The 114,360-nt window shown below is 62.4% G+C and carries 105 protein-coding genes and 1 tRNA gene (2 of these 106 running past the window's edge); 53 read left to right on the top strand and 53 right to left on the bottom strand.

Annotated features, from left to right (window positions below):
- The 3 genes in view from L1K66_RS07780 to L1K66_RS07770 are tightly spaced (at most 51 nt apart) and all read left to right on the top strand, a layout consistent with a single transcriptional unit that may run on beyond the window.
- A protein-coding gene (locus L1K66_RS07780; RefSeq protein WP_252260381.1) for an NUDIX hydrolase crosses the window boundary here: on the top strand, positions 1–378 show its 3' portion. Its footprint begins 78 nt before the window's first position; the window shows 378 of its 456 coding nt (coding positions 79–456); its start codon lies beyond the left edge, outside the window; its stop codon occupies positions 376–378.
- Between the two features lie 51 nt (positions 379–429).
- Positions 430–1,242 (top strand): SDR family NAD(P)-dependent oxidoreductase, encoded by an 813-nt coding sequence (locus L1K66_RS07775; RefSeq protein WP_252260380.1) that lies wholly within the window; start codon positions 430–432, stop codon positions 1,240–1,242.
- 5 nt (positions 1,243–1,247) lie between these two features.
- A complete protein-coding gene (locus L1K66_RS07770; RefSeq protein WP_252260379.1) occupies positions 1,248–2,135 on the top strand; it encodes an alpha/beta fold hydrolase in 888 nt (295 codons plus the stop codon).
- A 15-nt stretch (positions 2,136–2,150) separates the two neighbouring features.
- Here the strand turns inward: L1K66_RS07770 and L1K66_RS07765 are convergent, their stop codons facing one another.
- Complete coding sequence (locus L1K66_RS07765) at positions 2,151–3,233, bottom strand: DUF2332 domain-containing protein (protein ID WP_252260378.1); 1,083 nt, start codon at positions 3,231–3,233, stop codon at positions 2,151–2,153.
- 75 nt (positions 3,234–3,308) lie between these two features.
- Here L1K66_RS07765 and hisG point away from each other — a divergent pair, with 75 nt between their 5' ends.
- The 11 genes from hisG (at position 3,309) to L1K66_RS07710 (ending at position 15,827) form a co-directional block, all read left to right on the top strand.
- A complete protein-coding gene (gene hisG / locus L1K66_RS07760; protein ID WP_252260377.1) occupies positions 3,309–4,016 on the top strand; it encodes an ATP phosphoribosyltransferase in 708 nt (235 codons plus the stop codon).
- Entirely contained in the window at positions 4,016–5,308 is a 1,293-nt protein-coding gene (gene hisD, locus L1K66_RS07755; protein WP_252260376.1) for a histidinol dehydrogenase, read from the top strand. Before hisG ends, hisD begins: the two co-directional genes overlap by 1 nt.
- Positions 5,309–5,310: 2 nt before the next feature.
- A complete protein-coding gene (gene nusB, locus L1K66_RS07750; protein WP_252260459.1) occupies positions 5,311–5,772 on the top strand; it encodes a transcription antitermination factor NusB in 462 nt (153 codons plus the stop codon).
- A gap of 37 nt (positions 5,773–5,809) precedes the next feature.
- Positions 5,810–6,667 carry a thiamine-phosphate kinase gene (gene thiL / locus L1K66_RS07745; RefSeq protein ID WP_034952750.1) on the top strand — a complete coding sequence of 286 codons (858 nt, stop codon included), beginning with the start codon at positions 5,810–5,812 and terminating at the stop codon, positions 6,665–6,667.
- A 156-nt stretch (positions 6,668–6,823) separates the two neighbouring features.
- The gene (locus L1K66_RS07740) at positions 6,824–8,953 is read left to right on the top strand and encodes a sodium-translocating pyrophosphatase (RefSeq protein ID WP_252260375.1); all 2,130 of its coding nucleotides are present in this window, start codon (positions 6,824–6,826) and stop codon (positions 8,951–8,953) included.
- A gap of 185 nt (positions 8,954–9,138) precedes the next feature.
- Positions 9,139–10,302, top strand: a complete 1,164-nt coding sequence (locus L1K66_RS07735; protein ID WP_252260374.1) for a GNAT family N-acetyltransferase — start codon at positions 9,139–9,141, stop codon at positions 10,300–10,302.
- On the top strand, positions 10,299–11,195 hold the full coding sequence (locus L1K66_RS07730) for a cupin-like domain-containing protein (RefSeq protein WP_252260373.1): 897 nt from the start codon (positions 10,299–10,301) through the stop codon (positions 11,193–11,195). The genes L1K66_RS07735 and L1K66_RS07730 overlap by 4 nt, the downstream gene beginning before the upstream one ends.
- Positions 11,196–11,235: 40 nt before the next feature.
- The gene (locus L1K66_RS07725) at positions 11,236–12,159 is read left to right on the top strand and encodes an acyl-CoA thioesterase (RefSeq protein WP_252260372.1); all 924 of its coding nucleotides are present in this window, start codon (positions 11,236–11,238) and stop codon (positions 12,157–12,159) included.
- Between the two features lie 610 nt (positions 12,160–12,769).
- Positions 12,770–14,293 carry a multicopper oxidase family protein gene (locus L1K66_RS07720; RefSeq protein WP_252260371.1) on the top strand — a complete coding sequence of 508 codons (1,524 nt, stop codon included), beginning with the start codon at positions 12,770–12,772 and terminating at the stop codon, positions 14,291–14,293.
- A 46-nt stretch (positions 14,294–14,339) separates the two neighbouring features.
- Positions 14,340–15,490 (top strand): IS3 family transposase gene (locus L1K66_RS07715; RefSeq protein ID WP_252258086.1). Its coding sequence is split into 2 segments (ribosomal slippage): positions 14,340–14,592 and positions 14,592–15,490, totalling 1,152 coding nucleotides; the frame shifts between segments, so codons are not numbered across the junction.
- Between the two features lie 25 nt (positions 15,491–15,515).
- A complete protein-coding gene (locus L1K66_RS07710; RefSeq protein WP_256471500.1) occupies positions 15,516–15,827 on the top strand; it encodes a multicopper oxidase domain-containing protein in 312 nt (103 codons plus the stop codon).
- Between the two features lie 55 nt (positions 15,828–15,882).
- Here the strand turns inward: L1K66_RS07710 and L1K66_RS07705 are convergent, their stop codons facing one another.
- From L1K66_RS07705 to L1K66_RS07675, 7 genes are all read right to left on the bottom strand, one after another.
- The gene (locus L1K66_RS07705; RefSeq protein ID WP_252260370.1) at positions 15,883–17,103 is read right to left on the bottom strand and encodes a cytochrome P450; all 1,221 of its coding nucleotides are present in this window, start codon (positions 17,101–17,103) and stop codon (positions 15,883–15,885) included.
- A 13-nt stretch (positions 17,104–17,116) separates the two neighbouring features.
- Positions 17,117–17,578 (bottom strand): MarR family winged helix-turn-helix transcriptional regulator, encoded by a 462-nt coding sequence (locus tag L1K66_RS07700; protein WP_252260369.1) that lies wholly within the window; start codon positions 17,576–17,578, stop codon positions 17,117–17,119.
- Between the two features lie 146 nt (positions 17,579–17,724).
- Complete coding sequence (locus L1K66_RS07695; RefSeq protein ID WP_252260368.1) at positions 17,725–18,180, bottom strand: TadE/TadG family type IV pilus assembly protein; 456 nt, start codon at positions 18,178–18,180, stop codon at positions 17,725–17,727.
- Positions 18,177–18,638, bottom strand: a complete 462-nt coding sequence (locus tag L1K66_RS07690) for a TadE/TadG family type IV pilus assembly protein (protein WP_252260367.1) — start codon at positions 18,636–18,638, stop codon at positions 18,177–18,179. Before L1K66_RS07690 ends, L1K66_RS07695 begins: the two co-directional genes overlap by 4 nt.
- On the bottom strand, positions 18,635–19,906 hold the full coding sequence (locus L1K66_RS07685; protein ID WP_252260366.1) for a TadE/TadG family type IV pilus assembly protein: 1,272 nt from the start codon (positions 19,904–19,906) through the stop codon (positions 18,635–18,637). The genes L1K66_RS07690 and L1K66_RS07685 overlap by 4 nt, the downstream gene beginning before the upstream one ends.
- Before the next feature lie 251 nt (positions 19,907–20,157).
- On the bottom strand, positions 20,158–20,850 hold the full coding sequence (locus L1K66_RS07680) for a hypothetical protein (RefSeq protein WP_252260365.1): 693 nt from the start codon (positions 20,848–20,850) through the stop codon (positions 20,158–20,160).
- Between the two features lie 74 nt (positions 20,851–20,924).
- The gene (locus tag L1K66_RS07675; protein WP_252260364.1) at positions 20,925–22,352 is read right to left on the bottom strand and encodes a PAN/Apple domain-containing protein; all 1,428 of its coding nucleotides are present in this window, start codon (positions 22,350–22,352) and stop codon (positions 20,925–20,927) included.
- Between the two features lie 122 nt (positions 22,353–22,474).
- Here L1K66_RS07675 and L1K66_RS07670 point away from each other — a divergent pair, with 122 nt between their 5' ends.
- Entirely contained in the window at positions 22,475–24,169 is a 1,695-nt protein-coding gene (locus tag L1K66_RS07670; RefSeq protein ID WP_252260363.1) for a DUF885 family protein, read from the top strand.
- Here the strand turns inward: L1K66_RS07670 and L1K66_RS07665 are convergent.
- A complete protein-coding gene (locus L1K66_RS07665) occupies positions 24,163–24,981 on the bottom strand; it encodes a universal stress protein (protein ID WP_252260362.1) in 819 nt (272 codons plus the stop codon). The genes L1K66_RS07670 and L1K66_RS07665 overlap by 7 nt on opposite strands.
- Before the next feature lie 147 nt (positions 24,982–25,128).
- Between L1K66_RS07665 and L1K66_RS07660 the strand changes: the two genes are divergently transcribed.
- Positions 25,129–26,640, top strand: a complete 1,512-nt coding sequence (locus L1K66_RS07660; protein ID WP_252260361.1) for a carotenoid oxygenase family protein — start codon at positions 25,129–25,131, stop codon at positions 26,638–26,640.
- Between the two features lie 18 nt (positions 26,641–26,658).
- Here L1K66_RS07660 and L1K66_RS07655 read toward each other — a convergent pair whose 3' ends face one another.
- On the bottom strand, positions 26,659–26,961 hold the full coding sequence (locus L1K66_RS07655; protein WP_252260360.1) for a S24/S26 family peptidase: 303 nt from the start codon (positions 26,959–26,961) through the stop codon (positions 26,659–26,661).
- Between the two features lie 237 nt (positions 26,962–27,198).
- On the opposite strand from L1K66_RS07655, the gene L1K66_RS07650 reads away from it, so the two are divergent.
- A complete protein-coding gene (locus tag L1K66_RS07650; protein ID WP_252260359.1) occupies positions 27,199–27,810 on the top strand; it encodes a superoxide dismutase in 612 nt (203 codons plus the stop codon).
- 29 nt (positions 27,811–27,839) lie between these two features.
- Here the strand turns inward: L1K66_RS07650 and L1K66_RS07645 are convergent, their stop codons facing one another.
- Together L1K66_RS07645 and L1K66_RS07640 are read right to left on the bottom strand one after the other, a co-directional pair.
- Complete coding sequence (locus L1K66_RS07645) at positions 27,840–29,144, bottom strand: HD-GYP domain-containing protein (RefSeq protein WP_252260358.1); 1,305 nt, start codon at positions 29,142–29,144, stop codon at positions 27,840–27,842.
- 142 nt (positions 29,145–29,286) lie between these two features.
- On the bottom strand, positions 29,287–29,970 hold the full coding sequence (locus L1K66_RS07640; protein WP_252260357.1) for a DUF6445 family protein: 684 nt from the start codon (positions 29,968–29,970) through the stop codon (positions 29,287–29,289).
- Positions 29,971–30,233: 263 nt separating this feature from the next.
- Here L1K66_RS07640 and L1K66_RS07635 point away from each other — a divergent pair, with 263 nt between their 5' ends.
- Positions 30,234–30,512, top strand: a complete 279-nt coding sequence (locus L1K66_RS07635) for a hypothetical protein (RefSeq protein WP_252260356.1) — start codon at positions 30,234–30,236, stop codon at positions 30,510–30,512.
- Positions 30,513–30,599: 87 nt separating this feature from the next.
- Here L1K66_RS07635 and L1K66_RS07630 read toward each other — a convergent pair whose 3' ends face one another.
- Both L1K66_RS07630 and uvrC read right to left on the bottom strand, forming a co-directional pair.
- Positions 30,600–31,424 carry a hypothetical protein gene (locus L1K66_RS07630; protein ID WP_252260355.1) on the bottom strand — a complete coding sequence of 275 codons (825 nt, stop codon included), beginning with the start codon at positions 31,422–31,424 and terminating at the stop codon, positions 30,600–30,602.
- A 9-nt stretch (positions 31,425–31,433) separates the two neighbouring features.
- On the bottom strand, positions 31,434–33,377 hold the full coding sequence (gene uvrC, locus L1K66_RS07625) for an excinuclease ABC subunit UvrC (RefSeq protein WP_252260354.1): 1,944 nt from the start codon (positions 33,375–33,377) through the stop codon (positions 31,434–31,436).
- 53 nt (positions 33,378–33,430) lie between these two features.
- On the opposite strand from uvrC, the gene L1K66_RS07620 reads away from it, so the two are divergent.
- From L1K66_RS07620 to L1K66_RS07610, 3 genes are all read left to right on the top strand, one after another.
- Positions 33,431–34,618, top strand: a complete 1,188-nt coding sequence (locus L1K66_RS07620; protein ID WP_407931984.1) for a BaiN/RdsA family NAD(P)/FAD-dependent oxidoreductase — start codon at positions 33,431–33,433, stop codon at positions 34,616–34,618.
- 133 nt (positions 34,619–34,751) lie between these two features.
- Positions 34,752–36,356 (top strand): WS/DGAT/MGAT family O-acyltransferase, encoded by a 1,605-nt coding sequence (locus tag L1K66_RS07615; protein WP_252260353.1) that lies wholly within the window; start codon positions 34,752–34,754, stop codon positions 36,354–36,356.
- Complete coding sequence (locus tag L1K66_RS07610) at positions 36,356–37,195, top strand: esterase/lipase family protein (protein ID WP_252260352.1); 840 nt, start codon at positions 36,356–36,358, stop codon at positions 37,193–37,195. Before L1K66_RS07615 ends, L1K66_RS07610 begins: the two co-directional genes overlap by 1 nt.
- A gap of 13 nt (positions 37,196–37,208) precedes the next feature.
- Here L1K66_RS07610 and L1K66_RS07605 read toward each other — a convergent pair whose 3' ends face one another.
- Positions 37,209–40,448: a TonB-dependent receptor gene (locus L1K66_RS07605; protein ID WP_252260351.1), complete on the bottom strand. Its 3,240-nt coding sequence runs from the start codon at positions 40,446–40,448 to the stop codon at positions 37,209–37,211.
- Positions 40,449–40,692: 244 nt separating this feature from the next.
- On the opposite strand from L1K66_RS07605, the gene infA reads away from it, so the two are divergent.
- The 8 genes from infA (at position 40,693) to L1K66_RS07565 (ending at position 48,877) form a co-directional block, all read left to right on the top strand.
- The gene (gene infA / locus L1K66_RS07600) at positions 40,693–40,938 is read left to right on the top strand and encodes a translation initiation factor IF-1 (RefSeq protein WP_007163491.1); all 246 of its coding nucleotides are present in this window, start codon (positions 40,693–40,695) and stop codon (positions 40,936–40,938) included.
- A 12-nt stretch (positions 40,939–40,950) separates the two neighbouring features.
- Positions 40,951–41,523, top strand: a complete 573-nt coding sequence (locus L1K66_RS07595) for a Maf family protein (RefSeq protein WP_252260350.1) — start codon at positions 40,951–40,953, stop codon at positions 41,521–41,523.
- Entirely contained in the window at positions 41,516–42,511 is a 996-nt protein-coding gene (locus L1K66_RS07590; protein ID WP_252260349.1) for an Rne/Rng family ribonuclease, read from the top strand. Before L1K66_RS07595 ends, L1K66_RS07590 begins: the two co-directional genes overlap by 8 nt.
- Positions 42,508–42,699, top strand: coding sequence for a DNA gyrase inhibitor YacG (locus L1K66_RS07585; protein WP_252260348.1), 192 nt, complete (start codon positions 42,508–42,510; stop codon positions 42,697–42,699). The genes L1K66_RS07590 and L1K66_RS07585 overlap by 4 nt, the downstream gene beginning before the upstream one ends.
- A gap of 116 nt (positions 42,700–42,815) precedes the next feature.
- Positions 42,816–42,890: transfer RNA gene (locus tag L1K66_RS07580), tRNA-Phe, on the top strand.
- A 25-nt stretch (positions 42,891–42,915) separates the two neighbouring features.
- On the top strand, positions 42,916–43,719 hold the full coding sequence (gene purC, locus L1K66_RS07575; protein ID WP_034952715.1) for a phosphoribosylaminoimidazolesuccinocarboxamide synthase: 804 nt from the start codon (positions 42,916–42,918) through the stop codon (positions 43,717–43,719).
- 123 nt (positions 43,720–43,842) lie between these two features.
- Positions 43,843–45,909, top strand: coding sequence for a DUF3857 domain-containing protein (locus L1K66_RS07570; protein WP_252260343.1), 2,067 nt, complete (start codon positions 43,843–43,845; stop codon positions 45,907–45,909).
- Positions 45,910–46,009: 100 nt separating this feature from the next.
- A complete protein-coding gene (locus L1K66_RS07565) occupies positions 46,010–48,877 on the top strand; it encodes a M16 family metallopeptidase (RefSeq protein ID WP_252260340.1) in 2,868 nt (955 codons plus the stop codon).
- Between the two features lie 94 nt (positions 48,878–48,971).
- Here L1K66_RS07565 and L1K66_RS07560 read toward each other — a convergent pair whose 3' ends face one another.
- Positions 48,972–51,182 carry a TonB-dependent receptor gene (locus L1K66_RS07560; RefSeq protein ID WP_252260337.1) on the bottom strand — a complete coding sequence of 737 codons (2,211 nt, stop codon included), beginning with the start codon at positions 51,180–51,182 and terminating at the stop codon, positions 48,972–48,974.
- A 268-nt stretch (positions 51,183–51,450) separates the two neighbouring features.
- Between L1K66_RS07560 and purS the strand changes: the two genes are divergently transcribed.
- Together purS and purQ are read left to right on the top strand one after the other, a co-directional pair.
- Positions 51,451–51,702, top strand: a complete 252-nt coding sequence (purS, locus tag L1K66_RS07555; protein WP_034952711.1) for a phosphoribosylformylglycinamidine synthase subunit PurS — start codon at positions 51,451–51,453, stop codon at positions 51,700–51,702.
- Complete coding sequence (purQ, locus tag L1K66_RS07550) at positions 51,702–52,391, top strand: phosphoribosylformylglycinamidine synthase subunit PurQ (RefSeq protein ID WP_252260335.1); 690 nt, start codon at positions 51,702–51,704, stop codon at positions 52,389–52,391. Before purS ends, purQ begins: the two co-directional genes overlap by 1 nt.
- Here the strand turns inward: purQ and L1K66_RS07545 are convergent, their stop codons facing one another.
- From L1K66_RS07545 to L1K66_RS07535, 3 genes are all read right to left on the bottom strand, one after another.
- A complete protein-coding gene (locus L1K66_RS07545) occupies positions 52,392–54,713 on the bottom strand; it encodes a putative bifunctional diguanylate cyclase/phosphodiesterase (RefSeq protein WP_252260332.1) in 2,322 nt (773 codons plus the stop codon). It abuts the gene before it with no gap.
- Positions 54,714–54,838: 125 nt separating this feature from the next.
- Complete coding sequence (gene glmS / locus L1K66_RS07540) at positions 54,839–56,662, bottom strand: glutamine--fructose-6-phosphate transaminase (isomerizing) (RefSeq protein ID WP_252260329.1); 1,824 nt, start codon at positions 56,660–56,662, stop codon at positions 54,839–54,841.
- A 105-nt stretch (positions 56,663–56,767) separates the two neighbouring features.
- Positions 56,768–57,682 (bottom strand): DMT family transporter, encoded by a 915-nt coding sequence (locus L1K66_RS07535; RefSeq protein ID WP_252260326.1) that lies wholly within the window; start codon positions 57,680–57,682, stop codon positions 56,768–56,770.
- Positions 57,683–57,850: 168 nt separating this feature from the next.
- Here L1K66_RS07535 and L1K66_RS07530 point away from each other — a divergent pair, with 168 nt between their 5' ends.
- From L1K66_RS07530 to L1K66_RS07520, 3 genes are read left to right on the top strand one after another with little or no spacing between them, the layout of a single operon-like run.
- Positions 57,851–58,864, top strand: a complete 1,014-nt coding sequence (locus L1K66_RS07530; protein WP_252260324.1) for a glycosyltransferase family 2 protein — start codon at positions 57,851–57,853, stop codon at positions 58,862–58,864.
- A 14-nt stretch (positions 58,865–58,878) separates the two neighbouring features.
- Entirely contained in the window at positions 58,879–60,552 is a 1,674-nt protein-coding gene (locus tag L1K66_RS07525) for an ArnT family glycosyltransferase (RefSeq protein ID WP_252260323.1), read from the top strand.
- A 17-nt stretch (positions 60,553–60,569) separates the two neighbouring features.
- Positions 60,570–61,673, top strand: a complete 1,104-nt coding sequence (locus L1K66_RS07520; protein ID WP_252260321.1) for a glycosyltransferase family 4 protein — start codon at positions 60,570–60,572, stop codon at positions 61,671–61,673.
- Positions 61,674–61,677: 4 nt separating this feature from the next.
- Here L1K66_RS07520 and L1K66_RS07515 read toward each other — a convergent pair whose 3' ends face one another.
- Positions 61,678–62,721: a glycosyltransferase family 2 protein gene (locus L1K66_RS07515; RefSeq protein ID WP_252260320.1), complete on the bottom strand. Its 1,044-nt coding sequence runs from the start codon at positions 62,719–62,721 to the stop codon at positions 61,678–61,680.
- On the bottom strand, positions 62,721–63,986 hold the full coding sequence (locus L1K66_RS07510) for a TolB-like translocation protein (protein WP_252260318.1): 1,266 nt from the start codon (positions 63,984–63,986) through the stop codon (positions 62,721–62,723). The genes L1K66_RS07515 and L1K66_RS07510 overlap by 1 nt, the downstream gene beginning before the upstream one ends.
- 92 nt (positions 63,987–64,078) lie before the next feature.
- Here L1K66_RS07510 and L1K66_RS07505 point away from each other — a divergent pair, with 92 nt between their 5' ends.
- On the top strand, positions 64,079–64,813 hold the full coding sequence (locus L1K66_RS07505; RefSeq protein ID WP_252260316.1) for a class I SAM-dependent methyltransferase: 735 nt from the start codon (positions 64,079–64,081) through the stop codon (positions 64,811–64,813).
- On the opposite strand, the gene L1K66_RS07500 is transcribed toward L1K66_RS07505, so the two are convergent.
- Positions 64,810–66,093, bottom strand: coding sequence for a lipopolysaccharide biosynthesis protein (locus L1K66_RS07500; protein WP_252260315.1), 1,284 nt, complete (start codon positions 66,091–66,093; stop codon positions 64,810–64,812). The two genes, L1K66_RS07505 and L1K66_RS07500, sit on opposite strands and share 4 nt — an antisense overlap.
- A 271-nt stretch (positions 66,094–66,364) precedes the next feature.
- Here L1K66_RS07500 and L1K66_RS07495 point away from each other — a divergent pair, with 271 nt between their 5' ends.
- On the top strand, positions 66,365–67,903 hold the full coding sequence (locus tag L1K66_RS07495) for a CpaF family protein (RefSeq protein WP_252260314.1): 1,539 nt from the start codon (positions 66,365–66,367) through the stop codon (positions 67,901–67,903).
- A 35-nt stretch (positions 67,904–67,938) separates the two neighbouring features.
- On the opposite strand, the gene L1K66_RS07490 is transcribed toward L1K66_RS07495, so the two are convergent.
- The 4 genes from L1K66_RS07490 to L1K66_RS07475 form a co-directional block, all read right to left on the bottom strand.
- On the bottom strand, positions 67,939–69,279 hold the full coding sequence (locus L1K66_RS07490) for a tetratricopeptide repeat protein (protein ID WP_252260312.1): 1,341 nt from the start codon (positions 69,277–69,279) through the stop codon (positions 67,939–67,941).
- A 6-nt stretch (positions 69,280–69,285) separates the two neighbouring features.
- Positions 69,286–69,963: a DUF4331 family protein gene (locus L1K66_RS07485; protein WP_252260310.1), complete on the bottom strand. Its 678-nt coding sequence runs from the start codon at positions 69,961–69,963 to the stop codon at positions 69,286–69,288.
- Positions 69,956–70,585, bottom strand: a complete 630-nt coding sequence (locus tag L1K66_RS07480) for a DUF4331 family protein (RefSeq protein WP_252260309.1) — start codon at positions 70,583–70,585, stop codon at positions 69,956–69,958. The genes L1K66_RS07485 and L1K66_RS07480 overlap by 8 nt, the downstream gene beginning before the upstream one ends.
- Before the next feature lie 175 nt (positions 70,586–70,760).
- A complete protein-coding gene (locus L1K66_RS07475; RefSeq protein WP_034953266.1) occupies positions 70,761–71,003 on the bottom strand; it encodes a hypothetical protein in 243 nt (80 codons plus the stop codon).
- Between the two features lie 64 nt (positions 71,004–71,067).
- On the opposite strand from L1K66_RS07475, the gene L1K66_RS07470 reads away from it, so the two are divergent.
- Positions 71,068–71,994: a DMT family transporter gene (locus L1K66_RS07470; RefSeq protein WP_252260308.1), complete on the top strand. Its 927-nt coding sequence runs from the start codon at positions 71,068–71,070 to the stop codon at positions 71,992–71,994.
- A gap of 36 nt (positions 71,995–72,030) precedes the next feature.
- Positions 72,031–72,204 (top strand): Entericidin EcnA/B family protein, encoded by a 174-nt coding sequence (locus tag L1K66_RS07465; protein WP_330221258.1) that lies wholly within the window; start codon positions 72,031–72,033, stop codon positions 72,202–72,204.
- Here the strand turns inward: L1K66_RS07465 and L1K66_RS07460 are convergent.
- The 16 genes from L1K66_RS07460 to L1K66_RS16440 all read right to left on the bottom strand — a co-directional run bounded on the left by L1K66_RS07460 (position 72,189) and on the right by L1K66_RS16440 (position 87,026).
- Positions 72,189–72,788 carry a DUF938 domain-containing protein gene (locus L1K66_RS07460; protein WP_252260305.1) on the bottom strand — a complete coding sequence of 200 codons (600 nt, stop codon included), beginning with the start codon at positions 72,786–72,788 and terminating at the stop codon, positions 72,189–72,191. The two genes, L1K66_RS07465 and L1K66_RS07460, sit on opposite strands and share 16 nt — an antisense overlap.
- A gap of 16 nt (positions 72,789–72,804) precedes the next feature.
- Positions 72,805–74,385, bottom strand: coding sequence for a fatty acid--CoA ligase (locus tag L1K66_RS07455; RefSeq protein WP_252260303.1), 1,581 nt, complete (start codon positions 74,383–74,385; stop codon positions 72,805–72,807).
- A gap of 80 nt (positions 74,386–74,465) precedes the next feature.
- Positions 74,466–74,951: an ABA4-like family protein gene (locus L1K66_RS07450; RefSeq protein ID WP_252260302.1), complete on the bottom strand. Its 486-nt coding sequence runs from the start codon at positions 74,949–74,951 to the stop codon at positions 74,466–74,468.
- Positions 74,918–75,643 (bottom strand): NAD(P)H-binding protein, encoded by a 726-nt coding sequence (locus L1K66_RS07445; RefSeq protein ID WP_252260301.1) that lies wholly within the window; start codon positions 75,641–75,643, stop codon positions 74,918–74,920. Before L1K66_RS07445 ends, L1K66_RS07450 begins: the two co-directional genes overlap by 34 nt.
- The gene (locus L1K66_RS07440; RefSeq protein WP_252260456.1) at positions 75,636–76,814 is read right to left on the bottom strand and encodes a deoxyguanosinetriphosphate triphosphohydrolase; all 1,179 of its coding nucleotides are present in this window, start codon (positions 76,812–76,814) and stop codon (positions 75,636–75,638) included. The genes L1K66_RS07445 and L1K66_RS07440 overlap by 8 nt, the downstream gene beginning before the upstream one ends.
- 330 nt (positions 76,815–77,144) lie before the next feature.
- The gene (locus tag L1K66_RS07435; RefSeq protein ID WP_256471496.1) at positions 77,145–77,849 is read right to left on the bottom strand and encodes an aspartate/glutamate racemase family protein; all 705 of its coding nucleotides are present in this window, start codon (positions 77,847–77,849) and stop codon (positions 77,145–77,147) included.
- Between the two features lie 121 nt (positions 77,850–77,970).
- Complete coding sequence (locus L1K66_RS07430) at positions 77,971–78,945, bottom strand: alpha/beta fold hydrolase (protein ID WP_252260298.1); 975 nt, start codon at positions 78,943–78,945, stop codon at positions 77,971–77,973.
- A complete protein-coding gene (locus L1K66_RS07425; RefSeq protein ID WP_252260296.1) occupies positions 78,942–79,988 on the bottom strand; it encodes an SO2930 family diheme c-type cytochrome in 1,047 nt (348 codons plus the stop codon). The genes L1K66_RS07430 and L1K66_RS07425 overlap by 4 nt, the downstream gene beginning before the upstream one ends.
- Positions 79,985–81,172: a parallel beta-helix domain-containing protein gene (locus L1K66_RS07420; RefSeq protein ID WP_252260295.1), complete on the bottom strand. Its 1,188-nt coding sequence runs from the start codon at positions 81,170–81,172 to the stop codon at positions 79,985–79,987. The genes L1K66_RS07425 and L1K66_RS07420 overlap by 4 nt, the downstream gene beginning before the upstream one ends.
- A 54-nt stretch (positions 81,173–81,226) precedes the next feature.
- On the bottom strand, positions 81,227–82,735 hold the full coding sequence (locus L1K66_RS07415) for a hypothetical protein (RefSeq protein WP_252260293.1): 1,509 nt from the start codon (positions 82,733–82,735) through the stop codon (positions 81,227–81,229).
- A 62-nt stretch (positions 82,736–82,797) separates the two neighbouring features.
- Positions 82,798–83,139: a hypothetical protein gene (locus tag L1K66_RS07410; RefSeq protein WP_252260292.1), complete on the bottom strand. Its 342-nt coding sequence runs from the start codon at positions 83,137–83,139 to the stop codon at positions 82,798–82,800.
- Complete coding sequence (locus tag L1K66_RS07405) at positions 83,139–84,596, bottom strand: NAD(P)(+) transhydrogenase (Re/Si-specific) subunit beta (RefSeq protein ID WP_407931983.1); 1,458 nt, start codon at positions 84,594–84,596, stop codon at positions 83,139–83,141. Before L1K66_RS07405 ends, L1K66_RS07410 begins: the two co-directional genes overlap by 1 nt.
- A gap of 3 nt (positions 84,597–84,599) precedes the next feature.
- Positions 84,600–84,881, bottom strand: a complete 282-nt coding sequence (locus tag L1K66_RS07400; protein WP_034952674.1) for an NAD(P) transhydrogenase subunit alpha — start codon at positions 84,879–84,881, stop codon at positions 84,600–84,602.
- Positions 84,882–84,947: 66 nt separating this feature from the next.
- Positions 84,948–85,742 carry a hypothetical protein gene (locus tag L1K66_RS07395; RefSeq protein ID WP_252260290.1) on the bottom strand — a complete coding sequence of 265 codons (795 nt, stop codon included), beginning with the start codon at positions 85,740–85,742 and terminating at the stop codon, positions 84,948–84,950.
- A gap of 23 nt (positions 85,743–85,765) precedes the next feature.
- Positions 85,766–86,887: an NAD(P) transhydrogenase subunit alpha gene (locus L1K66_RS07390; RefSeq protein WP_252260289.1), complete on the bottom strand. Its 1,122-nt coding sequence runs from the start codon at positions 86,885–86,887 to the stop codon at positions 85,766–85,768.
- A 16-nt stretch (positions 86,888–86,903) separates the two neighbouring features.
- The gene (locus tag L1K66_RS16440) at positions 86,904–87,026 is read right to left on the bottom strand and encodes a hypothetical protein (protein WP_256471495.1); all 123 of its coding nucleotides are present in this window, start codon (positions 87,024–87,026) and stop codon (positions 86,904–86,906) included.
- Between the two features lie 263 nt (positions 87,027–87,289).
- Between L1K66_RS16440 and L1K66_RS07385 the strand changes: the two genes are divergently transcribed.
- Together L1K66_RS07385 and L1K66_RS07380 are read left to right on the top strand one after the other, a co-directional pair.
- On the top strand, positions 87,290–88,735 hold the full coding sequence (locus tag L1K66_RS07385; RefSeq protein WP_252260288.1) for a sigma-54-dependent transcriptional regulator: 1,446 nt from the start codon (positions 87,290–87,292) through the stop codon (positions 88,733–88,735).
- 19 nt (positions 88,736–88,754) lie between these two features.
- Positions 88,755–89,519: an SDR family NAD(P)-dependent oxidoreductase gene (locus tag L1K66_RS07380; RefSeq protein WP_252260287.1), complete on the top strand. Its 765-nt coding sequence runs from the start codon at positions 88,755–88,757 to the stop codon at positions 89,517–89,519.
- Here L1K66_RS07380 and L1K66_RS07375 read toward each other — a convergent pair whose 3' ends face one another.
- From L1K66_RS07375 to L1K66_RS07365, 3 genes are all read right to left on the bottom strand, one after another.
- Entirely contained in the window at positions 89,520–90,803 is a 1,284-nt protein-coding gene (locus L1K66_RS07375; RefSeq protein ID WP_252260286.1) for an alkaline phosphatase D family protein, read from the bottom strand.
- An 80-nt stretch (positions 90,804–90,883) separates the two neighbouring features.
- Positions 90,884–92,008, bottom strand: a complete 1,125-nt coding sequence (gene folP / locus L1K66_RS07370; protein WP_252260285.1) for a dihydropteroate synthase — start codon at positions 92,006–92,008, stop codon at positions 90,884–90,886.
- Positions 92,009–92,328: 320 nt separating this feature from the next.
- Positions 92,329–93,459, bottom strand: coding sequence for a site-specific DNA-methyltransferase (locus tag L1K66_RS07365; protein WP_407931982.1), 1,131 nt, complete (start codon positions 93,457–93,459; stop codon positions 92,329–92,331).
- A 565-nt stretch (positions 93,460–94,024) separates the two neighbouring features.
- On the opposite strand from L1K66_RS07365, the gene L1K66_RS07360 reads away from it, so the two are divergent.
- Both L1K66_RS07360 and L1K66_RS07355 read left to right on the top strand, forming a co-directional pair.
- The gene (locus tag L1K66_RS07360; protein ID WP_252260284.1) at positions 94,025–94,372 is read left to right on the top strand and encodes a phage antirepressor KilAC domain-containing protein; all 348 of its coding nucleotides are present in this window, start codon (positions 94,025–94,027) and stop codon (positions 94,370–94,372) included.
- Positions 94,365–94,904, top strand: a complete 540-nt coding sequence (locus L1K66_RS07355) for a hypothetical protein (RefSeq protein ID WP_252260283.1) — start codon at positions 94,365–94,367, stop codon at positions 94,902–94,904. The genes L1K66_RS07360 and L1K66_RS07355 overlap by 8 nt, the downstream gene beginning before the upstream one ends.
- Here the strand turns inward: L1K66_RS07355 and L1K66_RS07350 are convergent.
- Together L1K66_RS07350 and L1K66_RS07345 are read right to left on the bottom strand one after the other, a co-directional pair.
- Entirely contained in the window at positions 94,897–95,823 is a 927-nt protein-coding gene (locus tag L1K66_RS07350) for a calcium/sodium antiporter (RefSeq protein WP_252260282.1), read from the bottom strand. The genes L1K66_RS07355 and L1K66_RS07350 overlap by 8 nt on opposite strands.
- 29 nt (positions 95,824–95,852) lie before the next feature.
- Entirely contained in the window at positions 95,853–96,491 is a 639-nt protein-coding gene (locus L1K66_RS07345) for a ribonuclease HII (RefSeq protein WP_252260281.1), read from the bottom strand.
- On the opposite strand from L1K66_RS07345, the gene L1K66_RS07340 reads away from it, so the two are divergent.
- From L1K66_RS07340 to L1K66_RS07315, 6 genes are all read left to right on the top strand, one after another.
- Positions 96,490–97,659, top strand: a complete 1,170-nt coding sequence (locus L1K66_RS07340) for a PQQ-dependent sugar dehydrogenase (protein WP_252260280.1) — start codon at positions 96,490–96,492, stop codon at positions 97,657–97,659. The genes L1K66_RS07345 and L1K66_RS07340 overlap by 2 nt on opposite strands.
- A 40-nt stretch (positions 97,660–97,699) precedes the next feature.
- Complete coding sequence (locus L1K66_RS07335) at positions 97,700–98,230, top strand: GNAT family N-acetyltransferase (protein ID WP_252260279.1); 531 nt, start codon at positions 97,700–97,702, stop codon at positions 98,228–98,230.
- 49 nt (positions 98,231–98,279) lie between these two features.
- The gene (locus L1K66_RS07330) at positions 98,280–98,828 is read left to right on the top strand and encodes a DUF1285 domain-containing protein (protein ID WP_252260278.1); all 549 of its coding nucleotides are present in this window, start codon (positions 98,280–98,282) and stop codon (positions 98,826–98,828) included.
- Positions 98,829–98,835: 7 nt separating this feature from the next.
- Positions 98,836–99,432: an NUDIX hydrolase gene (locus L1K66_RS07325; protein WP_252260277.1), complete on the top strand. Its 597-nt coding sequence runs from the start codon at positions 98,836–98,838 to the stop codon at positions 99,430–99,432.
- A gap of 63 nt (positions 99,433–99,495) precedes the next feature.
- Positions 99,496–100,674, top strand: coding sequence for a CCA tRNA nucleotidyltransferase (locus tag L1K66_RS07320; protein ID WP_252260275.1), 1,179 nt, complete (start codon positions 99,496–99,498; stop codon positions 100,672–100,674).
- Positions 100,675–100,957: 283 nt separating this feature from the next.
- Positions 100,958–101,560 (top strand): hypothetical protein, encoded by a 603-nt coding sequence (locus L1K66_RS07315; RefSeq protein WP_252260274.1) that lies wholly within the window; start codon positions 100,958–100,960, stop codon positions 101,558–101,560.
- A gap of 117 nt (positions 101,561–101,677) precedes the next feature.
- Here the strand turns inward: L1K66_RS07315 and parC are convergent, their stop codons facing one another.
- On the bottom strand, positions 101,678–103,972 hold the full coding sequence (gene parC / locus L1K66_RS07310) for a DNA topoisomerase IV subunit A (RefSeq protein WP_252260273.1): 2,295 nt from the start codon (positions 103,970–103,972) through the stop codon (positions 101,678–101,680).
- Between the two features lie 192 nt (positions 103,973–104,164).
- Between parC and L1K66_RS07305 the strand changes: the two genes are divergently transcribed.
- Positions 104,165–105,043 (top strand): DUF4349 domain-containing protein, encoded by an 879-nt coding sequence (locus L1K66_RS07305; RefSeq protein ID WP_252260271.1) that lies wholly within the window; start codon positions 104,165–104,167, stop codon positions 105,041–105,043.
- On the opposite strand, the gene L1K66_RS07300 is transcribed toward L1K66_RS07305, so the two are convergent.
- From L1K66_RS07300 to L1K66_RS07285, 4 genes are read right to left on the bottom strand one after another with little or no spacing between them, the layout of a single operon-like run.
- Positions 105,040–106,791 carry a caspase family protein gene (locus L1K66_RS07300; protein WP_252260270.1) on the bottom strand — a complete coding sequence of 584 codons (1,752 nt, stop codon included), beginning with the start codon at positions 106,789–106,791 and terminating at the stop codon, positions 105,040–105,042. The genes L1K66_RS07305 and L1K66_RS07300 overlap by 4 nt on opposite strands.
- A 20-nt stretch (positions 106,792–106,811) precedes the next feature.
- Positions 106,812–107,147, bottom strand: a complete 336-nt coding sequence (locus L1K66_RS07295; RefSeq protein WP_252260269.1) for a 2Fe-2S iron-sulfur cluster-binding protein — start codon at positions 107,145–107,147, stop codon at positions 106,812–106,814.
- Positions 107,138–108,220 (bottom strand): cysteine desulfurase family protein, encoded by a 1,083-nt coding sequence (locus tag L1K66_RS07290; RefSeq protein ID WP_252260268.1) that lies wholly within the window; start codon positions 108,218–108,220, stop codon positions 107,138–107,140. The genes L1K66_RS07295 and L1K66_RS07290 overlap by 10 nt, the downstream gene beginning before the upstream one ends.
- 28 nt (positions 108,221–108,248) lie before the next feature.
- Complete coding sequence (locus tag L1K66_RS07285; RefSeq protein WP_252260267.1) at positions 108,249–109,253, bottom strand: cysteine desulfurase family protein; 1,005 nt, start codon at positions 109,251–109,253, stop codon at positions 108,249–108,251.
- Positions 109,254–109,372: 119 nt separating this feature from the next.
- Here L1K66_RS07285 and L1K66_RS07280 point away from each other — a divergent pair, with 119 nt between their 5' ends.
- Together L1K66_RS07280 and L1K66_RS07275 are read left to right on the top strand one after the other, a co-directional pair.
- Positions 109,373–110,029, top strand: a complete 657-nt coding sequence (locus L1K66_RS07280) for an alpha/beta hydrolase (RefSeq protein WP_252260266.1) — start codon at positions 109,373–109,375, stop codon at positions 110,027–110,029.
- Between the two features lie 335 nt (positions 110,030–110,364).
- The gene (locus L1K66_RS07275; protein WP_252260265.1) at positions 110,365–111,045 is read left to right on the top strand and encodes an energy transducer TonB; all 681 of its coding nucleotides are present in this window, start codon (positions 110,365–110,367) and stop codon (positions 111,043–111,045) included.
- A gap of 76 nt (positions 111,046–111,121) precedes the next feature.
- Here the strand turns inward: L1K66_RS07275 and L1K66_RS07270 are convergent, their stop codons facing one another.
- Complete coding sequence (locus tag L1K66_RS07270; protein WP_034952623.1) at positions 111,122–111,328, bottom strand: hypothetical protein; 207 nt, start codon at positions 111,326–111,328, stop codon at positions 111,122–111,124.
- Positions 111,329–111,401: 73 nt separating this feature from the next.
- Here L1K66_RS07270 and L1K66_RS07265 point away from each other — a divergent pair, with 73 nt between their 5' ends.
- On the top strand, positions 111,402–113,243 hold the full coding sequence (locus tag L1K66_RS07265; RefSeq protein ID WP_252260264.1) for a DUF885 domain-containing protein: 1,842 nt from the start codon (positions 111,402–111,404) through the stop codon (positions 113,241–113,243).
- A gap of 91 nt (positions 113,244–113,334) precedes the next feature.
- Positions 113,335–114,360 carry the 5' portion of a DUF1570 domain-containing protein gene (locus L1K66_RS07260; protein ID WP_252260263.1) on the top strand. Its footprint extends 600 nt past the window's final position, so 1,026 of the gene's 1,626 nt are visible here — the first part of the coding sequence; the start codon lies at positions 113,335–113,337; the stop codon falls past the right edge of the window.

The raw sequence follows: 114,360 nt of genomic DNA, 5'->3' as shown, positions 1-114,360 counted from the left end.
ATGTTCCGGTTCGATGTGCCCGGTCGCCCGCCTTTCTGGGTGACAGCCGGGGGCGAATGCGAGGCGGGAGAGAGTTACATCGCTGCCGCGCGCCGCGAATTGCTGGAAGAAACCGGGATCGACGCTGATCCCGGCCCTGAAATCGCCCGCACCACGCCCGAATTCGTAACCGTGGAGGGCGAACCGGTGCAGGCTGACGAGCGGTATTTCATGGTGCGGGTGGAACATTCGGCGATAGATACCTCGCGTCACACTCCGCTTGAACAGACGGTGATGACGCGGCACCGCTGGTTTACCCTCGCCGAGCTTTCCGACTGGCACGAGGCGCTGTTTCCCGAAAATCTGGCCGATATGATCGCGTTGCACACCGCAACCTGATTGCCCTTGATTGCCGCGCTCGCTACTCCCTTGAAGCAAAGGGAGAGAGATATGGATTACACCGGCAAGACCGTCTGGATCACTGGCGCGTCATCGGGAATTGGCGCGGCGCTGGCACGGGATGTCGCCGCGCGCGGAGCGAATGTCGTGCTGTCAGGCCGCGATGAAGCGCGCCTTGCCGAAGTCGCGGCGGATTGCGGAGAGACGCTGATCCTGCCGTTTGACGTGCGCGACGATGCGGCTCTTGCCGATGCGACGGCAAAGGCGATTGCTTGGAAACGCGGCGTGGATGTCGCTTTCGCCAATGCCGGGGTTTCCCAACGCAGCCGAGCTCTCAAGACCGAGATGAAGGTCTATCGCGACATCATCGATATCGACCTGACCGCCCAAATCGCTTTTTCCCAGGGGCTTATTGGTCATATGTCAGAACGCGGGTCAGGTGCGCTCGCGTTCATCTCCTCCATTGCGGGCAAGGTAGGAGTGCCGATGCGCACCGCCTATTGCGCGGTGAAGTTCGGCCTTGCAGGCTATGCCGACGCGCTCCGGGCCGAGCTTTCGCAAACCGGGGTGAGCGTCCATGTGATCTATCCCGGATCAGTCGCCACCGATGTCTCGCGCAATGCACTGGTCGGTGACGGCAGCAAGCGGGGCCGATCGGACAAGGTGATCGACGAAGGTATTCCGGCTCCCGATGCCGCCCGCGCGATGCTAGACGCCATCGCGTCAGGCGAACGTGAAATCATCGTCGCGCAAGGCATGGAAGCGGGCATGGGCGAGATGCGGCGCACGCCTGATGCGCTGTTCGATCAGGTCGCGGCCATGGTAGCCGCGGGCTACATGGAACGTATGGAACAGGCGGAGTAGCCACGATGGAGCAAAAGCGCGTCGAACTCGCCAATGGCATTCATCTGGACGTGGCGGACGAAGGGCCAAAGGATGCGCCTGCGCTGATCTTCCTGCACGGCTTTCCCGAAAACCACCGCACCTGGCGCCACCAGATCGCGCATTTTTCCGACCGGTTCCGCTGCATTGCTCCGGATCAGCGCGGCTATCGCGGATCGTCCAAGCCGCAGGAGGTGGACGCCTACACGCCCGACAAGCTGATCGGGGACGTGTTCCTCCTGGCCGATGCGCTGGGGATAAAGAAGTTCACCATCGTCGGCCATGACTGGGGCGGAGCCGTCGCATGGGGCGTGGCGCTAGGCGGCCAGCATACGCGGGTCGAACGCGCCGTGATTGCCAACGCCCCGCACCCGGCTATCTTTGGCAAGCTGCTCTGGACCCATCCCGGCCAGCGGGCGGCCAGCCAATACATCCGCGCCTTTCGCGATCCGGCCAATGATCCGCTGATCCGCGAAAAAGGGATCACCGGCATACTGCGGCAAGAGGTCAATTGGGACCGCCCCGACAACATGCCCGCCGAAGAACGCGCCCAGCTGCTCAAGGACTGGGAAGACCGCGATGCGTGCTTCGGGATGCTCAATTATTACCGGGCTAGCCCGATGGTGGTGCCGAAAATGGAGGAACCGTTCGAGCTTCCGGCGGAGTTCACCGCACCTGCGCTGCCGAACCTGACCATTCCCACGCTGGTCATATGGGCGCTGGACGATCTGGCGCTGCCTCCGGAAAACCTTGAAGGGATGGAGGAAATCATCGCCCCGCTCACCATCCAAAAGGTGCCGGATTGCGGGCATTTCGTTCCGTGGGAAGCCCCGGAAGCGGTGAATGCGGCGATGGAAGCTTTTCTGCTCAGCTAGGCCCGAGGGGTTTGGTCAACCGAGCCAATGCACCCAGGCACCGTGAGGGTGCGCAAAGGCGAGCAGGATCGGGTCGCCGTCTCCGGGCTTTCCTGTCCAAAGGCGAACGTGAAGTTCATGCCGGAATGTCGCCGGGTCCGTCTCAAGGCTGATCCACCCAAGGGGCTTGTCACGAGTTGCCTCGGCGCCCGCTTCGACAAAGGCCTGCGTGATTGCCGCTTGGGTTTCCTTGGGCATATATTGCCACATGATCGAATGAAACATCGCGCGGGTCACGCCTTCCGGCTGAGGTCGCGCTAGGCAATCAGCAACAAATTCGCCCGCGTCCTGCCGCACCAGATCGGGCGGGCATTGCTGCGCCAACTCGATCGCCGCATCGATCCGCGCCATCCGGATCATCGCATCGGGCCAGACGTAGCTTTTGAGCCGCAATGCGCTCTCCTTGTTGGAAAGATCGATCGGCGACACGTCACAGCCTCTGATCGAGACAATCTCGAACCCGGCAGGGGCTGGCGGCGGCGATCCGTTGTCGCCGCGCCATTCGGGTTCGATGCGCATAGGCGAGCTGCCAGGTCCCACTTCGGTCTCGCCAAGCCGGTAGTGATACCGCTCTAGCATCGTGTTGATTCCCGCGCTTGCGCCCAGTTCGAACAGTTCGAACCGGGGCAATGCTCTTTGCGCGGCCCATAGCAGTCCTGCCATGATGCTGGCCGAACGCCCCGCCTCATTCGTCTGGGGCGGCCCGTCCAGCCATGGCAGCAAGAGGTGATCGAATGTCTCGACGAGTTCGCAGACAAGATCGTCGATCTGACCCTGATCGGTGATCTGGCCGCTGTAGACTAGCGCCAGACGATCATCTTCTCCTGACAGGACAAGGTAGTGAAGGCCTCCTGCGATCCTGAGCGGCATTGCATCCTTCAAGGTAAGGCCCTGCCAGCCTGCAATGCGGCGTCCGGTTGCGGTATTGCTTTCCCGAACCTTGCGCAACGCCCGGATCACACGGGCAGTGCATGGCGCTCCTCCTTGATCGGCGTGGTCTGCCTGCCATTCGATTGCGGCATCGAATTCCTTGATAGCCATGATTTCGCTACTGCTCATGCCTCACCCTTCGCATCTGCCGTTGCGCCAATTCCATTGCCCTTTGAACGCCCAATCCCTAAGTCCCGGCGCGAAATGACCATCGATCTTCCTCCCTCCCCCGGCACCCAGCTCACCTTCGCCGTGCCAAAAGGGCGTATCCTTGACGAGGCCTTGCCTGTCATGGCGCGCGCTGGCGTGGTGCCTCACGCGGACTTTCACGACAAGTCAAACCGCTCCCTTTCGTTCGACACGACGCGTCCTGACATGCGCATCATCCGCGTGCGCGCGTTCGACGTTGCCACTTTCGTTGCGCATGGCGCCGCGCAGGTGGGTATCGTTGGGTCCGATGTGATCGAGGAATTCGACTATTCCGACCTTTACGCACCGGTCGATCTCGATATCGGCCATTGCCGCCTTTCGGTGGCGAGGCTGGCCGACGATCCGGCTGACCCGGCCGGAGTAAGCCACCTGCGGGTGGCGACGAAATACCCCAATCTCACCGCGCGCCATTTCGAACGGCAGGGGATTCAGGCCGAATGCGTGAAGCTGAACGGCGCGATGGAGCTCGCCCCTTCGCTGGGCCTTGCGCGCCAGATCGTCGATCTCGTTTCCACTGGCACCACATTGAAACAGAACGGTTTGGTCGAAACGCAGCGTATCATCGACATCACCGCACGCCTGATCGTCAATCGCGCCGCCTTCAAGACGGATGCGCGGGTCGCGGCACTGGTTGCCGCATTCCGGGCGGATGCAGAATCGCGCGAAGCCGCGAGTGACAAGGCCGAAGAGATCACCGCGTGATGAATATACTTTCCACCTTCGACCCTGATTTCGAACAGCGTTTTGCCCGGGTTGTCGACGCTCGCCGTGAGGCGGACAGTGACGTAACCGGCATTGTTCAAGACATACTGCGCACGGTGCGCACCGGCGGGGACGATACGCTGGTGCAGTACACCCAGCGTTTTGACGGCTATGCACTGGTTGATGATGCCGACTGGATCATCACCGCCGATCGCTGCGCCGAGGCCTATGCCGGTTTGGAGCCGGAGCTGCGCGATGCGCTGGAACTCGCGGCAGCGCGCATCCGTGCCTATCACGAGGCACAACTGCCCGAGAACCGGGATTACACCGACGATGCCGGGGTTCGCCTCGGCGCGATCTGGCGGCCGGTCGATGCCGCAGGACTCTATGTGCCCGGAGGCCGCGCTGCCTATCCGTCTTCTTTGCTGATGAACGCGATCCCCGCCCGCGTGGCCGGGGTTGAACGGATCGTGGTGGTAACCCCCACTCCCAAGGGCAATTCAAACCCGCTGGTTCTGGCCGCTGCGCATATCGCGGGTATCGACGAAATCTGGCGGGTCGGGGGCGCACAAGCGGTGGCGGCGCTGGCCTATGGCACGAAGCGGATCAAGCCGGTCGATGTCATCACCGGGCCGGGAAATGCCTATGTCGCGGAGGCCAAGCGCCAGCTTTATGGCGTCGTCGGGATCGACATGGTCGCCGGGCCAAGCGAGATCCTCGTGGTCGCCGATGGAAAGAATGATCCTGACTGGATTGCGGCCGATCTGCTGAGCCAGGCCGAACACGATCCCACTTCGCAGTCGATCCTGATCACCGACGATGCCGGCTTCGCCGCCCAGGTAGAAGATTGCGTCGACGTGCAATTGAGCATGCTGTCCACCGGCAAGACGGCGCGGACAAGCTGGGACGATCACGGCGTCATGATCGTCGTGAACGATATCGAAAGCGAAGCGCCAGCGCTGATCAATCGACTCGCAGCCGAGCATCTCGAACTCGCGATCGACAATCCCGAAGCGATGCTGCCGAAGGTGCGCCATGCAGGCAGTGTTTTCCTTGGTCGGATGACGCCGGAGGCGGTCGGCGATTATGTTGCCGGGCCGAACCACGTCCTGCCCACCGGGCGTCGCGCGCGTTTTTCGAGCGGGCTTTCGGTGCTTGATTTCATGAAACGCACCAGCTTCCTCGGGCTGGACGAAGCGGCGCTTGGCCGGATCGGTCCGGCTGCGGTAAGTCTGGCCCATGCAGAGGGCCTGCCCGCCCATGCCAAATCGGTGGAGCTCCGCCTCAAATGAATATGAATTCCCGATCGCAGGCCCGTTCGACCGCGCGCCTTGCTGCCGTTCAGGCGCTTTACCAACTGCAGATGGAAGGCACGGCGCTCAATCGCCTGCTTGATGAATTCCACCAGCACCGGCTTGGCCGCGAAGTGGACGATGAAGACTTCGAAGGCGAAGTCTTTGCCGATGCCGAAGTCGATTTCTTCGATGATGTCGTGCGCGGGGTGGATGCGCGGTGCGAAGAGATTGACGAAATCCTGATTGCAAAGCTTGCAGCGGGTTGGACGCTGGCGCGGCTTGACAAGACGATGCTGCAGATCCTGCGCGCGGGCACCTATGAATTGCTCGCCCGGGCCGATGTCCCCACTGCAACCGCCATCACCGAATATGTCGACGTCGCCAAGGCGTTCTTCGATGATCGCGAGGCGAAATTCGTGAACGGCATTCTTGACGCGGCGGCAAAAGAGATCAGGAATTAGCGTCGACAAGAGACGATTTGGCGAGGGGGATCGCGCCATGACCGAAACCGAATTTCTTTCGGCTCTGAAGACGTTGCCGCTGCACCCGGGTGCGCGCGGTCTGAAGGATGACTGCGCGCTGATCGAAATCGGCGGCGAAACGCTGATCTTCAACCACGACGTCATGGCCGAAGACGTCCATTTCCGCCCCGAAGCCAGCCTTGCAGACGTTGCCTGGAAACTGGTCGCTCTCAACCTGTCCGATCTCGCGGCGAAGGGTGCCGAACCCATCGGCATTCTCCTGGGGCATTCGCTTGGCGGAAACGACATGCAGTTCATCAAGGGGCTGCGCGAAGTCATGGAGGCCTATGACGTAAAGCTGATGGGGGGGGATACCGTCGCGGGGACAGGGGCCAGCACTTTCAGTGTCACCGCAATCGGGCGTGCCACTTGCAATCCCGTGCCCTCCCGCATCGGCGCGGCGCCGGGTGACACCGTCTATGTCACAGGCTGCGTTGGTCGGGCGATGTTGGGATTTGAAGGCGAGCGGGATCATCTACAGGCATTCAACCGCCCTCGTCCGCTGCTGGCCGAAGGCCGTGCGCTTGCGCCGCATGTAAGCGCGATGATGGACGTTTCCGACGGGCTGCTGCTCGATGCCTTCAGAATGGCGGAGGCCAGTGGCGTCACCTTTTCGATCCGGCAAGAAGACGTCCCGGTGGCAGACCCTGCCCGAGCCGATGAGTGCATGCGCTGGGGTGACGATTACGAATTGCTGTTCACCCTGCCCACCGACGTGCCATGCCCGGTGGCCGCCTCCCGGATCGGCACTGTCGTCGAACGGGGGGCTGCTCCTTTGATGTTGAGCGGTGAGCCGATTCTTGGGCGCGACGGGCTGGGTTACCTACACGGTTGAAGCATGACGGAGGCCTAGCCTCTCAAAACTGGTGACACGGGCGCGTTTCCGCCGTTTTCCCGCTTGTCTCCCGCTCTCCATTCCCTATGACAGGGCGCCTTGCGCCGAACGGGATACATCGAAAGGCGCATTTCCACGCACAAGAGGGGATTATTCGTGGACCTTATACTCATATCAATCGGGGTGGGCTTGCTCGCCATCGTCTATGGCATTGTGACAAGCCGCCAGGTGCTGAGCTCCAGCGCCGGCAATGAAAAAATGCAGGAAATCGCCGGGGCGATCCAGGAAGGCGCGCAAGCCTACCTGAACCGCCAGTACACCACGATCGGCATGGTCGGCGTGGTCGCGGCGATCGTTGTCGGCGTTGCGCTGGGCGTTGTCCCGGCCGTCGGCTTCATCGTCGGCGCCGTGCTTTCGGGCGTCGCGGGCTACATCGGGATGAACATCTCGGTCCGCTCGAACGTGCGCACCGCCGCCGCTGCCGAGCAAGGGCTGCAACAGGGCCTCACCATCGCATTCCGCGCAGGCGCCATCACCGGCATGCTTGTCGCAGGTCTTGCGCTGCTCGCCATCGCCGTGTTCTTCTACGTCCTCGTCGGGCCGATGATGCTTGAGGCAGACAGCCGCACCGTGATCGACGGTCTCATCGGTCTTGCCTTTGGTGCGTCGCTGATCTCGATCTTCGCCCGTCTGGGTGGCGGTATCTTCACCAAGGCCGCAGACGTCGGCGCCGACCTCGTCGGCAAGGTCGAAGCCAGCATTCCGGAAGACGATCCGCGCAACCCGGCAACCATCGCCGACAACGTGGGCGACAACGTCGGCGACTGCGCCGGCATGGCCGCTGACCTGTTCGAAACCTATGTCGTCACCGTCGGTGCGACCATGGTTCTCACCGCGCTTCTGTTCGCTGAACAGCTTGGCGAAATGCTCCTGCCGCTCATGGCACTGCCGCTTCTGATTGGGGGCGCATGCATCGTGACCTCGATCATCGGCACCTATTTTGTCCGTCTCGGCAATGGCACCAATGTCATGGGCGCGATGTACAAGGGCTTCATCGCCACCGCCGTTCTGGCCATTCCGCTGATCTGGTTTGCCACGCAGTTCGCGCTTGGCACCGTTGGCGCAGACATGAGCACGGTTCTGGGAACCGGCCCGGGTGGCGTTGAATTCCACGGACGTGACCTGTTCTATTGCTCGCTGATCGGCCTTGCGCTGACGGGCATCATCATCTGGATCACCGAGTATTACACCGGCACGGCCTATCGTCCGGTCCGCTCGATCGCCAAGGCATCGGAAACGGGCCACGGCACCAACGTTATCCAGGGTCTTGCCATCAGCCTTGAATCGACCGCACTGCCGACCATCGTCATCATTGCGGCGATCATCGGTGCGTACCAACTCGCAGGGCTGATCGGTCTGGCATACGGCGCAACCGCGATGCTGGCTCTGGCTGGCATGGTTGTCGCGCTCGACGCCTATGGTCCGGTGACCGACAACGCCGGCGGCATCGCCGAAATGGCCGGCCTCGACGAAAGCGTCCGTGAAAAGACCGACCTGCTCGACGCAGTTGGCAACACCACCAAGGCTGTGACCAAGGGCTATGCCATCGGTTCGGCCGGTCTCGCAGCGCTCGTGCTGTTCGCTGCCTACACCGCTGACCTTCGGGCGTTTTTCCCGGATGCCAACGTCGATTTCGGTCTCGAAAATCCGTATGTGATCGTCGGGCTGCTGCTCGGCGCATTGCTGCCGTATCTGTTCGGCGCGATGGGCATGACCGCGGTTGGTCGTGCTGCGGGTGACGTGGTTGTCGACGTGCGCGATCAGTTCGCCAAGGATCCGGGCATCATGGCCGGCACCAGCCGTCCGAACTACGCCCGCACGGTGGACCTGGTGACCAAGGCTGCGATCAAGGAAATGATCATCCCGTCGCTGCTGCCGGTTCTTGCTCCGATCGTGACTTACTTCGTGATCTATGGCCTTGCCGGTCAGGAAAACGCCTTTGCCGCGCTTGGTGCGCTGCTGCTGGGTGTCATCGTAGGCGGTCTGTTCGTCGCCCTTTCCATGACCGCCGGTGGCGGCGCATGGGACAATGCGAAGAAGTACATCGAAGACGGCAACCACGGCGGCAAGGGCTCCGAAGCCCACAAGGCTGCCGTGACCGGCGATACCGTTGGTGACCCGTACAAGGACACCGCCGGCCCGGCCGTGAACCCGATGATCAAGATCACCAACATCGTCGCCCTGCTGCTGCTCGCAGCGCTGGCGGCACAAGCTGGCGTGCACTAAGCACGATAGCCTCATACGGCTAACGGAAACCCCGTCCGGTTCATTCCGGGCGGGGTTTTCTTTTGCCTCATGCCTTGTGCCGCGATCGGACAGCTACGGCGATGCAAGCGCTTTATTAACAGTGATATGCGATATGCGCTCCAGTGGTCGCCAGCCCGGCGGCCTGACGGGACAAGACGATGGATATGGCGAGCTCGCCAGATCTCACAATCATGCAACGGGATGCCGCTGTTCGAGCAGGTTTGGCGGCCGGTGTGGAAGTGCGCATTGTATCCGCTGCGGACGCCGCAGACCCGCAGTTCGCGCGCGAATGGGATGCCCTTGCGGCGCGAGCGAGCGAACCCAACCCGTTCTTCGAACGCTGGTTTCTGCTGCCCTCGCTCAAGCATCTGGGTCCGGGCTCGCAAGTGAACATCAAGACACTTCGGATTGATGGCGAACTGCTCGGCTTGCTCCCTGTCTCGCGGGTCTGGAACTACTACGGATACCCCCTCCCGCATGCCAGCGTGTGGCTGCATGCCAACGCCTTTTGCGGCGCCCCGCTGGTCGCTCGCGGGTTTGAACGGGCATTCTGGGGTGCCCTTCTCGACCATTTCGACCGGCACTCGCGCAAGGCGGCATTTCTGCACCTGCCGCATTTGCCGGCGGAGGGGCCGGTGCATGCCGCGCTGGACCATGTGCTGTGCGACACCCGTCGTCCGGCTTTCACGGTCGAAACGCTCGAACGGGCCATGCTCGCTGGCGATTGCGAGGCCGAAACCTATCTGAACGCCTCCATGAGCGCCAAGAAGCGCAAGGAGCTGCGCCGCCAGCGCAAGCGACTTGAAGACGAGGGATCGCTGTCATTCGAGCGCGAGAACGGCCTCGACGGGATCGAGCAATGGATCGCCGATTTCCTCCGCATCGAGGCCGCCGGATGGAAGGGCGAGGCAGGCTCGGCATTGGCCAACGCGCCTGCAACGCAGCGCTTCTTCACCGAAACCCTTGTGGAAGCTGCACGTGCAGGCCGGTTGGAGCGGCTCTCGCTAAAGCTCAATGGCAAGGCAATTGCCATGCTCGCCACCTTCTTGGCGCCACCCGGAGCATACAGCTTCAAGACGACGTTCAACGAAGCCTATGCCCGCTTTTCCCCCGGCCTGCTGTTGCAGCTTGAGAACCTCGACCTGCTCACCCGCCCCGGCATCGAGTGGGCGGATAGCTGCGCGGTCGAGGGGCATTCCATGATCGAGCGCATCTGGCGCGAGAAACGGCGGCTCGTCAGCCGCAACATCGCAATTGGCGGGCCACTGCGCCGGGCCGCTTTCCGAACACTCATGGCATACGAGACCAGAGGACGAACCCAAGCATGAACGCTCCTAGCAAACATTGGCCCACCACCGACCAGCGCCACCACGCGCTTGTCACCGATATCTTCGACGCAACAGCGCGGATGGAGTTCGCCCAGAGCTATCCCGAAGTGCCGCACAAGCTGCGCCACGCGCTGGACCGCCACCCGCTGCTCGACCTCGAGGCGCTGGCGCAACTGGCCGAAAGCTTGCCCGAGGCAAGCATCGAGTTCAACCGCGGCGACCTGCCGATCGGCATCGACGACAAGCCCGGCGCGACCGGCATGTCGATCGGGGAGACGATCCGGCAGGTGGGTGAAGCGAACAGCTGGGCCGCGCTCAAGAACATCGAGCAGGTCCCTGCCTACGAGGCACTGCTGATGGAGCTGCTGGGCGAGCTGCGCGACGAGATCGAAGCCAAGACCGGCGCGATGCTGACCCCGCAGGGCTTCATCTTCATCTCCAGCCCGAACGCGGTCACGCCCTATCACTTCGATCCGGAGCACAACATCCTGCTCCAGATCAGGGGCAGCAAGGTGATGACCCAGTTCCCGGCGGGTGATGCCCGTTTCGCCCCGGACGAGGTGCACGAAAGCTACCATTCGGGCGGCCCGCGCGAGCTCAAGTGGGACGATAGCTTCATGGACGAAGCCCGCGCCTTTGCGCTCGGCCCTGGCGATGCGGTGTTCGTGCCGGTGATGGCGCCGCATTTCGTGCAGAACGGCCCGGCCAGCTCTGTCTCGCTGTCGATAACATGGCGCAGCGAGTGGAGCTATGCCGAAAGCGACGCTCGCGGACTCAACCACCTGCTGCGCCAGCGCGGCTTCTCGCCGCGCGCTCCGGGCCGCTGGCCGAACGGCAACGCACCCAAGGCCTATGCCTTCCGTGCTCTGCGCAAGCTGGGCCTCACCCGATAGCCAGTTGACGGGTCGCGCGCCGCTGCGCATTGCGCAATGCATGGATGACACACCCGATAACCAGCGGCTCGTCGACGGGCTTGTGAAGCTCCTCACGGTCGAGAAGCGCGCTTCCGACATTTACGCCGGACGTCCACAGAAGGGCGGCGTGGGCCGCGTGTTCGGCGGACAGGTTCTCGCGCAAGCGTTGCAGGCGGCGCAGGCTAGCGTTGCCGACGGCAAGAGCGCGCATTCGCTCCACGCCTATTTCCTTCGTGGCGGGCGCGAGGGAGCGCCCATCGAATACCGGATCGAGCGCGATTTCGACGGGCGCAGCTTCGCAAACCGCCGGGTGGTCGCCTCCCAGGAGAACGAGGACGGCACCTCCAGCCCGATCCTCAACCTCACCGCCAGCTTCCAGACCCCGGAGGATGGCCTTGAGCATGACGATTCGCCCATGCCCGATGTCCAGCCGCCCGAGGAGCTGAAGTCCGACATGGAGATGCGCCGCGCCATGGCCGACAAGATCGGGGACAAGCTGTCGGAGGCGCAGCGCGCGCTGATGCTGCGCCCTCGCCCGATCGAGATGCGCACTATTGACCGGCTGCACTGGATGAACAGCGAACCGCGCGAGCCGCGAGCGCACACATGGTTTCGCACCGCCGCGCCGCTGCCCGACGATCCGAACCTGCACCGCGCCGTCATCACCTATGCCAGCGACTTCACGCTGCTGGGGACGAGCGCGCTGCCGCATGGCCTGAGCTGGATGCGGGGCGAACTGGTGGGCGCGAGCCTTGACCATGCGATCTGGTTCCACCGCGAAGCGCGCGCCGACGAGTGGCTGCTCTACGCCACCGACGCGCCGTGGAGCGGCGGTGGACGCGGCTTCAACCGGGGCCGCATCTTCAATCGTGCGGGCGAACTGGTGGCGAGCGTCGCGCAAGAGGGGATGATGAGACGCCGCGCTCAAGCAGCGAAGCGGTAGCGCAGACAAGGACTCCTGTTTGGCGCACCCGCATCCGCGGGTGCGTCCTCGCTAGACGCGCAGCAGAGCTGCGCCCGCTGCGCGCGGGCGGTCGCCCTTGCGGCCCTGCGGGCCGTTCCAGCGATTCCCAACAGGGTGGAACAGGTGGAACACGGTCCAAGGGATAAAACCCAAGTTCTGTCACCATTGGCGGGCAAAGTGTCACCCTTGGCGCAAGAGTGTCACCTTTTCCGCGCAGAGTGTCACCCGAACGGGGAAAAGCGTCACTCTTTCACGCGCCAAAGTGTCACCTTTGCACGGGGGCAAGTGTCACCCTGTTCGAAGGGTGTGCGGGACTGACAATGGCAAAGAGCGGGCGCGGGTAATACCGGGGCGGCGCGATGTAGGAAAATCTGCGGCAGGCGGCCAGAATTTCGGCACCTTGCAGGCGCGATCGCCATGCGCCCACCAAAACCACCAATCTGTCGGCAAAAATTCTCTCATTGAATTCATGGCGGTGTCGGCAAAGGGTTGAAACACACCCTGCTCAAGCCCGCTATTGCGAGACAAAGCCGGTCCCAGTCGCTAACCTGTCAAACGGGTCGCATGGAATTGCTGGGGGGCGATCCAAATGAAAAACAAGTTGGCGGCTTTTGCCGCGTGTTCTGTTGTGGCGGCGTTAGCGTTGTCGGCAGGTGCTGAGGCACAATCAAATTCACCACATTATGAATTGTCGGTCGAGCGGATCAGCGATGAGGTCTACAATCCGTGGACCCAGAAAATGGATGCCGTCGAGCTGCGCGCATTTCAGGGAGAAGGTGGAGACGGGCTGGTCGCGCCGGTGATGCGGGTGAACCCGGGGCAGGTTCTCAGCTTGACGGTCGACAACAATCTTGACCCCTGCTCGGCGGAGCAGATTGCCCAGAACCGATGCTATAATTCCACCAACATCCATACGCACGGACTTTGGATTTCGCCCAGCGGGAACAGCGATAATGTGATGCTGTCAATCGATCCGGGCGAGCGGTTCGAATATGAATTCGTCATTCCGCCTGACCATCCTTCGGGGACGTTCTGGTACCACCCGCACATGCACGGCGCGACGAGCATTCAGCTTGGGTCCGGCATGGCTGGCGCGCTCATCATAGATGGCGACCGGGTTCCGACGCCAACTTCACCGGGCGACATCGATATTCTGTTCAACGACGGCGAAGGGAACGCCTTTGGCGAACAGATCATGGTGTTCTCCCAAATTCAGTACGGCTGCTTTGAGGAGGGCGAAGCCAGAAGGCGTCCAAACCCTGATATTGCCCCTTGGGATCTTCCACCTTGGGAATGCGAAGACGGTGAAGTCGGCACAGTAGAAAGCTTCAGGCTTTTCAATCCGTTTCCTGAGATGACATCGGGTCGGCTGACCGGGGTCAATGGCAAGGTCCAACCCACGATTACGGGCATCGATACGGGCCGGTTTCATCGCCTTCGGATGATCCATGCAGGGCTTCGCCGCTCGGTTGACATGAGCATCCGCAAGCTGGCCGAAGGCGCCCCGGATCTTAGAGATGTCGCCGGGCGCGACCAGAACAAGTGGATTGCCGAATATTGCACGGGTGATCCGATTGAACAGTTCCATTTTGCCGACGACGGATTGACGCGTTATTCGATGAGGAAGGTCGAAAGCTCAAGGCTGACCGCCGGCTCGCGGTTCGATGCCTTGGCCTATTTTGAAGAGCCAGGCTCCTATTGCGTCATCAACAACGCCGTCTGGGGCAGAATACCTAATCAGGAACGCATTCTCGCCATATTCGAGGTTTCCGGAGAGACTGCTCCGGCAGGGAATGTCACGGAATTGCTTGCGGAGACGCTGATCAAGGCTGCCGAACTGAAGATTGATGATCCTGAGGTCCGCAGCAAGGTTGTCGCTGATCTGAAGGATGACTTTTCGCTCTATTCCTTTGCTTGGCGTAAACCCGTGCTTGATGATGAGATTACCGGCCGGCAGCACGTCACCTTCAGCATTGTCGACAATGATGATGGCTCAGCGGTCCTGAGCATCGACGGCGTTCCCTACGAACATGCGCGTGTCGACAGGACGTTGACCCTGGGCGATGTGGAGGAATGGGAGATCACGTCGAATGTAGGTGACGTGCTCCCCTGAAATGTGACCGCTTTTTGGTAGAGTCTGACGCAAGGAGTCGGACGATATGAAGCGAAGCAGGTTCAACGAAGAGCAGATCATTGCGATCTTGAAGGAGCAGGAAGCGGGCATGGCGACGACTGAGGTCTGCCGCCGCCACGGGATCAGCTCGGCGACGTTCTACAAGTGGAAGTCTAAGTTCGGCGGGCTCGAGGTGTCCGAGGCCCGGCGGCTGCGATCGCTCGAGGAGGAGAACTCGCGGCTGAAGAAGCTGCTGGCCGAGGCGATGTTGGACAACGCGGTGCTGAAGGATCTGGCATCAAAAAAATGGTAACGCCCGGCGCCAAGCGGGAAGCCGTCGCCTATGCCCGGGAGCATCACGGGGTGAGCGAGCGTCGGGCGTGTGCACTGGTTGGTGTGAGCCGCAGGGTAATCCGTTACGAGCCTACAAGGCCAGATGACGGGGCGCTGCGGCAACGGCTGCGCGAGCTGGCGGCGGAACGCCGCCGGTTCGGCTATCGCCGCCTGGGCTACCTTCTGGCGCGGGAAGGCATCAGGCCCAACCACAAGAAGCTGCTGCGCATCTACCGGGAGGAGGGGCTGCGCGTGCGTCGCCGTGGCGGCCGGAAAAGGGCCTTGGGCACGCGCAGGCCGATGGTGCTGCCGGACGGCCCGAACCAGCGTTGGTCGCTCGACTTCGTCTCCGACAGCCTGATCTGCGGTCGGCGCTTCCGTATCCTGTGCGTGGTCGATGACTACACGCGCGAGTGCCTGGCGCTGGTGGCCGATACGTCGCTGTCGGGTGCTCGGGTAGCGCGGGAACTGACCAGCCTTATCGGCATCCGGGGAAAGCCGCATACGGTGGTCAGCGACAATGGCACCGAACTGACCTCGTCGGCCATCCTGCGCTGGTCGCAGGAGCGCAGGGTCGAGTGGCACTACATCGCACCGGGAAAGCCAATGCAGAACGGCTTCGTGGAGAGCTTCAATGGCCGCCTGCGCGACGAATGCCTCAACGAGACGCTGTTCACCTCGCTGGCCCATGCCCGGTTCGTGCTGGCCGCCTGGCGACACGATTACAACACGGTCAGGCCACACTCGAAACTGGGCGGGAAGACCCCCGCCGAGATCGCCGGCCAACGTGTCTGGGGGCATGCCCCCAGACACGTTGCCATCCCATCAAACAACCATCATGAAGGAGCCAGACTCTACCTCTGACTGGTAACAATCAGGGGAGCACGTCATAGGGTCTCACCCCTTCCACATTCACGTCAATCCGTTTCAGGTTGTCGGTATCTTCGATGACGAGGGGCGTGATGTAACCATCGAAGGGACAGAGGCCTACGATCCAGACTATGCGGACATGCTGGGAGGCTGGCGTGACACGGTGTACGTGAAGCGCAATTACCGGATCGTCATACGCACCCGCTATCGCCGCTATGTCGGCGACTTTGTGATGCATTGCCATTTCGCCTCGCATGGCGATGAAGGCATGATGCAGAATATCAGGATACAAACACGGGGCGATCGGGCCGCGGGAATGACACATCACTAACCCGCGATGACGAGAGCAGGCGCTGGCCCGATCGCTGGCGCCTGCATCGCTGCGGCTATGAACCGATCCGGACCGGCATCGAATTGATGATCGCGAGGAACGGGTGAGCGGTCCGGTCGGGAGCGCCATCGGCGACCAGCTTCAGATCGCGGCGGAGCATTTCCTCGATCAATATCTGCAATTGCAGTTCGGCAAGACGCGCACCGACACAGCGGTGAATGCCGTAGCCGAAGGACAGATGCCGCCGCGCATTGGGCCGGTCGACCAGAAACAGCTCGCCATCCGGAAACAGCCGCTCCTCCCGATTGGCAGAGACGTACCACAGCACGATCTTGTCGCCCTTGCGAATGTGGTGGCCCCGGAATTCGGTATCCTCCAGCGCGGTGCGGCGCATGTGCAGCGCGGGACTGTGCCAGCGGATCACCTCGCTGGCGGCATTGGCGATCAACGAAGGGTCGGCGCGCAGGCGCTCCCATTGTTCGGGCCAGCGGGTAAAGGCATCGGCCAATGCCGACATGGAATTGCGGGTGGTGTCGTTACCTCCCACGATCAGCGTCGCCATGTTGCCCATGAATTCGGCGGCATCCATCTCGCCGAAGCTGTCCGAATGGATCATCATCGAAAGCAGATCGGGCGCAGGCGGCGCGGCGAGCCGTTCCTGCCACAGCTGGTGGAAGCGCCCGGCCATTTCGAACAGCAAGGCCGCGCGTTCCTGCGGACGTTTGGCGATCATGTCGAGCGAGGTGATCGCATCGGACCAGACGCGCAAACGGTCCCTTTCCTCCCACGGGAAATCGAACAGGATGGCCAGCATGTCGATCGTCAACGGGATGGAGACGCGCGCCGTCCAGTCGAACCCTCCGCCGCGCGGCAGTGCATCGAGACAAGCGGCGGTGCGCGCCCGGATCGAATCCGAAAGCCGTGTCATTTCTGAAGGGGTAAAGGCCGGCGCGATGGTGCGACGCTTTTGCGCGTGGTGCGGCGGGTCCATCATGATGAAGGATTCAAGATAGGCCGCTTCGGCAGGGTTCACGTCGATGATCGACACCCCGCCATGCTTTGCCTCCGAAGAAAACAGGGCAGGCTGCGCTTCGATCGCGACGATGTCGTCATACAGGCTGACCGACCAGAAAGGACCGAAGGCACCGTCCGCGCACCAGTGGATCGGGGCCTCATGCCGCAGCCGGGTGAACATCGCATGGGCGCTGCCATCGGCAAAGCGTTCCGGAATGCTGGGATCGAGCGTGTCGGGGCGGACGGCGAGGTCAAGCGTCATCGGGTGCAGTCCTTTAAGCTTTGATGTTGCGCGCCATGCGCTCAAAAAAATTGCCAAGCTGTGCGAGTTCGCTTTCGTCGAAACCGGCGAACAGTTCGGCGTAGATTTCGTCGATCATCTCGCGCAGGCTGCCGAGCATGGCCTTCGCAGCCGCGGTCGGCAGGATGCGCCAGACGCGCCGGTCGCTCGGGTGCTGGCTGCGTTCGATCAGCCCGCGCGCCTGCAACGCATCGATGGCCACGCCGACACTGGCGCGTTCGATTTCGAGATGCCGGGCGAGTTCGGTCTGGGTCAGCCCTTCCTGACGCAGGACATAGGCGAGCAGGCGCCATTGGGTGCGGCTTAGCCCCTGATCCTGCAGCGCATCGTCGATGATCCGGCGCAGCTGGCGCGGCAGGTCCTCCAGCCGGAATGTCAGCGTGTCGAGCGGGGTGAGGATTGGCGAATCGCCCGGAGTGGATGAGACAAGTTTCATACCGGAAACATATAATCTGTTTCCATATTGTCAAATACCTTACAATATTGGCAAGTGATGGGGCCGCCCCGATCTATTTGAACTCGACGGAGCCTTTTCCCCACCCGTCGCGCCCCTGCCCTGCGGCACGGGTCAGACAAGAAAAGCTAGCTCGCCACGAAAATCGAGCGTTCATGGGTGACAGTCGAGCCCGGCAATTCGTAGCCCGGAACGATGTCTGAAAGCGTGTAGCGGATTTCGATGTCGATCTCGGCGGCTCCGCTAATTCTGCTACCCCCTGAACGATCGACATTCACGATCAGTCGGTCAGTGTCGAGCAGGTAAGGGGCATTCACTGCCCGAGCGAGAATGACGGATCTGATCTGCTCATCGGACAGTTCGTTGTCCTTCTGATATTCGATCATCACGATCCGGACACCATCTGCCACGACAGACTGCACGGCATTGTAGTTCTGAAGGTAGATGCCAACTTGCAGGACACCAAACAACAGCGCGAAAAACAGTGGTGCCAGCAGAGCGAACTCCACCGCAGCTACAGCGCGACTATTGTGCAGCACAGTCTGCACGAGCGGTCTGAAAAGCCGGGGACGTTCCGCCATCATGAAATCTGCACCGTCCGTTCGACCGAGTATCGGATTTCCTGGCCTATCCCGAATGTGCTCCAAATAGGCAGGCGGGTGTCGCTGATCGCGATCTCGAGATAGCTCGATACGACGTCACCCTCGAAACAGCTGGAGGAGCTGTTCACCAGTTCACTCGAAATTCCGCAACGGTATTTCCTTACTATCGATACGTCCTCACCCGTGAGATTGACCGACTCCATCAGGATCTCTTCAAGTTCATCCGGATCGGTTTCCGCCCCTTGATTGGTGGCCATCACGATCGCCTCGACCTCGCTTGCCGCCGATTGCAGTTCATGCTGGCGGGCCACAATGAAGCCGACCTCTACGGTTCCGATCAACAGCAAGGCCATGACCGGAGCGACCAGAGCAAACTCCACCACCATGGTGCCCGATCCATCGGCAACAAGGCTAGCCAGATAGCGGCTCGTCTTCCTCATGCCACCAACCTGACATCGGCTATCGACGATCCGACTTCCGTGGTCTCGTTGAGCGGGCAAAGCGTTTCCAGCTCGGCGCCACCCCTGATGTCGATGCTGTAGGCCGAGATTTGCAGGCACTGGGCGGCCACGTCCGCCGTGCCGTTGATGCGCAGGTTCCCGTCCGGCAAATAGATCAGCCCTTCGATCAGGGAGTCGGAATTGCCATTCAGAATATGGTCTCCGCTTGGGTTGTTGTCGCGGTGCTCGAACACCAGAATGCCCGCCAGTTCATCGGCATTGGGATAGCCAAGCAGATCTGCTGCCGTAGGCGGGGTGAGATTGATCTCGTTGCTGGAACCGCTGCCTCCGAGCTTCATTCTCGCACCATTCTTGAGCACGAACATCACACCATTGCCGACCACTTCGGAATTGTGCGTCAGGTCAAGCTCGCCGCCATCGATCACATAGATGCCCGATGCGAGAACTGTGTCACAGGCAGTGACGAGACTGCTGTACGTGCCAGGCTGCAACGAGGCCTGCTTGTTGCGTCCCCTGCCCGTGCAATTGTAACTGCGCGGCGTATCGTTCGTTGGCGGTTCAAGATCGGCGTAGATGTCTTTCAGACCGGCAACATTTTCGACAATTACGCCCTGCAAGTCGGGGTCTTCGACGGACACTCGGCCACATGCGGCAATGCTGTCGGTATCGACGTCGGCGGACCCGTCGATGATGATGGCATCGTCATCACAGGAAAGGGCCGCCAGACCGCACCGTGCTTTCACCTCTGCGTTGCCTCCGATCTTGAGGCTGTTGCCTTCATCCCGCAGGGCAATCAGGCAGGCATTGTAACTCAACCCCTCGCTGAAGCTGGCTTGAGCGGTCGCGCGAATGGTAGCCGGGGCATTCATGAACAGGCTGCTGAAGGGCAGACGTTTGCTTGCGGTAGATGTTACGAGGACGCTGTTCTGATTGCCGCCGGCATAATCTGCCAGTGCGATGACTGGCGCAGTGTCGAAATCCGCGACTTTGGAGATATTGGCGGCGTACTCCTGCTCAGCCCTTGTGCGGTAGTCACTTTCCGCCAGCGGATTGCTTCGCGCCCATGCGCCGGCATAGGCAGCTTGGTCTACCGCATGCTGCAACTCGCGCCTCCACATGTACCATTGCGCGGTGTCGGTGGCGAACCCGGCTCCGCCGATAAGGATCGGGAGGCCGAGAGACAGGATGATGAGCGCATTGCCTCGACTGCAATCGACAAGGCTTGAGGCAACAGACCGGATTTTCATGTTTGCCAGCTCCCTTGGTGCAATGACACGAGGGTGCAATGGCTGCTTTGATGTTTAACAATTGCAAAATCGGACTACCCGACGAATGGATATGCCGTTCTTAAGGCAGGACGTTCGTGGTAGGCGTCTTGAATCTGTAGAACTCTGTAAATACACGCCTTTTTGGCGCATATGGGCAATCCAGTTCCCGGCCGATAGCGCGGCTTCAACTTGATCCTGTACCGGCTTCAGCGCCCGTTTGATCCATCACCCTACGCCGCTACCGGCCAGTGCCACACCAGTGCGGACAGGCCGATCCAGGTAGTGAACATGATCGCATAGGGCCAACGGCGCGGCCACAGCCGCCAGACCAGCAGCGTCGCCACCGCCGTTCCGCCCAGCGCGATCAGGGCCGAACTTGCAGCGAGAATGCCGTTGCCGCCCAGCGCCGATTGCACCGCCATGCTGGCCCATTGCGCGGGCAGCAGCACCAGCAGCCAGTCGGGCAAGGCACCGGGCATCGCCCATGCCGTCAGCAACATCGCGGCCTCTCCGCCGACCACGAACACCGCGATCCACCACCCCCTGCCCGCCCCCGAGCGGGCGAACAGCGTGCCTCGCGCGGCAAAGCTGATACTGGCGACCAGCATGATCAGTACTATCGAAAGCGGAACTGATGCTCCGGGCATTGCGAGGATGCCCGCCAGCATCAGCAGCGCGGCTCCCGCCAGCAATGCCAGAACAATGCCGAGCCAGAAACGACCGGCGATGGCGGCGGAAATCATGCCTGCGCCCATTATGCCTACCGCCAATATCGGCCCGCCAGCCCCGGCAAGCGAGCCGGGCGCGGCTTCCAGCCCCAGCAACGTCAAGGCGATTACCGGCGCGACTATCCCCGCCAGCGCCGCGGTGACCCACGCCAGCGCGGGCCGGATTGCAGGTTGATCGTAAGACGCGGGCTCCATCCCTGCGACAGTGGTTCAACCCCCGGCCCTTGTCGAGCGAGAACCATGCAAAACCTCTTGGCGACGTAGCGAGATCAGCCCGACAGCGGCTGGCAGAAATCGTAATCCGTGCTCCTGACGGGTTTCACGTCATCGCTGTCGGCATCCTGCAGATAGCAGGTTCCGCCGCGATCAATGTCGAACGACTTGCACCCTGCCTGATTGCGACAGGCTATCGCGCAGGAACGATAGGTCTGACCCGACAGGCTACGGATATTGCGCCCCGGAATTGATACGTCGAGCACGCATACAAATCCGTTCAAGCCTGCGGGCGTTGCCTCGCTTGGTGCGGGCGATGATCGACTTGGCGACGGGATGCGTGGCGTAGCTGAGGGTGCGGACGACCTTGCAGGCGCACCTGAAGCCGTGTTCGCAGCAGGACGCGACACGCTCGATCCGCCGCTGTCACCCCAAGCCTGGATAAAGCCGCGGCCATTGCTCGCGCTGTTCTGGCAAACGCGCTCGCGAGGCACTTTGACCCGGTAGTTACCCCTTGGAAGCGTGACACCCGGCGTATCGCCCGCAACGCACCAGGATTGCTGATAGGGATCGCAGCTCTTTCGCTCCAGCGTGCCACGATGAACCACTGAGCCATCGGGAGCGAGAATTTCGTATCCGGTCGAGCTTTCGCCGGACGCCCAATTGTACCAAAGGTCGAGCCGGTTGATGGTTGTCAGAGAAGCGAGCTGCAGCGGCGATGAATCGGTATAGCCACAGCCGGCAGAGTTCCAGATCTCTGCTACCTGCTCACCGATCGCCGACACTTGTTTTGGCACGGACGTACCTGCTTGCATGGGTCTTTCGCAATAATCGTAAGTCCCGCTGTTGCTGAGTTCGACATCCGACCGGTCTGCGTCCTGCAACCAGCAATTGCCCTGCGCATCGATATCGAAGGACTTGCACCGGTTGTTACCGTCGCAGGCCGCAGCACAGCTTGCCCGGGTCTGGCCTGACAAGGTCTGAATGTTGCGCCCGGGAATGGTTTTTCCATCAAAGCATTGATAGCCGGCAACCGAACCTGACGTGGCCCGCCGACGCTCATAATAGTCGTAGGTATCGGAATTGGTGATTTCGGCGCTGCGACGGTCCGCATCCTGAAGATAGCATGTTCCCGAACGGTCGATATCGAAAGAAATACAGCGCGAATTGGCATCGCAGGCCCTTGCGCAGGATGACGGTGTCTGCCCGCTGATCGAGGTGATATTGTGTCCGGGAATGCTCGTTCCCGGGAAATGCAGATAGTCGGATAATCCCTGAGCTGAAACGCCTGAGATATTGTAGCCGACCAGACCTGCAAGTGCGATTGCGCCGCTAATGATGACGATGATCTTCTGACCGATGATTCGAGGCATTGCCCTTCTCCCTCTTCGCCAGCATTGCTGCAGCCTTCCCGTGCGCGACCCGGACGCGCAACGCCAACTCCTCCAATGAAAGGAAAATATGCGCTCCAGATCGAGGAACATTGATCTCGATCAATCGCGCGCAAGGCCAGCGTGCAATCAGGGTCCACAATTGAAATGCCGGGACAACCGGCTGGACAGTCCGCCCCCGCTTTCGCATTGTCTGCGTTCCACCGGAGGCCCTTATGCGTTTGTTCCTTGCCCTGCCCATCACCGCGCTGCTGCTGGCGGGTGCCGTACCAGTTCCCGTAGCTCACGCTCAGCCGCAAACCGCAGCCTCAGACACCGGAATGCCCGCCGAATATGCCGATCTGATCGCCCTGCATGATGAATTGCAGGCCTATATGGTCCCCGGCTTTACTGCGGGCGTGGTGCTCGATTCCGGTGCGCGCGTGGGTGAGGTCTATGCCGATGCGCTGATGGCGGAAAAGCTCGCAGGGCTGGACGCGTTCGAAGCGCGGCTGGCGGCGATGGATGTGGCCGCATGGCCGCGCGCGGCGCAGGTCGATTTCCTCGCGGTGAAATCGATCCTCAACGGATACCGTTTCAATCTGGAAGTGCTGCGCCCGTGGAAACGCGATCCGGGCTTTTACCTCGATCCGCTGATGCGCGTCGCCTTTACCGAGGTGGATGAGGACGGCGACGATGTGACCGCCCTGCGCGCGCGGCTGCGTTCGGTTCCGCCGATGCTGGCCGCCGCACGTGCCAATCTGACCGAGGTGGCGGGCGATTTCGCCGATCTGGCGCTGCACAATCTCGAAAACAGCGACGGGGTGAACCACTACCACCCCTATCGCGCGGTGCCTCCGGCTGGGATCATCGGCTGGTATGACGATCTGCTGGAGCGCGCGCGGGCGCAGCGCCCTGAAATCGTCGAGGAAGTGCTGGCGGCGCGTGCGGCGCTGGTCGAATTCCGCGACTGGCTGCGCGCCGACCGGGCCGGAATGACGGCGCCCGCAGGCGTGGGCGCGGCGCGATACGACTGGTTCATCCGCCATGTCCGCATGATCCCGATCAGCGCCAGCGAAATGGTGACGCTGGCAACGCGTGAGCATGAGCGGATGACGGCGGCGCTCGCCCTGCTGCGCCATCGCAACCGAGACCTGCCGCCGATCGAATTGTCGCAAAGCACGGAGGAACAGCGCGCCAAGATCGCCGCGACAGACCGGATCGTGCGCGACTGGCTGGTGCGCGAAGAAATCATCACCATCCCCGATTTCGTCGGCGAGCTGGGCAGCAACACGCCCTATATCGAGCGCCCCACGGGGCCGAATTTCTGGGAGCAGATCCAGTTCCGCGACCCGATCCCCGATCATGTTCATGCCGTGATCCCCGGCCACCGTTTCAACGCCGTACTGGCCGCGCGCGACACCCGCCCGATCCGGGGAAGCTACAGCGATGGCGGACGCGCCGAAGGCTGGGCGACCTATCTCGAAGAAGCGACGATGCTGGCAGGCGGCACCGTCCATTCACCCCGCGCGGATGAATTCATGATGCTGTTCGGCATTTTCCGCGCCGCGCGCGTCCCCGCCGATGTCTACATGCAGCACAACCGCTGGAACGTGCGTGAGGCGGTCGATTTCATGCGCGCCAAGACCGAATGGCTGGACGAGGACGTCGCCCGCGTCGATGCCGAAATCTACCTGCGTCGCCCGCCGGGCTATGGCGTCGCCTACACCATCGGCAAACTGCAGATGGACGCGTTACTGGCAGACCGGGCAAGCCAGCTGAGCAGCGACTTCGTGCTGAAGGACTTCCACGATCAGTTCATGGCGAGCGGTCGCCTGCCGATCGCGCTGGTGCGATACGAGATGACCGGGCTCGACGACGAGGTCGCGTTGTTCTGGACCACGCCGCCGATCCCGCCAGCCGATCAGTGAGCCATGAAGACCGGCAAATCCGGATCGCTCAGGATCTTGCGGGTGACGCCGCCCAACAGCATTTCCGACAGCCGCGAATGGCCATAGGCGCCCATCACCATCACCCCGCAATCGCGCATCTGCGCGGCTGACGCGAGCGTATCGGCGATCTTCGCCTTGCCGCGCGGGATTTCGACGACTTCGCAGTCGATCCCGTGGCGGCTGAGGTATTTCGCGCCTTCGGTCGGCGGGAAGTCGAAACGGTTCTTCTCGTCTTCCTCGGCCACGCTGGCGAGATACACCTTGGACGACAACGCCAGCAACGGCACTGCGGCGCGCAGCGCGACGCAGGCTTCGGCAGAGCCGTTCCACGCGATCAGCACCGGAGCGGAAACGTCGAGGCGTTTCACATGCTGGGGCACGACCAGCACCGGCACGGGCGCACGGATCGCCAGTTCACCCGCCATGCCGGATGGGCCACGGGCACCCTCCTCGCCAATGTCGTGCGGGCCGACAATGATGACATCATGCAGCGCCGATTGTTCGAGCAGGCGTTGTTCGGCCATGCCATAGAGGAAGCGCCATTCCCACGAGACATCCTCGTTCGCGAGGTCGGCCTCGATCTTGGCGCGCAGTTCCTCGGCTGCCTGTTTGATCACCGGCATCGCCGCCGCCATCGCCGAGCCATAGAAATCGCCCGGCGCGAACACGTCAAAGCTGACGGCTTGCAGGCAGGTGATGTGGCCGTCTGTCGCACGGGCAATGTCCATCGCCGCCTGAAGCCGCGCCTCCATGCAGCTGTCACCGTCGATATGAAGCAGGATCGATTTCATCGGATGTCTCCCTTTGTTGCCTTGGAGAATGCAGCGGATGATTCGCCGCGTCCTTGATCGAGATCAAATTTTCCCGACAAGCCCGCCTGCATTACGAACTTTCGCGTGGCAGAGCCTTGCGCTACCTTTCGCCGCAGGGAGAGAGACATGACGATCACGCGCCACCCGCCGGTAAAGACCAGCCTGCAACCTTCGAACCACCCCTATCTCTCGGGCGCGTGGACCCCGTGCCACGAAGAGGTGGACGTTGACGAGCTGGAGGTGATCGAAGGCGAAATCCCGGCGGATATCGACGGCATCTACCTGCGCAACACCGAAAACCCGGTGCATCAGCCGCTGGGCCGGCATCACCCGTTTGACGGTGACGCGATGGTGCATCAGGTCAGCATCAGCGGAGGCAAGGCGAGCTATCGCAACCGCTTTGTCCGCACGCATTGTTTCGAGGCGGAACAGATCGCCGGGCAGGCGCTGTGGGGCGGGTTGATGGACCCTGCGGGGACCAGCCTGCGCCCTGGCTTTGGCGCGCATGGCGGGCTGAAAGACACGGGCAGCACCGACATCATCGTCCACGCCGGGGTCGCCTATGCCACGCTGTATCAATGCGGCGAGGCATGGATGCTCGATCCGGTGACGCTCGAAAACCTAGGTAAGGCGCCGTGGGGGCCGCTCGACGGGGTTTCCGCCCATCCCAAGGTGGATGAGGAAACGGGCGAACTGATGTTCTTCAACTATTCGAAGCACGCGCCCTTCATGCATTACGGCGTGGTCGATCGGGCGGGTAAACTGGTCCATTACGTCCCCATTCCCCTGCCCGGTCCGCGCCTGCCGCATGACATGGCGATCACCAAGAACTGGTCGATCCTCAACGACATGCCATTATTCTGGGACGAGGCGCTGCTGGAGCGGAACATCCACGCCGCGCGCCTGCACGAAGGGGTGCCGACCCGTTTCGCGCTGATCCCGCGCCACGGCCAGCCACAGGACATCCGCTGGTTCGAAGCCTCACCCACCTATGTCCTGCACTGGACCAACGCCTATGAAGACGGCGACGAGGTCGTGCTCGAAGGGTATTATCAGGACAAACCGATGCCCGATCCGATCGAGGAAGCGGGGCAGTACAGCCACATGATGGCCTATGTCGACGAACACAGTTTCCAGTGCCGCCTGCACCGCTGGCGGTTCAATCTGGCGACGGGCGAATGCACCGAAGAACGGCTGTCGGACAGGATTGTCGAATTCGGGATGATCAACCCCGATTACCTGATGAAAAAGAGCCGCTACATCTGGTCCACCACCACCCGGCCCGGCTGGTTCCTGTTCAACGGCTATGTCCGCCACGACACGCAAACGGGGGAGGAACAGGTCTACACCCTGCCCGACGGCGTTTACGCCAGCGAAAGCCCGATGGTGCCGCGCAAACCCACATCAGGCAGCGAAGCGGTGGCGCGAGAAGACTCCGGCTATCTCGTCACCTTCCTGATCGACGAGAACACCGGCACGTCAGAGCTTGCCATCCTGGACGCAAGTGATGTGACGAAAGGGCCGATATGCCGCGCCCGCCTGCCGCACAAGATTTCGAGCGGGGTGCATTCGACCTGGGTGGAGCATTCGCAATTGCGGGCGGATGCGCAATTCAGGCGTTCGAGGCTCGCCGCCTGAGCCTAGGGTCAGGACCCACTAATCCTTGAGCGTCCAGCCCTTGAACAGCGTCGCGATCAGGGTGCCGCGAATGTAGGTACCTTCCACCGCACCCAGCCGTTCTTCATTCTCGGCATTCGGGCGTGCACCGCGCAGCGAATAGCGGCCGTTGATCGTCACGGCCGCACAGGTTTTTATGACGGTTCCGAATTCAGGATGTTTGACGAGGACGATATCGCCCTTCGACACTTTCCGCTTGCGGTAGAACAGCGCAAGCGAACGATGCGGCAGAACACGGCCCATTGTCCGGCCGTTCACCAACACCAGGCTGAAGCCCAGCAAGCCCAAGGCATTTCCCCTGCAAATGACCGCTGTTTCGGGGCTTCCTGTTATCAATATCAGCTAATGCCACGGTGGGCGGTTAGCCGCAACTTTCTGAAAATGCTTAATCACAACTGCCGGTACCTGCATTGCGCCGGCTTGCGTGGCTGCCCCGCCTTTCAATCCGTTGATGCAACCATTATGTGCCCCCTGCGTTGAGATTACGAAACCCCAACCCAAAGACGAGAGGGACCCACAATGGCTTTCAAACTTATCGACCTTCCCTATGCCGACACGGCGCTGGCTCCGGCGATTTCGGCAGAGACGCTGTCGTTCCACCACGGCAAGCACCACCAGACCTATATCGACAAGATGAACGCCGCGATCGAAGGCACCGATCACGCCGACGCTTCGATGGAATCGATCGTCGCGGCATCGCGCGGCACGAATCAGGGCCTGTTCAACAACGCCGCGCAAAGCTGGAACCACGCGTTCTACTGGCATTCGATGGCGGCCAGCGAAACCGCGCCTTCGGATGAACTCAAGGCCAAGATCGAGGAGGCTTTCGGCTCCGTCGACGCGCTCAAGGAACAGCTCAAGGCACGCGGCGTCGGCCATTTCGCCAGCGGCTGGGTGTGGCTCGCTGAAAAGGACGGCAAGCTGTCGATCGAGGAAACCCACGATGGCGACACTCTGGCGGACAGCGATTTCAACCCGCTGCTGACGGTGGACGTGTGGGAACACGCCTATTACCTCGATCACCAGAACAAGCGCCCGGCCTATCTCGACGCGGTTGTCGACGGAAAGCTGAACTGGGGTTTCGCATCCGAAAACCTCGCACGCGGCACGACCTGGACCTACCCGGCCTGATCCGCTTCACCGGACAGGGCAACAGCCCGTCAATCAGCCCCGCTTCGCACCAAGCGAAGCGGGGTTTGTTTTGACTGCGAGATCACCGGGGTCTGCCCGGCCAGAATCTGTGCCCTGATGTTGTCCCAATCGGCAAAACCCCAGTCTGATGGGTCTTCCACACTTGTCACGCGCAAGTCGGCATCGCCGCTTCTGATCCGCAATCGGCGTGGAGTGATCGGCGCGTTCCTTGTTCCGCAATGAAACGCGACAAGCGGCACGCTTTGCCCGATCCCGTCCTGTGCAAGCGCAAGCGTCAGCGCGAGCCGTCCGTCAGACAGCTTGACCAGCAAGCCCTCGGCAAAGACATGCAGCACCAGCATCAGATCGGCGAGCATTTCGCGGTCGAAGTGCCCTCGCCACCGCCACATCCTGGTCAAGGCGGCCTGCGCGGACCATGCCTGTTTGTATATCCGCTGCGAAGTCAGCGCGTCGAACACGTCGCACACCGCGCCCATGCGCGCCGCAAGCGAGATCTGATCGCCGGATAGGCCAAAGGGGTAACCTGTGCCATCGATCTTCTCATGGTGATGCCGGCAGACATCAAGCGCAGTTGGTGAAATTCCGGGCGAAGCGGCAAGCAATTGAAATCCGTGCTCAGGATGGTTGCGCACGATCTCGAATTCGGGGTCGGTCAGGCGGTCCGGCTTGTTGAGGATCGGGTCCGGAATGCCGATCTTGCCGATATCGTGCAGCAATCCGGCAAGACCCAGATCACGCACCGTGGCTTCATCCAGACCGCGATGGCGCGCAATGCAGATCATCAAGGTGCATACCGCCACGGAGTGAAGATAGGTGTAGTCGTCCTTGGTCTTGAGCCGGGTTACGCTCAACAGCGTTTTCGCATCTTCGCCGACGGTGTGGACGATTTCTTCAACCACTCCGTCCACGCCGGCGCGATTGACCGACCAGCCCATCCGCACATCGTCATAGACACGCCGCATGGCGTCCTTGGATCGCGACACAAGCGCGGTTGCTCGGCGACGGTTGGCTATTGCCGGATCATGACGGACAGAACGCACGACGGGGGGACGCCGACGGCTGGAAGCGATGCGTGAGTGTTGGTCGGGCTCCGGATCTCCCGCATCGCTTGCCGATGGCGGCTGAGGCATGGCTACGCCCAGTTCATCGTCAATCATCACCCACGGAACACTCGATCGCCGGACCTTCTCGAGGTCGCTCCCGGACTCGATCAGGAAGCGGCTCCGCCAGAACGGGTGATTGAACCACGATCCGCCGAACTGGACAATAAACATCCCCAGTGCGAGCTCAGAGCGTTCAATCTTGCGGAGCATGGCGTATCAGCGACCCAATTCTGTTTTAAAACAGGTTTTTACGCGTAAATGGATAAGCTTGCGCTATTGCGAAATCACAAGCAGCGACTTCACTTCGATTACGCAGAACCCGATTAACCCCATGGAAGCCATGGAGTCCGCGTCAGCTGCCGAAAAGGAACATGTTGACCGTGAGCCGCCCTTTGGCCGGGTCCTCGCTCAGCGCCTGCGGATCGGGGATGATTCCGGAATGCAGTTGCCGCCCGCGATACAGCGCCAGCCGGTCAACCCGCGCTTCGACCGCGCCGATCTGTTCGAACCTTTCGCTTTGCGTCGGATAGCCGGCCGGTGGAGGGCCGAATTCGCGCTCGTCTTCCTCCAGCGCGGCGGCATAGGCGGCTTCGCGGTCGGGCGTGATCGCTTCAAACCCGGTGCGGCGATGACGGTAAAAGGCAGTGCCGCCGCTTTCCGGCCCGTCGAGATAATGCATGATCGCCACCCGACCCGCATCGGAGTGGTCGTGATGCGGTATCCGCTGGCGCGGCGAAAGCTGGCCCGGCGCGAGCGAGACGATGGAGAACGCAGCCACTTCGCACTGCACCCCGCGCGTGAGGCCGAAAACCCGCGCCATCACCTGCATCATCAGGTCGCGGCGCAAATCGAGATAGGACGGATCGGCCGGCGCGCGGCGACCCGGATAATCGACCCCGGCAGGATAATAATGCGCCCCCTCTCCCATTGCCCGCAGACGTTCGGGCTGGCCGGTGAAGTTGTCGATGATGACAACCGGTTCACGCTCGTGGCCGATGGCCTGCACCGTCACCCGCGCTTCGGGAAGGTTGATCACTTGGCTCTCCTTTGGCCGGTTCAGTACCGCGCCTTGGCGATCGGCGGGTCCGAGTCGCGAAATCTCATTATCGCGGGCATTGCGAATGTTTCAAACCCGCAGGCGGGCCGAAATCGCGCAAGCCCCGCCTTCTCAAGGGCTTGCGCATCAGCCGGTCGCAGGAGGGTTTACGTAAGGGAAACCATGAGTCATCTTTCCAGTCATTCGGGCTCGCAATGAGAGAGCGCAAAAGGCCGCTCCGCAACCATTGGGAGAGAGAAATCATGAAAAAGCTTCTGGCATACGCAGCACCATTGGCCTTGGCCGTTTCGGGCATGGCTGTCGTTCCTACCGCAGTTCAGGCCGCACCCGGCGGCAGTTCCGCCGCAGCGCAAGCCTGCAACAGCGGCCTCGCCGAACAATTGGGCATCAGCGTCGGCACCTGCGTCAACATCTTCAAGGATGTCGATGCCCAATCGATCTGCAAATTCCTGAAAGACCTCGACCTGCTCGATGCGGTGGGTGCCCGCAATCAAGGGCAGTGCATCCAGATACTGCGGTAAGGCACCAACACCGCAGATTTGGGGGCGAGAAGGGGCCGGGGCGCGCGACCTCCGGCCCCTTTTTGCGTCATCCGTAAACCGCTGCGATCACCAGATCGGCATGTTCCCGCCGACATTGGTGTTCGGCTTCCCACCTTCGGGATGCGGCAGGCCAAGCGCCTTGTTCGCCGCGCGACGCAGCGGATTGGTGCAATGGGCCGGCCCCTGCGCGTAATAGATGCGCCCTTCCAGCCTCCGTTCCTTCGCGCTCGGATTGATGATCACCCAGCCCTCGCTTCCGATGTCGGCCTTCGCAGCCAAGGGATCGCAGCGTCTCAGCGAAAGATTGCCCGACGCGTCACGGTCGATCGCGGCGCATACAAACGGCTCATAGAATTCGAGAATGCGGGTGTTGCGCACATAGGAGCCGTTCGCGTCGCTCAGTTGATAGCCCGGATCGCGATCCCGCAGGTCAAGCGCGCCGTCGGCAATGCTGATGTTTTCGGGCGGGACACCGAAATAACCCGCAATCTGGTCCACCAGCGGCTCGCGATACCCTTGCGCGGCGTACCAGCGGTCAAACGCTTGCGGCGATGCAAACTCCACTTCGGATCGCCAGTTCACCGCATTGCGCCAGCAATCACCCAGCCGCAGCGTGCGATCGCGCTGGCGACTGACTTTGACCCCGGCCGGAAGTGCGAAAGCTTCGCTGACAAGCGCGGCTTCACCGTCGAAATAGTCGCCCTGACTGTCGATCTGTGCAATCGCGACAGGCACGGCAACGGCGCCAAGCACCGCAGCCGTGGCAACAATCTGCACCGGGGTGCTGAACCAGATCGATTTCGGGGTCAGGCGATGCGCCAGCAGCACCAGCCCGATCAGCGCGAATGGCGCTCCGAACATTGAAAGCATGGCGAAAGTGAACTGGTCCATGCCGCCATATTAGCCGCCAGCGTGGTAGAAATCGTAAACCTGCTGCGCGACCTTGGCGCTGACACCTGGGGCGCGTTTCAGGTCTTCGAGCGCGGCGGCACGCACCTTGCTCGCGGTGCCGAAATGCAGCAGCAGGGCGCGCTTTCGCGCCGGGCCGATACCGTGGATTTCATCGAGCGGGCTGGCGGTGATCGCCTTTGACCGTTTCGCCCGGTGCGCGCCAATGACATACCGGTGCACTTCGTCGCGCAGGTTCTGGGCGTAGAACAGCACGGGGGAATTGGTCGGCAGCGTCTTTTCGCGCCCGTCGGGGAAGTGGAACACTTCGCGTCCTTCGCGCCCGTGATGCGGCCCCTTGGCGATGCCAATGACGGGCAGATCCTCAATGCCGAGCTCGCCCAGCACCTCCATCACGCTGGAAAGCTGCCCCTTGCCCCCGTCAACCAGCACCAGATCGGGCCATACGCCCGCCTTTTCGCGGTCGGGGTCTTCCGCCATTGCGCGCGAGAAACGCCGCTCCATCACTTCGCGCATCATGGCGAAATCGTCATTGGTCTGCGCGGTCTTGATGTTGAACTTGCGATATTGCGATTTCTCGAAACCTTCGGGGCTGGCGACCACCATCGCACCCACCGCCTTTGCGCCCTGGATATGGCTGTTGTCGTAAACCTCGATCCGCTGCGGGACTTCGCCCAGTTCAAGGAATTCGGCCAGCTCGCGGTGGATTTTCGCCTTGGTCCCCGTTTCCGCCAGCCGCCTCTCGAGCGCCTCCACCGCATTGCGGCTGGCCTGCGCCAGCAGCTTCCGCCGGTCGCCGCGCTGCGGGATCGATACCTGCACCTTCCGCCCGGCCAGTTCACCCAGCGCCGCCTCGATCAATTCGCGCTCGGGCAATTCGCGGTCCACCAGCACGGTGGGTGGCGGCGGCACTTCCTCGTAGAATTGCAGCATCACATCGGCGAGCACCTGTTCCTCGTCCACATCCTTGGTGTGGCTGGGGAAGAAGGCGCGGTGTCCCCAGTTCTGCCCGCCGCGAATGAAGAAGGCCTGCACCCCGATGTGCCCGCCCTTGGCCGCCAGTGCGAAGACATCGGCATCGCCCAGCCCCGCCGCATTGATCGCCTGACTGCCCTGGATGAATGTCGCCGCGCGCAGCCGGTCGCGCAGGATCGCGGCGGTTTCGAAATCCAGCGCCTCGGCAGCGGCGGCCATCTGCTTTTCAAGATCGGCCTGAACCGCGCCCGATTTCCCCGCGAGGAAATCCTTCGCTTGGCTCACCAGCGCATCGTAATCCGTCTCGCTTATCCGCCCGACGCAGGGAGCGGAACACCGTTTGATCTGGTACAGCAGGCAGGGCCGGTCGCGATTGTTGAAAAAACTGTCGGTGCAGCTTCGCAGCAGAAACAGCTTTTGCAGCGCGTTCAACGTGGTGTTGACGCTGCCCGCGCTGGCAAAGGGGCCGTAGTAATTGCCCTTTGCCCGGCGCGCCCCGCGATGTTTGTGGATGCGGGGAAAGGCGTGGTCGGCGCGCAGCAAGATGAAGGGAAAGCTCTTGTCATCGCGCAGCAGCACGTTGAACGGCGGGCGAAACCGCTTGATGAATTGCGCTTCGAGCAGCAGCGCCTCGGCCTCGGAATTGGTGGTGACGATTTCCATCGCGCGGCATTGCGACACCATGCGTTGCAGCCGGTTCGTCAGCCCCGCGATCTGGGTGTAAGTGGCCACCCGCGCCTTAAGACTGCGGGCTTTGCCGACATACAGCACATCGCCCCGCGCATCGAGCATGCGGTAAACACCGGGAACAGGTTTTAGCGTCCGTACCACCTCGCGGATCGCCTCAACCCCCGCTTCGAGATTGGGCTGGGCCGAGGCAACCGTATAGGCCGCGCGTTCCTCGTTGAAACGCCCGGCTCCTCTGGGATCGTGGGGTGCGCCTGCTTCGGTCCGCGACATGGCGCACAGATAGGGACGATGCGGCGCGATTGGCAATGCGCGTGGGCGGTTCTATGGCCCGTCGCGTGAAGAAATTTGATGTCATCATTCTTGGCGCGGGCGCGGCGGGCCTGATGTGTGCGGCGCGCGCAGGGCAGCACGGGCTGAAAGTCGCGGTGCTGGAAAAGGCCGAAAAGCCGGGGAAGAAAATCCTGATTTCGGGCGGCGGTCGCTGCAATTTCACCAATGTCGATGCCGGGCCTGCGAATTACCTGTCGGTCAACCCGCATTTCGCCAAGAGTGCGCTCGCCCGCTACACCCCGAAGGACTTCATCGAACTGGTCGACCGGCACGGCATCGCCTGGCACGAAAAGACGCTGGGCCAATTGTTCTGCGACGGCTCGGCGAAACAGATCGTTGAGATGCTGCTCGACGAATGCCCGGACAGTGTCGAGGTTATCTGCGACGCCGATGTCAGCACGGTGGTGAAGGACGGGGATGATTTCGCCGTCATGGCAAGCGGGGAAAGCTACACCGCCCCCGCATTGGTCATCGCCACCGGCGGCCCGTCGATCCCGAAAATGGGCGCAACCGGCTTTGCCTATGATCTTGCCCGGCAATTCGGGCTGAAAGTGGTGGAGCCGCGCCCTGCGCTTGTCCCGCTGACCCTTGGCGGAGAGGACGTGCTGTTCCGCGAGCTTTCTGGCGTTTCGGCCCCGGTGCGCGCACGCGCGGGCAAGGCGAGTTTCGACGAGGCGGCGCTGTTCACGCACAAGGGGCTGTCCGGCCCGGCGATCCTGCAGGTTTCCTCTTACTGGCGCCGCGGTCAGGAAGTCGCGATCACATTCCTGCCACAGGCCGATGCCGACTGGCTGCTCGACCTGAAACGCGATCGCCCGCGCGCGAGTGTTCGCAGCGCGCTGCGTGAACATCTGCCCGATCGGCTGGCCGATGCGCTGGCTGAAAGGCTGGGGATTGAGCGCGAACTGGGCAATGTCGCTGACAAGGAATTGCGCGCCGCCGCAGCGCAGCTTGCCGACTGGCGCTTTACCCCCAGCGGAACCGAAGGCTTTGCCAAGGCCGAAGTAACCATCGGCGGCATTTCCACCGACGAGCTTTCCAGCCGCACGATGGAGGCCAAGAAGGTTCCGGGCCTTTATGCCATCGGCGAGGCGGTGGACGTGACGGGATGGCTGGGCGGCTACAATTTCCAATGGGCATGGGCCAGCGGTGTCGCCTGCGGAGAAGCACTCGCCGGATAATTTTCTTTCACGGCAATTGTGACAAGCGCAACACTTACGCTTGCGTCAGGTTGTAACCGCACTGAAACATCCTTACGTCCGTGCCAGAGCCCGAAAACGGGCCATTCATGGGGATGTTTGCAAGGAGAGCCCTTTGCGCCAGTTGCAGGGCATGGATTCCTCGTTCGTTGCGCTGGAATCGCCCAATTCGCCGATGCACATCGGCAGTGTGCTGATCTACAATCCGGCGACCGCGCCGGAAGGGTTCGTGCGTTTCAAGGACATTCTCGGCTTCATCGAAAGCCGCATGCAATTGTCACGGACCATGCGTCAGCGGCTGGTGCGGGTGCCGTTCGATCTTGATTACCCGTACTGGATCGAAGACCCCAATTTCGATCTCGAATATCACGTGCGCCATGTCGCCCTGCCCAAGCCGGGGGACTGGCGGCAGCTCTGCATCCAGGCCGCGCGCATCCATGCCCGCCCGCTCGATCTGGACCGGCCGCCTTGGGAATTCACCGTGGTCGAAGGGCTGGACAACGTCCGCGGCTATCCCAAGGGCTGCTTTGCCTTCGTCACCAAAGTGCATCATGCCGCGATTGACGGGATGAGCGGGATCGACCTGATGGAGGCGCTGCACACCATCACCCCCAGCACCGCCCCTCCCAACCAGCCCGACAACTGGAAACCCGAAAAAATTCCGAGCGCGGTCGAACTGCTGGGCAAGAGCTACGTCAACACGCTGCTCAATCCGCTGAAACAGGCGCAGGTCGCGGCGCAGGCCGTGCCCGGCATTGCCAAGGCGATCCGCGGGCTGGTGACGCGCGATTTCAAGCTGACGACCGATCTCGTCCCGCCGCGCACCCGCTTCAACCGCTCGATTTCGCCGCACCGCGTGGTCGAAGGGCGCACTTTCCCGCTTGCCGACATGAAGGCGATCCGCGCGCTGCTTCCCGAAGCGAAAGTGAACGACGTGGCGCTGGCGGTGGTGGGCGGCGCGCTCAACAAATATCTGACCGCCAAGGGCGATCTGCCCAAGACAACAATGACGGCGATGGCGCCGATTTCGGTGCGTTCGGGCGAAGAGAAAGGCGACATGGGCAATCAGGTGGCGGCAATGATCGCCCCGCTCGGTTCGCACCTTTCCGACCCCAAGGAACGGCTGGAATACGTCTATCGCCAGACCAGCAATTCCAAGGCGATGACGAACGCGCTGGGCGCGCGCACCATGACGGAAGTGAGCAAGGTCAACCCGCTGCTTTACATGGCATTGGGTGCGCAATTGTTCAGCCGGGTCAGCCTTGCCCATCGGCTTGCCATGCCGTTCAACACGGTGGTGACGAACGTGCCCGGCCCGCCGATCCACATCTATTCTTCGGGCGCGCGGCTTGAAAGCATGGCGCTGTCGCTGATCTGCCTGACGGACGGGCTGGGCCTTGCCCATGTCGTGCAAAGCTATGTCGATGAAGCCTACATCAGCTTCACCGCCTGCCGCGACATCATGCCCGATCCGGAATTCTATTCGCAGTGCCTGCAGGACAGTTTTGACGACATGCTGGCGGCGGCGAAGGCGCTGGAAGCAGGTGCGACCAAGGCTCCCGCGAGCAAACCGGCAGCCAAGAAGCCCACGGCCCGAAAACCCGCCGCCAAGAAACCCGCCGTGAAAAAACCGGCGGCAAAGGCCAAACCCCCGGCCAAAAGGGCCCCGCGCCCGGCCACGAAGAGAACGACAAGCAAGGGCCCCAAGGAGAGCGCATAATGGCAAGCATGGCACCACCACGGGGCAGCCTTGTCCTGAACGAAGGCGAAGCGGCACGCGAGATCCCCAAGCACATCCCCACACCGCCAAACCGGTTCTGGACCTACACCGAAGGCCGGGCGATGTTCGAATTCGCCTCTTTCTACGCGGTGCGCGGGATGCTTTCGACCTTGCCCAAGGGCGATGGCCATTCGGTGCTGACGCTGCCCGGTTTCATGGCGACCAACAATTCCACCCGCCCGATGCGCGGCCTGCTGTCAGAACTGGGCTATGACGCGCATGGCTGGGATTCGGGCCGCAATGTGCGCGTGAACGAGGAACTGATCGACAAGCTGGAGACGCAGCTTGACCGGCTCTACACCCAAAGCGGCAGACCGGTTTCACTGGTTGGATGGAGCCTTGGCGGCGTGCTGGCGCGCGAACTGGCCAAGCTTCAGCCGGAAAAGGTGCGGCTGGTGATCAGCCTCGGCAGTCCGATCAGCGATGATCGCAACCACACCAGCGCGGCGCGGCTGTTCAAATTCTTCAACGGGGACGAACCGGAGAATATCCGCGACGGGCAATTCCGGGGGCTCGACATCGCGCCGCCGGTGCCGACGACTTCGGTGCTGACCAAGACCGACGGCATTGTCCACTGGCGCGGCAGCGTGCAGGACCCGAAGAAGACCAACGGCCACCCCAGCGAAAACATCGTGGTCTACGCCAGCCATTGTGGGCTTGGCGTGAACCCATCGGTGATGATCGCGCTGGCGGATCGGCTGGCCCAGCCCGAAGGTGAATGGTCACCGTTCGAGCCGCAGGCCCGCCACAAGCTGTTGTTCCCCAAGCTGGTATTTTGAGGCGCTCAGCCCGTCAGAACAACTTGCGTATGTCGAGGCCCAGGTATCGGCCTACCGGATCGATCAGCAACGGCTGGTAATTCAGCGGTGTGTCGCCGTTCTGGTCAGTCACGCGGCGCTGGGCATCGAACAGATTGTCTGCCCTCAGCGAAATGCGCAGGTTCTTGAGCGCGCCTTCGTTCTTGCCCACCAGCTGACCGACTTCGGTGAAAATCCGGATGTCGAAAGTCGCCAGATCGCCGAAGAAAAGGTCGCTCGATCCGGGCAGTCCCGACCCTGCAAGCCGGGTTTCGCCGGTGTAGCGGCCTGACAGACGCATCCCGACCCCGGCTCCGAAAATCCCCGCTTCGAGCCGCGAGGAATGACGCGGGAAGCCGAATGCACCCGTGCCCTGCCCGTCAAGCTGATCCAGCGGAGCAAGGCCCGGCGCGATCAGGATCTCGTTCTCCAGCTCGATCGTGTGGTTGAGCGATACGAAATAGCGGAAACCGCGGAAGCTGCGCTGCGCCAGCGGGTTGAACCCGCCAGCCGGAGGACCGCCTGCCCCCTGCGGTGGACCGCCCCGGCCTCCATCCTGAGCGCCGCCAGCTTGCTGGCCGCCTTCGCTCGAACAGAAACGCGCGCGCATTCCAGCAATGCGTTCGGACGAAATCTGGCCATCGTCGCCGCGCAGCCGATCAAGGATGAAACCGGCCATGTTGGGATCGAAGCCGGGCAGTTCGTCCGACACATCCTCGCCGGCGTCGATGCGGGCTATCAGAGCGCGGATGCGCGCCTCGCCGTCTTCGCCGCAAGCGATGGCGCGGAACGCGGCGAAACCTTCGCCCATCGGCCCTGCAGGCCGTCCACCCGGAGCACCACCCGGCCTTCCGGCAGGGGGAGCACCTTCGCCATCGGGCGCACCGCCGCGCCGCCCGCCGCCCATCGTGGCGGGGTCAAAGCTGCAAATCCGGGTACGGAAAGCGGCGACACGCTCAGGATCAATATTGCCGTTCTCGTCGCGCGCCTGCGCCAGCAGACGCTGGAACCGCTGCGCATCGAAACCGGGGACGATGGAGGAAAGGTCTTCGCCATTCTCCACCGCCTCGATCAGGCGCATCAGCACGTCCAGACCGTCATCTGCGCAAATCCGTTCGCGGAATTGCATGAAGGCGGCGCGCTGCTCCTCACTCGGCGGGCCGCCACGGGCGGGAGTTGCGGGCGCTTCGGCAGGGGCTGTCGTCGGCTCGGCCGGTGCCGGAGCATCGCCGCCCGGACGCCCGCCGCCACTGCCGCCGCCACCGGGGCGACCGCCGCCAAAGCGTCCGCCCTGCTCGCCTGCGCCGATGGAGCCACGGAAATTGAGGCTGAAATTGATCCGTTCGGCGCGTTCCTCGGCAAAGGTCACCGCGCGGCGATCAATGAAGGTCAGGCGCCCGTCGGCATCGCGCCGGATGCGATCCGGAAAAGCGGCTTCGATTTCGGAAGTGATCGTCGGGAAACCGCGCGTCACATCGTCAGAGCGGTTGCGAATGTACTCGACCCCGAAACGGGTGCCTTCCCAGAACGGCAGTTCCCAATTGACCGCGAATTTCCAGTCGCGCTGGGTCTCCGCCAGCAGGTTGGGATTGCCGCCGGTTACCACCGTTGCCAGCACGGTTTCGCCATTGACGAAGTCGAACACCGGAGTGTTGAGGAATTCGACTTCGGGATCGCCCAGCGTGCGCAGGCCGGGCGCGACTTCGCGTTCGATGTAATTCACCGACAGATCGAGATTGTCGAAAGGCGACCAGTTCAGCCCGACGGTGTAATCACCCAAAGTGCCGAAGTCCGACAGGCGATTGAGGCCAAGCTGTGCATTCAACGTGAAGCTGCCCAGCGCATCGGCGAACCCGTTACGGCGGCTGGTAATCGGCACCACCAGATTGACGCCCGTCGACAAATCGCCGCGCGTCAGGTCGACTGGCAGGTTGTTGCGGGTGTCGGAAGTCTTGAGATTGGTCCAGTCGTACCCGACATCGAAAGTCGCAAGCACTTCACCGCCCGGCAGATTGGCAAGCGGCCCCTGCAAGGTCGTGAGTGTGGTCGCATTGGTGGAACGGGTGCGCGCGGTGTCGAACCCGGCTTCCGCCGAAGTCGGCAGCGTGCCGTCGATCGCCAGCGTCCCGGCCAGCGCATCGGCCTGCAAGCCGCTGGTATCGAGGCGACGGTCGAATTCCTGCGCGTTCTCCGAGTATCCGGCATCAAATGTGCTGGTCAGGCGGAAGGCGTTGATCGGCTTCGTCAGCGATCCCGAAGCGCGGAAGGCATCTTCCGAAGTGCGCACTTCGAGCGGGGTATCCTCGCCAAAGGTGCGCAGCGCGCTGTCGCCATTGGCATTGGTAAGCAGGACGGTGTTGAGCCCCTGCAAGGTGCGGCGATCGTTGCGTTCATAGCTGGCATTGGCGGACAGCGAGATGCCGCTGTCGATGATCGCCTTGGCCCAGCTGAGATTGCCGTCGAGCGATCGGCTGTCGGCGACAAGGCTGCGGAACTGCGCCTGCGCCGGATCGCCTGCCACATCGGATACCGAACCCGGCGTCTGGATGATGTCGCGTTCGTCCTCGGTCAGGAACGACGTGTCCTGCGCGGTGAAATTGGCATTGATGCGCGCGCCATCGGCAATCTGGAGAAACCCGACTTCCTGTTCGCGCCGGTGAAATCCGCCACGCGACGGACCTTCGAATTCGAATTCGACCTCCGTATTGCGGTAATTGTCCTTCAGGATCAGGTTGATAACGCGGCGATCGGGCGGAAATCCGAAACGTTGCGCCACTTCCTCGGGAAACACCTCGACCCGCGCGAGGGCTTCGGGCGGATAATTGGCGAATTCGCGGAAAGAGCCGACGCGGATGCCGTTGATCAGGATCACCGGCTGTCCGCCACCGCCGCGCCCGCGCGAAGAACCCGTCTGGGCGGTGATCTGCGTTATCAGATCGGCAACGGAGGTGACGCCCTCTGCCGCGATGTCGGCCTCGGCCAGTTCGAGCAGCGGCGCCTGTTCGACATCAAGCTGTCCGCGCAGACGCTGGGCGCGCACGACGATGCCTGCACCGCCGGTGTCGATCACCTCATCATCGGGCGCGCCGGTCTGGGCCGACACGGGCTCCTGCGCCGATTGCTGGGGCGCGTTGTTTTCGTTCGCGTTCTCGGACGCGAATGCAGGCTGCGCCGTCAGGGCGGCAAAACCAACACCCGCCAGCAAGGCGGGCCGGAAGAGGGGATTACGGATCATTGAGGCCCTTTTGAGCTTTCACCAGTATCGGGCAAGCACCTGAATTGTATCGGCTTGCAACAGTATGAACGTAATGAGGACGCGCGCGGATGCCATATGTTCCCGCGTGTTCCCGCGCGCTTGGTCTGGCCCACTAACGCACGAGGCTTCCCTTTTGTTCTCACCATCGCTAAATGGCGCGCCCAGACCGACGAACGTCGTTCGAATGCAACCAACCTCATCAGGCAATCAGCTAAGGAATTACATGGCCAAGGAAGAACTTCTCGAAATGCGCGGGCGCGTCGTCGAGCTGCTGCCCAATGCGATGTTCCGGGTAGAACTTGAAAACGGCCATGAAGTGCTGGGCCACACCGCAGGCAAGATGCGCAAGAACCGCATCCGCGTGCTGGTGGGTGACGAGGTGCTTTGCGAACTGACGCCTTACGATCTGACGAAGGCGCGCATCACCTATCGCTTCATGCCGGGCCGCGGCGGTCCCGGCCCGCAATAGTCTGACGCGCTGATGGGCGCGCTTCACCTGACATTGGCATCGGCAAGCCCGCGACGGCGGGACCTGCTCGCGCGGCTGGGGCTGGAACCCGATGCGGTAACCCCCGCCGATATCGACGAAACCCCGCTGAAGGACGAGCGGCCACGCGACTATGCCCTGCGCATGGGGCGGGAGAAGGCGCTTGCGGTGGAGGCGCCCGGATTTGTGCTGGCGGGCGACACAGTGGTCGCCGCTGGACGCCGCATCCTGCCAAAGACCGAAGATGAAGCCGAGGCCCGCGCCTGCCTGAAACTGCTTTCGGGGCGGCGGCATGTGGTTATGTCCAGCGTGGTGCTGCGCATGCCCGACGGAACTGTGCGCGAGCGGCTTAACGAGAACGTCGTCCGCTTCAAGAACCTCTCTGACGAGGAAATCGCCGCCTATCTCGCCAGCGGCGAATGGCAAGGCAAGGCGGGCGGATATGCGATCCAGGGCGCGGCCGAAGGGCTGGTGCAATGGATCAAGGGCAGCCATTCAGGCGTTATGGGCCTGCCGCTGTATGAAGCGCGTGCGCTGCTCAAATCGGCGGGTTTCGACATTGGCTGACAGCGCGCCTGAGTGGCTGATCGAGGAAGGGATCGGGGAAAGCCGCGCGATCCTGCTCGATGGCGACACGATTGTCGCCGGCCGGCTGCACTGGCCCGGCGGCATCACCCTCGGTCAGGTCGAGGATGCGACAGTTATCGAACTCAAGCCCCACGCGGGCCAGCGCCGCCGGGGAACGGTGCGCTTCGCCAATGGCGAGCTTGCCCACGCTGCCCGCCTGCCGCGCGACACCAGCGAAGGCGCGAAAGTGCGGGTCGAAGTCACCCGCGAATCGCTGGCCGAAAGAGGTCGGCTGAAGCTGGCACAGGCGGTCTACAGCGAAGGCGACTTGCGCCCTGCCCCCAGCCTTGCCGAACAGATCGCATCGGATGGCGGCACAGCGCGGATCGTCCGCCGCTTTCCCGACAACGGCGGCTGGGAAGAATTGTGGAGCGAGGCGTGGAGCGGCGATGTCAGCTTTTCGGGCGGCGCGCTGATCCTGTCCGACACCCCGGCGATGACGCTGATCGATGTCGATCTGAACGATCATTTCGAAGCCCTATATTTCAACGGGCTTCCGGTACTGGCGCGTACGCTTGCGCGGATGAACATCGGCGGCAACATCGGCATCGATTTCCCCGCGCTCGACAAATCGGATCGCAAGGCGGTGGACGACAGGCTGGCGATCCTGCTGGCCGATTGGTCGCATGAACGCACCGCAATGAACGGATTCGGCTTTGTCCAGATTATCGCCCGCATGGGCCAGCCATCGCTGCTCCAGCGGATTTCCCGCCACCGGGTCGGTGCGGCGGCGCGGCTCGCTTTGCGAAGGGCGGAAATGGTCGAAGGGCCCGGCATTACGCTTCTCACCATCCACCCCGCGCTCAAGGCAAAGATCAAGCCCGAATGGCTCGATGAATTGCGCCGCAGGACGGGCCGCGATGTGCGGATTGAAACCGGTCCCGGCCTTGCATTGGAAGCGCCCCACGCCCAGCTTGTGCCGCGATGACAAAGCAACGCCCCTGCCCCATCTGCAAGAAGCCGCGCAGCGAAGACTTCACCCCGTTTTGCTCACAACGGTGCAAGGACCGCGATCTCGCGCAGTGGTTTGGCGACGGATACGCCCTGCCCGGAGAGCCGGTGAACCCCGAAGACATCGCCGCCAACGAGTGGGGTGATGGCCGGGATCGGCAGTAATAGTCCAAAAGCTTCGATTCCCCTCTTGCCAACCCCGCCCAGCTTCGCCATAGGGCCGCTCTCATTTGCTCGCCGGGGCAAGCGCATTGCGCTATAACCCCGACGCCGCAGCGAATGCCCGGGTAGCTCAGGGGTAGAGCAGCGGATTGAAAATCCGCGTGTCGGTGGTTCAAATCCGCCCCCGGGCACCATTCGCTGCAATTGGGGGTTTCGTGCATGTCCCGTCGTCGCCAAATTTACGAAGGCAAGGCCAAGATCCTCTATGAGGGTCCTGAACCGGGCACGTTGATCCAGTATTTCAAGGATGATGCCACCGCGTTCAACGCGGAAAAGAAAGGCACCATCAACGGCAAGGGCGTGATCAACAATCGCATCAGCGAGCACGTCTTCACCCGCCTTTCGCACATCGGCATACCGACGCACTTCATCCGCCGCCTCAACATGCGCGAGCAGTTGATTCGGCAGGTCGAAATCATCCCGATCGAAGTCGTGGTGCGCAATGTCGCTGCCGGATCGATTTGCAAGCGGCTGGGCCTCGAAGAAGGCGAACCGCTGCCGCACACGCTGATCGAATATTATTTCAAGGACGATGCACTGGGCGATCCGCTGATCGCGGAAGAACACATCGCCTGTTTCAACTGGGCTAGCCACGAAGAGATGCACGACATTTCGTCGATGGCGATCCGCATCAATGATTTCATGTGCGGGATGTTCGCCGCGATCGACATCCGCCTGATTGATTTCAAGCTGGAATTCGGACGCCTGTTCGATGGCGATTACAGCCGTGTGATCCTTGCTGACGAAATCAGCCCGGATGGCTGCCGCCTTTGGGACATGGCCAGCGGCGAAAAGCTCGACAAGGATCGTTTCCGCCGCGATCTGGGTGGCGAGGAAGAGGCCTATCGCGAAGTCGCCCGCCGCCTTGGCCTGCTTCAGGGCGAAGATAACGGCCCGGGCGAAGTGTTCGACATGTCGCACCACCGCTCGCGTCTGCGCGGTGCCCCGCCCATCAAGAAATAGCGCGGATTGCGGGTGGTTTGCTCGCTGCAAGTGCTTGATCGACGCGCCGTTTGTGCAAGAATGCACCGGATTGCGACGCGCGCCCCATGGCCGGGTTTGTCGCCGCAGCAATGGGGAGCATCAATGAATCGCATCCGATCCGCCGGTCGGCTGATGGCCGCCAGCGTGGCTTTCGCGGCAGTGGCACCGGCGCTTGCCGATAACAGCGAAATCGCGATCGAGCCGGCACCCGGATGGGTGACGACCTCCGAGCCATTGCCCGTTCCCGAGGATGTGCAGGGGCTGGTGTTCTATCGCAGCCAGGACACGATCGCGCATCTGACGCAGGAAGGCCATTATTCCTACCAGAGCCAGGTGATCCGCATTCTCCAGCCGCAAGCGCTGCAGGCGGGAAACATCGCGATCAGCTGGAACCCGGCAGCGGGCCGCGCGGTGGTGCACAGCCTGAAAATCCGGCGCGGCCCGCGCGAGATCGACGTGCTTGGCCAGACCTCGTTCGAAATTCTCCGGCGCGAAGACCAGCTTGAACAGGCGATGCTGACGGGCACTCTCACCGCCGTGCTGCAGGTACCCGACCTGCGCGTGGGCGACGATCTGGAAATCGCCTACACCGTGCCGCTGCACGATCCCACGCTGCGCGACATCAGCCATGGCGTGCTGTTCCTTGGCGATGCGCCGCCTCCGGGCCGCTTCTCGCTCCGGCTTTCGTGGGAAGACGGGCAGGAACCGCAAGTCCGCATGACCGAGGATTTCGTCGAAGTCGCCAGCCGCACAGGCAATGCGATCTCGCTCGATTTCGAAAACCCCGGCATTGTTACTCCCCCGCGCAACGCCCCGCCGCGATACTCTTGGACGCGGATTCTCGAATTCTCCGATTTCGACAACTGGGAAGCGGTGTCGGGCCGCTTTCATGCGCTCTATGCCGACGCCGCGACGCTCGCGCCGGATTCGCCTTTGCGAGCAGAGGCCGCGATCATCGCAGAAAGCCATGACAATGATCTCGACCGCGCTCAGGCCGCACTCGAACTCGTTCAGCAACAGATCCGCTACATCTACATCGGCCTGAATGGCGGCAATTACACTCCCGCAAGCGCGGATGAGACGTGGACCCGCCGCTATGGCGACTGCAAGGGCAAGACAGCGCTGCTGCTGGCGCTGCTGGCGCTGCTGGGCGCAATGGGGATCGAGGCGCAGGGGGTGCTCGTCAACAACAGCGTGCCAACTGACGGGCTCGACACAAAGCTGCCCAACCCCGGCCATTTCGATCACATCATCGTGCGCGCGAAGATTGGCGGAAAGGACTACTTCCTCGACGGGACGCTGCCTGCGGTGATCGACGGGCGAACCGATCCTTTCCTGCCCTACCAATGGGTGCTGCCGCTGACTGAAGCGGGGAGCGAGCTTGAGCGGCTGCCTGATCGGGTGTTCGATCTGCCGCAGGAAATGGGCCTGATCGAAATCGATGCCCGCGCCGGTTTCGACGCACCCGCGCGGCGGGTCAGCACCACGATGGCGCGCGGTATCGCGGGATTGCAGCAATATCTGCAATTGTCGGGGGTCCCGGCAAACCAGCTTGAGGCGGCGCTGCGCTCGCGGCTGGAAGGCAGCGCGGAATGGGACACTATCGAAAGCATCGCCTATCGCTTCGACAAAGGAACGCAGGCGAGCATCCTGACGATCACCGGCACAGGTCCGGTCGATTGGGATGACGAAGGCAGCGGCGCTTATGATCTGATACTGCCGGGCGGCGGATTCTACCCGCCCGAGCGGCGTCAACGAAGCGATGGCGAAAGTGGCGATATCCCGTTCTACCAGAACCCGATCTACACCTGCTATGCGACGACAGTGCGCCTGCCCGACGGGACCGACCTTAAGAACTGGGGGTTCAACTCCACCATCGACACGCTGATCTATGGTCGCAACTTCTATCGCATGATGGAACTGCGCGATGATCACACGCTGCGCATGGTTCGCGGCAGCCGTGTCGAACAACAGGAAATCCCGGTGCAAAAGGCAGAGCGTGACAACGGCAGGCTCGCCAATTTCGACAATTCGATGGCTGTCCTGTCGTATGATCCGTCCGGCATGGGCACTCGATATGGCAGGCTGAGGCAAGTTCCGGCGACCTATGAGATCGACTGGACGGGCGAAAACCCCCCGTGCCTGCCGCCGGACGTTCTGGCTGGGTGATCTCTTCACCCGCATCGCGCTGGACGATGGCGGCCCGATCCCCGGCGAAATGCCTGAATATTCTTGTGATTGACCGCCCCATCGGGCAGCAAAGGCGGTGATGAGACATTTCCGACCGACCGCCGCGATTGCCGCCGGCCTGCTGCTCGCCCTCCCCAACATCGCCCTGGCACAGGGCCTCGCCGCGCAGGAAAGCCCGCAGACCGAACAAGCGGCGTCCAGCGAACCGCTCTGGGTGTTCGAAGACAGCGACGTGCCGGTCGATCCCGGCTTCGTGTTCGGGCGGCTCGACAACGGCATGCGCTACATCTTGCGTCAGAATGCCACGCCCGAAGGCACAGCGGTGGTGCGGATGCGGATCGATTCCGGATCGCTAGACGAAACCGACACCGAACGCGGGCTGTCGCACTATCTAGAGCACATGGCGTTCAACGGGTCGAAGAACATTCGCGAAGGCGAGATGGTGTCACTGCTGGAACGCGAAGGGCTGGCCTTTGGTGCGGACACCAATGCTTCGACCGGCTTCGATGCCATCACCTACATGCTCAACCTGCCCCGCAATGACGAAGAACTGCTCGGCACCGCGCTGATGCTGATGCGGGAGACCGCAAGCGAGCTGACCATTGCCGAGGACGCGGTGGAGCGCGAACGCGGCGTGATCCTCGCCGAAAGGCGCGACCGGCGCGGCTATGCCCAGCGCGCGCAGGAGGACAGTTTCGAATTCACCGCGCCAGACGCACGATTCCGTGAACGCCTGCCGATCGGCACGCTGGAGGTGCTGGAAACCGCCACCGCCGCGCAGATCAGGGCGCTGTACGAACGCACCTACACTCCCGCCAACACCGTGCTGGTCATCATCGGGGACTATCCTGTCGAGGTGATGGAAGCCGCCCTGCGCGCGCGCTTTTCCGACTGGCAGGCCGCCCCTGCCCCGGTGGAACCGGAAACCGGCCCGGTCGATGTAACCCGCAGCGGGGAGACGGATATCTACCTTGATCCCGCCCTGTCAGAGAGCGTTTCGCTCTATCGGCTCGCCCCGTGGCAGGACCTGCCCGATACCGAGGCAAACCGCCGCGAAGGATCGCTGCGTGCCATCGGATACGGCATCATCAACCGTCGCCTCGCCCGCCTTGCCCGCGGTGAAGAAGCACCCTTCCGCAGCGCCCGTTTCTCCAGCGGCGACATCTTTGAAGACGCGCGCAGCACCACGCTTTCGATATCGAGCGAGGATGGCGAATGGCGCAAGGGCGTTCTGGCGGCGACGCGCGAGCTCAATCAGGCGCTGACCTATGGCTTTACCCAGGCCGAACTGAACGAACAGCTCGCCAATATCCGCACCGCCCTTGAAAACCGGGTCGAAGGCGAAGCGACGCGCAACAATCAGGCGCTTGCCGGGGCTGCTTTGGCGCTGGTGAGCAGCGAGCGCATCCCGACAGAAGCAAGCTACCAACTGGCCCAGTTCGAGGCGAAGCAGGCGGATTTCACGCCCGAGCGCATACTGGCCGCGCTCAAGGCCGATGCTGCGCCGCTCGACGATCCGCTGATCCGGTTTCAGGGCCGCACCGCGCCAGAAGGCGGGGAAGAGGCGCTGCGCGCCGCCTTTGCCGAAGGCATGGCGATGCCTATCGCCCCGCCCGAGGACACAGGCGCTGTCGAATTCGCATACGGTGACTTTGGTGAACCGGGCGTGGTGGTTTCCGACACGCACGAGGAACGGCTCGGCTTCCGCTACATCACCTTTGCCAATGGCGTGCGCCTGACGCTCAAGGCGACCGATATCCGCAAGGACCAGATCGTGTTCCATATCGCGCTCGACGGTGGCGATCTGCTCAACACCGTGGACGATCCGCTCAAGACCTATCTTGTCAGCACAATGCCTTCGGGTGGGCTCGGCGCGCACAGCAGCGACGAATTGCAGACGATCCTTGCCGGGCGCAGCGTCGGCTGGCGCATTGCCAGCAATGGCGATGCCTTTACCGCGATCGGAGGCACGACCCCGCGCGATCTGGAATTGCAGCTGCAACTGGCGACTGCCGGGCTTACCGATCCCGGATACCGGCAGGAGGGGATCGAGCAGTTCCGCCGCGGCATCGCCAATTTCTTCGAAACGCTCAATTCGACGCCGGGCCGCGCCTATTCCACTGCAGCGGGCGCGATCCTGTCCGACAATGATCCGCGCTTCAGCCTGCAACCGCGCGAGACATTCGAAGCGCTCGATTTCGATCAATTGCGCGCCGCAATCTCGGACCGGCTCGAACAGGGCGCAATCGAAGTGGCTCTGGTGGGCGATTTCGACGAGGACGCCGCAATAGCCGCGGTTGCCGGGACGCTGGGCGCCCTGCCCCCGCGCGAGGCCGATTTCCTCCCGCGTGAGGAAGCGCGCCAGCGAACCTTCACCAAAGACCGCACGCAGCATGTGCTGCGCCATCAGGGCGAGGATGATCAGGCGCTGGTACGGTTGATCTGGCCCACAACCGATGACAGCGATCACGGCGAAACCATGCGCGTCAACCTGCTGGCGCGCGTGGTGCAGCTCGAACTGACCGATCGCCTGCGCGAAGAATTGGGGCAGGCCTATTCCCCCCGCGCATCGAGCGGCATGAGCCGGATTTATCGTGGGTACGGCACCTTCATGCTCAGCGCGTCGGTGGATGTCGCCGAAGTCGAGGCGACCCGCGCCGCGATGGACAAGCTGATCGCCGATCTGCGGGCCGCCCCGGTCGATGCGGACGTGCTGGAACGCGCGCGCAAGCCCTTGCTCGAAGCCTATGACAATGCGCTCAAGTCACCGGGCGGATGGATGAACCTTGCCGACCGCGCGCAAAGCCAGCCAGACCGGCTCGAACGCTGGTTCGTCGCGCCCGACATGCTGCGCGCGATCACAGCAGAGGAATTGCAAGCCGAAGCCCTGCAATATCTCGTGCCGGGCGAAGCGGTGGAAATCGTGGTCTTGCCCGAAGAGGGCTAGGCCGCACTTCTGGCAATAAGAAAGGGCCGACAGGTCGCCTCCCGTCGGCCCTTAGATTGTTCAGTCCCGGTTATCCTCCGGTCCCCGAATTTCCTCAGTAGTTGAAATTCAGTGCAACGCCAACCACGCGCGGTTCGTTTACGAACACCGAGTTGTTGTTGAAGTCGATCGCGCCAAGCACGTTAACTTCATCGGTGATGTTGCGAGCAAACAACGACACTTCGTACTCACCGTCATTCCCACGATAGCCCACACGCAGACCGCCTTCGATACGGCTGTCAGCGTTGAACTCGAGGCTCTCGTAAAGGAAGAAGTTGGTCTGGCCGAGATAGGTCCAGTCGGTGAAGATGAAGAATTCGTCACGCGCGCCAACCGGGATGGTGTAGCTCGCGGTGAAATCCCCACTCCATTTCGGCGCGTTGGGGAACGGGTTGCCGTCCACCAGTGCGCGGGTCGATCCGCCGATCACGGTCGTCGGATCGGTGACGGTGCATTGCGCGCAGATGCCCACGGCCAGCGTATCGTCGTTGATCTGCGTGTCGTTGTAAGCAACGCCCAGAGTGACCTGGAATTCCGGCGTGATCTGGAACGCGGTGTCGAGTTCGAAGCCCCAGGCTTCGCCTTCGTTGGCGTTGATCAGCTGGACGAGGTTGCCCGCGCCGCCGACAGCGGTGAACTGCGGATCTTCCACCGTGTAGTAGAACACCGCGCCGTTTAGACGGATCGTGCGATCGGCCAGCTCGCTCTTGAAGCCAACTTCGTAGCTGGTGATGTTTTCCGACTGCGCGACGCTGGGCGCGGCGAAGAAGGCAACGTCACGGCCCTGAATGGTCGGCGCGCGGAAAGCGTTCGCGACGCGGCCATAGACGCTGGTGTCATCGCTGACATCGGCGAACAGGCTGATGTCCCAGTCGATGTTGTCGTCCTGCACCGAAACCGGCTGAGGCGCGGCACCCGAACGCACGAAGAAGTCCTTCTCGTCGTCGGTGTAGCGCAGGCCGCCGGTGACGCGCAGCATGTCGGTCAGCTCATAGGTCAGCTGGCCGAACACCGCCCAGGCTTCGTTGGTGTGGTTGACGGTGACAGGCGGCGGGAAGGTAAAGCCGACCGTGGTCACGTCGAAATCGCTGTCGAAATAGAACGCGCCGACCTGCCACGAGAGCGCACCATCGCCATTCGAGGCGAGGCGCACTTCCTGCGTGTACTGCTTGAGATCGATCGAATCCTGCGTGTCGGCCGGGAACGGGATGAAGCCCGGACCCGTCACCAGGTTGCCGCCATCGACATCGCCGCGGCTGGAGCCTTCGCTCTCGTAATAGCCGGTGATCGAAGTCAGCGTGACGCCGCCGAAATCGTAGCTCATGTTGAGCGTCGCGCCCCACTGCTGGTAATCGGCATTGTTGCCGCCACCGCCATCGTAGGAAACGGTTTCACGGTCGAAACCGGGCACCAGATCGTTGTCGCCCGCTGCGACCGCATTGGCGCGGAAGAAGGTCGAGCTGCCGTTGAGGTCGCGGAACTGGACCTGTGCCAGCGCGCTGAATGCATCGCCCGGCGTGAACAGCAACTGGCCGCGAGCGGCGAAATCGGTGTAGCCGCCCATGACGTTTTCTTCGCCGGTGAAATCATTGCTGATCCAGTCGCTGCGACGCTGAAGCTGGGTCGAAACGCGGAATGCCAGAACATCCTCGACGATCGGCGCACCGACGGCGCCGGTGAACGAGATGGTATCGAACGAACCGAACGAAAGGCCGGCGTGCACGTCGGTTTCATTGGTGTCGGGCTTTACCGTGTCGATCTTGACGATGCCGGCAGGCGTGTTGCGGCCGAACAGCGTGCCCTGCGGGCCGCGCAGCACTTCGATGCGCTGAACGTCGAAGATCGGGAAGCTCTTAAGCGTCACGTTTTCGAGCACGATGTCATCCATGATGACGGAAACCGGCTGCGATGCGGCGAGATCGAAATCGGTGTTGCCAAGACCGCGGATGTAGAAACGCGGAGCGACACGGCCATTCGAGCTTTCAACGTTCAGGCCGGGGACCGAACCTGCCAGCGCCGTAGTGTCGGCGGCAGCCGCGAAGATGTTGTCGATGCGGCCCTGATCCAGCACGTCAGCCGAAACGGCGACGTCCTGCAGGTTTTCCTCGCGCCGGTTGGCGGTGACGATGATCGAGCCGAGCTGGCCTTCGCTCGCGCCTTCTTCGGCGTCCTGAGCGGCGGCAGGGGCGGCAAAGCCGATGGCGGCAGCGGTGAAGATGGTGGTGGTGGCCCAGAAACGGCGGGCGGTGGTGATGCGGTGTGACATGGGATCCTCTTGGGGTTGATCACTCACGACGGGTGGAGAGAGGAATTCGCCGCTGACAGGTTTGCGTGATTCTGGCGAGTTGAGAGCGCATCTGCGCACCGGGAAACCCGCATTCTGTGGCATTCTTTTGACACTTGTTGCGCAAGAGAGACACTTCCTGACCGGACTGTGACCACAAATGCCGAGGAAAGAGCGATGCGCAGCGATTGCGCCTCGCGGGCGAAACGCTATAGCCGCCCTCATTGATCCAATTGCCGGGACCAGAATCATGAAAGTTCGCATCCTCGTCCGCCTCAAGCCGGGTGTGCTCGATCCTCAGGGTCGCGCCGTGCACCACTCGCTCGACAGCCTCGGCTTTGCCGGAGTGGAAGACGTGCGGATCGGGCGACTGATCGAAATGGACGTGGCCGATGGCACCAGCGACGAAACGCTGACGAAAATGTGCGAACAGCTGCTCGCGAACATGGTGATCGAAGATTTCGCGATCGAAAAGCTCGACGGGCAGAAGGAACCGGCCTGATGGCTTTTCGCGCCGCCGTGATCACCTTTCCCGGCTCCAATTGCGACCGCGACATGGCGGTGGCGATCGAAGCGGTATCGGGCCAGCCGGCCTTGCGTGTCTGGCATGGAGATGCCGATCTGCCGGACAATCTCGATTTCATCGCCCTGCCCGGCGGCTTTTCCTATGGCGATTACCTTCGCTCAGGCGCGATGGCGGCCAAGAGCCCGATCCTGCGCGCCGTCGTTGAAGCGGCGGGACGCGGCGTTCCGGTGCTGGGCGTTTGCAACGGGTTTCAGGTGCTAACCGAAAGCGGGCTCTTGCCCGGCGCATTGATGCGCAATGCCGGTCAGACATTCGTGTGCCGCACCGTCGACCTTGAGGTTGCGAACACGAGCTCGCCTTTCACCACCGGATTCGCGCAGGGCGAGCACATCCGCATCCCAGTCGCGCATCACGATGGCAATTACTTTGCCGATCAGGCCACGCTGGACGCGCTTGAGGGCGAAGGCCGGGTGGCGTTCCGTTATGCCAACAACCCCAACGGCTCACAGCGCGACATTGCGGGTGTCTTGAGCGCCAACGGCCGTGTGCTCGGCATGATGCCGCACCCCGAACGCGCGATGGAGCCCGCCGCGCACCCGTCTTTGGGTGGCGCAGATGGGCGCAAGCTGTTTGAAAACGTGGTCGGAGCGCTTGTGGCCGCGTGATCAGGCGCGCAGCCGCATTCCGCCACCGTCGCCCGAAGTAAACAGGCGACGCGCCTCCTCGCTCGACATGGGGCGGCCAAAATGGAAGCCCTGGATCTTGTCGCAGCCAAGATTGCGGATCAGTTCGGCCTGATCGGCATCTTCGACGCCTTCCGCCGTCGTCGTCATGTTCATGCTCTTGGCCATGGCGACGACTGCGTTGATAATGGCGAGGCTTTCGTTGCTGCCCTGTGACGCGCCCTGAACGAAGGTGCGATCGACCTTGATCGTGGAGAACCGCAGCTTGCGCAGATATCCGAGCGAGGAATAGCCCGTCCCGAAGTCATCAAGCGCGATCGAACAACCCAGCGCCATCGCCTGCTCCAGCGCATTGCGGGCAACACTGGCATCGCGCAGGAAGATGCTTTCGGTGACTTCGATCTCAAGCCGCTCAGGCCGCAGGCCGCTAGCCGCCAGCGCATCGACCACTTCCTGATGGAAGTCCGGCTCCAGCAACTGTTCCGGTGAAACGTTGACGTTGATCTTCACGTGCTCGGGCCAGTTGCGCGCCTCGAAACAGGCCTGACGCAGCACCCATTTGCCGATCGGCACGATCAGGCGCGTGTCCTCCGCAAGCGGGATGAATTTGCCCGGGCTGACAAAGCCATGCTCCGAACTGTTCCAGCGCACCAGCGCCTCGAAGCTGACCACGTCTTCGGTGCGGGCATCGACGACCGGCTGATAGTGCAGCACGAATTCATCAAGGCCCAGCGCCTTGCGCAGGCTCACTTCGAGCTGGCGGCGCTCTTCGGCCGTGGCGTGCAGCACGGGTTCGAACCGGCAGTGTTCACCGCCACCGATGTCTTTCGCCTGATAAAGCGCAAGGTCGGCATTGCGCATCAGTTCCTCGACTGTGCGGCCATCGCGAGGACCGATGGCCGAGCCGACGCTGGCGCCGACATAGAGCGTATGGTTGTCGACCAGATAGGGTTCCGACAGGCTCTTGATCACCTGCCCCGCCAGCCGCCGGAGGAACTCCGGATCGCTCGCATCACGCACGACGATCGCGAATTCATCGCCACCCAGGCGCCCGACGAGCGCATTGTCGCCCATCAGCGCCTGAAGCCGTGCGGAAACCTGCGCCAGCAGCTTGTCGCCCGTCATGTGGCCAAGCGAATCATTGACCGCCTTGAACCGGTCGAGATCGACCATCAGCAGCGCGCAGCGCGTGCGCCAATGCTGGGCATACTTCAAAGCTTCTTCGAGCGCTTCGGTAAGCATCAGCCGGTTCGGCAGCGAAGTCAGCGTGTCAAAGCGCGCCAGATAGGCGATCTTTTCCGAGGAAAGCCGCTGTTCGGTGACATCCGATCCCACTCCGCGGAATCCGACGAACTTGCCACGTTCGTCACGCATCGGCGTGCCGGAAAGCTCCCACCAGCGTTCTTCGCCCTTGATGGAAACCTGGACGATCAGGTTGGAGAAGTTTTCCCGGTTGCGCAGCCGCTCAGCCAGATCATGCAGGCAGGGTGCGAAATCGCCGCTTTCCCATCGTTCGCCCGCGATCAGTTCAAGCAGCGGGCGTCCTTCGACTTCACGGTCGGTTGCGTTGAGCGCAAAGGCGAAGCGCGGGCTGACCGAGCGTACGCGGCGCTGAGGATCGACTTCCCAAAGCCAATCGGCTTCGTTCTCTTCGAATTCGCGCAGCAGCAGCGACACGACCTCTTCCTTCTCGGTGACCGCGTCTTCGGCAAGGCGCGCCGCGAGATAGGTGCGCCCGACCTTAACGGTACCGACGACGGTTGCGATCTGGAACAGGATCACAGCGCCCAGCAGGGTCCACTGCCCCGCCAGCATAGGCTGGACGATGGCGGCGATAGAGATGATCCCCGAAAACAGCAGGATGCTGATTGGCGAAGTCGTGTAGTAATAGACCGAAAGGGTCATGAGCAGCATCGCCACGATGTACAACGCCGCTGTTTCCGCACCCGGCGCATACGGGGCGAAGAACAGCAGCGGCACAGACCAGACGACGCCCGATGCCAGCGAAATCGCATTATGCTGCGTGAATTCGGAACGTGAAACCTTGCGCTGATCTGCATCGGCAAAGCTACGATCGACCATCAGGCCACGGGTGTGAACGGCAGCGAGGGCGACAAGCCAAAGCCCGATCCACATCAGGCTGATGTGCGGAATGAACATCTGCGCCACGAAGATGCCGAGGAAGGCATGAACGAATGCGCGGTAGAATGTCAGCTTTGCAAGCGCCGCATATTGCAGGCTGCGCAAACGCGCCCAATCGATGTCGCCATTATCCGACAAGCCGAGTACGGCGGAAATCGGCAATTCTTCATGGATAGCCGCGGGCTTATGGGAAATCGGGTCGCTCACCCTCCGGCGGTTAACCTCAAAAGGTTAGAAGTGGGTAAAGCGGGGGCCAGCGAAACAAAAAATTTCGCGCGTAAGACCGCCTATTCCACCGTTACCGATTTGGCGAGATTGCGCGGCTGATCGACATCGGTGCCTTTGACCACAGCGACGTGATAGGCGAGCAGTTGCACCGGGATCGCGTAAACCAGCGGAGCGATCAGCGGGTGGACCACCGGCATTTCGATCGTGGCAAGGCAGCCCTCGCCTGCCTCTTCGATACCCGTGGCGTCGGAAATCAGCACCACCTTGCCACCGCGCGCACGCACCTCTTCCATGTTGGAGACGGTCTTTTCGAACAGCGGACCAGACGGGGCGATCACCACCACCGGAACCTCATCGTCGATCAGTGCAATCGGGCCGTGCTTCATTTCACCTGAAGCGTAACCTTCGGCATGGATGTAGCTGATTTCCTTAAGTTTCAGCGCGCCCTCAAGCGCCAATGGAAAGTCCTGCCCGCGCCCCAGATAAAGCACATCGCGCGCCGGAGCGATGAGCGGCGCCATCGCCGCAATATCATCATCATGCGCTAGCGCGGCGTTGAGCGCGGCGGGCGTTTCGAGCAGGTGGCCGACCACTTCCTTTTCCTGCTCACGGGTCATGCGCCCTTTCTTCACCGCCATATGCGCCGCCAGCGCGGCCAGCACCGCAAGCTGGCAGGTGAAAGCCTTGGTCGAAGCGACCCCGATTTCAGGCCCGGCATGAATCGGGAGCAAAAGATCAGCCTCGCGCGCCATCGAACTTGTCGGAACATTGACGACCACGCCGATCGTCTGCCCCTCGGCCTTGCAATGGCGCAGCGCGGCCAGCGTGTCCGCGGTCTCACCGCTTTGAGAGATGAAAAGCGCCAGTCCGCCTTCCTCAAGTACGGGTTCGCGGTAGCGGAATTCCGATGCCACATCGATGTCGACCGGGACACGGGCGAACTGCTCGAACCAGTATTTGGCGACCAGACCGGCGTAATAGGACGTGCCGCATGCCACGATCGTCAGCCGCTTTATCCCGGAAATGTCGAAATCGAATTGCGGCAGGGCGACCGAATTGTCCTCGCGCCGCAGGTAGGAGGTGAGCGTTTGCGCCACCACTGTGGGCTGCTCGAAGATCTCCTTCTGCATGAAGTGGCGGTAATTGCCCTTTTCCACTGCAGCTGCCGAAGCGCCTGAAGCCTGGATCGCACGTTCGACCGGGTTGTTTTCGGCATCGAAAATCTGCGCACCGTCGCGCGTGATGATCACCCAGTCACCTTCTTCGAGATAAGTGATCCGCTGCGTCAGCGGAGCAAGCGCCAGCGCGTCCGAGCCGAGGAACATCTCGCCATCGCCATATCCCACGACCAAAGGCGAGCCGAGTCGCGCCCCTATCAGCAGATCGGGATTCTGGCGGAAAGTAATGGCAAGCGAGAAAGCACCACGCAGACGGGGGAGGACATCGGCGACCGCCTCCTGCGGTGACATTCCTTTTTCGACCCGCGATGAAATCAGATGGGCGGCGACTTCGGTATCGGTCTCGCTCTGGTAGGTGCGGTTTTCGTCGGCCAGTTCTTCACGCAGGGCCTTGTAATTCTCGATGATCCCATTGTGCACCAGCGCCAGTTCTTCGGTCGCATGGGGGTGCGCATTGGCTGCTGTGGGCGCTCCATGCGTGGCCCAGCGCGTGTGCGCGATCCCGACATTGCCTGGGGCAGGCTCACGTTCCAGCACGCCAACCAGATTGAGCAGCTTGCCTTCGGCGCGGCGCCGGATCATCTCGCCATTGTACTGGGTGCAAACCCCGGCGCTGTCATAGCCGCGATATTCCATCCGCCTGAGACCATCGACGAGTCGATCTGCCACCGGATGCGAACTCACGATCCCGATAATGCCGCACATTGTCCTGATTTCCCCTGATGCCTTGAGGCGATGCTGAAGCTGAAGTCGGGTGGTTAACCCGGTAAGGTTGAACAAGCCTTGAAGGAAAGCTCGATAACCAAGGTTTTATGGCCGTGCACCCGCATTTATCGAAGGCGCGCTCGCCTTCAACCCGTCTCGCCAAAGATATAGTCCGGATGCGATGATCAAACTTGCTCCGATTCCGGTGTAAAGATCGGGCACGTCGTCGAAAAACGCCCAGCCCAGCACGACTGCGACTATCAACTGCACATAGATCGCAGGCGCGACCTGTGCCGCACCGGCGCGGCTTGTGCCGACATAGGCGAGCCAATGGGCGGTCGTGGCCGTCACCGCCACCACGGCGCAGCGCAGCACCACATCCCAACTGGGCCAGCCGAAATCCAGTTCCGGCACGCCCGAAACCTTGGCGGCGATACATACGGCAATCAGGATGGGAATACTGAAAGCAGCGACGAAAACCTGCATCGACAGCGCGCTGCCTTGGCCGGCGCTGGCGCGATTGGATACCATCAGCAACGCAAAGAACGTGGCCGAAACCAACGGCAGCAAGGCGCCCCACCCCAGCAGCGCGAGATTGGGCCGCAGGATGATCACCACCCCGGCAAGCGCGACAATCGAAACGAGATAGACCTTGGGCCGCACCTTTTCCCCTAAAAGCAGCCCGGCAAAGGCCTGCGTCAGGATGGGTGACAGGAACCCGATCGCCAGCGCTTCTGCCAGCGGCATGATGTAGATCGCTGAGAAGAAGCAGACCGATGCAAGCGCGAGGCACAGACCGCGGGCGACCTGCAGCCATGGTTTTTGCGGGATGAAGGCGCGCGGCCCTTCCTGGCGCAGCAGCAGCAGCGAAAGCCCGCAGGCGCCAATGGAAAAGCGCAAGGCGGCAACCGCATAGGGCGGCCATTCACCCGCCATGCTCTTTACCACCGCGTCTCCCATCGAAAGGATGGCGAACCCGGCGACAGCATAGCCCAGACCGCTGCGTTCATGCGGGGTCATGGAATGATCCAGATGGCCTAATCATGCGCCCCCGTGGGCCAAGCCAAACCGAAAGGCAAGAGCGGGCGCTCGCCAACATCATCATGGTTTACGATTGCTTAAACCCCTCCCGGTAACACCACCCTGAACCGGTGCTCAAAGAGTGCCAACGGGGGCCTAACCGAACCAATGACAAAGCTGATCATCCAGATTCCCTGCCTTAACGAAGCGGAGACCTTGCCGGCGACTCTCGCCAAGCTGCCGCGCCAGATCGACGGGGTCGATACGATCGAATATCTGATCATCGACGATGGCAGTTCGGATGACACTTCGGGTGTCGCCCGGCGATGGGGCGTGCATCACATCGTTCGCCACCGCCGCAACCGCGGCCTCGCCGAAGCTTTCCGTTCGGGCATCGATCGATGTCTTGCCGAAGGCGCGGACATCATCGTGAACACCGATGCCGACGGGCAGTACGAAGGCGCGGACATCGCCAAGATTGTCGCCCCTGTCGTGGCGGGCGAAGCCGATATCTGCATCGGCGATCGTTCGGTTGCCCGCAATGAACATTTCGGCCTTGGCAAACGGATGCTGCAACGGCTTGGCAGCTATGTCGTTCGCACGCTTTCGGCGACCGACATCACCGATGCCGTCAGCGGTTTTCGCGCGATCAGCCGCGACGCAGCGCAGCGCATCAACATCACCACCGATTTCAGCTACACCACCGACATGCTGATCCAGGCAGGGCGCAAGCGGCTGGCGATCACCAGCGTACCGATCCGCACCCATGCCGCGACCCGGCCTTCGCGCCTGTTCAAGTCGATCCCGCGCTTCATCCAGCAGACCGGCGTTACCATCCTGCGCGCCTACACCACTTTCAATTCGCTGCGGGTGTTTGTCGGCCTTGGCATGCTGGCGACGCTGACCGGGCTGGTTCCAATCGGGCGCTTCCTGTGGTTCTATTTCAGCGGCGATGGCGATGGCCATGTGCAATCGCTGGTGATCGGCGGCGCGCTGCTCACCGTCGGCGTACTGGTGGCGACGCTTGGCATTCTGGCTGATCTGATTGCAACCAATCGCAAACTGCTCGAAGCCAACATGCTCAAGCTGCGCCGGATCGAGGAAAAGCTGATCGAGGCGGAGGCTCAGCGAAGCGCGCCCGCAGCACTCGACACCACCGAAACCCTGCGCAAAGCCGGGTAAGCCTGCCCAAGCCCATGAGCCGCATGGAAACCATCGAAGTCCCTGCCCCCACGCAGGATGCATCTCGTGACCATTCGTGGCTGGCACTGATCGCGCTGGCCGTGATCGCCGTCGTGCAGGTGCATTTCGCGCTTACCCGGACGATCAACTGGGACGAATTCTTCTTCTACGGCCAGATCGTCGATTTCACCCAAGGCGAGGCGCTGCGCCCGCTGCAAACGCTGCATGTGCAATTGTTCCAATGGATCCCCGGCATCGCCAGCACCGGTGTTGACGGCATCGTCATCGGGCGGCTGTTCATGCTCGCCTGCGCCCTTGTCACCGCGGCATCGATCGCGCTGATTGCCGGCAAGTTCGCACGCCGCGAATACGCGCTGGCTGCGGCGCTCGTCTGGCTCACCGCCGGATTCACGATGCAGCATGGCTGGTCTTTCCGAACCGATCCGCTCGCCACCGCCCCGCTCGTCGCCGCACTTGCGGTGCTCGCGCGGTCGCGGCTCTCGCTTGGCTGGATTGCCTTGGGAGGATTGCTTGTCGGCTTTGCCGGAATGGTGACGGTCAAGACGATCCTGTTCCTGCCCGCCTTTGCCGGGCTCGCATGGCTGCGCTGGTCAGAGGCGAAGTTCGCGCCCGCAATCGCGCTAAGGATTGCCGCGATCCCGGTATCGGCCGCGATTGCTTTTGCCGCGCTGTATCTATGGCACGGGTCGGTGCTGGGCGATGCCGATGCACAAACGGGCGCGTCCTATGCCAGCGGGGTCAGCCAATCGATGCTGTTCGCGGGCATGCCGATCTACCTCCATTTTGCGGTGAAGGCGGCTATCATTTCGGTCGCAGCGGTGGCGGCAATCGGTTTTGCCTTTGCCAAACTGAAAACCCGTCCACGTGACGAGATGATCGCGCTGGCCGGGCTGCTGGCCCCGCTCGCCGCCCTGCTGATCTATCGCAACACGCTGCCCTATTTCTATCCGATGATGCTGGCCCCGGTGATTGCCGCCAGCGTGATCGGCGTTGCCGCGATTGCCGAGCGTTACAGCCTCAAACTGCTGATCGCCTATGCCGCCATCAGCGGGATCGTGGTCTGGGCGGTCGACGGGCCGGGCTTCAAGGATCAGCAACGCGAAATCCAGATCGCCGCAGACACGATCTTTGACGAGCCGGTAGGCTATATCGACTTCCCCGACATGCTGCCCGCCCATCGCAAGGAAAACGGGTTCCTCACAGCTTGGGGGATCGAAAGCCAGCATGCCCGCGACGAAGGCTATTTCCGCAATCTGCTGGAAGACAAATCCGTGCCGCTGTTGTTGACGGCAGAACCGGAAAAAAACCCGACCCTTCTCGCCGTGATGCAGGGACTGCCGCAACAGGCCCGCTTCCGCGAGGATGACAGGGCCGTGCTGCGCGCGACCTATCGCCCGTTCTGGGGGCCGTTCTGGCTGGCGGGCAAGACCGTGCCTGCGGGACAGAGCGAGAGCTATGAAGTGCTGGTGACCGGCCCCTACACCGTCACGGGCGGGTCAATCAGCATCAACGGAACGCGACATAATGCGGGCTCCATCATCGCGCTTGATCGCGGCATGGTGACGCTGGAAAACACCGGCGGCGGCGAAGCCGGGATCATCTGGGGCAAGGCATTGCGCGCGCCAGATGCCCCGCCGCCTGAACGACCATACTGGCGTGGATTCTGATCGCGGATCGGCGCAGAATGACAGCCATGCCCACCGATCTTCCGATCCGTACAGATAACGCGAGGAGCGCGGCGCGGGTGCTGTTCATCACCCGCAAGTGGGGCCCGGCGGTCGGCGGCATGGAAACCTACAGCGAACGGCTGAGTGAAGAGCTGGCAAGGCTCCACCCGGTTGACGTGATTGCGCTGAAAGGGCGCGACAACGGTTTGCCGCCAACAGCGCTTGCTCTGCTGCTGTTTCCCTTCACTGTCCTGCGCCGCCTGTTCGCGCTGCGCGATGCACCCGCAATCATCCATTGCGGCGATATGGCGATCTGGCCGCTGGGTTTGATGGCTCATGCCTTTTTCCCGAGGGCGCGGCTTGTCCTGTCCGCCCATGGCACCGATGTGTCCTATGGTCTGCGCGGCGGGTTTCTCGGCAGCGTTTACGAGGCCTACCAGAAACTGGGCACGCGCCTGCTGGGGCGTTCCGGGGTCATCGCCAATTCCCATGCCACGCGTGACAGGCTCAAGGATATTGGTTGGCAACCACGTGCTGTCGTGCCGCTTGCCACCGATCTTCGCGCTGGCCCGCCAACGTCCTTCGATCGGGACACAATCCTGTTCGCAGGGCGGCTTATCACTCAAAAGGGTTGCAGCTGGTTCGTGCGCGAGGTGATGCCGCGGTTGCCCGAAACCATGCAATTGACCGTGATCGGTACGCGCTGGGATGCGAGCGAGGACGCGGTGCTGGATTTTCCTAGGGTCAACTTCCTCGGCCCGATGGCGCAAACCGAACTGGCCCGGCATTTCGCCGCTGCCGCCTGTGTCGTCATGCCCAATATCGAGCGCGCGAATGGCGAATTCGAAGGCTTTGGCCTGATCGCCCCCGAAGCCGCCAGCGTCGGCGGGGTTGTGTTGGCATCGGCGACAGGCGGATTGAAGGACGCGGTGATCGACGGAGAAACCGGGTTTCTTCTGCCCCCCGGCAATGCCCAGGCATGGGCGGACAGAATTCTTGCGATCCGCGACTGGAATGCCGCGGCGCGGGCGGATTTTATCGCGCAATCACAGCTTGCAGCACGGCGGCACTTCAGCTGGCGCCGCGTGGCCGAGGCAACCGCGCAGGCCTACACCCAATAGATATTCACCCGCGCTTGCGGCCCCGCAGGCTCTTGATGGCAGTCCCCGGATCACCGGCAACCGCTCGGGCAAGATGCGGCAGATGAGCGCGGCCGTGCCAGACGAAAGCGGCAATTGCGGCAGGCGATGAAAGGCCCGCGCCGCGTGACAGGATCGAATCGGCCAGCAGACCCGCCGTCATCTTGCGTACCCAGCCGCGATGCGATGCGCCGGGCGCCGAAGCACAATCATGCGCGACCATCGCATCAGCCCCCGCAATCGCCGCCCGGACCGTGGCGGGCGTAGCTTTGGCATTGTATGAGAACAGCGCAATCAGCGGCTCCAGCCCTTGCGCAATCTCTTGCGGAAGACGTGCAGCGAGGTTCCGGCGCCCGATTGCCGCGCAATTCTGCGCCTGTTCATGCCGCCGAGAATGCGTAATCGCGCCTGCGTGCCGGCGATAGCGGATCAGTGCATCGGGCAACCGGCGGGTGGGGCCAAGCGCGGCAAGCCTGCTCCACAAGTCGAAATCCTGCGCGGTGCGGAATCCTTCGTCATAGCGGATCGGATTTGTGCCATCGGGACAACGGCGGAAGAAGAATGTCGGATGCGGCCCCGGCGGGTTCCAGCCGAGCAGCCAGCGCACCTGCCAATCGTCAAGCGGCTCGCCACCGCGACGCAGCACCCGCCCTTCCCCGTCGATCATCTCGAAATTCGCGGTAATGCCGATTTCTTGCGGGTGCGCTTGCATATGCGCGTGCTGGATCGCCAGCCGATCAGGCAGGCACACGTCATCGGCATCGATCCGCGCGATGAATTCTCCCCGCGCCGCCTCAAGCCCGCGATTGAGCGAGCGGGTTAGGCCCAGATTGGTGTCGTTCGTGATGATGCGGATGCGCGGATCATTTTCCGCCGCAGACGCAAGCAGCGCGGGTGTGCCATCACTCGATGCGTCATCGACAATCACGAATTCGTAATCGGAAAATGTCTGCGCGGCGACGCTTTCCAGCGTTTCGGCCAGAAACGCCTCGCCATTGTGGACCCCCATCAGGACGGTAATCGCAGGCATCACCGGTTCCCGGTATCAACCAGATAGAGCGCGCGGTAGCCTTCGTGGGTGGAATCGACCACCACCAGCTTTCCGTCGCGCGACCAGCGTGGATGCAGATCACAGCGCCATTCGTCCTGATACCGGCGATCTGCCGGCAAGCGGCCCAGTTCGCGGCGATTGCCGCCGTCCTTGTCCAGCACGAACAGCGTCTGATCGCCATAGAGATCGGGATAGGTATCAGTCACCCACTGGCCGCTTTCTTCGTGCTGGCTGGGATGTCCGTCGACCTTGGGCATGGTGGACGACAGCGGCGAAAGCGAGCCGTCGCGGCAATCGAAAACCACATATTCGGAGAAAATGCCGGTGTTGTCGGTGTAGGCGATCCGGTCTTCGTCGAGCCACCAGTAATGCGATGCCCGCCCCTTCAGCGGTACCCGAATAAGGCCCGACCCGTCGCAATTGCCGACCACCGCATCGACCGTCCACCCGTGCACGTCATCGGGTTCGGGAAGGCGTTTGTACAGGACGCTGAACCGCGTACCTTCCGGACTGAGCAGAGCGGCGTTGAGATAATGGTATTGGCCCGCATCTGCGCCCGGCACCAGTTCGGCAAAGCGGGGCATGGCATAGGCAAGCTCGCCCTTGCCGGTGGCCAGATCGACCAGTGTGACGCCGTCGCCATCGGGAAGGTTCTGCCGGGCGAACGGATCTTCCAGCAGCGGATAGCCATAGCCGGGGCGGCACCGGGCCAGCCGCGCGAAATTGAGCGAAAGGCCGATCCCGGCATCCTCGTGCACGTCGAACAACGGCACGTCGCAATGCCTTCTCATGCCGCCATCTTTGTCGGCGAGACAATGCGCCGGGGCGCCGTCAATCATCGCGTTGAAGGCCAGAGTGCGCGGCCCCGCGCTATCCCACCAGCGCAGCCGCGCCCCCATCTGCCAGCACCACAATTGCGTGTCGGCGACGTGGTGCCATTCGCCCGAGGCGATATCGAACCAGCCCACAGCCGCAATTTCCGAACCGTCGAGCGCACGGCGGGCGACGGGTGAGGCATGCGCCAGCACCGCTTGCCCGTCAGCCGATATAGGCTGGATTTCGTAATATCCGGCAAAGGTTTCCTGCGCGGCGACACGATATTCGCGTGCATCGGGCCTATCCGGCGCACCTTCGCGAATTGATCTGACCGTGCGCAGCACCGGAGGAAGGACCTGTGTCTTCAGCCCGCGCCTGATGGGACGCGGGATCGTCATCGCGATGGAGGAAAGCAATTTGCGGCTCATGCGAATTCATTAACCCGGCAGTTACTAAGATTTCTTACTCATTGGGCATATTTTCCAACGCGCCACCTAAGGCGCACAGCAGCGAGCGCAAAATGGCGACCAAGGCCCAATCCCCCGATTCCCTCTACGGCACCGATTTCCACGCGGACCGCGATGCCCGGACCCGCGCGGCCGCCCGGCTCGTATTGGGCAAGATCGGCGAATGGATCGCGCCAGCCAGCGCCTGCGATGTCGGTTGCGGTGTCGGCACCTGGCTTTCGGTTGCGCAGGAAATGGGCATTGCCGAGGTGCAAGGGTTCGAAGGACCATGGGCGCGCACCGCCAATCTCGTGCTCGATGAAGGGCAGGTGAGCTTCCAGAACCTTGAGGAAAAGGTTTCGGCAGACCGCCGCTTCGATCTCGTGATCTCGTTGGAAGTAGCCGAGCATCTGGCCGAATCCCGCGCGCGCAGCTTTGTCGGCGATCTTTGTGCGCTGGGCGACTGCGTCCTGTTTTCGGCTGCCATCCCGTTTCAGGGCGGCACCGGCCACGTAAATGAACAATGGCAGAGCTATTGGGCGGGCCACTTTGCCGAACACGGCTATCAGGCATTCGATCCGATCCGCCCGATGATCTGGCAGAATGGCGATATCGCCTTCTGGTATCGCCAGAACATGCTGGTGTTCGCTCGCGAAGGTTCCGAGGCGGCGGCGAAGCTGTCAGGCCACGGGTTTGGTGCGCCTGCGATGCTCGATCTGGTCCACCCCGATCAGTATCTCCATGCCGAAGCGGCACAGCCGGGCCGCGCCATCTCGCGCAAGGTGAAGCAGGTGCTGGGCCGCGCCTAACCCTGCGTGCGGTGCAAGGTCAGGCGCGCAGTAATCCAGCCATAGCTGGACCACACCAGCTCAAAGGCGATGTGGGCCAGCCCGATACCGATCAGCCCGAGCGGTTCGATCGTCCAGCCCAGCACGATGAAGAACGCAGCGGTTCCGGCGATGACCGAGCCGAGAAACCGCCCGCTTTGGCCAAAGGCGATCAGCAGCGGCATCAAGGTGACGCCTGATAGGTAAAGCGCCCGCGCGGCGAACAGGATTGCCGTTATCGTCGCGCCGGCGGCAAATTCCTTACCAAAGCCGAGCGCCAGAACGGGCCCGGCGATCAACGCCATAACGGCTGCAAGAACCAATCCGGCCAGACATGCAATGGCCGCGATCTTTGCGGCATAGAACAGCGCCTGATCACCCTCGCCCCGCGCCGCGAAACGGGCAATCGGCGCGCTTGCCACTTGCTGCAAGGGCCGCCCCAGCTGTCCGACGAGATTGGCGAGATTCTTGGCCGCGCGCAGCAGGCTGGCCGCCACCGGGCCAAGCACCGCGCCTGCAAGGATGACATCGCCTTCCTGGCTCAACATCCGAATGCCGAATGTCGCATTGGTCTGCCACATCATCGCCCAGAAACCCGGCGAGGCGGCAATCGCGCCGCGCGCATCCGCTTGCCGCAATCCCGACACGCCATGCGCTCGCAGGATCACGAGCGACCAGACCAGATAGACAAGGTTAGCGGCCACTTCCGCCACCAGCCAGATGATCAGGAACACCTCGGCCCCGGCCTGCGCGAACCAGGCAATCAGCGATCCGGCCAAGGTTACCAGTGAAACCGCCACCGGCCTCAGGCTGATCGCGCCGAACCTGTCGTAGCAGCGCAGTCCCGCCTCGATCGCGCCAAAGGTGCGTGTCGCGATCACGATGCAGAATCCGGCGGCAAGTGCGATCCAGTGCCCGTCGATGCCCAACCACGGCGCGACAAGAGGCAGCAAAGCGACTGCGACAATTGTGGCGATCAACGCTGTCCCGAAATCGACGATCAGCCCGGCCTTGAGCAATCCCCGCAATCGATCCGTGTCGTTACTTTCCTGCGCCCCGGCGAGGAAATTGGTCAACACGTTGACCGACTGGAAATTGAACAATCCGTCGATCAGGCGGACATAAGCCTGGATCAGGATGACTATGCCGAGCGCAGCCAGATCAAGCGCTTGCGCCGCGATCGCAAAGATCACCAGTTGCAAGACGCCATTGGCGGCATTTCCGCCAACCAGCTTGCTCCACGCCCCTAACAGCTTGTGCATCCGGGTGCCCGATCCTTGCCTGTTCGCACTGGCCACCCCTGTCAGGGCCGCCTCCCGGCTCACTCGCCTGTGCTTCCCGCAGCGTAAAGGGGCGAACCGATTCTATCCCCCGCACGGCCATGCGAAAGGCCGGAATGGTTCTGCATGACGAGGCCGGTTTTAGGGAAAAAATAAGGTTTCCCAATTATTCACCACTTTTCGAGAGGCGCTGTTCGTTACAAGTTTGCGACCAGCGCAGGATGACTATGCAGAAAGCCTTGGGGGCTATGTAATGAGCGCATTCGGCAAAAAGGGTGGCCCAGCTGGAATGAGACCGGGCGCAAAGCCCGCATTCGGTGTGGCCCGGCCGATGAAAGGTGGCAGCAGCAGCGGTGCAGAAGAGGCGAAGGGTGGCGAGCAATTCCCGCCCCTGCCCGGCAGCGGCGGCGAGCGTCCGGCTGCGCCCAAGCCCGCGCCCAAGCCTGCCGGCAATGCCACCGCCAGCGCGATGGAGCGTCTGTCGGAACGCATGAACGCAACCAACGCCGCCGAGGCCGAAGCCGGCGGTTTCGAAGCGAGCGTCCACAAGATCAAGGAGCAGGTCCTCCCCCGCCTGCTCGAACGCGTCGACCCGGAAGCAGCCGCCACGCTGACCAAGGATGAACTGTCGGAAGAATTCCGCCCGATCATCATGGAAGTGCTGGCCGAGCTCAAGGTAACGCTCAACCGCCGCGAACAATTCGCGCTCGAAAAGGTTCTGATCGACGAGCTGCTGGGCTTTGGTCCGCTAGAAGAACTGCTGAATGATCCGGACGTGTCCGATATCATGGTCAACGGCCCGGATCAGACCTACATCGAAAAAAAGGGCAAGCTGCAGATCGCGCCGATCCGGTTCCGCGACGAACAGCACCTGTTCCAGATCGCCCAGCGGATCGTGAACCAGGTCGGCCGCCGCGTCGACCAGACCACACCGCTGGCTGACGCCCGTCTCAAGGACGGCAGCCGTGTGAACGTGATCGTTCCACCGCTGTCGCTGCGCGGCACCGCCATATCGATTCGTAAATTCTCCGAAAAACCGATCACCATCGACATGCTCAAGGAATTCGGTTCCATGAGCGAAAAGATGGCGACCTGCCTCAAGATCGCCGGTGCCTGCCGGATGAACATCGTCATCTCGGGCGGTACCGGTTCGGGTAAGACGACCATGCTCAACGCCCTGTCGAAGATGATCGACCCGGGCGAGCGCGTGCTGACGATCGAGGACGCGGCGGAACTTCGCCTGCAGCAGCCGCACTGGTTGCCGCTGGAAACCCGTCCGCCGAACCTCGAAGGGCAAGGCGCGATCACCATCGGCGACCTTGTGAAGAACGCCCTGCGTATGCGTCCTGACCGCATCATCCTGGGCGAAATTCGTGGCGCGGAGTGTTTCGACCTTCTCGCCGCGATGAACACGGGCCACGACGGGTCGATGTGTACGCTTCACGCCAACAGCCCGCGCGAATGCCTTGGCCGTATGGAAAACATGATCCTGATGGGCGACATCAAGATCCCGAAGGAAGCCATTTCGCGCCAGATCGCCGAATCGGTTGACCTGATCGTGCAGGTAAAGCGTCTGCGCGACGGTTCGCGCCGCACCACCGACATCACCGAAGTGATCGGGATGGAAGGCGACGTGATCGTGACGCAGAACCTGTTCAAGTTCGAGTACCTCGACGAGAGCGAAGACGGCAAGATCATGGGCGAATTCCGCTCAAGCGGCCTGCGCCCGTATACGCTTGAAAAAGCGCGTCAATTCGGTTTCGATCAGGCGTATTTGGAAGCCTGCCTGTAAGGCCCCAAGGTCCGGGCCGTGCGCCCGGACACGCTTTAGTGATTGCTGAAAAACAGCAGGTCGGATCGCGGGTCAAAGGCCAAGGGGCTGATCGCGAGCGCCGCCTTGCGCGCGGACGCGACGCAGGACTGATCTTTCAACCGCTCGCACACCTCGGCCAGCACGCGGTATTGTTCGGTTGATCGCCAACCGGTGCGACCGAGCTCTTCAAGAATCGCCCGCGCGCTTTCGTCGCGCCCTCTTGCCGCTGCCGCGCGCGCCAGTCCGATCCGCCCGTCACCATAAGGCCGGTTGCGGTAATTGAGCGATGCCAATTGCCACGCGCCTGCGGTGTCTCCTTGGGAAAGGGCCGCTTCAAATCCGTGATCGGCATAGGCTTCGGGATGGCTTGCGACCCTCGCCTTCCACAATCCTGCCGCCGCTTGCGCGATACGGGCGGCCTCTTCGTTCCGCCCCTGCGCTTCGAGAACCGCCGCCAGCGCATCCAACACCGATGGTCGCTCAGCCCCTTGCATCGCTTCGCGATAAAGGCTTTCGGCGCGGGCGAAATCACCACGTACGGCGGCCATCTGCCCCAGATGTGCGCGCGTCAGCCACCATCCCGGAAAGGCCGCATCGGCCTGTTCGAAATACCGCTCCGCCGCCGCCCAGTCCCCGGTCTGAAGGTCAATGGCGCCTAGTTGCAGCAGCAAGGCCGCTCGCGTCCAAGGAGTGACCTGAGGCCTGTCAAAACCGGCTTTCAATGTCGCCCTTGCGCGCTCGAACTGGCCCTGATGGCGAAACCAGTCCGCCAGTCGTACAGCAGTACCGGCGCTGGGATACATGGCTTCGGCCGCCCGGTATCGCTCCAGCGCCGCCCGGTAATCGCCCGCATACAGCGCGACATCGCCGAGTATCGCTTCCGCCTCTGCACGATCGGGTGGATCAGCGGGGACGGCAAAGCTGTCCATCCGAGCAATTTCCTCAGCGGCAATATCATTGCGATGCAGAGCAAGGTTCACGATCGCCCGCGACAGAGCGGGGCCGCTCGGTTCAGTCGCGAGTTGCCGCGCATTCTCGGCGCTTTCGAGGGCCGCTGCGAGATCCTCGTGCGAACCGTTCAATTGTCCGCGCGCATGGAGCGACATGGCCAATGCCTCATGTGCGGCCCAAGAGTCCGGGATGGCGGCCAGACGGGCTCTGGATCGCGCCACATCCCTGTCAAGCATCTGAAGTGCTTGCGAAAAATCAGAAGGACCCCATGCAGGAACCGCCGCCCGCGCGGGCTCGATCGCGGACGTTCCGTCGAAGAACCGCTGAAGACCCGTCATCGCCACGAGGGCGATGATCAGCAGGATCATCCAGCGAAGAGCCTCTCGCAGCGGCATGGCGTCCATCGGCGCTTAAAGGGTGCGAACGAGGGCACAGGAAGTGAGACCGGCTGCCTGAAAATCGTCAACCAGCACTTCGTGAAGCACCTGCAATTGCGTTGTCAGTTCCGACGCGAAAATGAACGCCGCATCCTCTGCAGGCCCGGCATCATTGTATTCGTTGCGCCGTTGGGGAGCGACCAGTGCCGGAGAGATCGCGGGCATGCCGGTGCGATCGACCCGCACGAACTGATCGTCGGGCGCATCGACAAAATCGAACGAAACCGCAGAGTCCGAACCCGACAAGGGCGGATTGCCCTGAGGCAGCGCAAGATAGGGAAACTCGGCGCGGAAGGGACGATCATTCGCGGGAGGGTTCAGCGGCAGGTTCACAAAGGTGGTAGGTGTGTGCACTGCCATGTCGAGGAAGATGATCGCCAGCGTGACGTCGATCACCGGGTCTTCCAGACGGCGCCCGTTGGGGAAACCGGATGCTTTCGACAGATCGACGTTGATCGTATCGGGCACCACCAGATCGACCACCCGCTTGCCCGTGCCGGGTACGACCTGTTCAAGGCAAGGCACGACACTGGTGACGAGCTCGGTCCCTTCCGGTGGCGGGACAGGCGCTTGCTCATCGCTGCCACAAGCCGCGAGCGTGCAAGCGAGGCCAAGGGCCATAATACTGGCAAGACTGCGCCGATCAGCCATTGAACTGCCCTCCCAGCCGCTCGCTGAATGTCCAGAACTCCAGCTCGTTCGCGCCGTTTTCCAGCCTGTCGCGCGGTATCTCGATCACGAATGCGGTGATGTTCTGGGCACCAAAGAAATCGCGATCATTGCGGAAACTCAATGCACCGGTGCGGCGCGTGTCGGTTAGGCCTTGGGAGTCAAAGAAAAATGGATCGTCGACCAGTCCCGCAAAAACGCGGACGCCGTCCTTTTCGATGATCCGTTCGACCGAACCGATGATATCGCCATCGACCCCCGGAACGTTTTTGACCCGCACTCCGAATGCGCCATCAGAAGTGCCGCTTTCACGCCCGAAGCTGAAGACGATGGGAATGTCGGTGGTCTGGCGGGGTGGCTGGTTCGATACCGAAATCGTGTAGCGCACGTTCGGATCGTAGAAAGCGGGCAATTGCGGCGAAGACGGCCCCCCGAATGTCACTGTCATGGTGACCACATCATCATCATGCGTTACATAGAGATCAGCGATGTCTGCCGCGAAATCGGGCGTGCTGTCGCTGTTTGGATTGGTCCGCGCTGGCGGATCGAGGTGATCGGCCGCAGGTGCGGGTTTTTCACCGGTCAGAAAAGCAAGTGGCAGCAAAACCGCTGCACACCCAAGCAAAGCAAGCGCAACTGGCCGCATGAGAGAACACCTTACATCGGATAGACTTTCAGGGGTACGACTCTTCTGATTTGTCACCGGATATCACAAACTTGCGGCACCGACAATGCGGCAAGTTCTTGCCGGGCCGCTGATCAAAATCTGGTCAGCCCTGTCACATGTTGCCCAGCACCACCGGAAGGCTCATCGCGAGGCAGCCACCGCCGATGATCGCACTGCCAAGGAACAGCCCGGTCCACGGAACCCAGCCGACGCGTTCCAGCCGATCGAGAGATCGGCGCGCTGTGCGCAGCCTGTCCATGACCAGGCAAAACCCGGCGAACAGCCAGAAACCCAGCCCGGCAAGCGCCATCAAAACCGCGTCGCTGGCAAAGACAAGATCGTGGAGCATTTTCATGTTCCGCACCATGTAGGCGCGCACATCGCTTGCGCAAAGCTGCGTGGTGCCTAATGCCCCAATTATGGATGGTTCCGTAGCCCGCCCCCGCCCATTTCTTGCGTTGGGCCTTCGCCTTGCGACGGCGGCAACGCTGGCGACCATGGCGATGCTGGTGAAGCTGGCTGGCGAACGCGGAGCGCATCTGGCCGAACTGGTGTTCTGGCGGCAATTCATTTCGCTGATCTGCATCGCCGCATTGCTGGCCGCCTGGGGCAAGCTCGGCACGATCAGGACAAAGCGGTTCGGCGCGCACACGCTGCGGGCCGCCTATGGCCTCACAGGCATGTTCTTCGTCTATGGAGCGGTCATCCTCCTACCACTCGCAGAGGCCACCGCGATCAGCTTTACCGCCCCTTTCTTTGCCGTGCTGCTTGCCGTTGTCCTGTTTGGTGAAAAAGTGGGCATGTATCGCTGGGGCGCGGTGGCGCTGGGGTTTTCCGGCGTCGTCGTGCTGACCCAGCCTGCCTTCGGATTGGGCGGCGCAACCGGAATGGACCCGATCGGCGCGGTTGTGGGACTTGTCGCGGCTTTCATGGTGGCGCTGATCAGCTTCCAGATTCAGGACCTGAACAAGACCGAAGCACCCTGGACGATCGTCTTCTGGTTCGTTGCGCTGACAACCCCTGTCGCGGCGCTGGCGCTGCCTTTCGTGTTTCAGACGCACGATGCCCAGACATGGGGCATCATCGTGGCAATGGCGCTGTGCGGAGCGCTTGCACAAATATTGCTCACCACATCGCTCCGGTTCGGCTCTGCCGGAGTGATATTGTTGATGGATTACACGTCGTTGCTGTGGGCTACGTGGTATGGTTTCAGCGTGTTCGACCGCGCACCGCCTGCCAGCCTTTGGCTCGGCGCGCCGCTTATCGTCGCAGCGGGGCTGCTGATCGCATGGAGGGAACGGCAGATCGCGGTCGCGCGTCAAAAGACGCAGACAACCGAGGTCTGATTGCGCTAAAGCTGGCGCAGAAAGGAACCCCCATCCATGATCCGCAAGATCGTTCTTACCGCAGCGCTTGGAGCCTTCGCCCTTGGCGCAACCGGCTGCAACACTGTCAAAGGCCTTGGCCGCGACATCGAATCCGTCGGCCGCAAGGGCGAAGAGGTGATCAGCCATGCCCCGCCCGCTTCGCGCGAAGAGGCTCAACCGGCGCGGTAAACCACTGTCAGATTGTTGGCCGGCATCGCATGGCGGGCCGTGCGCGCAAAGCCGTGGCTGGCTGCGACGGCATCGACATCCTCCAGCCGGCGCAAACCCCACTGCCCGTTTCTTGAGCGCAGGCTTTCGTCGAACTCGATGTTCGACGGCGCCGTTTCAACGCCCTGCTCAATATATGGGCCGTACAGGATCAGCGGCAGATTCCTGCCGCCCAGAAACCGGGCAGCTCCTTCAAACAGGCCCAGGGTCGCTTCCCACGGGCTGATATGGATCATGTTGATGCACAGGATTGCATCAGCGCCGCGGACCTCCCAGCTTGCGGGTGATGCCGCATCCAGCACCATCGGCAGACGCAGGTTGGTGCCGTCATATTCGTTGAAATAGGCGAGGATCGAAGCAATCGCTTCGGGATCGGGATCGCTCGGCTGCCAGTCGAGATTGCCGAACAGATGCGCGAAATGGACGATATGTTCGCCCGATCCGCTGGCAATTTCCAATACGGTGCCGCTTTCCGGCAATTCCTGATGCAATACCGCCGCGATGGGATCGCGGTTGCGCATAGCAGCGGGTGCGTGCTTCTTCATCGCTGCGCCGCCGCCATCAATTGACCTGCCGCTCCTGCCCCTCCCAATACGGCGCACGCAATTGCCGCCGCAGGATCTTGCCAGAGGCATTGCGCGGCATTTCGGGGATCACGTCCACGCTTTTGGGGGCCTTGAACGCCGCGATGCGCTCGCGGGTCCAGGCGATCAGTTCGGCCTCGTCGATGGTTGCGCCAGGCTTGGGGACCACGCAGGCTTTCACCTCTTCGCCCCAGCGCTCGCTTGGGACACCGATCACCGCGACCTCGGCCACGGTAGGATGACCGAACACGGCGTTTTCGACTTCGGCGGGATAGACGTTTTCGCCGCCCGAAATGATCATGTCCTTGATCCTGTCCTGGATATAGACATAGCCGTCTTCGTCCATCACCGCGGCATCGCCCGTATGCAGCCAGCCATCCGGATCAATCGTTTTGGCGGTGGCATCGGGCAGTTTCCAGTAACCTGCAGTATTCGAGGGGGATCGGATGCAGACTTCGCCGATTTCGCCGTGCGGCACCTCCTTGTTGTCTGGCCCCCGCACCTCGATCTCGACACCCGGACAGGCCTTGCCCGCGGAACGCATCCGCTGGTTGCCTTCGATGGTGTGATCTTCGGGCGGGAGGATCGAGATCGTCCCGCTGGTTTCCGTCATGCCGTAAGCCTGCAGGAAGTTCGCATTGGGCATGGTGCGCACCGCCTGCTTGAGCAGTTCGAGTGGCATCGGCGCGGCGCCGTACATGAGATAGCGCAGGTGCGAGAAATCGGTTTCGGGTGCGCGCGGATGCTGCACCACCATTTGCAGCGCAGCGGGCACGATGAACATATGGGTTGCCCCGTTCTCGATCGCCTCAAGCACGCCAACGGGCGTGAATTCGGCCTGCAAAAGGCACCGTATGCCATTGGCCAGAGCAATGTTGATCAGGCCCGTGCCGCCAATATGCGCACACGGCATGGCAACCAGCATGCAGTCGCCTTGGTCGTAGAAATTCCAATGCAATCCGATGGCATTGCCGGGATTGCGCAGGCCCAGCAGATTGGCGTTGGAAAGCACCGCGCCCTTGGGATTGCCGGTGGTGCCAGAGGTGTAGAGTTGCAGGATCGGATCATCCGCATGTGGGGGGTCATAAGCCGCCGGCTCAAGACCCGCAGCCTCACGCAGCGCGGCCGATGCCTCGATCACGGCAGGCTTTTCGGGCACATCAGCGGCAACCGCCAGTGCGGTGTCGACGAATTCCTCGCCCGCGAACACAAGCTTTGCCCCGGTGTCTGACAGGATATAGGCGATTTCAGGCGTAGCCAGCCGCCAGCCGATCGGCACCATCACAGCGCCCATGCGCGCTGCCGCCATGTAAAGCAGGCAATAGCGATCGGAATTCTTGCCGAGCCACGCGATCCTGTCCCCCTTTGCCAACCCGCGCGACTTGAACAGCGCGATCAGGCGACGGGTCATCGCGTCAGCTTCGGCATAGCTGGTAATGCGCCCGTCCTGTTCGAACGCGGTTTGATCGGGGCGCTTTTCGGCCCAGAAAGCCAGAATTTCATCGAAGGTCACGAAATCGTGATGAGGATCGCCCTTGACGGTCCCTTCCCATGTCATGCTTGCTCTCCCAAAGCTGTTTGCCCTTGGGTTAAGCATTTCAGGCAGTCACGGTCCAGCGGTTTGCAGCCTGCCCGTTACTAATGCCAGCGACCAAGCTTGCGCGCCGGCGGTTCACGGATCAGCAGCCACAGCCCGAGGCCGAGTGGCCCGGCAAGGAATGTCGCCAGCAGCACCGGAGCCTGAATGAAGCGCGAAATGTCCTTCATGTCTCCATCGCGGGCAATCCAGATCCCGACGAACAGGTCAAAGGCGAGGTAATGCGTCCAGCCGATGGTGACGCCCGCATCGCTGGCAAAGATGGCGCGCACACCTTCAATGGAAGAAAAGTCCGCCCCTCCCCCGTCAGTCGGGATGGCGCCGCTCAAGACCCCGATCAGGCCAGCGGCATAGACAAGGCAGAGCAGGCCAACCCCCAGATAAAGCAAGGCAGCAAGCAAAGCGGGCCAGCGCGGCAAGAGGATCAAAGCGGTCCATGCGATCAGGGCCAGCATGTTCACCGCGCCAAAAATCGGGTTCCAGTCCATCCGCGCTACTCCGCCGCGTGCAACGTCTTGGCGCGCCATTCGCGTGCTGCCCGCTTCATCGCCTCATTGTCATGGGTGAAGCGCCCCTGCGCCTTGCGCTGGCACAGGCCCAATGCCGCTTCCGCCACCAAATCAGCGTCAATCGAACGGAACATCTCCCATTTTGCGGGCATCAGCGGGTCGATCACCGGGCTGGCAAATTGCGCAAGCGCTTCAAGCGGACGCAGATCATCCTTGCGCTCGCCACGGAGCAGGCCGGGCCGCAGGATGTCGAGGCGTTTGAAACCGACCTTCGACACAGCCTGTTCGACCTCGCCCTTGACCCTCAGATACAGGTTCTTGGCGGTGGGGTCGGATCCTGCGGCGGTTATCAAAACCATGTTAGGAATACCGGCCGCGACGGCAGCTTTGGCGGTCGAAATCACCAGATCATGATCGACCGCACGAAACGCCGCTTCGTCGCGCCCCGCCTTTTTCCAAGTGGTGCCGAGCGCACAGATCAACGCACGCGGGCGCACCGCTTCCAGCACCTCGCCCCACTTGGCCGGTTCGGCAACGAAGACTTCAACCCGAGCACCCTTGGGCAAGGGCGCCTCGCGCCGGGCTATGCCGACCATGCGCACTTCATCCCCGGCGCTGGAAATCGCAATGAGGCGCTGGCCGATCAGGCCAGTCGCGCCGACCAGGCCTATACGCGTGGGAGCGTGTACCACAGGGCTCGGATCAGACATTGATCAGCCCCCTTGGCCGTTCGCCATAGATCGTCTCGCAAGCCTGCATTGCAAAACGATCGCTCATCCCGGCAATAAAGTCGGCGATGACGCGGCTGCGCTGCGGGTCTTGCTCGGGCAGTTTGGCGCGCCATTCGGGCGGCATCAGGCCCGCGTCCTGCGAATAGGCCGCAAACAGCCGCGCCACGACATCGCGGGCACGCTCAGCCGCGCTGACCTGTTCGGGGTGGTAATACAGTCTATCGTACATGAAGGCCTTCAGCCGCCTTTCGTGTTCGCGCATCTCGGGTGAAAATCCAGCCAGTTGCCGCCCGGCATCGCGCACTTCGGCTACCGATCCCATACCCTTGGTCATTTCCCGCGTGTGTTGCAGCACGTCATTCACCATCAGACCGATCTGATCGCGGATCAATTCGCGCAGCTGGCGATCACGCGGGGCATTGGGAAAACGCCGTTCGACCGCCCGCCATTGATCGGCGAGAAAATCGAGCTGGAGCAGATCGTCGAGATCGAGAAAGCCCGCGCGTAGGCCGTCATCAATATCGTGGTTGTCATAAGCGATATCGTCGGACACCGCCGCAATCTGCGCTTCGATCGAAGGCCAGGTGCCGAGATCAAGCGGGAATGCCTCATCCAGTTCCGCCAAGGCCCAGTTGGGCGCGGCGACCGGGCCGTTATGCTTGGCCAGCCCTTCGAGCAGGTCCCAAGTCAGGTTCAGCCCGTCATGTTCGGGATAGGGGCTTTCAAGCCGCATGACGGTACGCAACGCCTGTGCGTTGTGGCAAAAGCCTCCGTGGCGCGCCATCGCCTCGGAAAGGGCCGATTCTCCGGCATGGCCGAACGGTGGATGGCCCAGATCGTGAGCGAGGCAGAGCGCCTCGGTCAGATCCTCGTCCAACCCCAGAGCGCGTGCCAGCACCCGGCCGATTTGCGCAACTTCGATGCTGTGCGTCAGCCGCGTGCGGTAATGATCGCCTTCGGGCGATATGAACACCTGCGTCTTGGACTTGAGGCGGCGGAAGCTCATCGAATGGATGATGCGATCGCGGTCGCGCTGGAAATCGGTCCGCGGACCACGGCTTTCGGGATTGGGGGCCGCGCCCGACGCGGCGTTGCCGCCAAACTCGCGCCCGCCATGCGAAAAGGGATCTGCAGCAAAGGGAGCACGCATCGTCACGACGAACCGCTTATTTCACAGTGCGCGCAGGCTCAACCGGAACAGATCGGCAACCTTGAAGGATTGCGGTGGACAGACCGGTTTGAGAGACATCGCCGCTGATTTGAAAAAAAGGGACCGCTTACCGGGTGCAATGGGGGGGTGGTAAGCGGCCCCAAGAGCCTTTTGGCCCCTGGGTCAACGGTGCGACCCGAAGACCCGGAAATTGTCTGTTACTTATCGATGACAATTTCAGGGCGCGCACGTAAGCGGGTCCGGCTAATGTTGCACCCCATGCATCACAGACTTGCGACCAACCGTTCAGTGCAAGGGGCAAGCCGCCAACTAATTCACCAGTTCCTGCTCAAGGATCCAGTCTGCGGCCGCTTCACAGTGGATCCTGGTAGAATCAAACACCGGCGAAACGTTTGCGTCGACGTCCACGACAAGGTCGAGTTCGGTGCAGGCAAGGACGATTGCCTCGGCCCCTTCCTGTGACTTGTTGGTGATGATCGTCTTCATCGCGCGCTGAGCATCGCGGGTCACTTTACCCACCATCAACTCGTCGTAAATGATCCGATCAAGCGTTTCGACATTGTCCATGTTGGGCGGCAGCAGATCGATCCCGTGGGCGACCAGCCGCTTGCGATAGAAGCTTTCCGTCATCACGTTGCGCGTGCCGATCAGCGCGGCACTCTTGTAGCCGGCCCGTTTCAGCGCGCGGCCGACATATTCGGCAATGTGCAGGATGGGGATATTCACCGAGGCGGCGACATCGTCATACAGCTTGTGCATGGAATTGGCGCCGATGATGATGCCCTCGGCTCCTGCACCTTCGAGCCGTTTGGCGCTTTCGGACAGGATCACGCTAGCGCGCTGCCAGTCGCGTTCTTCGCGCAATGCGTAAAGCTGGCAGAAATCGAGACTTTCGATCAGCATCGGCGCGCTCGCCATGGGGGCGGCGCGACGCTGGACGATGCGGTTGATGCGATCGTAATAGATGCCCGTGGACACCCAGCTCATGCCGCCGATCAATCCCAGTTTTCGCAATGTGATCCCCGAATCTGTGTGCGCTGCACAAGAGATGTAGCGACGAAGCGGCCTCCGCGTCCATAGGGCGCGGTTTTGCCATTCAATCAAATGATTTGGATGGTTAATTCCGGCTTAAGCGTCAGGGTTGCGCAATCGTATCGAGCCATTTGCGGACATCGGCGATGGTCGCTTCGGGCGCCTCTTCCTGAGGCAGATGGCCGATGCCCGGATAGACGATCATTTGCGAGTTCGGCAGGTTCTGATCGATCCATTCGCCGGCTGCGACCGGGATAAGGCGGTCTTCGTCCCCCCACAGGATCAGCGCCGGACTTGCTATGCCGGCCAGTTCCTTCTCTGTCAGCACCTCGTAGGGGGGGCTGAAGCGCGCCATCGTCGCCGCGCGGTTGCCGGGATAGCGGAGAAGTTCCCAGTAACGATCAATCGCTTCCTCGGTCACCACCGACTTGATCGAAACGCTCTGGTCCAGACTCTGCGCGATCAACGCTCGCGGAGTGATCTGTTCGGCGATCTTGTTGACGCCGGGTGTGCGGGCGATGGTGAAACCGATGTTGCCGCCACCGCTGTCTTCGTCATCGTCCCGTTTCACCTTGCGGACCGGGCTGCCCCCGGCATCGACAAGGATCAGTCCCCGCACCCGCTCAGGATAGCGCGTGGCATAGGCAAGCGCGTGTTTCCCGCCCATCGAATTGCCCCCGATGAAGAAGCTTTCAATGCCCAGCGCATCGGCCACTTCGTCAATGTCCGAGGTGAAGCTGGCAAGGCTGTAATCATGCGCGGGATCGGGGCCGGTCAGTCCGTGCCCGATCTGGTCGAAACGGACGATGCGGTAGCTGTCGGATAACCCTTTGACCCACGGTTCCCACGTATGCAGATCGGCGTTGGAGCCGTGCAGCAGGATGATTGCCGGTGCGTCACGCGGCCCCTCGTCGCGCAAGTGAACCGTCACGCCATCTCCGATTGCGACGAATTGCGAAGGAGGCGCGCCGTATTTGGCGCGCATTTCAGCCGCGTCGGTATCAGGCGTGCGAAAGATCAGGAAGGCGACGACAAGCACCGCCAAGACGACGCCGACGACCCGCAGAAACCACTTCATCGATCCATTCCTTCAATCCACTCGCGCATCACCGCAATCGCCTTGTGATCAATGCTGGACCGGCCCAGTTCAGGCATCGCGACGCCCGGTTCGTTCGAGTCCATGCGATGCACGAGGATCGACCGTTCAGGCGCCCCCGGCTCGATTGACACGAGGAAGCCCCCGGCTCCGCGTCCAGCCGCGACAGGAGGCTTGCGAACACCGATGGCAAAAGGATCGTCCTGCTCCCAGCGCAGGTCCAGCCCGGAATTGGACGCGCCGCCACCGGGTCGGTGGCAATGCGCGCAATTCACGTCGAGATATGCCCGCGCAAGCGTTGCATTGTCTGCTCCCGCATCTGTCCACCGGGGCAATGCATGCGAAACCTTGGGGGCAGTATCCAGCCGCCCGTCACCGGCCAGTCGCTGCAACAGATCGGGTGACAAGTTGCGCGCCTTGGGCCCGATCGGGATCACCTCGCCATCGAGCGAATGGCACGACTTGCATTGGTTCTTGTTAGGAATGCGATAGCTGATGTCCTCGCCCGCTGGCGTGGTGATAGGTAGCCGCGCCCCTGCCAGCGCCAGCGTCGCCTCGGTCTGATCGTCGTTCCAGCGATAGGGAAGCGCCAGCCACCCGTCCGCACGATGCAGCAACAGGCGCGTTTCGATGTAGCGTTGATCCTCACCCTCACCGAAGGCGAAAGTCTTGATTATCGCGGTACCGACCGGGAATTGCAGCAGGCCCTCGCCGTCAGCCTTCACCTGCTTGCCTTCGGGCACGTAGACAAAGCGCAGCTTTTCCGCGCCATCGGACCATAGCGGTGTGTTGAGTTCATATGGGATCAGCCGGGCATCCGGCACGCGGCCCGCGGCATCGAGGAAGAAGCCGTATTCGGCCAGAGTGCGCGGCATTTCACGCACTTCGCCGTCGAGTTGCACCTCGCCCAGAATGGCCGCATCATTGATGAATGGCGGAGGCAAAGCGGACGCTTCGCGAGCGGCCGAAACCGTCAAAGCCAGCGCGCCCGCCGCCAATCCCGCAATCGCAAGAGAACGGATCATCCGATGCGTTCATCCAGCTCTGCCGGAGCGCCAATGCCGCTGCGGTCGAATTCACTCACAGGCGGCTGTGCCATCAGCGGCGAAGGGTTGGCTCCGCCAAGCCCCTTGCCCTGCTCGGTCAGGTTCAAGGACCAGCCCTGCGTCCCCTCAACCGCGTAGATCGAACCCAGACCGTCCCACAGCACCGGAGGCAAGGCACCGCCAAAGGCAGCGAGCAGCATCTCGGCCCCTTCGAGCTGCGGGTCGTCACCGCCACGCCCGTAGAGGTTTTCGCCCACCACCACTTCGCGTGGGAAAGGATTGTAACGTTCGTCATCAAAGCCGAGTGTGTACGCGATCACCATGATCGGCGCGGTCGGGTTTTCGTCGATGATGTTGTTTTCGATCAGCACCTTGTCATTGGCCATGACCATGATGCCCGTCCCCCGGCGCACTCCGGCGACGATGTTGCCCGGCGGCGCGAAATTGGGTGTGTCATTGGCCACCACCAGATTGTTGGCGACAATCACATTGCCCCCGCCCATCACCGGCAGTCCGGGCAGATCGAACACCAGAATTCCTCCGGTGTTGCGGGTGGCGATATTGTGTTCGACCAGCGCGTTACGGCTGTTTTCGATCTCGATCCCGGCGACATTCGCCTCCGCGATCGAATTTCGTACGGTGATCCGGTTCGACTGGCCGACATAGATCCCGGCGTCCGATGCTCCGGCGACCTTGGCCCCGTCGATCAGCACCCCGGTGCTTTCGACCGGGTAGATGCCATAGGCGCCGTTGCCTGCGTCCGGCCCGTTGGTCCAGGTGACGCGGATGCGGTAATACACGATGTTGTCCGCACCCTTCGATTTGATTCCGTCGCCCTTGGGGTTCTCCAGCGCGAAATCGCGAAGGGTGACGTTGTCCGAAGTCACCAGCAGCCCCTCGCCCGATCCGGCCTGTGTGGTGAAATCGAGCACTGTGCCGTCCATGCCCGATCCGCGAACCGTCACTCCGTCGACATCAAGGCTAAGCCCGTCAGTCAGGACATAACGCCCCGCCTCAAGCACGATCTCGTCGCCCGGCTCCGCTAGGATGAGAGCCTCCTGCAAACGCTCCTGCGCGCCTTCACCCGGTGACACCACATGCGTTTCAGCCAGCAGCGGAGCCGCGCTCGCAAGCGCCAATGCGGCTATCGTCAATCTGATCATTTGTCCCTCTCCCAATCCCGTTTGGCTGCACAGTGCCGCAGAACGCGGGCGCGCTCAACCACCCTCGGCGCGGGCAAGCCCTTCAAGCGAAAGCTTTCTGCCCGGCGCAAATTCGAGCGAGAGGCGGAAGGCCTCTGCCGCGTCGGCCTTGCGGCCAAGCGCAAGCAGTTCCTCGCCCAGCAATTCCCAACTCGGCTTGGCAATCGCCGGCGGGCCGAAGACCACCGGCAATGCGCTTTCGGCACGAGCCGCTTCGTACAGGGCCCGAATTCCGGCGTCTGTATCACCTGAAGCAAGCATCAACAGCGCGTCAACCTGCGCCACCGCGCGTTCGACCCAGGGCATGGTTGTGCGATCATCAGGCGCGGTCCTCGCGAGCAGCGGGACCATTTGCTCCGCATCGAGGCGCATATTGGACACTGCGCTGGCAAGCTTTTCGGCATCACCCCGGTGCTGAAGCGCTGCCACATGGGTCATCGTGATCCGAGGTAGCCGGAACTTATTCGCCTCCTCGCCAAGCGGTTCGGGCCAGATCCCGGTATCGACTGCCTGCCATGCGGCCATCACCGAATAGCTGCGCACGGCCCCGTAATTGGCCTCTTCCCCATCGGCCGGGTCGGCATCGGCGCGGCATAGGGCTACGCGTTCGCTTGCATCCTTGCCCTGCTGCAAAAGCGCATAGACCAGCCATTCATTGTAGTGCCCGCAATGCGCAGGACCGCGCCCTGCCGCCGCGCGCTGACGATCGACCACGGCATCGGCGAGGATGTTGGCTTCTTCCGAAGCCTCCCAATCGGCGAGCGCGTGGAAAATGTGGCTGATCATGTGCTGCGCATGCCCCGCATCGGGCGCGACCTTGGCGTAGCGTTGAGCCATCCGCCTGCCGAGCGGAGCGTGGATCGGATCGTCATAGGAATGGATCAGATAGTGCAGGATGCCGGGGTGCTGTTCATGCGTCATGAAGCCCGGCTCCAGAATGCCCGCCGCCTCCATGTACAGCGCGATGTCGCGCCCTCCGTGCGAAGTGCCGAGCACCGCCAGCCCGGTGAAAGCGCGCACGTCGATGTCATCGGGCCACATGGCGAGCATGGCGCGCATCTTCGCCAGATAGGCGTGATCACGCTCTTCCTTGGTGCCGTCTTCGGCATAAAGCGTCTCAAGCGCGTCCATCCATGCCTTCTCCCGCGGGCCGCGAGCCTTGGCTGCACGCTCTTGAGCCGTCGGCGCGAGCCGCGCGAGGATCGCCCGTGCCGCGTCACGATCCTGCTCTTCCCACAGCGGATGATTGTGGGTCATCGCCTCGCCCCAATAGGCCATGGCGAAACCGGGATCGGCTGCCTGACTTTCGCGAAAGGCGGCGGCGGCGCGGCCGTATTCAAAATTGTGCAGCAGCGCGAGGCCGCGCAGGAAATGCTCTTTCGCCGCCTCGCTCGTCTCAACTTCGAACACCATGAATTCGGTGCCGACACCTCCCCCCGCAGCATCTGCCGTCTGGGCAACAATGGAGGTCAGGGGGACGGCGCAAAGCGCCAGCGCAGCAGAAGCAAGCAAAAAGCGTGGCATGGTGATCTCTCCTTGCCGCTGTTGTGCGACAGGGAGCGCTGCCAAGGCAAGGCGAGAGTTTGTCAGCCGATGCCGATTGCGCACAATCCGGCGCTGGTGGTGACGACTGCCACCGCTTCGCCATCGCCGACGCGGCGCAGGCGCTTCACCAGTTCGCCAAGGCCATAGCCTTCCTCGGGTTCGCCCTCTCGCGCCTTCATCCCCTGTTGCAGCTTGTACAGCTGGAACAGCGAAAGCCGGTCGACCATCCGATCGGACATGCATTCGGCGCGCTCTTCGGACACGCCGGATTCCTCCAGAGCGGACTGCACCTGCCACTTCACCAGTGGATCAGCCAGCCCGGTCTGGAACGCGATACCGATCAGCAGGGCCAGCGCGACCGTGCCGAACAGGAATTTGCCCATCAGTCGAGAGCTTTCACAATTTCCTCGACCATCTTCTTTGCATCCGCGAGGAGCATGACGGTCTGGTTCATGTAGAAAACATCGTTGTCGACGCCGGCATAGCCCACGCCGCCCATCGAACGCTTGATGAAGAACACCTGCTTGGCCTTGTCGACATCGAACACGGGCATGCCATAGATCGGCGAGCTCTTGTCGGTCTTCGCCGCCGGGTTCACCACGTCATTCGCGCCAATGATGAAGGCCACGTCAGCCTGCGCGAAGTCGGAGTTGATATCCTCCAGCTCGAACACCTCGTCATAGGGGACGTTGGCTTCGGCAAGTAGCACGTTCATGTGGCCGGGCATGCGGCCCGCGACAGGGTGGATCGCGTATTTCACGTCCACGCCCTTTTCCTTGAGCGTGTCGGCCATTTCCCGCAGCGCGTGCTGCGCCTGTGCCACCGCCATGCCGTAGCCGGGGATAATGATGACCTTTTCCGCCTGTTCGAGCATATAGGCCGCGTCTTCGGCGCTGCCCTGCTTGTATGGGCGTTGCTCTCGCGCTTCGCCGCCACCGCCAGAGCCCGCGTCGGCGCCAAAGCCACCCGCGATCACGCTGATGAAGCTGCGGTTCATCGCACGGCACATGATGTAAGACAGGATCGCACCCGACGAACCGACCAGCGCCCCGGTGATGATCATCGCGCTGTTGCCCAGCGTGAAGCCCATCGCCGCTGCCGCCCAGCCGGAATAGCTGTTCAGCATGGACACAACCACCGGCATGTCCGCGCCACCGATCGGGATGATCAGCAGGAAACCGATAAGGAAGGCCAGAATGGCGATCCAGATGATCAGCATCCCTTCGGCAGGCCCGCCCGCACCCGACATCGCATAGGCGGCGATCAGGCCGAGGATCGCGGCCAGCGTGCCAAGGTTGATGAAATGCCGCGCCGGGAGCAGGATCGGCGATCCGCTCATCCGGCCCGAAAGCTTGAGGAAAGCAATCACCGATCCGGAGAAGGTGATCGCACCGATGGCAATGCCGAGGCCCAGTTCGATTCGGCTGACAACGAGGATTTGCCCCGCTTCATCAAGGATGCCGAATGCGCCGGGGTTCAGCCACGCGGCAAAGCCCACCACCACTGCGGCAAGGCCGACCAGGCTGTGAAATCCGGCGACCAGTTCGGGCATCGCGGTCATCGCGATCTTGCGAGCGATGGTTACCCCGATGATCCCGCCAAGGAAGATCGCGATCCCGATTTCGGCAATATTGGCGATGTCGTGCGTCACCAGCGTGGTGACGAGCGCGATTCCCATGCCGATCATGCCGTTGCGGTTGCCCGCACGGCTCGACGCGGGGCTGGAAAGGCCGCGCAATGCGAGGATGAAGAACACGCCCGACGCAAGATAGGCAAGCATCGCCCAGGCGGGGGTTCCGGCGGCGCCTTCTGCCGCGCCTGCAAGAATGGAGAAGCTCATCTCTTACTTCTCCTTCTTCTTGTACATCGCGAGCATGCGCTCGGTCACGGCAAAGCCGCCGAAGATGTTGACGCTCGCCAGCACCACGCCGAACAGGCCGAGATATTTCGCGACGGGATCGTTGGCCTCAGCCGCCGCAATCAGAGCACCGACGATGATCACAGAGGAGATCGCATTGGTCACCGCCATCAGCGGAGTGTGCAGCGCCGGAGTAACCGACCAGACCACATAGTAGCCGACGAAACACGCCAGCACGAAGATCGATAGGATTGAGATGAAGTCCATTATTACGCCTCTGCAGTTGGTCTGCGTGGTTAAGCCTTATGTCCGCGCTAGCTTTGAAATCACCAATTAGAAGAAAGGGATTGTTCCTTCGGGTTCGAACGGCGTGATGCGGATATACGCGCCTGACGGATTCTCATCTGCCACCCTGATCCGCATACCAAAAAATTCCTTCTCGGACGGCAGCTCATTGCTTTTCAACGATGCACCCGAACTGAGGCACTCCGTCCGAGAACGTGACCCGCCCCAAATGGTCTGGAGATCATTGGTCTTTGTGCAAAGCGAATAAGCAACGCTCCTGACGAAGGGGTAATCGTCTGCCGGCTTCCAAGAGAGCGACAGGTAAAATTGGAAGGGCTTGTCTTCGGGCCAGTCAGATTGCCGCGTATACCGGGCGACTGTTCCCAGCGGCATCATTCCCGATGACCTTGCCTCGAACGAAAACATCATGAATTCAAAGTCGCGATCGTGAAAAAACCAGTAGTCGAAATCACCATCGCTGTCGGGGTCTAAAAAACAGGGTATGCCACCCCATCCTCTGGGCCGTGCAAGCGGGCATCCTGCAGTCTGCCCCCCGTTTGTCATCAACACGAGAAAGCTACCCTCAGGCAGAATTTCCTTCCCGCTTTTCCGTGTCAAAGCCTGTTGAAGACGCGCTGAATTCGCCGGCCATAAGTCGGCGATCGCGAACTGATGTGCCTGTTCATTCGGTTGATTGGCAAAAACGAGAAGTTGCTCATCAAGAGCGCGGTAACTCCAGTAAGGAAAAAACCGCAGCTTACCTTCAAACCCGACCGGCGCTGGAGCCTCGGGCTCTACGGATTGAGCATGGCCAAGCTGAGCTGTGCATAGCAGGCTTGCCAACAGCAGTGACCTTACCCGCCTGATCACCCCTTCAGCCTCTCGTTGACGATCTCTCCGCCCTTGGTCAGGCGGATTGCGTCGCCGATCTCTTCGTCGAGTTCGGGCTTGCCCGCTTCCTTGTCCCAGAATGCGGAAAGGAAGTTGAAGTGATTGCGCGCGAACAGCGCCGATGCGTCGGCGGCCAGATGCGCGGGGGTGTTGGCATAGCCGATGATCTTCACACCGTGCTTTTCGACGACTTCGTCAGGCTTTGAGCCCTCGACATTACCGCCCTGCGCGACGGCCAGGTCGAAAATCACGCTGCCCGGCTTCATCGTCGCGATCTGCGCGTCGGTGATAAGCACCGGAGCAGCCCGACCGGGGATCAGTGCGGTGGTGATAACGATGTCCTGCTTGGCGATATGCTCGGAAACGAGCTTCGCCTGCGCGGCCTTGTATTCCTCGCTCATCTCGGTGGCATAGCCGCCCGAGCCTTCACCTTCGATCCCCGCGACATCGGTCACGAAGATCGCTTTTGCACCAAGGCTTTCGATCTGTTCCTTGGTCGCGGAACGCACGTCGGTGGCGGATACCTGCGCGCCCAGACGCCGCGCCGTCGCAATCGCCTGAAGCCCGGCGACGCCCACACCCATGATAAAGCACTTCGCCGCCTGCACAGTGCCGGCCGCGGTCATCATCATCGGGAAAGCGCGGCCATAAGCGTCCGCCGCGTGGATCACCGCCTTGTATCCGGCAAGGTTCGACTGGCTGGAAAGCACGTCCATCGACTGCGCGCGCGTGATGCGCGGCATGAATTCCATCGACAGCGCCTCAAAACCCGCCTTGGCATAGGCGGCGACAAGATCGCCCTTCTGGAACGGATCGAACAGCGCGGCCACCCATGCGCCGGCTTTCGCGCCTTTCAGATTCGCCACTTCGGGTGCCTGCACGCACAGCACGATGTCGGCGTCCTTTGCGGTTGCCGCCAGCGTGCCTACCTTTGCCCCTGCCTCTTCATAGGCGGCATCGGTGATCGAGGCGTGCGTCCCGGCACCCTTTTCGATCGCGACTTCATTGCCCAGACCAATGAATTTCTTCACCGTTTCCGGCGTGGCCGCGACACGGGTTTCCCCCGCGGCGCGCTCTTTAAGCACTGCGATCTTCAAGTGACGGTACCCCGGTTTATGGCGCGATCAGCGCAACGACGAACAGGGTGATGATCGCAATCAGCGGCACCGCCCATTTGAGCGCACCCATGAAGCTGCCATAGGTCGAACGCGCCTTGTCCATGTCATGCACAGTCATGATTTTATTCCCCTTGAGATCCCAAACGGTGAAATTGGCAAATGGTTGCCGAAAAATTGCCAGCAGGCTTGATCATCGCCCCGTATCCGAGCCCGCGAGCTAGCTCAAGTCAGCAATGTTGACAGGGCAAGCTGTGCCCAAGTGGCAATCCGGTGAGATCGGTCCAACAGCCTTAATTCAGTCTTTACCCGCGCCGGATAAGAATCCGGCACGTTTCACCCTGGGACGGTTTGCCGGGGGATTGAGGGGTCAAGGCTGGATCGATGGCACAGGTGAATACGCGCCCTGATTCTGACAATGAGACTCGGATTGTCCTGCTGATCGATGATGAGCCGGCACAAAGCCGTCTGATCTCGGCCATCGCTGCGCGCGAAGGCTGGCGCACTGTCGTGGCAAGCGATGCCGAAACCGCGATTGCCATGCTGGGCACGCGCGAAGGCATGCAATTATCGGCAATCCTGCTCGATCAATGGGTTCCGGGCGATGATGCCTGCTCGCTGATCGCCGAATTGAAGGAACGCCGCCCCGCTTTGCCGATCCTGATGCTGACGACCAGCGCATCCCCGCTGCTGGCGGTCGAAGCCATGCGCGCAGGGGCGAGCGATTATCTGGTGAAGCCGGTCTCGCCCGATCGGCTGCTGGAGGCGCTGCGCACTGTTACCACGCGCGAGGCTCCGCGCAACGAGCTGGCCCCGCTGACCGAGAAAATGTCGGCCAATCTCGACTTTGAAGCCATGATCGGCACCGCTCCCACCTTCCGCGCCGCGCTGGCGCAGGCGGCGAAGGCTGCTCGCGGGCACGGCCATGCGCTGATCGAGGGAGAAAGCGGCACGGGCAAGGAAATGCTGATGCGTGCGATGCACGCCGCATCCCCGCGCTCCAAAGACCCGCTGCGCATCATCAACATCGCCAGCGTTCCGCCTAATTCGATCGAATCGGTGCTGTTCGGGCATGAACCCAACGCCTTTCCCGGCGCATTCGACCGCCAGATCGGCGCGCTTCAGCATTGCGATGGCGGAACTCTCGTGCTCGACGAAGTCGACCGCATGAGCGCGCCGGCACAGAACCGCCTGCGCGAAGCACTGGAAACCGGGATCATCCGCCCGGTCGGCGCGGCACACGGTTTCCGCGTCGATGTGCGTCTGCTTTCGGCCAGCAATTGCAGCCTTTCGCAGTTGGCGGAAGGCGGGCTGTTCGACCCGGCTCTTGCCCAGCAACTTGCAGGCACACGCATCAGCCTACCCCCCTTGCGTGAGCGCACCGGCGACATTCCGGCGCTGACGCGGCATTTCCTCGGCCGGATCGGTGAACAGCCGGGGCTGACCCATCTCTCGATTTCAGACAGCGCGCTGGCGCTGCTTGCGGCCTATGACTGGCCCGGCAATGTCCGGCAGTTGCAGTCCGTGCTATTCCGCGCCGCGGTCTATTGCGAAGGCGATACGCTGACTGCCGACAGCTTCCCGCAGCTTTCCGAACTGCTGGGCGAATTGCAGATCGGAGCAAGCCAGAGCTCGCACGATGGTGTGGGCATCATGCTTTACACCGAAGATGGCAATCTGCGCCCGCTCGAAGAGATCGAGGCCGACGTCATCCGCCTTGCCATCGGCCATTACCGCGGTCGCATGACGGAGGTTGCTCGCCGGCTGGGGATCGGTCGCTCGACGCTGTATCGCAAGCTTTCCGATCTCGGCATCGACAACGCGGCCTGATCCGCCTAGCGCGGCGGGCATGACGGACATTCAGGACTTCGCCGGGCGCACCGCGCTCGTCACCGGGGCTGCATCGGGGATCGGTGCGGCATGTGCAAAGGCGCTTGCGGCGCGCGGAGCGGAGAGGCTGGTGCTCGTCGATGTCGACCCGCAGGGGATGGCGGCTTTGGACCTCAAGTGCGAGGTCAAAGCGGTGGTCGGCAGCGTCGCGGACGAGGCGCTGTGGGCCGATCTCGAACCTCGCCTTACCGGGCTCGACCATGCGGTCGTCAACGCCGGGATCGGCGCGGGTGGGCCGCTGGCCGACATCGCCCTGTCCGAATGGCGCCGGGTGATGGACGTCAACCTCGACGGGGCATTCCTCACGCTGCGCACAGCCCTGCGCGCGATGAAGGCGGGCGGCAAAGGTGGCAGCATCGTCATCACTTCCTCCACCACCGGAGTGAAGCCCGTGCCCGGCATCGGCCCCTATGGCGTGTCCAAGGCCGCCGTCTCGCACATGGCCCGCATCGCCGCGCGCGAGAACGCCGAGCACGCGATCCGCGTCAACGCCATCGCGCCGGGCGGGGTCGATACCGCCATCTGGGAAAGCTCCCCCGACTTCCTCGCCGCGGTCGAATCCCAAGGCCGCGAAGCGACGCTGAAGGCGATGGCCGGGACAACACCGCTTGGCCGCTTTGCCACCCCCGACCAGATCGCGAGCGACATTCTCTACATGCTCTCCGATGCCGGATCGAACCTGACCGGGCACGTGCTGGTATCGGACGGCGGCTTTACCCTCTGATCACCACGAAACCGTCCGCTTAACCCGTTCCTCGCCTTCCACCGCACCGCGCATCGTCATGGTGAAGGTGCGCGCGGCCCAGTCGATCTCGACAAGGCCGAAGTTCTCTTCCGAGATGAAGTCCGTCACCCGTGTCGGATCGGGTTCGCGCGCGGTGTTCTGCGCGGTGCTGGAGAAGGAGTAGTTGAGCGAGGAACTGGTCAACTCCCAGATCTGCTCACCGCCGGCCGCCTCGGGCGAGGCGGTGTAAATGCCCCCGGCATGGCGATCGCCCGACAACAGCACCATCCCGCTTTCCTCACGCCCGGCCAGCACGCGGTAAAGCCGCTCGCGTTCCAGCGGCAGGTTCTCCCACGCCTCGTAATCATGCGCGTCGGTGATCACCTGGATCGAGGAGACGATGATGCGGAAGTCTGCGGGCTTCGCCAGTTCCTGCTCCAGCCATTGCCACTGCGCATCGCCCAGCACCGTGCGCGAGGCATCATCGCTTGGGACATAGGGGCCAAGCGGCGGGCGTTCGGGCGTGTAGTCCATGCGATCGAGATCGGAGCGGAAGAAGCGCGTATCCAGCATGATGATCTGCGTGCGCTGGCCATCCTTGCCCACGATCACGCTGTCATAGATGCCCGGACGCGATTTCACCGCGTCCGACGATCCCCAGAACGTCTCGAAGATCTTCTCCGACCAGGTGCGGAAGGCGAAGCTCGCCCCTGCATCGTTCATCCCGTAATCGTGATCGTCCCAGGTCGCCATCATCGGCACCTTCGCCCGGAACGCCGCCAGTTCGGGCGTGCGCGCCTGCAAACCGTACGCCTCGCGCAGCGTTGTCAACGCGGCATCGCCGCTCCAGTTGCTGTCGCCATAGTTGTTGTCGCCGATCATCAGGAACGCTTGCGGATTGGTGCGCGCGATCACATCCCAATAGGCCTGCGAGCGCGACTGGTGGTTGCAACTGCCAAAGGCGAGCCGGGTGATCACCGTATCGGGCGCAAGCGAGACATTGACCGGGGCGACGGGCAGCTCCACCCGGCTTTCCAGCCTGGCGTAATAGGCGGCCAGCAGGTCTTCGGCATACATCGGCACATGGCCATCGCCGTGGCGCGGGTGATCCCCCTGCCCGCCCGCATGTCCTGAATGCCCGGAATGCCCGGATTGCCCCGCATGCTGCCAGTGCGCGGCATGCCCGGCATGGGCGGAGTGATCCTGCTGCGCGCCCGCCATCAGCGGAGCGGCGACAAGCGCGGCGAGTGCGGTTCCAAGGCCGAGGAGCGAGGTGGTGCGCAAGGGTGATCTCCAATTGCTGATTCGGGCCGTATCTGGCGCGTATTGGTGACGGTATGGCGACGTCTTTTGCATAGGCCGCATCATGCGGGCAACTGGCCAAAGTCGGTCAGCGCCGCATCGCGCATTCCGCGCCACACATTGCGCGCCTGCACCGTTTCGGGAACGTCATGCACCCGCAGCAGGTGGACGCCAGCATCCATCCCCCGCATCGCCAGCGCAATCGATCCGCCAAGCCGCTGATGCGCAGGCTCCTCGCTCGACAGCGCGCCGATCATCCGTTTCCGGCTGACCCCCAGCAATAGGGGGCTTCCTAAAGCATGGAACAGCGGCAGCGCGTTGATGAGAGCGAGGTTGTCCGCGAGGCTCTTGCCAAAGCCGATACCGGGATCGAGCACGATGCGTTCCTCTGCGACGCCAGCCGCAATCGCACGCGCGCGCTGCGCCTTGAGGAAGTCGAACACCTCGCTGACGACATCGTGATACTCGCCGCCTTGATGCAGATCATCGCCCGTCCCCGGCGCGTGCATCAGCACCACCGGGCATCCGGCATTCGTCACCAAAGTCAGGCTGCGCGGGTCATAACGCAGCGCGGACACGTCATTCGCCATATGCGCGCCCTTCGCCAGAGCCGCCTCCAGAACGCCTGCGCGGCGCGTATCGACGCTGATCGCGGCGCCCATTCCGGCGCAATATTCGACAGCAGGGATCACCCGCTCGATCTCGTCGCCTTCCCATGTCGCCGCGCCGCCCGGACGCGTGCTCTCGCCGCCAATGTCGATGATCGCCGCACCGGCTTCGAGCATTTGCGCCGCGTGGCGCTGGCCCGCCTCCGGCTTTTCGAGGAACTCGCCCCCGTCGCTGAAGCTGTCAGGCGTGACGTTGAGCACACCCATCACCTGCGGCTGATCGAGGCGGATCGTGCGATCCCCCAGTTGCAGCGGAGCATGCGGTTTTTGCAGGTTCGCCCATTGCAGCCGCGCTTCATCCGCGAGCGATGCGTCAAGGCTGGTCAGCGCCGCGTCAAACCCGCGCGCGCCGAACAACAGGCGCTGTGTAACTTGGCCGCCTTCGCGCACCACCAGCGCAAAGCGGCTGGCATAGGCCATGCTGCCCGCCAGCCGGATCGCCGCGCCGTCCTCTGCCTGAGGACTGGCGGCAAGGCCGATCGGGTGGAGATAGACCCGGGTTGATTTCGGCGCGCTCACAGGCCGGAACTCCTACAGGATGGAACATGTGGAACACTGTCCAAGGGAAAGAATCGCGATTGTGTCACCCTTTGGCGGGAAAGTGTCACCTTTACCCCGCGATGTGTCACCACTGAGCCGGCAAGTGGCACCCGAACGGGCGAAAGCGTCACCTTTCGGGGCGCAAAGCGTAACGCTTTGCTCATGCAAAGTGTAACCTTTGGGCCGGGAGAGGATGCGATTTCCATGCCCGCCATCTTAGCGTGATGGCGGGATGTAGGACAGCACGGCGCAAGGGGTTATCGTCATTCCGGCACTCGCGCGAACAACGATAGGCCCGATCAATCCTCGTTCGCCAGACGGTACAGTTCGCGGGCCGCGTCGACCGGCTTTACGTCGCCGTCGACCTCGTAGTGCCAGAAGCTCCAGCCGTTGCAGCTGGGGGCGCCTTGCAGGTCTTTGCCGAGGCCGTGGATCGAACCCGTCTTGCCTCCGCATTCCAGCGATCCGTCGGCGCGCACGGTCGCGATCCAGCGGCGTTTCTTGTCGAACACCTGCGTGCCCGGCTTGATCAGCCCGGTTTCCACCACCGCGCCGAATGCGACCTTGGGCGCGCTCTTGGCGCTTTGCATGGTGGTGAGAGCGCTTTCGTCGAGCGGCAGTTCCTTCTCGATCCGCTTCATCGCGACGTTGCGGTAGAAATCCTCGCGCTCGCAGCCGATCCACTCGCGGCCCAGACGCTTTGCCACCGCGCCGGTGGTGCCGGTGCCAAAGAACGGATCGAGCACAACGTCGCCTTTTTCCGTCGTCGCCAGCAGCACACGGTACAGCAGCGCCTCCGGCTTTTGCGTGGGATGCGCTTTCTTGCCGTCTTCTTTCAACCGTTCGCCGCCCGAACAGATCGGCAGCACCCAGTCGGAGCGCATCTGAAGCTCGTCATTGAGCGTTTTCATCGCGCGATAGTTGAAGTGGTAGCGCGCCTTTTCACCCTGCGACGCCCAGATCAGCGTTTCATGCGCATTAGTGAATCGTGTGCCTTTGAAATTGGGCATGGGGTTGGTCTTGCGCCACACGATGTCGTTGAGGATCCAGAAGCCCAGGTCCTGGATGATCGCGCCGCACCGGAAGATGTTGTGATAGCTGCCGATCACCCACAGCGACCCGTCGGGCTTCAGAACGCGTCTCGCTTCCGTCAACCAAGCTCTTGTAAATTCGTCATAAGCGCGGAACGATTCAAACTGGTCCCAGTGATCGTCCACGGCATCGACCTGGCTGCCGTCGGGCCGGTTCAGGTCGCCGCCAAGCTGGAGGTTGTAGGGCGGATCGGCGAACACGCAGTCGACCGAATTGTCGGGCAGCGAACGCATCGCCTCGATGCAGTCGCCGGACAGGATCTGCCCCAGTGGCAAGAGCGCACGCGTGTCCTGCGGGGCCTTGGTTGCCCCCTTTGCCCGCAGCTTTGTTGTTTCCATAACGCCCATTGAAATGCCCCGAAGTGATTGCTTGCGCCAAACTTATCCACAGGCATGAGTCCTCGCGGACTCCGCGTCAAGCGCTTTGGTTCTCGGCGTTTATGGTTAACACTTGGTAAAGGACGCTAATGGCAGCGCGGAACGAAAGGTGACCCCACTAGATGTTGAGTCCCTGGCAATTGGTGGGACTCCAGATCGGGTGGTGTTGCGTGAAGGACTCGCTTGCAGGCTTTGTTCGGGGGCGGCTCGAATTATTCGTGCTGCGAAATTCCAGTCGGCGCCCGGGGAGGAGATTGATGAGTTGATCGAGGATTTGCCAAGGCACGGACAAAACTCGCAACGCCGACTGGAGAGTTCGTGCCCTCGCGTGAACAATCTCCCCTGCGACCCTTCGGGTGCCCGAAATCTGCTGCGCTTCGATATTGATTCCAATCTGTAGAAATCTGCACTACAGTCTGTAGAGATACTTAGGTATATGATTTTGTTACACAAAAAATTTGAGTGCGCTTGACCGGTGCAGCTGACCAAACGACAGTGTGAGGTTGCCGATCGTCTCCTTGCGAGGATGACGATTGCTGCGATTGCCGAAGACCTCGAGCTGACCGAAAGCCGGGTCAACCAGATCATCCGGGCGCTCAAGAACCGCTTCGAAGTCGACACGCAGGCGGGCATCGTCGCGGCCTATCAGAAGGCGCTGGAAGCGGGCCTGACCCAGTCGGAAGCGCAGGAGGATCAGGGCGACGCAGCGGGCACGGGCGATGAAAGCCTTGTGCCACAGTTGCTCAATACACCCCACCCCTTGCTCTACAGGCTGGTGGCGATCTGTGTCGCGGCGTTGATGCTCGCAGTCACCCTTGTCGCACTGACTCAGTTTGCCGTCACCCTGAACGATGCGTTGAGTGCGAATGGCTGATTTTTTCGGCGAAATTTTCAACATCCTGCGCTGGACAAGCCAATGGCGGGTCAGCCTGCAGGAAACATGGACGATCATCCTGCTCGTCACCGCTCTGCTGTGGGGCGGCGGTCCGGAAAAGATCGCCATAAGCGTCTGGCTGATCGTCGTCGAGTTCAGCCGATACCTATCGATCAACACAGAGAAAACGCCTGAAGCGACGCTGGCTCTGTGGTCGGGTGTGAACTGGAACTCCTTTCTGGTGGACGGACTGCTGCTGATCGGCTTTGTCGGTCTCGCCCTGATTGCAAACCGTCGATACGTGTTCTGGATCGCCGGGCTTCAGGTGATCGCCGTCATGGGCCATGTCGTGCGCGCGAGCACGGATGATCTGATGATCTTCGTTTACGGGCTGATGGTGATGGGCCCCGGCTGGCTGCAGATATTCGCCATGACCGCCGGACAAATCGCCCATCTGCGGCGCCCGCGCGGCGTTTATTCCGACTGGATCTGGCAGGTCAGGCGTCCCGTGGCAGCCCAAAGCGTCAGCTGAAGACGAACACCACATTCGCCGCGAATGCCGCGACCAGCACCGCGCCGATCATCCGCCCGATGCTCCGCGCGAACCACAAGAGCGCCAGCAGCATCACCGCGCTGGCGGTCAACAGCGCCATCTGCAACCCGGCTAGATCGGCCGAAACCGGGCTTGGCGCGATGGTCATGGTTGCGCCGCCGATCAGCAGGATGTTGTAGATGTTCGAGCCGACGACATTGCCCAGCGCAAGGCCCGATTTGCCCCGCAGCGCGGCGGCAATCGATGCGGCGAGTTCGGGCAGCGACGTTCCGACCGCGACGATCGTCAGGCCGATGACGGTTTCCGGCACCTTGAAAATGGTCGCAAGGCTGATCGCCCCCGTCACCAGCGCATTGCCGCCCGCCACGAGTATCGCCAGACCGACAGCGAACAGGCCGAATGCGATCACTCCGCTTTGCGGCTGGTCGTCATCCCCTACCTCGTCCACTGGTGCCGCGCCCGGATGGCGATACCGCCACACGATATAGGCGACGATCAGCCCCAGCAGCGCGATCCCGATCCAGACCGCGCCGATCTGCGTTAGCGCCAGCCCCCACAAAAGCAGCGTCACCGCCAGCGCCACCACCGCATCGCGCCGCCCGATGCCCGAAAGCGCGATTGGCATGATCAGCGCCGAAGCGCCGAGGATCAGCAGCGTGTTGGCGATGTTCGACCCGACGATATTGCCCCACGCGATCCCCGGCGAACCGGACAGCGCGGCCTGCACGCTCGCCACCATTTCGGGCATGCTGGTGGCAAAGCCGACAATCACCAGCCCGGTGAACAGCGTCGACACGCCCAGTTTCTGCGCGATGCCCACGGCCCCGCGCACCAGCAATTCGCCGCCAATGGCAAGGCCGACAAGCCCGCCCAGACTGAGTAGTATCGCTTCAAGCATCGCGCGCCCTTAATCGAAGCGCGACGGTTTCACAAAAGGTTTGCCTGCGCGACGGGGGCAAAGCTGTGGCGGTGCAAGGGTGTGGGTCCATGCACACGCAACGCTTCCATGTGCTCGCGCGTTCCATAGCCCTTGTTGCGATCCCAACCATATTCGGGATGGCGCACTGCGGCTTCGATCATCAGCCGGTCGCGCCACTCCTTGGCGATGATCGACGCCGCGCCGATCGCCACTTCGCGGCCGTCCCCGCCGATGATCGCACGCGCGGGCCAGCGCCATTCGGCGCAGCGCCTTTCGGGCGTCTGGTTGCCGTCGATCAGCACTTCCTGCGGGGCATCGGGCAAAAGCGCGCACAGATCGCGCACACACCGCGTCATCGCCTCCATTGTCGCCTGGAAAATGTTGATCCGGTCGATCTCTTCCGGTTCCACCACCGCCACCGCCCATGCGCAGGAGGCGCGGATACCTTCGTCGAGCTTTGCCCGGCGCTTGGCGGAAAGCGTCTTGGAATCCCCCACACCAGCGGGTAGTCCCGCCCCCACGACCACGGCGGCGGCCACCACCGGCCCTGCCAGCGGCCCTCGCCCTGCCTCGTCCACCCCGATGACAAACGGCGCGCGCAAGGATGGGGGGCAACCAAATGAAGGATCGGGAGTTACCTGAAGCATGAAGACCTTTTCCAAACTTGCCGCCGCACTTTCCCTTCCCGCGCTCGCGCTCGCAAGCTGCGCCAATGCGGAAAATGGGGAAACCACCCAAACCGCCACGACTGAAGTCAGCCTGACCGTCACACCGATGGGCGAATTCGAACGCCCGTGGGCAATCGAATTCATCCCCGGCACCGACTGGATCGCCATCACCGAGAAAGAAGGCGCGCTCAAGCTGATGCACTCTGCCAACGGGCAGGTGGTCAATGTCAGCGGAGTGCCCGAAGTCGCCTTTGGCGGTCAGGGCGGCCTCGGCGATGTGGCGTTTCTGGACAGCGAAGCCGAAGTAATGGGCGCACGCACCATCTATCTCAGCTGGGCGCAGCTCGGCGAAGACGGGGAGACACGCGGTGCAGTGGTCGGGCGCGGAAAGCTCGACTGCACCGATCCCGACACCGCGCAAATGCTCTGTGCCATTGAAGGGCTGGAAGTAATCTGGCAGCAGACCCCCAAGGTCGAGGGGCGCGGGCATTATTCGCACCGCATCACCTTCTCGCCCGACGAACAATACATGTTCGTCACCAGCGGTGATCGCCAGAAACAGACCCCGGCACAGGACATGACCAACACGCTGGGCACGATCGTGCGGCTGAACCTCGACGGCACCCCGGCAGCGGGCAATCCCTTTGCCGAACAAGGCGGCGTGACGGCGGAAATCTGGTCTTACGGCCATCGCAACCTTCTCGGCATCGATTGGGATGCACAAGGTCGCCTGTGGGAAGTCGAGCACGGCCCGGCAGGCGGTGACGAGCTCAATCTGGTGCGCGAAGGCGCGAATTACGGCTGGCCGACGCGTTCCAACGGGGACAATTACAACGGCGTCGACATTCCCGACCACACCGATGACGACGGCTTTACCAAGCCGGCAATCTGGTGGACCCCGGTGATCGCGCCGGGCGACATGGTGTTCTATTCGGGCGAGATGTTCGCCGACTGGCAGGGTGACGCGCTGATCGCAGGCCTTGCCAGCAAGGCATTGGTCCACGTTGCCATCGAAGGCGAAACCGCCCGCGAAGTCGGCCGCTACGAAGTGGGCGACCGCCTGCGTTCGGTGACGCTGGCACCGGACGGCAGCATCTTCGTGGCCGAAGACGGCGAAGGCGGGCGTGTGCTGCGGATTAGTAAGTAATCTTGGCAGGGCGCGAAAACTCACCTAACCGCGCCCTCCAATGAATCAGACCGCCACTCTCATCCCGCTTGTCGCGGTTGATCCCGAGATGATCGAGCAAGTGCTCGACCGTGCCTTCGGCCCGGATCGTCACGCGCGCACCGCCTATCGCATCCGCGAAGGGATGGACTGGCTTGAAGCGCTCAGCTTTGCCGCGCTGGACGAAGACGAGATGCTGGTCGGCACGATCCAGTGTTATCCGATTGCGCTGTTCGATCGCGAAGGGCGCGGTGTCCCGCTCGTTATGGTCGGCCCGGTCGCCGTCTTGCCCGAAAGACAGGGCGAAGGGTTTGGCATCGGTCTGATGGCGGCAATGCTCGATGCAGAAGCAAACCTTGCGAAATCGGGCATGCCGCCGCTCGCGCAGGTGTTGATCGGGGATGTCGAATATTACGGGCGCTGGGGTTTCTCGGCGGCCTCAACGGGCGGCTGGCGTTGCCCCGGCCCTTACGAGCAGCACCGATTGCTGGCGCGCGGCCCCGCGCTGTCGGCGATGCCCGCCGAAGGCATGCTGGGACCGTGGCAAGGGTAACTTACCACCTTTCCCGGAACCCCGGCATCTGGCATCGCGTATTCAACACATGCCTTACGAACCACCACCCTACCTTGCCGAACTGACCCTGGCCCAGATTGCCGAGCAGGTGGCGCAGCGCAAGCTGCCCCCGGTCGAAGGCTGGGCGCCCGAACGGGTCGGCGACAGCCAGATGCGCATTGCCGCCGACGGAACATGGTTTCACGAAGGCGATCCGATCCAACGTCCGGCGATGGTGCGCGCCTTTTCCGGCCTGCTGACCCGTGATGAAGGTGGGCAGCACTGGCTCGTCACCCCGTTTGAGAAATTGAGCATCGAAGTCGAAGACGCCGCCTTCATCGCGACCGATTGCGTGCGCAAGGACGGCGACCTCGCTTTCCGCATCAACACCGATGAACTGGTGATCGCCGGGCCGGACAATCCCTTGCGCGTGGCGGGCGATCCGGACACTCCGGCAATCTATCTTCACGTGCGGCGCGGGTGCGAGGCGCGGCTGAACCGTTCGACCTATACCCAGCTTGCCGAAATCGCGCTCGAAACCAATGGCGACGACTGGATCGTGTCGAGCCAGGGTGCGCTGTTTTCGCTGAAGGCGTGATCGGCGGATGAGCGATCTTTTCGATCATCTGGCAGACCTATACGCGCGCGGGCATGCCCGCGAGGCGCCGTACCTGATCATCGATCATCGCCATGCCGAGGGTGATCGGCAAACCCCTGCGGCGGTGCTGATAGCAGTCGTCGACAAGCCCGCCGGGCCAAGCGTGTTGCTGACACAGCGGCCACGCGGAATGCGCGATCATCCCGGGCAAGTCGCTCTGCCCGGAGGCAAGCTGGAGCCGGGCGAGGATGCCGTCGAAGCGGCCTTGCGCGAGGCGAAGGAGGAGCTTGGCATTCGGGCCGAAGACGTCCGCGTGATCGGCGCAACCGACCTTTACCTGACCGGCACGGGGTTTGCGGTGACGCCCGTTCTCGCGGTGGTGCCCGATGGCCTCGCGATAGAGCCTGACCCGCGCGAGGTCGCCGCGTGGTTCGATCCGCCGCTGGCGCATCTGCTCGATCCCGACAACTGGATCAGGCGCAGCGCGATGTGGAACGGGCAGGAACGCTTCTATCTCGACATGCAATATGGCGAATTTCGCATCTGGGGCGTGACCGCCGCGATCCTGTTCAACCTGTCGCGCCGGATCGCATGGCAGAGCTGAATCGCGCATCCCGGCCAACCGCAAGCTTGTCCAAGGCACAGTTTTCCGTCTAGCGGGGCAATCGTGAACGACGCACTCAAATCGGCTGACTGGCCCCGGCGGGAGGGGCTGCGTATGCTCACCGCCGCGCTGGGGGCGGAGCATATCCGCTGGGTCGGCGGAGCGGTGCGGGACACGCTGCTGCAAATGGCGGTCCACGATGTCGATTGCGCGACCATGCACACGCCGGACCGGGTGATCGACCTGTGCGCGCAGGCGGGGATACGCACCGTGCCGACGGGGATCGATCACGGCACCGTCACCGCGATCCTTGCCGATGGCCCGGTCGAAATCACCACCCTGCGCCGCGATGTCGCCACCGATGGCAGGCGCGCGACCGTCGCCTTTGCGACCGAATGGCGCGAGGACGCGGCGCGGCGCGATTTCACTATCAACGCGCTCTACGCCCATCCCGAAACGCTGGAGATTTCGGACTATTTCGGCGGCCAGGACGATCTGACGGCACGGCGGGTGCGGTTTATCGGCGATGCGCGTGATCGCATCGCCGAGGATCATCTGCGGATCCTGCGCTATTACCGGTTTCAGGCGCGGTTCGGGGCGGAGCTCGATCCCGAAGCCGAAGCCGCCTGCACCGCCATGGCGGCAACGCTTAAGGGCTTGAGCCGCGAGCGGATCGCGGCGGAGTTGCTGGCGCTTCTGGCGCTGCCCGATCCGCACGCGACGTTGGCGCGGATGCACGAAGCCGGGGTGCTGGGCGTGATCCTGCCCGAAACCGGCCGCGCGCATCTCGACGCGCTTGCCCGTTTGATCCGGCGCGAGGATGCCAATGCGCAGGCCCCCGCGCCGATCCGCCGCCTTGCCTCATTGTTGCCGCCCTCGCCCGAAGTGGCCGAAGCGGTCGCCGCACGGTTGCGCCTGTCAAAGGCACAGCGTTCGCGGCTTGTTTCAGCGAGCGAACGACTGGGCAGCGATGCCGAAAATCCGCAAACGCTGGCCTACAATATCGGCATCGAGCAAGCGATCGACCGGCTGCTGCTGCTCGACCATGACACCGCAATGATTACCGGGTGGGAGCCGCCCGCCTTCCCGCTGAAGGGCGGAGAGATCGTCGCGCGCGGGGTCGCCGCCGGGCCGCACGTCGCGCGGCTGATGCAGACGGTGGAACGCCGCTGGGTTGCCGAAGGGTTTCCCGATCCAGATCGCATTGCGCAGATTCTGGACGAGGAATTGGCGCGCGGCTGACGCTGACCGCCATTGCTGACCGGACTTTGACGTTTACGTTAAGGCGAGCTTCAGGCGCGATCAGTCACATAAAAGTCACAGGTCGTCGACTTGTCACAGGCCGGGCCTGCCGTTAGGGAACTCCCCGCGCGTTTCGCACATTGTTCGCAGGAGCGTGCTTCCATCGCTGTTGGCCTGGCCCTTTTGGTCTTGCGTCCATCCTGCACGCGCTGCCCTCCTGTTTGCGGCGGCCACCCTTCCCCTCCGGGGTCTGACTGGAATTACAACTGGAGAGTAATTGATCATGAAATTTGCAAAGCTTGCCCTTATTGCCACCGTTGTGGCTGCCGCCCCCGTCGCCGCCAATGCGCAAGACGTCGGCACCACCATCTTCAGCCAGGAAGAAACCCCGACCGAAGTCGGCACGGTTGTCAGCAATGATGGCGCGACAGTCCTTGTCGACACCGGCAAGCACCAGGCTCCGCTGCCTGCGAACTTCTTTGCACAACGCGAAGGCAACTGGACGATCAACGCCACCAAGGGCCAGATCGACGGCATGATGGATGCGCAGGTTGCCGAAGCCAATGCCAAGCGCGATGCCGCGCTGGTCGAAGGCGCTATGGTCGTCAGCGCTGACGGCCTGCCCGCCGGCACCGTCTACACCATCGACAGCGAAGACACCGTGATCGTGCAGAACGACATGGGCATCGTCACCCTGACCCGCGAATCCTTCGCCGTGAGCCCTGAAGGCGCGCTGATGGCGCTCTACACCGGCGCACAGCTGGGCGCGAACACCGTCGAGGTGCCAGAAGGTGCAGAAATCCTCACCCCGGCACAGGCCCGCGCCAAGGAAGCCGAAATGGCGGCGACCGAGGAAGCCGCAGGCGCAACCGGCGTCAGCATGTAAGCAGACACGCCCGTTCGGGCAGAAAAAAGCCGCGGTCACCAGCAATGGTGGCCGCGGCTTTTGCTTTCATCCGCTTGGTTGGGACGGAGCCGTCAATGGGCCCGCGCACACCAACGATCATGAAAACCTGTTGTTCTTCGGGAAACCCTGCGGCGGCAGGCGACCGGCGGCGCCGCGAGCGACCTTCCATTGCCAGATTTCGGTTTCGGTCCGGGTCCGCTCGCCTGATCCGCCCATCGTCCAGCTCAAACCGTCCGCCAGCACGAAGGTGGTCGCATCGCTCAATCCGCCATCGCGGTAGCGTTGCAGCATCACCCCCTGCCCGCGCGCCATCACCGGCATTTCTTCGAGGTTGAAGACGATCAGCTTGCGGTTTTCACCCACCGCCGCGACATGATCGTGGCCTTCGGGGACCTCGCGGATCACCTGCAGCCGCGCGCCGTCCTTCAGGTTCACGACCTGCCGCCCTTTGCGGGTTTCGGCGAGCAGCTCCTTCGTCTCCGCGATGAAGCCCTTGCCGATGCTGGAGGCGAGCAACAGGCGCCCGCCTTCCTTGTGCACCAGCATCCCTGAAATCGAGGCCTCGGCTTCAAGGTCGATCATGGTGCGCACCGGCTCGCCAAAGCCTCGCGCACCGGGCAGCTTGTCACAGCCTAGGGTAAAGAACCGCCCGTCGGATGCCGCAATCAGCAGCTTGTCGGTGGTCTGCGCGTGGAGGATGTAGGCGAGCTTGTCGCCTTCCTTGTATTTGAATTCCTGATCCAGCGGTACGTGGCCACTCGCCGCCCTGATCCATCCCTTTTGCGACAGGATCACGGTGACCGGTGCTTTTTCGATCATCGCGTCCATGCTGAATTCCACCGCCGGAGCGGCTTCGCGGATCAGCGTTCGACGCGCGCCCAGCGCGGTGTCCTCGGCATAGTCCTTGCGCAAGGTCCGCAAGTCCTTCTTCAGCCGGGTGCGCTGGCGGGCCGGGCTTTCGAGCAGCTTGTTGAGATCGTCCTGCTCGGCCAGCAATTCGTCCTTTTCCTGCCGCAGCTGCATTTCTTCCAGCTTGCGCAAGGACCGCAGGCGCATGTTCAGGATGGCCTCGGCCTGCCTGTCGGTGAGCTTGAACTCCTCCATCATCACCGCCTTAGGATCATCCTCATACCGGATGATCTCGATCACGCGATCAAGGTTGAGGAAGGCGATGATGTAGCCTTCGACCAGTTCCAGCCGCTTTTCGATCTGGTCGAGGCGGTGGCGGGTGCGCCGCTGGAGGATGTCGATCTGCGAGGCGGTCCAATGGCCCAGGAGCTCCTTGATACCCATCACCATCGGGGTGCGGGTGGCATCCAGCACGTTCATGTTCAGCCCGAAACGGGTTTCCATGTCGGTCAGCTTGAAGATCGATTCCTTGAGCAGTTCGGGATCGACATTGCGCGTGCGCGGGACGAGCACGATGCGAATCTTCTCATCGCTTTCGTCGCGCACGTCTTCAAGGATCGGCAGCTTCTTGTCGGCAATGGCTTGCGCGATCTGTTCGATCAGCTTGCCCTTGGCCACCTGATAGGGAATTTCGCTGATGACGAGCTGCCACTGGCCGCCGCCCAGCCGTTCAATCCCGGCTTCGATATCGGCCTGATCCTTGGCCTCGGGCGCGCGGAACACGCCGCGCAGGCGGAAAGACCCGCGCCCGGTGCGATAGGCTTCGGAAATGGTCGCGGCGCTGTCCACGATCTGGCCACCGGTCGCAAAATCCGGGCCGTGCATCAGTTCCATCAGCCGTTCATGCTCGACATGCGGATTGTCGATCAGTTCCAGCGTCGCGTCGATCACCTCCGCCACATTGTGCGAAGGGATGTTGGTCGCCATGCCCACAGCAATCCCGCTGGCGCCATTGGCCAGCAGATTGGGGAACAGGCCCGGCATCAGTTCGGGTTCGACTTCCTCGCCATTGTAGGTCGGGATGAAATCGACGGTGCCCGCGTCCAGCCCTTCCATCAACTGCATCGCGGTCTTGGTCAGGCGGGCTTCGGTGTAGCGGTAGGCAGCGGCGTTATCGCCGTCGATATTGCCGAAATTCCCCTGCCCCTCGACCAACGGATACCGCAGCGAGAAATCCTGCGCGAGCCGCACCATCGCGTCATAGGCGGCGGTATCGCCGTGGGGGTGATATTTACCAATCACCTCACCCACGACGCGGGCCGATTTCTTGTAGCCGCTGTCAGGCGAAAGCTTCAGCTGGCGCATAGTCCACAACAGGCGACGGTGAACCGGTTTCAGCCCGTCACGCAGATCAGGCAGCGAACGCGCGGTGATCGTGGACAGGGCATAGACCAGATACCGCTCTGACAGGGCGGCATCGAAGGGCGCATCGACGATCGCGTCGAACGGATCGGAATCATCAGTGGTCGAAGTGTCGGACATCCCTCTCGCTTAGCAATGCGGGAGGGTGCGCGGGAGAGGCGTTTCCACAGGGAATACGCCCTGAAGAATGCGGGCGAAAACCGGGAAATTCCAACCCGGCTTGAATTATGGCTAAAATGTGGCACAATTGGGGCGAGAATAAGGCAGACTCGCTTTCGCTGCCTTGTTCCGCCCCGATTTGAGGAGAGAGAAATGCGTAAAACCTGGATGTTGGCCGGTGCCGCAATGCTTGCAGTTGGCCTTGGCGCGTGCAGCGAAGCGGGGGATTCCGCCATGTACGAAGAAGCCGCAATGGATGCAGAATATGCCGCCGAAGCCAGCGAAGTCGCCGCCGATGACGGCGCGATCCCCGAACTGGGCGACATCCCGGTGAACATGCCGCAGCTCGCCTACACCTATGATTACCGCTGGGCGCTGCCCGCTGCCGATATCGGCCCCTTGCAGCGTCGCCATGCCAGCCTGTGCGAACAGCAAGGCCCGGCTGCCTGCCGCATTCTCGGCATGAGCAAGACCGGCGAGGAAGCCGACGAAGTCACCGGCGTGCTCGAAATGGCGGTTGCCAGCCGGCAGGCGCGGGCGTTCGGCGCGCTGCTGGAGGATGAGGCGCAGGATGCAGGCGCGGAGCAGGTTTCTGCCGAAATCGCGTCGGAGGAACTGTCACGCAACATCGTCGACACCGAAGCGCGCCTGCGCGCCCGCACCGAATTGCGCGACCGGCTGCTCGAAGTGCTGCGCACCCGCAAAGGGACGGTGCAGGAACTGGTTGAGGCCGAACGCAGCGTCGCGCGCGTCAACGAGGAGATCGACCAGGCGCGCAGCTGGCTGCGGCAGATGGAAGGCCGCGTCGCCTACAGCCGCGTCACCGTGCGATACGAAACAGGCGTGCCGATCAGCAGCGATTTCTTCGCCCCGGCGCAGGGTGCGATCGGGGCGCTCGGTTCGATCATGGGCTATCTCGCCGCGCTGCTCATCCTGATCGGATCGGTCGCACTGCCGGTGGGACTGGGCGTATGGGGTGTACGCATGGCCAAGCGCCGCTTTGCGCCGGTACAGGCGGAAGCTGAAGCCTAGCTGCGTGAACAGTTGAGGATGCGCGCCGCGTCCAGCGTGTTGGTTTCGACTGCCAATTCATATTGCATCGACACCATCTGCGCGCACAGCCCCGCTTCGAGATCGCCGCGCGAAAGCGCCTGACGCATCCAGAAGCGCGCATCCTCAATCGAACGTGGGCCGACCCAGCCGTTGTTGGCGGACAGCGCCATTTGCGCAAATGCATCGGGATAGCCCGCCTTGGCCGCCACCTCGCAATGCGGGACAGCCTCGGCAAACCGCGCCTCGCGCACGAAGATGTTGCACAATTGCTGGTCTGCATCCGCGCGCCCTTCTTGCGCCATTTCCTTGAGCGCCATGACAAAGGCCTCGCCCTCCTCGGGGATGGCATAGAACAAGCCGTAATAGGCATAGGCATAGCCGGCTTCCGCGGCGAGGCGTTGCTGGCGCACTCCTTCGAGGTACTCGGGCGTTCCGCGATGCTCGGCTGCGCCAATCAGCACCCGCGAATAATGTCCGCGCGCCTTGGCATAGTTCTGGTCCGCTGCCGCCTTGTAGAGTTCAAGCGAGCGCGCCTTGTCCGCCTCGTCACGCACATTGACCCGCAGGAAATAGGCAAGCTCGAGCTGGCCATAGGGCGTGCCGTGCGCCGCCGCCTTTTCCAGCGTCGCACGCGCCGCATCGAGGTCTTTTTCAACCCCCATGCCGAAATGCTGCATATAGCCCAGCAGATAGGTCGCCAGCGGATCGCCCGCCGCCACCAGCGCCTCAATCTCGGCGACCGAATGTTCCGCCAGCACGCGCATGATCAGGATCGGTTCGTCGATCCGCTCCAGTTCTTCCAACGACAGGTCGATCGGGCGCAGCGCGGGCGGCGCATCGGCTTGCTCAGCAATGGCGGCTGTACTTATCGCATCCGCCAGAAACGTGTTGGGCGACAGCGAATTGTAGGTGAACGGCACCTGCGGCGGCCAGAACCCTTCGGTGCGTTCATACACGCCTTGACGGATCGAGTTGAAGACGAGGCTCACATCAACCTTGGGCACCGTCACCTTGGTCGCCACCTCATAGGCAAAGGGGCTGACGTTCTCGGGCGGCGGGGCTGCGTCATAGGCGGGGATGCCGCGCCCGGTGGAATAGAGCACCGCCACCCGAGCGCCGGGCTCAAAATCAAACTCGCGAATGCCTGCAGAAACGCTCGCCGCCTGTCGCGTCGCGGGTTCGATGATCACCGGGGCTGGCGCGCTGCGGGTCACCTGATTCCCGGCACTGGCCGAAGGGCCGACATCGCCCGCCGTGCGGCACGCATCAAGCATGAAGATGGTCGTCCCGTCATGCGTCAAACGGTCGGCAAGCGCTTCGAATTCGATGAACACGCGGTCGATCTCGTCCGCGCTTGCCTGCAGGGGCGCGTCCACCGGGACGAGGTAATTGCGGCGGCCATATTCGAAACCATGCCCGGCGTAATAGAACACAACGATATCGGCATCGTCGATGGAGCGGCTGAACCCGTCAACCGCGCTGCGCATCTGCGCCCATGTCCCGTCGGGCACGACAGTCACCGCAAAGCCGATCGAACGCAGCGAAGCGGCCACCATGTCCACATCATTGGCCGGATTGGGCAGGCTGCTCCACTGCTCTCCGGTGCCGACTTGCTGGTATGAGGAATTGCCGATCAGCAGCGCATGCTTGCCCCCTGCCTGGGCGGGAACGCCTGCAAGCATGCAGCTCGCGGCGAGAACCATCAGGGCGATGAATTTGCGGATCATGGTCTTCCCCCCGTTCACCCTTACATCCGCCGCGCGTCGTTGCTTTCAGCGGGCACGCTGACGGTCAGCCCGTCAAGCGCCTCGGTCAGGTCGATCTGGCACGAAAGGCGGCTTGTCCGGCGCGCTCCGGCGGCGAAATCGAGCATGTCTTCCTCTTCCTCGCTCGGTTCGTCCAGCTTCTCGAACCATTCGGGCGCGACGATCACATGGCAGGTGGAACAGGCCATCTGCCCCTCGCACGTCCCCTCGAGCGGGAGGCCCGCAGCCTGCCCGATTTTCAGCAGATTGTCGCCCGCATCAGCCTCTGCCTCGATCGCGGTGCCGCGCGGGTCGATGAAGGTGACTTTCAAACCCACAATTCCTGCTCCTTCACCGCAGCTTTGATGTCCTGTGCCGCCGCCTCAAGCTCCTCTGCCGAAGTATAGCGACCCCAGCCGAGCCGGATCGTGCTTTTCGCTTCGGCATCGGAAAGCCCGATGGCTTTGAGCACATGGCTGGGCTTGCCCGATCCGCTGGCGCAGGCGCTTCCGGCGGAAAACATGACATTGCGGCAGGTGCTCATCAACCGCGCCACATCCAGCCCTCCGCGCCTGATGCTGAGATTGGCGTGGTTGCGGGCGGTGAGGCTGCCGTTCACTTGCCAGTCGTCGAACAGTTCCAGCGCGCGATCCCACAGGGCGCGCGCGTGTTCGCGGTCTTCCTCCATGCGTTCATGCGCCAGCTGCGCCGCCACGCCGAACCCTGCGACCAGCGCCGGGGACAGCGTGCCCGAACGCAATCCTTCCTGAAGCCCGCCGGTGATCTGCGGAGTCAGTTCCACCCCGTCCCTCACCCACAGCGCGCCGATGCCCTTGGGGCCGTAAATCTTGTGCGCGCTCACCGCGATCATGTCGGCTTTTTCGGGAGGCGCGACCTTGCCCGCGCCCTGCACCGCGTCGCACAGGAACAGCGCGCCCGCCGCATGCGCCTGATCGGCCAGTTGATCGACCGGCTGCACAGTGCCGATTTCATTGTTGACCTGCATAACGCAGACAAGGCCGACGCCGGACGGCAGATTGGTGCGCGGATCGACGCAGCCTTCGCTGTCGACGGGGATTACCTCGGGATCGCCCAATACCTTGGCCGTGTCCTTCACCGCCGCATGTTCGATCGCGGAGATGGCGATACCCCCTTCGATCTGCGCACCGCGCATGGCGAGGTTGATCGCTTCGCAAGCATTGCCGGTGAAGATCACGCGCCCGCCCGACGGGAACAGCGCCGCCACCTTCTCGCGCGCGGCCTCCACCGCAGCCGCCGCCATCCGGCCCATGCGATGCGGGGAATGCGGATTGGCAAAGGCGCTGCCGTCCGGCCCGTCCAGATGCTGCAGCATGGCTTCGCGGGCTTCGGGGGCAAGCGGAGTGGTCGCCTGATTGTCGAGATAGATCATGACGTCAGCCCCTATCAAAAGGGGATTGTCAAAGCGAGCGCCAAGCCTCGACAAATTGGTCCAATTCCCCTGCCGTGGTGTTCCAGCCAAGGCTGACCCGGATCGTGCGCGCGGCTACCTCGTCCGAAACGCCGAAGGCATCGAGCACGCGGCTTTTCTTGAGCGTGCCGGAGGAACAGGCGCTCCCCGCCGACACGGCCAATCCCATTGCGTCGAGGCGGATCAGCAACGCCTGTGCAGACATGGTGGGGTGAGCCAGTGCGAGGATATGATCGGCCTGATCGCCGAACGTCAGGACGTCCCCGGAAAGTTCGGCCGCGAATGCCGCGCGCTGATCGGCGCTGGTTGCCCATGCGCCTGCCTCCAGTGCGGCGGCCATGCCGAGGGCTCCGGGCATATTCTCAGTCCCCTGGCGATAACCGCGTTCGTGCCCGCCGGTCGGCTCAAGCAGGTTGAAATCGCGCATCAGCAAGGCTCCGATCCCGATCGGCCCGCCGAACTTGTGCGCCGAAACCACCAGCATGTCGGCATCGGGCAGCTCGATCTTGCCCGCGCTTTGCGCGCAATCGGACAGCATCACAGCGCCCGTTTCGCGCAAGGCTGCGGCCATCTGGTCGACCGGATTGATCACGCCGGTTTCGGAATTGACGTGCTGCACCGCAAGGATGGTCTGCGCGTCGAACAGGCTCTCGTCGGACGAGATTTCCGCATCGGGCGCGGCGCGGAACACCGCGTCATGCTCCACCGCGCTGACGATCCGGCGATTGGCCTTCGCCCGGTTCAGCGCGATCCACAAAGCCTCGCTCGCGCCCGAGGTGAAGATCAGCTCGTAGTTCTTGTCTCCTTGGCCCAGCCCCAACGCCGCCTTGATCCGGTCTCGCGCATCCTCGAGCGCCTGCTTGGCCTTGCGCCCCTCCGCATGGGGGGACGACGGGTTGGCCCATAGCGCAAACCCTTCCTCCATTGCCGCCCTTGCTTCGGGGCGCAGTGGCGAGGTGGCGGCATGATCGAGATAGATGCGGGGTCGGGACACGGAGACCTAATTAAGAACGATTCGCAACAAGTTGCACGATGCAATTGCTCTCTATATAGAGCGCAGCCTCCCGCGCGCCACCCGGCGAATGCGGCGTTGATTCTAGCAAGGTCCAGCTGATGCCATCAGTCATCTTTCCCGGCCCCGAGGGCCGTCTCGAAGGTCGTTTCTCCCCTCCCCCGCGCCCGCGTGCGCCCGTGGCGATGATCCTGCATCCGCACCCCGAAGGCGGCGGCACCATGAACGACCGGATCGTGCAGCGGCTGTACAAGACCTTCGCCGATCGCGGCTTTGCCACCTTGCGCTTCAACTTTCGCGGCGTGGGCCGTTCGCAAGGGTCGTTCGACAACGGGATCGGTGAACTTTCCGACGCCGCATCTGCGCTCGACTGGGTGCAGTCGATCCACCCAGAGGCGCAGACCACCTGGGTGGCAGGCTATTCGTTCGGCGCACTGATCGGCATGCAATTGCTGATGCGCCGCCCGGAAGTGCGCGGCTTCATCTCGGTTTCGCCGCCCGCCAATATGTATGATTTCAGCTTCCTCGCCCCCTGCCCCGCTTCGGGCATTTTCGTGCAGGGCGCGGCGGATACGGTGGTGCAGCCCAATGCAGTGCAAAAGCTGGTCGACAAGCTGCGCACGCAAAAGCACATCACCATCCACCACGACGAAATCCCGCGCGCCAACCACTTCTATGAAAACGAGCTGGAAGAGATGATGGCGAGCGTCGACAACTACCTCGACTTCCGACTCTCGCCGGATTGTCCGATCAAATAGCGATTGTTTTGACGAAGGCGCATCCGCGCCTTCGTCCTCGCTAGACGCGCAGCACAGCTGCGCCCGCTGCGGGCGGGCGGTCGCCCTTGCAGCCGGACACATTTGCAAACCGAACTGCTTGTCATGGTTCGAACCCGATAGGGTTCGCAAAGCCAAAGGCGGACGGATGTCGGCCGCCCGGCGCCTGAGGCCGCGAAACAACCTCCATAATATTATTACGCAAAATTGATCGGTTGCGAAACGCGACGGGTCGCTAAGTGCAACGCGATAGTTCTTGATTACTTGCGGTTACGTTGTAACATCATCTCCTAGCAAAAGTGAGAGGAGTTGCTGCCATGAGCTACACTGCCGCTGCCAACCGCCCCAATCCTGCCGCAGCCGTCGGCGCGATCGGCGTTCCTGCCGGGATCGCCGTGCTGCTGATCACCGGGCTGGCCGTCAAACAGGTCATCATGCCGCCGGTGCCCAATCCGACAGGCACCTTTGAAGAAGTGATCGAGATCACCCCGGAAGTGATCGAGCCCGAAACCTCTACCTCCGCGACCGAACAGACCACCTCGCAGCAGACCGAAACCACCATCACCCGGCCCGAAAGCGAGTTTGATTTCGAACTGACCCCCAGCAGCCCGATCACTGATCTGCCCGGTCTCGAAGAAGGCATCGGCGACACCTTCGGCCCGGTCGATTTCGGGATTCCCAAGCCATCGCCCACCCCGGTTTTCGATCTGGTCGCCGCCGCGCCGATGGGCAATCCGGGGCGCTGGATCACTGACAGGGATTACCGCCCGAGCTGGATCAATCGCGGCTATTCGGGCCGGGCCGGCTTCACCTTGCAGATCGACGCGCAGGGCCGCGTGACGAATTGCTCCATCACCCGATCGACCGGGCATGACGCTCTGGACGAGGCCACCTGCCGCCTGTTGCGCCAGCGCGCCGAATTCAGCCCGGCCAAGGATTCCTCGGGCCGGATCGTTCCGGGCAGTTACAGCAGCTCGGTCAACTGGCGGATCCCCTGAAACTCGCGTTGAGGGTCGCGATTACGGGCTTCCTTCGGGAAGCCCGTTTTGTTTTCCGGCCTGAAAACCGGAGGCGCTATTCTTCTTCGGAAATCTGGTCGATCGGGGCGGTTCCCTCGGCATCGGGAATGGTCCAGATCAACACATTGCCGATCGCGATCAGCGCCAGCACAACCATCAAGAGCGGCTGCTTCGCCTCACCCGTTCGCCGCCACATGAAAACCGCGCCCACGATCAGCAGGATAGCGGCGAGCACCACGATCGAGAAAACGATATCGGTCATGCAAACCCTTTAGCGCGCAAGCCTCGCGCGGCGCAATTGACTTGAACGTCGCGGCTCGCCAAACCTTGCCGCCATGAGAGAGAACCACACAGATTTCACCCGTCGTCAGGCCCTGATCGGTCTGGGCGGCGTTTCCGCCCTCGCGCTTGTCCCCGGATGCGCAGGTGCTGCCTACGATACAGCCGCGAACGGCCAGCCGGTTACGCTGACACCGGACGAGATGCTGGACGAAATCGCCTATGCGATGCTCCGCCATGAACCGGGCCGCGCGACGGGTCTGGGCGTGGACACCGGACAGTATGCGGAATGGCGCGGAACCTTTGGCGCTGTGGGCGAAGCCGGGCGCGATGCCTATCAGGCGACCTTGCGCTGGGCGCTGGAACAGGCCCGCAGCTATCCCAAGGCCGGTCTCACCCCCGATCAGCAAACCAGTTTCGAAGTCGTCGAAAGCGCCTTTTCCAGCGCGCTTGCGGGGGTGGACCTGCCCTATGGCGATGTCGCCGTGGGAAGCTGGCGCAACGCCCCCTACCTCGTGATCCAGAACGTCGGCGGATACATCGATTTCCCGCGCCATTTCGGTGCCAGCCAGCCGCTGCGCGATGCCGATGACGTGGGCTTCTACGTCTCCCGCGCAGATGAAGTCAGCGCGGTGCTCGACGGGGAAACCGACCGGATCAAGCAGGCGCGTGGCATGGGCCTCGTCCCGCCCGACTTCCTGCTCGACAAGGCAATCGCGCAGATGGAGACGGTGATCGCCGCCGCGCGCGAAAGCTATGTCGGCCCGATGGAGGCCAGCGAATTGGCCGCCGCCCAGCCCGCCGTCGGCACACTCGACGGGATCGTGTCGGGCAAGATCGTCCCCGCGCTCGAACGCCAGCTCGCCGAACTGCGCACCCAGCGCGGCCTTGCCAAGGGCAATCCGGGCATGTGGGCGCAGCCGCAGGGCGATGAATGGTACAGCTGGGCCACCAGCGCATCGACCACCACCAGCATGACCCCGGACGAAATCCACGAACTGGGGCTGGAGGAACTGGCACAGCTGCATGGCCGGATGGACCCGATCCTGAAGGAAATCGGCTACACCCAAGGGACGGTGGGCGAACGGATGCAGGCGCTGTCGCAAGACCCGCGCTACCAATTTGCCGAAGGCGATCCGGGACGCGAGGAAATCTTCGCCTCCATCGATGATCGTCTGCAATGGATCAAGGGGCAGATGCCCCGCGCCTTCAACTCGCTGGTCGATCCCAATATGGAAGTCCGCCGCATCCCGATTACCGAGGAAGCGGGCGCACCGGGCGCCTATGGCGGCGCGGGCAGCAAAGACGGATCGATTCCGGGTCGGTTCTGGATCAACCTGCGCACCACCGATCTGCACCGCAAATACGATCTGCCCGATCTCACCTTCCACGAAGCGATCCCCGGACACGTATGGGAAGGCGAATATTCGAACCGCCTGCCGCTGATCCGCTCGATCCTCGCCTTTGGCGCCTTTTCAGAAGGCTGGGCGCTGTATGGGGAGCAGCTCGCAGACGAGCTTGGCGCCTATGACGATTTCAAGGTCGGGCGGCTGGGCTATCTGCAAAGCCTCGCCTTCCGCGCCTGCCGCCTCGTCGTCGACACCGGGCTGCACCACAAACGCTGGAGCCGCGAACAGGCGCGGCAGTTCTTCGTGCAGCGCAACGGCTCCAAATACGAAGAGGTCGCGAGCGAGGTCGATCGCTATTGCAGCTGGCCGGGACAGGCATGCTCCTACAAGATCGGCCATTCCGAGATCGTGCGCCTGCGCCAGACAGCGGAAGCGCGCATGGGCAGCGGCTATGACTTCAAGGCGTTCAACACCGCCGTCATTCTGGGCGGTAACGCCCCGCTCGACGTGGTGGGCAAGACGGTGGAGCGATACATCACCGGGGCGTGACTTTAATCCCCCAAGGGGCTGGTCAAGCCATTCGGATCGGCTATGATTTCCCCTGCTCGTGTAGTCGCAGACACGAAGGGGGACTGCCATTATGATCCATCGCCTTTTCGCGGTGCTTGCCATTCTGGCGAGTCCGCTGGTCGTTTCATCTCCGGCAAGCGCAGCATGGCACAAGGCCGAAAGCGACCGGTTCGTGATCTATTCCGACAGCCGGGCCGAAGATCTTGAAGGCTTTGCCGAACTGCTCGAGCGGTATCATGTCGCGTTAGAGCTCGAGACCGGGCGCACGGTTCCAGTACCCAGCCCGTCCAACAGGCTGACAATCTACATGGTCGGCACGCGCGATGACCTGCGGGACATCTATGGCGGAGGCGCACGCTCCGCCGTGGCGGGTTTCTACATTCCGCGCGCCAATGGATCGGTTACCTTCGTTCCCAATATCCAGTTCCGCACGCGCGATATCGGACGGGCGCAGACGGGGTCACGCTATTCGCGCAGCGCCACGGCGCAGGTGCTAGACCCGGCGCTGTCGACCTTGCTCCACGAATACGCTCACCATTTCCTGATCGCCTCTGCCCGTCATGCCATGCCGCGCTGGCTGAGCGAAGGTGCAGCGGAATACTTCTCTTCCGCACGCTTCAACGATGATGGATCGGTAGATATCGGCCTGCCTAACAACGAACGCGCCTGGGAAATCAGCCAAGCAGCGCCGGTGTCGGTGCGCCAGTTGCTCGATTACGATCTTTACCGCGAAAACCGGGGCAATCGCTACACCGCCTATTACGGGCGCGCTTGGCTGCTGTTCCACTACCTCAGCTTCAACCCGCAGCGCAGCGGGCAACTGGTGCGCTACTGGCAAGCGGTGGCAGCGGGCATGGACAGCCTTCAGGCAGGTGAGCAGATCTTTGGAGATCTGGACCGGCTGGAAAGCGAGCTGCGCGATTACGGACGCCAGACATCGATGTCGGGAATGCGATTTTCGGCCGAGCGCTTCCGGATCGGCAAGGTCACCGTCACAGAATTAAGCGACGGGCACGCCGCAATGATGGACGTGATCATGCGTTCGGATCGCGGGGTCGATGACGAACAAGCCGCAATGGTCGCTGCCGACGCCCGT

Origin of the sequence: Erythrobacter aurantius, assembly GCF_023823125.1 — a bacterium.
Classification (GTDB): Bacteria; Pseudomonadota; Alphaproteobacteria; order Sphingomonadales; family Sphingomonadaceae; genus Erythrobacter; species Erythrobacter aurantius.
The sequence above is the reverse complement of the archived record's forward strand: the minus strand, read 5'-3'. Positions and strand labels throughout refer to the sequence as shown.

What these genes read in the sequence shown, in the direction of transcription:
- purQ (WP_252260335.1), top strand. Translation starts at nt 51,702, where the DNA reads ATGGCTTTTCGCGCCGCCGTGATCACCTTTCCCGGCTCCAATTGCGAC.
- L1K66_RS07365 (WP_407931982.1), bottom strand. Translation starts at nt 93,459, where the DNA reads ATGGAAACAACAAAGCTGCGGGCAAAGGGGGCAACCAAGGCCCCGCAG.
- L1K66_RS07330 (WP_252260278.1), top strand. Translation starts at nt 98,280, where the DNA reads ATGCCTTACGAACCACCACCCTACCTTGCCGAACTGACCCTGGCCCAG.
- L1K66_RS07445 (WP_252260301.1), bottom strand. Translation starts at nt 75,643, where the DNA reads ATGTCTGATCCGAGCCCTGTGGTACACGCTCCCACGCGTATAGGCCTG.
- L1K66_RS07620 (WP_407931984.1), top strand. Translation starts at nt 33,431, where the DNA reads ATGGCCCGTCGCGTGAAGAAATTTGATGTCATCATTCTTGGCGCGGGC.
- parC (WP_252260273.1), bottom strand. Translation starts at nt 103,972, where the DNA reads ATGTCCGACACTTCGACCACTGATGATTCCGATCCGTTCGACGCGATC.
- L1K66_RS07630 (WP_252260355.1), bottom strand. Translation starts at nt 31,424, where the DNA reads ATGGACCAGTTCACTTTCGCCATGCTTTCAATGTTCGGAGCGCCATTC.
- L1K66_RS07270 (WP_034952623.1), bottom strand. Translation starts at nt 111,328, where the DNA reads ATGACCGATATCGTTTTCTCGATCGTGGTGCTCGCCGCTATCCTGCTG.
- L1K66_RS07290 (WP_252260268.1), bottom strand. Translation starts at nt 108,220, where the DNA reads ATGATCTATCTCGACAATCAGGCGACCACTCCGCTTGCCCCCGAAGCC.
- L1K66_RS07675 (WP_252260364.1), bottom strand. Translation starts at nt 22,352, where the DNA reads ATGTTCCTCGATCTGGAGCGCATATTTTCCTTTCATTGGAGGAGTTGG.
- L1K66_RS07280 (WP_252260266.1), top strand. Translation starts at nt 109,373, where the DNA reads ATGCCATCAGTCATCTTTCCCGGCCCCGAGGGCCGTCTCGAAGGTCGT.
- L1K66_RS07685 (WP_252260366.1), bottom strand. Translation starts at nt 19,906, where the DNA reads ATGAAAATCCGGTCTGTTGCCTCAAGCCTTGTCGATTGCAGTCGAGGC.
- purC (WP_034952715.1), top strand. Translation starts at nt 42,916, where the DNA reads ATGTCCCGTCGTCGCCAAATTTACGAAGGCAAGGCCAAGATCCTCTAT.
- L1K66_RS07735 (WP_252260374.1), top strand. Translation starts at nt 9,139, where the DNA reads ATGGCGAGCTCGCCAGATCTCACAATCATGCAACGGGATGCCGCTGTT.
- L1K66_RS07265 (WP_252260264.1), top strand. Translation starts at nt 111,402, where the DNA reads ATGAGAGAGAACCACACAGATTTCACCCGTCGTCAGGCCCTGATCGGT.
- L1K66_RS07490 (WP_252260312.1), bottom strand. Translation starts at nt 69,279, where the DNA reads ATGGACGCCATGCCGCTGCGAGAGGCTCTTCGCTGGATGATCCTGCTG.
- L1K66_RS07510 (WP_252260318.1), bottom strand. Translation starts at nt 63,986, where the DNA reads ATGAGCCGCAAATTGCTTTCCTCCATCGCGATGACGATCCCGCGTCCC.
- L1K66_RS07770 (WP_252260379.1), top strand. Translation starts at nt 1,248, where the DNA reads ATGGAGCAAAAGCGCGTCGAACTCGCCAATGGCATTCATCTGGACGTG.
- L1K66_RS16440 (WP_256471495.1), bottom strand. Translation starts at nt 87,026, where the DNA reads ATGACTGTGCATGACATGGACAAGGCGCGTTCGACCTATGGCAGCTTC.
- L1K66_RS07765 (WP_252260378.1), bottom strand. Translation starts at nt 3,233, where the DNA reads ATGAGCAGTAGCGAAATCATGGCTATCAAGGAATTCGATGCCGCAATC.
- L1K66_RS07690 (WP_252260367.1), bottom strand. Translation starts at nt 18,638, where the DNA reads ATGAGGAAGACGAGCCGCTATCTGGCTAGCCTTGTTGCCGATGGATCG.
- L1K66_RS07335 (WP_252260279.1), top strand. Translation starts at nt 97,700, where the DNA reads ATGAATCAGACCGCCACTCTCATCCCGCTTGTCGCGGTTGATCCCGAG.
- L1K66_RS07430 (WP_252260298.1), bottom strand. Translation starts at nt 78,945, where the DNA reads ATGAAGTGGTTTCTGCGGGTCGTCGGCGTCGTCTTGGCGGTGCTTGTC.
- L1K66_RS07560 (WP_252260337.1), bottom strand. Translation starts at nt 51,182, where the DNA reads ATGTCACACCGCATCACCACCGCCCGCCGTTTCTGGGCCACCACCACC.
- hisD (WP_252260376.1), top strand. Translation starts at nt 4,016, where the DNA reads ATGAATATACTTTCCACCTTCGACCCTGATTTCGAACAGCGTTTTGCC.
- L1K66_RS07565 (WP_252260340.1), top strand. Translation starts at nt 46,010, where the DNA reads ATGAGACATTTCCGACCGACCGCCGCGATTGCCGCCGGCCTGCTGCTC.
- L1K66_RS07425 (WP_252260296.1), bottom strand. Translation starts at nt 79,988, where the DNA reads ATGATCCGTTCTCTTGCGATTGCGGGATTGGCGGCGGGCGCGCTGGCT.
- L1K66_RS07515 (WP_252260320.1), bottom strand. Translation starts at nt 62,721, where the DNA reads ATGCCTGCGATTACCGTCCTGATGGGGGTCCACAATGGCGAGGCGTTT.
- L1K66_RS07470 (WP_252260308.1), top strand. Translation starts at nt 71,068, where the DNA reads ATGGATGGTTCCGTAGCCCGCCCCCGCCCATTTCTTGCGTTGGGCCTT.
- L1K66_RS07355 (WP_252260283.1), top strand. Translation starts at nt 94,365, where the DNA reads ATGGCTGATTTTTTCGGCGAAATTTTCAACATCCTGCGCTGGACAAGC.
- hisG (WP_252260377.1), top strand. Translation starts at nt 3,309, where the DNA reads ATGACCATCGATCTTCCTCCCTCCCCCGGCACCCAGCTCACCTTCGCC.
- L1K66_RS07340 (WP_252260280.1), top strand. Translation starts at nt 96,490, where the DNA reads ATGAAGACCTTTTCCAAACTTGCCGCCGCACTTTCCCTTCCCGCGCTC.
- L1K66_RS07410 (WP_252260292.1), bottom strand. Translation starts at nt 83,139, where the DNA reads ATGGGCAAATTCCTGTTCGGCACGGTCGCGCTGGCCCTGCTGATCGGT.
- L1K66_RS07460 (WP_252260305.1), bottom strand. Translation starts at nt 72,788, where the DNA reads ATGAAGAAGCACGCACCCGCTGCTATGCGCAACCGCGATCCCATCGCG.
- nusB (WP_252260459.1), top strand. Translation starts at nt 5,311, where the DNA reads ATGAATTCCCGATCGCAGGCCCGTTCGACCGCGCGCCTTGCTGCCGTT.
- L1K66_RS07695 (WP_252260368.1), bottom strand. Translation starts at nt 18,180, where the DNA reads ATGATGGCGGAACGTCCCCGGCTTTTCAGACCGCTCGTGCAGACTGTG.
- L1K66_RS07275 (WP_252260265.1), top strand. Translation starts at nt 110,365, where the DNA reads ATGAGCTACACTGCCGCTGCCAACCGCCCCAATCCTGCCGCAGCCGTC.
- L1K66_RS07405 (WP_407931983.1), bottom strand. Translation starts at nt 84,596, where the DNA reads ATGAGCTTCTCCATTCTTGCAGGCGCGGCAGAAGGCGCCGCCGGAACC.
- L1K66_RS07325 (WP_252260277.1), top strand. Translation starts at nt 98,836, where the DNA reads ATGAGCGATCTTTTCGATCATCTGGCAGACCTATACGCGCGCGGGCAT.
- L1K66_RS07505 (WP_252260316.1), top strand. Translation starts at nt 64,079, where the DNA reads ATGGCGACCAAGGCCCAATCCCCCGATTCCCTCTACGGCACCGATTTC.
- L1K66_RS07455 (WP_252260303.1), bottom strand. Translation starts at nt 74,385, where the DNA reads ATGACATGGGAAGGGACCGTCAAGGGCGATCCTCATCACGATTTCGTG.
- L1K66_RS07500 (WP_252260315.1), bottom strand. Translation starts at nt 66,093, where the DNA reads ATGCACAAGCTGTTAGGGGCGTGGAGCAAGCTGGTTGGCGGAAATGCC.
- L1K66_RS07300 (WP_252260270.1), bottom strand. Translation starts at nt 106,791, where the DNA reads ATGATCCGCAAATTCATCGCCCTGATGGTTCTCGCCGCGAGCTGCATG.
- L1K66_RS07680 (WP_252260365.1), bottom strand. Translation starts at nt 20,850, where the DNA reads ATGGAGCCCGCGTCTTACGATCAACCTGCAATCCGGCCCGCGCTGGCG.
- infA (WP_007163491.1), top strand. Translation starts at nt 40,693, where the DNA reads ATGGCCAAGGAAGAACTTCTCGAAATGCGCGGGCGCGTCGTCGAGCTG.
- L1K66_RS07635 (WP_252260356.1), top strand. Translation starts at nt 30,234, where the DNA reads ATGAAAAAGCTTCTGGCATACGCAGCACCATTGGCCTTGGCCGTTTCG.
- L1K66_RS07670 (WP_252260363.1), top strand. Translation starts at nt 22,475, where the DNA reads ATGCGTTTGTTCCTTGCCCTGCCCATCACCGCGCTGCTGCTGGCGGGT.
- L1K66_RS07385 (WP_252260288.1), top strand. Translation starts at nt 87,290, where the DNA reads ATGGCACAGGTGAATACGCGCCCTGATTCTGACAATGAGACTCGGATT.
- L1K66_RS07495 (WP_252260314.1), top strand. Translation starts at nt 66,365, where the DNA reads ATGAGCGCATTCGGCAAAAAGGGTGGCCCAGCTGGAATGAGACCGGGC.
- L1K66_RS07475 (WP_034953266.1), bottom strand. Translation starts at nt 71,003, where the DNA reads ATGAAAATGCTCCACGATCTTGTCTTTGCCAGCGACGCGGTTTTGATG.
- L1K66_RS07465 (WP_330221258.1), top strand. Translation starts at nt 72,031, where the DNA reads ATGATCCGCAAGATCGTTCTTACCGCAGCGCTTGGAGCCTTCGCCCTT.
- thiL (WP_034952750.1), top strand. Translation starts at nt 5,810, where the DNA reads ATGACCGAAACCGAATTTCTTTCGGCTCTGAAGACGTTGCCGCTGCAC.
- L1K66_RS07585 (WP_252260348.1), top strand. Translation starts at nt 42,508, where the DNA reads ATGACAAAGCAACGCCCCTGCCCCATCTGCAAGAAGCCGCGCAGCGAA.
- L1K66_RS07605 (WP_252260351.1), bottom strand. Translation starts at nt 40,448, where the DNA reads ATGATCCGTAATCCCCTCTTCCGGCCCGCCTTGCTGGCGGGTGTTGGT.
- L1K66_RS07665 (WP_252260362.1), bottom strand. Translation starts at nt 24,981, where the DNA reads ATGAAATCGATCCTGCTTCATATCGACGGTGACAGCTGCATGGAGGCG.
- L1K66_RS07415 (WP_252260293.1), bottom strand. Translation starts at nt 82,735, where the DNA reads ATGCCACGCTTTTTGCTTGCTTCTGCTGCGCTGGCGCTTTGCGCCGTC.
- L1K66_RS07380 (WP_252260287.1), top strand. Translation starts at nt 88,755, where the DNA reads ATGACGGACATTCAGGACTTCGCCGGGCGCACCGCGCTCGTCACCGGG.
- L1K66_RS07485 (WP_252260310.1), bottom strand. Translation starts at nt 69,963, where the DNA reads ATGGCTGATCGGCGCAGTCTTGCCAGTATTATGGCCCTTGGCCTCGCT.
- L1K66_RS07610 (WP_252260352.1), top strand. Translation starts at nt 36,356, where the DNA reads ATGGCAAGCATGGCACCACCACGGGGCAGCCTTGTCCTGAACGAAGGC.
- L1K66_RS07315 (WP_252260274.1), top strand. Translation starts at nt 100,958, where the DNA reads ATGAAATTTGCAAAGCTTGCCCTTATTGCCACCGTTGTGGCTGCCGCC.
- L1K66_RS07650 (WP_252260359.1), top strand. Translation starts at nt 27,199, where the DNA reads ATGGCTTTCAAACTTATCGACCTTCCCTATGCCGACACGGCGCTGGCT.
- L1K66_RS07525 (WP_252260323.1), top strand. Translation starts at nt 58,879, where the DNA reads ATGAGCCGCATGGAAACCATCGAAGTCCCTGCCCCCACGCAGGATGCA.
- L1K66_RS07700 (WP_252260369.1), bottom strand. Translation starts at nt 17,578, where the DNA reads ATGAAACTTGTCTCATCCACTCCGGGCGATTCGCCAATCCTCACCCCG.
- L1K66_RS07440 (WP_252260456.1), bottom strand. Translation starts at nt 76,814, where the DNA reads ATGCGTGCTCCCTTTGCTGCAGATCCCTTTTCGCATGGCGGGCGCGAG.
- L1K66_RS07730 (WP_252260373.1), top strand. Translation starts at nt 10,299, where the DNA reads ATGAACGCTCCTAGCAAACATTGGCCCACCACCGACCAGCGCCACCAC.
- L1K66_RS07400 (WP_034952674.1), bottom strand. Translation starts at nt 84,881, where the DNA reads ATGGACTTCATCTCAATCCTATCGATCTTCGTGCTGGCGTGTTTCGTC.
- L1K66_RS07450 (WP_252260302.1), bottom strand. Translation starts at nt 74,951, where the DNA reads ATGGCGCGCCAAGACGTTGCACGCGGCGGAGTAGCGCGGATGGACTGG.
- L1K66_RS07345 (WP_252260281.1), bottom strand. Translation starts at nt 96,491, where the DNA reads ATGCTTCAGGTAACTCCCGATCCTTCATTTGGTTGCCCCCCATCCTTG.
- L1K66_RS07530 (WP_252260324.1), top strand. Translation starts at nt 57,851, where the DNA reads ATGACAAAGCTGATCATCCAGATTCCCTGCCTTAACGAAGCGGAGACC.
- L1K66_RS07420 (WP_252260295.1), bottom strand. Translation starts at nt 81,172, where the DNA reads ATGATCAGATTGACGATAGCCGCATTGGCGCTTGCGAGCGCGGCTCCG.
- L1K66_RS07645 (WP_252260358.1), bottom strand. Translation starts at nt 29,144, where the DNA reads ATGCTCCGCAAGATTGAACGCTCTGAGCTCGCACTGGGGATGTTTATT.
- purS (WP_034952711.1), top strand. Translation starts at nt 51,451, where the DNA reads ATGAAAGTTCGCATCCTCGTCCGCCTCAAGCCGGGTGTGCTCGATCCT.
- L1K66_RS07350 (WP_252260282.1), bottom strand. Translation starts at nt 95,823, where the DNA reads ATGCTTGAAGCGATACTACTCAGTCTGGGCGGGCTTGTCGGCCTTGCC.
- L1K66_RS07725 (WP_252260372.1), top strand. Translation starts at nt 11,236, where the DNA reads ATGGATGACACACCCGATAACCAGCGGCTCGTCGACGGGCTTGTGAAG.
- L1K66_RS07705 (WP_252260370.1), bottom strand. Translation starts at nt 17,103, where the DNA reads ATGACGCTTGACCTCGCCGTCCGCCCCGACACGCTCGATCCCAGCATT.
- L1K66_RS07360 (WP_252260284.1), top strand. Translation starts at nt 94,025, where the DNA reads ATGACGATTGCTGCGATTGCCGAAGACCTCGAGCTGACCGAAAGCCGG.
- L1K66_RS07775 (WP_252260380.1), top strand. Translation starts at nt 430, where the DNA reads ATGGATTACACCGGCAAGACCGTCTGGATCACTGGCGCGTCATCGGGA.
- glmS (WP_252260329.1), bottom strand. Translation starts at nt 56,662, where the DNA reads ATGTGCGGCATTATCGGGATCGTGAGTTCGCATCCGGTGGCAGATCGA.
- L1K66_RS07720 (WP_252260371.1), top strand. Translation starts at nt 12,770, where the DNA reads ATGAAAAACAAGTTGGCGGCTTTTGCCGCGTGTTCTGTTGTGGCGGCG.
- uvrC (WP_252260354.1), bottom strand. Translation starts at nt 33,377, where the DNA reads ATGTCGCGGACCGAAGCAGGCGCACCCCACGATCCCAGAGGAGCCGGG.
- L1K66_RS07595 (WP_252260350.1), top strand. Translation starts at nt 40,951, where the DNA reads ATGGGCGCGCTTCACCTGACATTGGCATCGGCAAGCCCGCGACGGCGG.
- L1K66_RS07660 (WP_252260361.1), top strand. Translation starts at nt 25,129, where the DNA reads ATGACGATCACGCGCCACCCGCCGGTAAAGACCAGCCTGCAACCTTCG.
- L1K66_RS07535 (WP_252260326.1), bottom strand. Translation starts at nt 57,682, where the DNA reads ATGACCCCGCATGAACGCAGCGGTCTGGGCTATGCTGTCGCCGGGTTC.
- L1K66_RS07520 (WP_252260321.1), top strand. Translation starts at nt 60,570, where the DNA reads ATGACAGCCATGCCCACCGATCTTCCGATCCGTACAGATAACGCGAGG.
- L1K66_RS07305 (WP_252260271.1), top strand. Translation starts at nt 104,165, where the DNA reads ATGCGTAAAACCTGGATGTTGGCCGGTGCCGCAATGCTTGCAGTTGGC.
- L1K66_RS07570 (WP_252260343.1), top strand. Translation starts at nt 43,843, where the DNA reads ATGAATCGCATCCGATCCGCCGGTCGGCTGATGGCCGCCAGCGTGGCT.